The sequence below is a fragment of the Streptococcus sp. ELY_137 genome (assembly GCF_058314515.1).
Genome location: NZ_JBZFUL010000006.1, coordinates 1 through 115343, shown reverse-complemented (window position 1 = coordinate 115343; position 115343 = coordinate 1). Strand labels below are relative to the sequence as shown.

The following is a 115343-nucleotide window of genomic DNA, read 5'->3' as shown; positions in this document are numbered from 1 at the left end:
TTTTAGATATCATGATGCCCAAACTAACTGGCTATGAGGTGCTCAAGCGTATCCGACAGATCAGTAATATTCCGGTCATTATCCTGTCAGCTAAAAACGAAAATCGCGACAAAATCCTAGGTCTGGATATCGGAGCTGACGACTATGTGGCCAAGCCCTTTGAGCCACTTGAAATTGTTGCTCGTGTCAAGTCCAATCTGAGGCGTTATTATGACTTGGGCAGCAAGGGTATCAGCGGTGCGCGTGATGGGCAGCTAAGGGTCGGTAACCTCTTTCTAGATCCAGAAAAAATGCTTGTTTTTAAGGAGGACCAGCCTGTTCACTTGACCGTGACAGAGTTTAGGGTGCTTCACATGCTGATGGCTGCACCGGGACAGATCTTCACTAGACGGCAACTCTATAATCAGACAGGCGACGACTATTTAACCACAGATGAACAGACCATGATGGTTCATATCTCCAATCTGCGGGAAAAAATTGAGGCAGATCCTAAAAATCCTGCCTACATCAAAACGGTAAGAGGGGTAGGCTATAAATTTGAAAAGCAGGACTAGGTCAAAAAGTTTAATCCGCTCCTTATTATGGAGTTATTTCTTACTCCCCTTAACGCTTATCGTCATTTTGCTTTTTGTTGGAAGTGTGGGGACATTTATCCTAAGATATACTCGAGTGGTTCGCTATCCTACCCAAGAGGATTTTCAAAAAAATGACCACTATTTAAAGACTGGTCAATACCATCAGTTTCCTCTCAAAAAAATAGCCCCCAAAGATGCTCGTTTTGCAGTCTTGGATCAGTCTGGACAACTGATTTATGCTAGTCCTAAGGCAGATTTGACTGAACTGAATAAAGCAGAATTAGGAATAATCGAAAGGCTTGACGATAATTTCGTTGTGAATTGGTCAATGACTCCCTTTACTGATCATGGAGGGCAGAAACGTTATTTACTTAAATATAGCCGGCTGAAGGTTATAAAATTTTTCTTTGATTCTGTCGTGGTTCATCTGGATGATAAGAACGAAAAAAATGATGAGATAGTTCACCAGACTCTACTCGATCAAGACTTTAAGGTGATATCCTCCTCTTTTTTGCCGAATGGGGCTTCCCTCCAACATCTAGGCCCTCTCCTCCGTCAGAAGTCGAGGGTTGTAAAATACCCATTTACAACGGATAAACAGGAAAACTTAACACTAGTTTTATACTATTCAGAGGAGTCTTCGGTACCTTCCTTCCTTGTCGCTAATGGTCCTCTGCTAAATAGTTTAGCCTTTTCGGCTTTTTACGTCCTCATCGCTTTGCTATTTGCCATCTGGCTCAACCGCAAGGTCAGGCTGCCGCTCGGTCGATTGCGCCAGGCCATCAATAACTTGACGGATAGGAGTCAGTCTCAGGTGCTGGATTATCAAGGACCATCAGAGTTTGTTGAGATTATAGAAGATTTCAATCAGGTGTCCGATAGCTTGCGGCGCAGTGAGGAGAAAAGCCAGAGGATTCAGGCTGAAAAGCAGGAGATGCTGGCTAATATTTCTCACGATCTCAAAACACCTATCACGGTCATCAAGGGCTATTCTGAAGCTTTGAGAGATGGTTTAATCAAGCCTGAGCAACAGGACAGGTACCTAGAGGCAATCAGTCAAAAATCTCGGAAATTGACCCATTTGATTGACTCCTTTCATAATTACAGCAAGATTGATCACCCAGATTTTACCCTGCAATTGGAGCAATTGGACATTTGTCTTTTTCTCCAAAACTACCTAGAGCAGCACCGTCAGGAGTTTGAACTCAAGGGTTACCGTCTTAAGTTAAGCCTACCACGTGAGGAAGGAATCTTCTGTCATATTGATAGTGAGCAGTTTGAGCGAGTTTTGGATAATCTTTTGGCTAATTTTTTCAGGCACAGCGCTAAGGCCAGCACCCTCTTTATCGGATTGGAAGCAAAAGGGCAAAAACTCCAGATTTTGGTGGCAGATGATGGGGTCGGTATTAATCCTGAGCAAGCAGACCAGCTCTTTCAAGCTTTCGTGACAGGTGATAAGGCGCGACCGTCCAAGGCAGGATCAGGTTTGGGTCTGGCTATCGTTCAGCGCATTATTGACGAACATGGTGGCAATATCAGGTTGGAACAACCGCCTCGAGCGCCCTATAAAACCGTTTTTGTCATTAGTCTGCCCTTATAAATCTCAAAACTATCAAGCGTCAGGGTGTTGGTTATAGAAGTTCCCCAATTTCAAGAAGCGTCTCTTCATGACGCTGACCATCAAAAAAGATAGAGCCAATCCGGTTCTATCTAGAATATAGCCTTTCGTTATACGTTGACAAGGAGCCTTAACTTTTGGAGTGTGGCGCAAGTTCATCGTCATTTGCTCTATAAGCAGTATGTTTTATACCAGTTCTCCTTAGCTGATAGCAGGCCAGTAACTCTACGGTTTCGTGGTTGACTTAGCCTCAAAAACTTTCCAGTCGCCTCAAGGATGAACAGTAGCTCAATTACACCTCATTCTCCCTTTGTAGGATTTTCTAATGGTTTTACCATTTTATAAAAACCGTCAATGTCGTATTTGTGGTAGTTTTTAGGAAATTCAACTTTAGCAACTTGCTTGAAGCCAAAGTGTTCATAAATGCTTTTGGCTTTTTTATTGTAAAACTCAACTGCTAAAGATAGTTTGCTGTAACCTTGGCTAACAGCCAGTCTCTCTGCCTCTCTCAGCAGCTCTAGTCCCAAACCTCTACCTCTGAATGTTTCAAATACAGCAAGATTTGAGATATAGTATTCATCGTCTTTAAATACCTGTAAATATTTCTCTAATCTTGAAGAATGCACTATTTTGAGCATATCTATCAGCCCAACAGAGCTTAGCCAAACGCCCAGATCCGTAACGGTGTTTTTTACCAGTTGTTTTTCGTCTTTAACAGGATAGGAAAGAAGTAGGCCGCAAACCTTGTTGTTTTCGCTTTTGACAAGCATATAATCTTTGCTGAACATATTATCAGGTTTTGCATAAAACTGTCGTGTCGTTTTATAAAAATTGTCTTCTTTTCGTGCAAAAAGGTAGTGGAACATCTTAGGTGCAGACATGTATAGCAGTTCTAAACAAGCTGCCATCTCATTATCGTTGGGTTTCCGAATCATCTTTGTTATTCCTTTCGATTATTTTAGCTATGGTTAACACAAACGTTTATAGGTGATCGTCAATTTTTTCCAAGAGGCTTTTAAAAAGCAAAGCCTCTATATCGGTAAGTGGGGAAAGCAGTTGCCCGATATCTTTAAATAACTCACTGTCAATGCTATCCATGATCGTTATAGCATCTTGGGTCACTTGTACCAGCTGAACTCTTCGGTCTTCAGGGCTGGTCTGTTTGGTCACTAATTTTTTTGCTACAAGTCTATCCACAGCTACTGTAGCTGTATTTGGAGCAATTCCTAGGCGTTCGGAAATATCTTTCATAGTTTTGAGGTCGTCTTTCCCGATAGCATATAGTGTATGGATCTCAGTTACTGTTAAACGGTTGTAGGCTGCTTCTGTGAGTGATTCTTTTCGCCTTTTCTCTAATTTCATATATATTCTATCTAGGCTTTCAAATACCTTAACTAATTCAGATTGGTTCATTTTTCCTCCTTTTAATACTTCTATAAAAGAATAAATATAAGCAAATTAAATCGATTATTGCCGATATTTAGTTCTATAATAGAAATAATATCAGATTGTTTTTGCCTTGTAAAGTCAGAAGGGATAATATGAGGAGAGTAAAATAAAGTAGTTTTTTCCGTATTGCAAAAGAACTGGTCATGATAGCCTATACTGCTGGATATTTGCTGTCTGGCAGGGCTTGAAATAACTTTAAGTGACTAACTCTCACTAATACTCAAAAACTTTAATTTTTGGTATAAATAGGAATTGTGATAGGTTTAAATTTTTATACATAGCCCCGTTGCTTATATTATTTTGTGGTGACGAAGCCACCATATTGTACAAAAGATTAGGAGCTGGGTTAATTAATGCCCAGCTCCCTTTGAAATATTAATATTATTTTATCTCTTTATACTCTGCTTCCAGACCGCGTTTAACAGCTGGACGTTCAGCAATCTTAGCAGTCCAAGCCTGCAGATTTTTGTATTCTTTAACATTGAGGAAGATTCCTGCACGGTCCCAGATTTTGTCCTGAGCAAGTCGGCCATACCAAGACCAAATAGCAATATCGGCGATGGTATAGGTGTCGCCCGCAATATAAGGTTTCTTGGCTAATTCCTTATCGAGAAGATCTAGCTGGCGCTTGGCTTCCATGGCGAAGCGGTTGATCGCATACTCTATCTTTTCAGGCGCGTAGTGGAAGAAGTGTCCAAAACCGCCACCGAGGAAGGGTGCTGCGCCTGTCTGCCAGAAGAGCCAATTGAGAACCTCGTTCCGCTCGGCTGGGTCTTTGGGGATCAGTTGATCAAACTTTTCTGCGAGGTAGAGCAGAATATTGGCGGATTCAAAAACGCGTACAGGGCGTTGACCTGAGAGATCTAAAAGAGCTGGGATTTTTGAATTAGGATTGATGGCAACAAAGTCCGATCCAAACTGATCTCCTTCACCGATTGTAATTTTGTAAAGGTCATAACCAGCCTGACTAATCCCCAATTCTTTGAGTTCTTCTAGCATAATCGTTGCCTTGATCCCATTAGGAGTGCCTAGGGAGTAGAGTTGGAAAGGGTTTTCTCCGCGAGGGAGTTTCTGTTCAAAGCGGGCACCAGCTGTTGGCTGGTTGATGGCTCCCCATTGGCCACCAATAGCAGCTGGATTTTCCCAGATTTCTGGTAATTTATAATCCGACATCAATTTATCTCCTTAATAGTTGTAAGTTGTAGTGTTATCCTAGCAAAAACACAGTGCTTTTTCAAGAAATTGACCATTGTTTATCCTGCGTGATTAGTGTTCTTTTTGACATTTATAAAGAGCTAGCCACTGTTTATGATATAGATTGGATAAGATTTTTAATGCTTGTTTATAACACTAACAGAGAAGCCACCCATGTCTTATAATACTCGCTGTTAACATAGATAGTATCGCTTTTTAGTATCAAAGACCTAGTTGAAGGAAAATATTTTCTATAGACTTTATAGTAGTAATTCAATCAAGAAGGAGAGATTTCTATGAAAATTGAACACGTTGGTCTTTGGACAAGAGATTTGGAAATAATGAAGAATTTCTACTGTACCTATTTTCAAGCAATAAGCAGTCCACTCTACCATAATCCAGAATCAGGGTTTTCATCTTACTTTTTAACGGTTACAGATGGCACTAGATTGGAATTGTGCTACCGCCCAGATATCATTGAGGGAGTTAAAGACAGCTTTGGTTTCGCCCACCTCGCTTTTTCTCTGGGGTCAAAAGAAGCTGTTGACACATTCGCTTATAAGATGCAGGAGCACGGTTTTTACCTCCAGAATGGTCAGCGTGTGACGGGTGACGGTTATTATGAAGCTGTCATCTTAGATACCGAAGGCAATCAGTTAGAACTGACTATCTAGTTATTAGACTGAGAATCTACCTTAAGAAAAGTATTGCCCAGGTTTTAGCTGATATGATCGTTGAGTTCAGGACACTGCAGCATCTTGATCTCAGCAAGGGTTGACATTTGCAATTAGAATGATAGTATAGTAAAAATTGACCTTAAAGGAGAAGCCTCGTGAAACCACTCGATTTTCATCGTTTAGCCAAAGTAGAATTGCACTGTCATTTAGACGGCTCCTTGTCACTTGAAGCTATTCGAAGTTTGGCCGAGATGGCTCGTATTTCCATCCCGCAAGAAGATGCTGATTTGAAGAAATTAGTCACTGCGCCTGAATCCTGCGAGAATTTGATGGATTATCTCAGGACCTTTGATTTTATTCGTCCGCTCTTACAAACAAAGGAAGCCTTGGAACTGGCAGCCTATGATGTGGCCAGTCAAGCCGCTAGAGAAAATGTCATTTATACTGAAATCCGTTTTGCTCCCGAGCTATCTATGGATGAAGGTTTAAGTGCTAGTGATACTGTCAGAGCTACTTTAGCGGGGTTACAGAGGGCTGAAACTGAATTCGGTATTGCTGCTAAGCTTCTCGTCTGCGGTATGCGGCAGTCGGATCCAGATATAACAAAGGAACTGTTATCGGAAATTGCTGTTCTAGCACCTAAAGGGTTAGTGGGCTTTGATTTTGCTGGGGATGAGCATGGCTTTCCCCCTGCCAAGATTGATTCCTTGATAAAAGATGTCCAGTCCATGGGATATCCCATGACACTCCATGCAGGAGAATGCAACTGTCCCAATCATATTACAGATACTCTCAAATTGGGGATCAAACGTATGGGGCATGCTGCAGCTATCGCCCACCATCCTGAAATTATAGCGGATTTTGTTGCAGCTGGAGCAACAGCCGAACTCTGTCTGACTAGCAATCTGCAGACTAAAGCTGCACCTAGTCTAGAGGATTACCCCTATCAGGAGCTGTATGAAGCAGGGGCCAAGCTGACTATCAATACGGACAATCGGACGGTATCAGATACAAATTTAACTAAGGAATACCAACTGTTTCATCGCTACTTTGGCACAACACCAAGCGATTTTATGACCTTTAACCGCAATGCTATTGAAGCCTCCTTTACCAATTCTAAACAAAAAGATCAGCTCTTAGAAAAACTAGAGACAGCCTATGCGACCTATCTCTAAACAAGTTCTATAAAAAATCTGATAATTGTGATATAATCGAATCACTGATTATTTGGAGGAAACTATGGCTTTAGCTAAAATAGTATATGCTAGTATGACTGGAAATACCGAAGAGATTGCCGATATTGTAGCAGAAAAATTGCAGGATCTTGGTCATACCGTTGACGTTGACGAGTGCACAACAGTGGATGCTGCTGACTTTGAAGATGCTGATATGGCTATCATAGCAACCTATACATATGGCGATGGGGATTTGCCTGATGAAATCGTTGATTTTTACGAAGATTTGGCTGATGTTGATCTATCAGGTAAGATTTATGGAGTGGTTGGTTCAGGTGACACCTTCTACGATTATTTCTGCAAATCAGTTGATGAGTTTGAAGAGCAGTTTGCCCTGACCGGTGCCACTAAAGGGGCAGCTTCAGTAAAAGTAGATTTAGCAGCAGAAGACGAGGATATTGAACACTTAGAAGCCTTTGCTGAAGAAATGTCTGCTAAATTGAGTTAGTTAGGCAGAAATATGTGAGGGAGATGTGAAGTGTCCCCGAGGATTAAATCATTTATTTTTGATTAAAGATTGAGGTTGAGACAAAAGTTCTCAGCCTTATTATTTGGCTGATTTTATTTGTTAGACGCAGTGGTTGGTCGGATATCCTTATCCCTTGCTCTACAATAGAAAAACTAATACTTGAGAGAAAAGATTTGAGCTTTACCAACCACATTTTTCTAGGATAGGAGTATAATAATGGCAAGTAGCTGTTAATAAAAAAACTAAAGTTTAGCGGCTTGAAATATGAAGAGTATAGCCTAACTTGAAAGGGTTGAAGCTTGACTGCCTTTTGAGAGTTTAAATGCGCAGAAAGCCATTTTTTAGTGTTTGTCGATTTTTCAAAAGAAGCTGAGTAAGGGGGTTCCTATGCCTAAAAATAGAGATTATGCTTTTGGATTTCACGATGATGTTACTGCTCTTGTGTCAACGGGGCGCGGTTTAACAGAAGAAGTTGTCAGAGAGATCTCCAGAGTGAAAAAAGAACCTGAGTGGATGTTAGAGTACCGTCTTAAAAGTCTTGAGCTCTTTAATCGTCTGCCCATGCCCGATTGGGGGCCGGATCTTTCTGGTATTGATTTTGATGATATCATCTATTATCAGAAACTCAGCGAGGATCGCTCTCGCACTTGGGAGGAAGTGCCGGATAAGATTAAGGAGACCTTCGATCGTTTAGGAATTCCTGAGGCTGAAAAGCAGTATTTGTCTGGTGCTGTAGCCCAGTATGAGTCTGAAGTCGTCTACCACAACATGAAAGAAGAATTTGAAAAGCTAGGGATAATTTTCACCGATACAGACACAGCTCTGCAAGAGTATCCTGAGCTTGTGAAGCAATATTTTGGAACAGTTGTCGCCCCATCGGAGCATAAGTTTGCGGCTTTAAACGGAGCAGTGTGGTCTGGGGGAACCTTTATTTATGTTCCTAAGGGTGTTCAATGTCCTATGCCGGTTCAAACTTATTTCCGTATCAATAGCGAAAATGCCGGTCAATTTGAGCGCTCCCTGATGATTATCGAAGATGGTGCTTCCATCCAGTATATCGAAGGTTGCACGGCGCCCAATTACACCACTAACAGTCTTCATGCAGCAACTGTAGAGATCATTGTTAAGCGGGATGCCACCTTTCGTTATACCACTATGCAAAACTGGTCAGATAATGTCTATAATCTTGTAACGGAGCGTGGAACAGTTGAAGAAAACGGGACCTTAGAGTGGATTGACGGTAATCTTGGTAGTAAGGTCAATATGAAATATCCTTGCTCTATTTTAAATGGTCCTTATGCACGTACCTCTGTACTGTCTATGGCTTTTGCCAATTATGGTCAGCATCTGGATGCTGGCTGCAAGGTCTACCATAACGCTCCTCATACTTCCAGTACACTTATCTCTAAATCAGTTGCTAAGGACGGCGGTCGAACGGACTATCGGGGAACTGTTCGTTTTGCTCCTGACAGTCAAGGTTCTAAATCCCATATTGAATGTGATACGATCTTGATGGATGAAGAATCACGTTCAGATACCATTCCTTTCAATGAAATTCACAACTCTAATGTTTCTCTGGAGCATGAAGCTAAGGTCTCCAAAGTTTCAGAAGATCAGCTTTATTATTTGATGAGTCGCGGTATCAGTGAGGAAGATGCGACTGCTATGATTATCAATGGTTTTATGGATCCCATTACCAAGGAATTGCCTATGGAATATGCTGTTGAGCTCAATACTCTGATCAATATGAGTATGGAAGGATCAGTCGGTTAGGCTGTTTTGCCTTGCTATATGAGGTCATTTCTCCTATAATAACGGTATGGCATTTAAGAAATTAGAGTTGAAGGGCCAAAATCTGCGGCGTATATTGAGTCTGGTAGGCCTCTTGATTGGAATTATCTACTTTAGCTTCTTGCTTCTGCGCTACTGGGATGTCCTTCTCAGTTACGTCAATGTAGAAAAGCAAGTTGCTAATTTGGGCCGCCAATTGTCCACCGCCAATGTCATTAATTTCTGTGTACTCATACTGTTGACAGCTCTGGGATCAGCTATTCCTTTTCTTTCCAATAGTGTTCTGGCGGTTTTTAACGGGGTTGTCTTTGGTCCTTGGATTGCTCTGGTCATGAATGTGCTAGCCAATACGCTAGGAAATTTCTTAGTTTTAAGAGTTTTAAAAATCGTCAATATCACAGAGCGCGAGAAAAACTTTTCTGATAAATTGGCTATTTTAAAGCAAGTCGATAATCCCTATGTAGCTGTCAGTTTAGGATATATGATTCCTGTTTTTCCGACACTCTTAGTGAACTATTTAGTAACGGAGATACAGCTACCACTTAAGAAATGGTTGCCTTGTGTCGCAATAGGAGTTTTTCCTACTAGCTGCCTTTATGCTTTTGGCGGTGATGCGATTATAAATGGTAACGTCAAGCGGTTATTACTCTTGCTTGTGCTTGCTGGCATAGTTTACCTATTAGTGAGAAAATATACAATAAAGCAAAAGACCTAGTTTTATTGGGCTTTTTTTGCTATAATTTTCAAAGAATGAAGGGGGAAGTACCATGAATTTAGAACTAATTCGTCAAAATATTGATGCTATTGATCAAGAGTTGGTTATCTTAATTGAAAAGCGAATGAACTTGGTTAGCCAAGTAGCAGCTTTCAAGAAAGAGACGGGCAAGGCTATTTACGATAAAGAACGTGAGGATGCCATATTGGCCAAGGTGTCAGAACTTGTAACCGATAAAAACTATGAACCCTTTGTTGTTGCGACTTTTGCAGATATTATGAAGGAATCACGAGCCTATCAAAATCACAATTTAGAAGTTGAGCAGAATCCTCTTTAAAAGGCAGAAAAAATACCGTTTTAAAAGAGGATTACTACAGCATCTAAAGTAATTAATCAATAATTTGTAGAATCGACTGATAAATTCTCTATTTGCCATGTCTGGAGGAACTAGTGCAAAAATCATTAAAAAATAATCTTATTCTCATTCTAGCAGCTATTACTGTTGGCCTGCTTATCGGAGCGATTGATACTTTGTTTGGTCGAGTCTTGATAACTCTCAGTGATTTTCGCGATAGTCACTACTTCGCAACCTTGCCTTTTCTAGCTTTAGCAGGACTGGTGAGTGTCTGGCTTTACCAGCGCTTTGGGGGAAAGAGTAGCCGAGGAATGAGCCTGATATTTGAAGTAGGGCAGGGGAAAGGTAACTACATTCCTAAAGTGCTTGTCCCTCTGATTATGTTAACAACTTGGTTGACCCACCTTTTTGGCGGCAGTGCTGGCCGCGAAGGTGTAGCTGTTCAGATTGGAGCAACCGTTTCTCACTGGTTGGGAAAGCAATTACCCGTCAAAGACAGCTCTCGTATATTTCTCATGACAGGCATGGCCGCCGGTTTTGCAGGTCTCTTTCAAACACCATTGGCCGCTACCTTTTTTGCCTTAGAAGTATTAGTTATTGGAGAATTAACAATAGCAGCCTTACTACCAGCTCTATTAGCTTCTCTTGTCGCTAGTCAAACTTCCCATGTTCTGGGGTTAGAAAAGTTTGCAGCTCCGCTATCAGTGAATCTAGACCTAACGCCTGTGCTTATCCTGAAATTATGTCTGCTGGGCCTTTGTTTTGGTGTGGTTGGGACGGCCTTTGCTGCTGGTTTAGCTTGGGCTAAAAGACAAGCAGCGGTTTATTTTAATAATCCCTACATTCGCATTGCCCTAATAGGCCTAACTGTCACCGGTTTACTGTTCTTATTCTGGCAGGGGCGTTACGCAGGGTTAGGGACTAATCTCATTTCTCTAAGTTTAGATGGTGGAAATGTCTACATATGGGATTGGCTTTTAAAATTTGTACTAACCCTTCTTACCTTAACAGCTGGTTTTCAAGGTGGGGAAGTGACACCCCTGTTTGCTATCGGTGCTAGTCTGGGAGTTGTTTTGGCCAGTCTTTTTGGCTTACCACCGGTCTTTGTCGCTGGACTTGGTTATGCAGCAGTTTTTGGTTCTGCAACCAATACGCTGTTAGCTCCGATGTTTATCGGTGGTGAAGTTTTCGGCTTTGCTAATATGCCTTATTTTGTTATTGTCTCTGCCCTAGCCTTTCTTGTCAACCATAAATACGGCATTTATGCCTTGCAAAAACGCTAATCATAGTGTAAAATAGTCCTATGTGTGCAATGGACACACGAAAATACGGCTAATCCGCTGGGACAAGCACCTAAGATTAGTAAGATAGGAGAAAAATAAATGAATCCATTAATCCAAAGTTTGACTGAAAGTCAACTGCGTACTGATATCCCTGACTTCCGTCCAGGTGACACTGTCCGTGTTCACGCTAAAGTTGTCGAAGGTAGCCGCGAACGTGTTCAGATCTTTGAGGGTGTGGTTATCTCACGTAAAGGTCAAGGTATCTCAGAAATGTATACTGTCCGTAAGATCTCAAGCGGTATCGGTGTCGAACGTACATTCCCAGTTCACACGCCACGTGTCGAAAAAATCGAGGTTACTCGTCATGGTAAGGTACGTCGCGCTAAACTGTACTACCTTCGTGCATTGCAAGGTAAGGCTGCGCGTATCAAAGAAGTGCGTAAATAAGAAACAGTTTAGTGAGCTGTTTAGGTTGAAGAAAATGGTTATTTCTTCAACTTTTTTATTTGTAAGATAAAAACTCTTAGAATGCTGAGCAATCAACAATTCTAAGAGTAGTCAATATTATCTATCATTCCAGAGTTTTTAAAATAAGTTTTGTCCATGTTTTGAACAGTCCATTAGGCTGTTTTTTTATTTTTCTTCAGAATTTGATGGCTTATCTTCTAAATGATTTGATAAGTTTTTGAACATGTCATTCAGAGTTAACAGACGTTTTTCAACTTTTTTAACAGAGGCTTCTAAAGTAAATCCCTCTTCTAACATTTCTTGGATTAAAAGTATTTTTTTGATGTTCATATAATCATAACGTCTGGTTGTCCCTTCCTTATCCTTCTGAGATTGGATAATTCCTTTTTCCTCCCAATAGCGGATTTTTCGAATAGGAATACCAGTGATTCGAGAAACTTCACCGATACCGACAACTAATTTTTTTAAGAGTTCCACATCCAATAATGCTGAGTAATCTTCGTTTCTTTTCTCCATAAAACAAGCCCTTTTTAGTCTATATAAGTTTTTCTGATAGCTCTATTTTACAATATTGAGAGTTAAAGGACAATTTTTCTTGACTATCAAAAATATTTAATCTGCAATTATTGTATATTAAATACAATAATTGTTTATTTATTGCAGAAAGAAACTTGACATGAGAAAAAATCGAGTCAACAGAAACGAAGTGATTTTAGCAACGTTACTATTTTGGTGTGGTCTTGTAGTTGTCGCCAGTAATTATATAACGATTCCTTTAATGTCTGTTTTTAATCAGCAGTTTCATGCCAGTTCAGAACAAACAGCCTTGTTAGGAACAAGTTTTTCCTTTGCTTATGCTTTTAGTTGTCTTTTAGTTGGAGTTTTATCTAACCAATTTGGCAGAAAAAGAATGATGGTTGGAGGCTTGATTTTATTGTCAGTCGTTACTGTTATCATTCCCTTTGGAAACCAGCTGTCTTGGTTAATTGTGGGACGGATGATTCAAGGAATAGCTGCATCTAGTTTTGCTCCCGTTGCTGTTATCTATATTTCTGAGAAATTTTCAAAGGGCTTTAGGGGGACAGTCGTAGGCCTCGTCAGTGCTAGCTTTTTGATTTCAGCGATTGTAGGCCAAATTGTCAGTGCTTATATTAGCCAGTTACTGAATTGGCAAGCAGTCTTCTATATATTTGGAATGATTTATTTGCTAACGGCTCTTATCTTATTTACCTATGCTTCGCCCGTTTCTAAACAAAATCAAGGAATTCATTTTTCTCAACTTTTGCATCAGTATTGGAAGGTATTAAGAAAAAAGGACTTAGCTAAACTTTATCTGATTGCACTCACGTTATTGTTTGTCTTTGTAGCTTTTTACACCGTTTTAGAAAACTATTCAGTTCATATACTTCATTTGAGTAAGACTATGGTTTTCAGGATAAGGGCTTTGGGGATTGTCGGTATGATGTTTGCTCCCTTGGCGGATAAATTGGCCAAAATGTTTGATATAAAACGAGTACTCATCTTGTCTTTGCTGTCTTCGCTTCTATCTCTTTTTATTGTTGCTGTTTATCCCTATCTCAATGTGTTGATTGTAATGAGCCTTTTATTTGTAGCCGGAATTTCAATCATTGTTCCCGTTTTAATTATTTTAGTGGGAAAATTTGGGCAGGAGCAAGCTGGAATCGCTGTTTCTTTTTATACCTTCACTTTGTTTTTAGGTGCCAGTTTTGGACCGCTTGCAGGAGTTCAGCTATTGACCTTGTTAGGGGAAAAAATAACCTTTTTGACCTTAGCACTGATATTGTTATTCAGTATGCTGATGGCATTTACTTTGGAGATTAAAGGAGAACAATAATATGCAGAAGGTATTAGTATTAGGCGCAACCGGCAGAACGGGAAGCTTGGTCATAGAAGAATTGTCTAAATACAAGTCTATTCAGCTCGTTGCTGGCCTAAGAAAGCCGGAAGATAAGGGGCGGCTGCCTAGGTTAAAGGCAGCGATAGAGACAGCAGTGATTGATATTGCTGATGTCTGCAGTCTGCGCAAAGCTTTGATTGACAGCGACATTGTTATTCAAGCTATTCGCCTACGAGAAGATATATCAAAAGATGCTTTAATTGATCTGGATCGACGGATTCAGCAAGCTCTTAACCCCTCAAAGAAAACTCATCTGGTCACGGTTGGAGGTGCTGGATCTCTAAAATTAGCGAATAATCGGCGCTTTTGGGAAGATGAACATTTTCCAAGACAAACTCTACCTAGAGGAATTGCTCACGCTAAACTAAGAGACTATTTGGAAGAGTCATCTTTTGATCATACTTGGACCTATTTGATTCCTCCGCCAGTTTACATTGCACAAGGAGTAAGAAGCAATAGTTATGATTTCTATCCTTCAGCACAAAGAGAAGAATTTTTTCTCAATAAATCTATTTCTTATGCAGATTTTGCCTTGGCGATAGCAGATGCTGTAATGGAAGAGTGGCAGGGTGTTTACTTAATTTCAGGAAAGGAATAGCCTCATGTTTTAATTGCTTGAATCAGCTTCTTAGGGTTGCATTCGTTTTTAGTCTAGGGTACAATAGAGGGAGCTGATGTGTCTCCTTAGTTAAATGGATATAACAACTCCCTCCTAAGGAGTAGTTGCTGGTTCGATTCCGGCAGGGGATATATTTGAAAGCAAGAATAGTAGGAACTGAGAACTTACGACTCAGTTTTTTAATTTTATGCAGTATGAGTGCAAGTGGCTAATACTGGGTCTCAAACTCATATAGTAGTGAAAATCAGTGCTGCTTGCTATTCATCCATCTTTTGCAGGCTGATTATTGTTAATCTCTGCATACTGCGGAGAATTAAGTTAACGCAGCAGCAGCTATTAGCACATTTTGAGTCTACTATTTACATTCTGGTTTTGTGAGGGTATTTTTATTTTCTTGTTCCTTTGAAATAATCATGCTACAATATCTTGTATAGAAATAAATAATCAAACACAAGATATTGTAATAAAAGGAGTTTTTTCTTGAAGTTTGTATATATTAGCCTGAGCGGTAATACTAAGGCCTTTGTTGATAAATTAAGGAGGTATTTTGCAACCCACTATAGCCAAATCCCGATTGAGACACTGGATGTCAAAGAAATGGTGAAAAGTGGTCAATCCTATCCTGATTTCGATGAACCTTACATCGCTTTTTTACCAACCTATCTCGAAGGTGGAAATGGTGTGGATAACGGTGATCAGGAGATCTTAACAACTGATCTGCGCCATTTAATCGCTAAGGGAAATAATGCCCAATATTGCTTGGGTATTGTCGGTAGCGGTAATCGTAATTTTAATAACCAGTTCTGTTTAACAGCTTATCAATATTCTAACCAGTTTGGCTTTCCCGTTCTTGACACTTATGAGATGCGGGGGCTGTCTGCTGATGTGGAGCGAATTGCTGAGAAAATTTTGCAGGTCTATGGTGCAGTTAGCTAGTCGCCATTATCCTAAAAAGTAGGTAAAAATGATTTTTAGACTTAATATTTCTGGTTGCTTAATGGCCTTGGCTTAGTTGGTGGAAAAGTACGGTATCAATTTTTCTGCGGGGAATAAAAGTAGGTGATTAGCAATTCACTGGTTTTACTTACGATAAATTTAGTCTGGACAAATTGTCTGAATTGTGCTACAATTTAAAAATATAAATCGGAGGATTCTGAATGAGAGACGACATCAAGATTAATGATCGAGCCGAGGCCATCAGCCAGGAATTGGTGAGTAAATTGGAGACAGTTTACGACCCAGAAATTGAGTTGGATATCTATAATCTGGGTCTGATTTATGAAATCGACCTAGATGAAAAAGGTCACTGTAAGGTCGTTATGACTTTTACCGATGTAGCTTGTGGCTGTGCTGATACCTTACCTATTGATTTAGCGGAAACCTTAAAGACCATTGATGGTATCGAGTCAGCCAGCGTCGAGGTTGTCTGGAAGCCTGTTTGGAAACTCACTCGTATTAGTCGCTTGGGTCGTATCGCGCTAGGAATCAGTCCTAAATAATGGCATTTTAGAGAAGAGGAAGTCTTATGACAGAAGATATGAAGAAGCTCCGTCATCGTTCAGCTGTCTACGATAGTATGGTTAAGTCCCCTAACCGCGCTATGCTGCGTGCTACAGGGATGACTGACCGAGATTTTGAAACGCCCATTGTTGGTGTCATCTCAACATGGGCAGAAAATACGCCATGTAATATTCACCTTCACGATTTTGGTAAGATTACCAAAGAGGGTGTCAAAGACGCGGGAGCCTGGCCCGTTCAATTTGGTACCATTACAGTAGCCGATGGTATTGCTATGGGAACGCAAGGTATGCGTTTTTCCTTGACTTCTCGTGATATTATTGCTGATTCTATTGAGGCAGCGATGGGCGGTCATAATGTAGATGCCTTTGTGGCTATTGGTGGTTGTGATAAAAATATGCCAGGTTCCATGATTGCCATTGCCAACATGGATATCCCTGCTATCTTCGCCTATGGCGGTACCATTGCTCCGGGTAATCTGGACGGCAAGGACATTGACTTGGTTTCCGTCTTTGAAGGGGTTGGTCACTGGAATCACGGTGATATGACTGAAGAAGAAGTGCGCCAAATTGAATGTAATGCTTGCCCCGGCCCTGGTGGCTGCGGCGGTATGTATACGGCTAACACTATGGCAACAGCTATCGAAGTTTTGGGAATGAGTCTGCCCGGTTCTTCGTCGCATCCAGCTGAATCGGCTGAAAAGAAGGCTGATATTGAGGAAGCTGGTCGTGCGGTTGTCAAGATGTTGAAGATGGGCCTTAAACCATCTGATATTCTGACGCGCGAAGCTTTTGAGGACGCTATTACAGTAACAATGGCACTTGGTGGATCGACTAACTCAACCCTTCACCTGCTTGCTATCGCGCATGCAGCCAATGTTGAATTAACCCTAGAAGACTTTAATACCATTCAGGAAAAAGTGCCGCACCTAGCTGATTTGAAACCATCTGGCCAATATGTTTTCCAAGATCTCTATAATGTTGGCGGTGTGCCTGCTGTTATGAAATATCTTTTGGCTAACGGTTTCTTACATGGTGATCGTATGACTTGTACTGGTAAGACCGTTGCTGAAAACTTGGCAGCCTTCTCAGATTTAACGCCTGGTCAAAAGGTTATCATGCCGCTTGACAATCCTAAGCGTGCAGATGGCCCTCTGATTATTCTCAATGGTAATTTGGCGCCGGAAGGTGCTGTTGCCAAGGTTTCTGGAGTTAAAGTCCGCCGCCACGAAGGCCCAGCTAAGGTATTTGATTCTGAAGAAGACGCTATTGAAGCAGTTCTGAATGATGATATCGTTGACGGCGATGTTGTGGTTGTCCGCTATGTTGGTCCTAAGGGCGGTCCAGGTATGCCTGAGATGCTTTCTCTATCATCCATGATTGTCGGTAAGGGTCAAGGGGACAAGGTTGCCTTGATTACGGATGGTCGCTTCTCTGGTGGTACCTACGGTTTAGTTGTCGGTCACATTGCACCGGAAGCACAAGACGGTGGTCCTATTGCTTACCTAAGAACGGGCGATACTGTCATCGTTGATCAAGATACTAAAGAAATTACGATGAAGGTATCCGAAGAAGAATTGGAACGTCGCAAGGCTGAAACAGCGATCCCGCCGCTTTACTCACGCGGAGTTCTCGGTAAGTATGCCCATATTGTTTCTTCAGCATCAAAAGGTGCTGTTACCGATTTCTGGAATAAGGATTAGAGTTAAACGAACGATAGTGCTGTCAAAAGAGGCGGAGAGCCCTTTCTTACACGCCAAACGCATGAAGGAAGTTGCGTTTTCAGAAAGCGGAAACCATAATGACAAAATCAATCAAAGTAGTAAACTAGACATGAGGACACTACAATGATTGATTTTATTATTTCTATTGATGAACGAGCAACTGAACTGGATGGTCGTCAAGCTTGGAAAATTCATTACCCTTTGTCGACGATTCTCTTCTTGGTATTTTGCTGCCAATTGGCTGGTATTGAAACATGGACAGAGATGGAAGATTTTATTGAAATGAATGGAACAACCTTTGCAGACTATGTTGATTTGAGTGATGGTTGTCCGTCTCATGATACTTTAGAGCGTGTGGTTAGTCTTGTTAATCCAGACCGTTTAAAAGAGCTTAACGTTCAATTTGAACAATCAGTGATGAGCTTAGGGGCTGTTCATAAACTTATTTCAGTGGACGGTAAAACCATTCGAGGCAATCGCGGTAAAGACCAGAAGCCTGTTCATATTGTGACGGCTTATGATGGAGGCCATCATCTTAGTTTGGGGCAGGTGGCGGTTGATGAGAAGAGTAATGAAATTGTTGCCATTCCTCCGTTATTGCGCACCATTGATATCCGTAAAGGCATTGTGACCATGGATGCTATGGGAACACAGACAGAGATTGTGGATGAGATTATCAAAGGCAAAGGAGATTATTGCCTAGCCGTCAAAAGGAATCAAGAGACGCTTTATGACGATATTACCCTTTATTTTAGTGATGTCAACGTATTGGAAGAACTCCAAGAAAAGGGACAGTATTATCAGACCGTTGAAAAAGCTAGAGGACAGATTGAAGTTCGAGAATATTGGGTGTCTTCTGATATCAAGTGGTTGTGTCAAAACCATCCCAAATGGCATAAATTATGTGGTATTGGGATGACTCGTAACACCATTGATAAGGATGGTCAACAGAGTCAAGAGATTCGTTATTTTATCTTTAGTTTTAAGCCAGATGTCACCACATTTGCCACCAGTGTCCGAGGTCATTGGTGTGTCGAAAGCCTGCATTGGTTATTGGACGTGGTTTATCGTGAAGATCATAATCAGACATTGGATAAAAGAGCAGCTTTTACCCTTAATCTTATTCGAAAAATGTGTTTATATTTTCTCAAAGTGATGGCATTTCCTAAAAAAGCTCTCAGCTATCGTCGCAAACAACGGTATATCTCTGTTCATTTGGAAGACTATTTAGTCCAATTATTTGGAGAAAGAGGGTAAGCAGATGATTGATTTAAAAAACTATCTTTTCAAAAGTGATGTGAGGGCACAATAGGATGAAGAGAAAGTTTTCGTGCGTAAGACGTGCCTTTCTTATCTCCCCTCTTTTTTTGTAGCTGCAAAAGTGGTAACATAGTAGTATCATACATTTGGAGGCTACCATGCAGAAATTAGGGACCTACTGGTCAGGTTTTGCTCTGACGGCTGTTATAGCTCTTGTAGCTTTGGTTATGGGCAATTATATCCCTTTGATTGGTTCCAGCATCTTCGCCATTGTTTTAGGCATTATTGTCAGCAATACGATAGGGATTCCAGCGTCTGCCCAAGCAGGAGTAGCCTATAGCGGCAAGAAGATTTTACAATATGCCATTATTATCTTAGGGGTAAGTATGCCCATTCAAGAGGTATCTCAGACAGGTTTTTCATCCTTGAGGATTTCGGCGACAACCATTGTAATTTCATTTGTAGTATCCTACTTGATCGGTCGTTGGCTCAGATTGCCGCACAATTTAGAGGTTTTAATAGGGTTTGGGACAGCGATTTGTGGCGGTTCCGCCATTGCAGCAGCTTCTCCCATTTTGGAAGCTGAGGATGATGAGATTGCTCTATCTATGTCGACAATTTTTCTTTTCAATATTGCAGCTGTTTTTCTTTTTCCTATTTTAGGGCACCTCATGCAGATGACAGACACCGCTTTCGGTCTCTGGGCAGGAACAGCCGTTAATGACACATCATCAGTAGTAGCTGCCGGCTATAGTTACAGTCAAAAAGCTGGAGATTTTGCAACGATTGTTAAATTAGCGCGAGCACTGATGATTGTCCCTGCCTGTTTAATTTTAGCTGGAGTTCAATTTTATCGTTCAAAAAAGAATCAGCAAAATTTTTCATTCGCGAAGGTTTTCCCATGGTTTATCCTATGGTTTATTGTGGCTTCCTTACTGACTTCCCTTGGAGTTATCTCAAAGAATTTTCTTCCTTGGGCCAAACTCCTGTCACAATTTTTAATGGCTATGGCACTGGCGGGTATCGGCTGCAAGGTCTCTTTTCGGCAATTTAAGCAGGCGGGATTTAGACCCCTGATTACTGGTGCTGTAACATGGGCTGCAGTAGCTCTGTCCAGTCTCTTTCTGCAATATTTTGTCTTTTAAAGTTATGACCTCGTTACAAAATCATGTTATAATATTTTTTAATTGTGTTAAGGAGTGTGGTGTATGCCAAGAAAAAGAAAAAGGCCGCTGGATAGTCGGATTGACTACACGGTAATCTTACCAGTATTTCTTTTAATTTTAATCGGAATGGTAGCTATCTATACTGCTACCTACCATGACTACCCCAAGACGATTTTATCAGTCATGATCCAACAAGTTATTGGTGTCGTAGTGGGCTGTGTCGTTGCTTTTGTTGTCATGTTTTTTGATGTTGAACGGTTATGGAAATTAACCCCTTATCTTTACGGTGTGGGGCTTGTTCTAATGGTTTTACCACTATTTATTTATAGTCCTACCTTAGTAGCTTCTACAGGGGCTAAAAACTGGGTTAGCATTGGTTCGGTCAGTCTGTTTCAGCCATCAGAATTTATGAAAATAGCCTATATCTTGATGCTGGCACGCATGGCTGTCTGGTTTAAAGATGAAAATAAGGAAGAAGAACCATCACTTAAAAAAGACGGTCGGCTCCTACTCCTTTATTTAGGAGTCACTGTACCGGTCTTGCTGCTGTTGGTACTGCAAAAGGACATGGGAACAGCAATGGTCTTCTTAGCCATCTTAGCAGGTCTGATTGTCTTATCGGGTATTTCTTGGCGCATCATCCTACCGGCAATTTTAGTTGCGACAATAGGGTTTGGCCTCTTCCTTTTAGTCTTTACTAGTAACTGGGGAAAAGAGTGGCTCTATCATATGGGAATGGATACCTATAAAATCAACCGTGTCGCGGCTTGGCTGGATCCCTTTGCTTACGAATCAGGCATTGCCTACCAGCAGGTACAGGGTCTGATTTCCATCGGTAGTGGTGGAATCTTTGGTAAAGGTTTTAATGTTGCGGATTTATCTGTGCCGGTCAGAGAATCGGATATGATTTTTACGGTGATTGCAGAAGATTACGGATTTATTGGCAGTATTGTTGTTATCTTGCTCTATTTAATTTTGATTTTCCGGATGATTCGTATCACGATTGAATCAAATAATGTATTTTACACCTACATTTCAACAGGTTTTATCATGATGATTCTTTTCCATATTTTTGAGAATGTCGGTGCAGCTATTGGAGTTCTTCCGCTGACAGGTATCCCTCTTCCTTTTATTTCCAAGGGGGGATCCTCACTCATGTCCAACCTGATTGGTGTTGGTCTGATCCTATCCATGTCTTATCAAAATTCATTGACTAAGGAAAGGCGCATTGATGAACGCATGAGTCGTAGTAATTGGAATAAATACTGGATTTAGGTAAACGAACTGGTACAAGGAAGTGCCAGTTCGTTTTTATGTGAACAAGTCTGTCTTATAGCCTTGATGTCAGCCAATAGAAGATCTGTAGAAGTGTGTGCCGCTTTTCTGGCAATTGAACAAGGGTCTAATTTCTCTGGGAAAAAGAAGAAACATCCTATGTGCCAAGAACCCAGCACCTATATTTGTGACCAGCTGTTGTTGATTTAATTTCCAACTGCAACAGCTTTCCCAGACCTTACAGGCTAATTTTCTTTAAGTCATTTAACGGCTCAGTAACTCATATATAGAAAACACGGTAAAGTAATACTAAGAAAATGCGGGCTTATTTTGGTTCAAAACAATGTGTCGTCATGGACAGCAAAATGGGCTGGGAAGTCCCTTGAAACAAGGGTTTAATACCTACAAATCAGGTGCAAAAACGAGAGAAATATGCTATAATTAAGATTATGAAATTTCATGATTATATTTGGGATTTAGGGGGCACTCTGCTTGATAACTATGAAATCTCAACGCAGGCTTTCTGCCAAACACTTAAAGAATTTGGTGTTGAAGCTGATCACGACCAAGTCTATGCGAGGCTTAAGGTTTCAACAGAAGCTGCTGTCGCTCACTTTATTCCCAATCACCCTACTTTTTTGGCTCGTTACAAGGATCGCGAAGCTAAAGCATTAGCAGCTCCTATTTTATTTGCAGGAGCTGAGGAGTTGCTGGCGCAAATTGTTGCGGATGGCGGTCGAAATTTTTTGATTTCACATCGAAATCACCTGGTCCTAGATATTTTGGATAAGGCAGCTATTGCCCAGTATTTTACTGAGGTGGTGACCAGTGAGAGCGGCTTTGCTCGAAAGCCTGATCCGGAATCCATGCTTTATCTCAAAGAAAAATATAGTATGACAAACGCCCTTGCCATCGGGGATCGGGAGATTGATCGGCAAGCAGCACAAGCAGCAGGGATTGACGCCCTGCTATTTGATGGCACAAAACCATTATTAGAAACGGTAGTGTAGAATGACAGAAGAGAATAAAAACAAAGACGCATTAGCGCAGGAATACGATGCTAGCCAAATCCAAGTTTTGGAAGGTTTAGAGGCTGTAAGAATGCGCCCGGGTATGTATATTGGGTCCACCTCCAAGGAAGGCCTCCATCATCTGGTTTGGGAAATTGTTGACAACTCAATTGATGAAGCCTTGGCTGGTTTTGCCAGCCATATTGAGGTCTTTATTGAAGCAGATAACTCCATCACTGTTACTGATGACGGCCGTGGTATTCCTGTTGATATTCAAGAAAAAACGGGTCGTCCTGCAGTAGAAACTGTCTTTACGGTTCTTCACGCTGGCGGTAAGTTTGGCGGCGGCGGTTACAAGGTTTCTGGTGGTCTACATGGTGTCGGCTCTTCCGTTGTTAATGCTCTGTCCACATTTCTGGAAGTGCGCGTCCATAAGAATGGTCACATTCACTTCCAAGAGTACAGACGAGGAGTTGTTGTTGATGATTTGAAGATTATTGGTGATACTGAACGCACAGGTACGACAGTCCACTTTGCACCGGATCCAGAAATTTTCACCGAAACAATCGAGTTTGATTTTGACAAATTAGCTAAGCGAATTCAGGAGCTGGCCTTTCTCAATAAGGGGCTAAAGATTTCAATCACGGACAAGCGCAGTGGTCAAGAACAGCAAGAGGATTACCATTATGAAGGTGGGATTGTCAGTTATGTTGACTATCTCAATGAAAATAAGGATGTGCTTTTTGAAAATCCTATCTATACAGATGGTGAGTTGAATGGCATAGCCGTTGAAGTAGCCATGCAGTATACGGGAACTTATCATGAAAATGTTCTTAGTTTTGCCAATAATATCCATACCCATGAAGGCGGTACTCATGAACAAGGCTTTAGAACAGCTTTAACACGTGTCATCAATGATTACGCTAGGCAGAATAAACTGCTCAAGGAAAAGGATGATAACCTCTCTGGTGAGGATGTTCGAGAAGGGCTGACTGCTATCGTTTCTGTCAAGCATCCTAACCCTCAGTTTGAGGGGCAGACCAAAACCAAGCTAGGAAACTCAGAAGTAGTAAAGATTACCAATCGTCTCTTTAGTGACGCTTTCTCCCGTTTCCTCTTAGAAAATCCTCAGGTAGCTAAGAAAATCGTGGAAAAGGGGATCTTAGCTTCCAAAGCTAGGATTGCTGCTAAACGTGCCCGCGAAGTAACACGCAAGAAGTCTGGTCTGGAAATTTCTAACCTGCCAGGTAAGTTGGCGGATTGCTCATCTAATAATGCTAGCCAAAATGAGCTCTTTATTGTTGAGGGGGACTCAGCCGGTGGTTCTGCTAAGTCGGGTCGCAATCGCGAATTTCAAGCGATTCTGCCTATTCGCGGTAAAATTCTTAATGTTGAGAAAGCCAGCATGGACAAAATCTTAGCTAATGATGAAATCCGCAGCCTCTTTACTGCCATGGGAACTGGCTTTGGTGCTGAGTTTGATGTCAGCAAGTCGCGTTATCATAAGCTGGTCATCATGACCGATGCTGATGTTGACGGAGCCCATATCCGGACCTTGCTCTTAACCTTAATCTATCGCTTTATGCGTCCAGTACTGGAAGCGGGCTATGTTTACATTGCTCAGCCACCTATCTACGGTGTTAAGGTCGGAAGTGAGGTTAAAGAATATATTCAGCCGGGTTCTGATCAGGAAACAAAATTACAGGAGGCCCTAGAACGTTACACACAGGGGCGCTCTAAACCAAGTGTCCAACGGTATAAAGGACTAGGAGAAATGGATGACCACCAGCTTTGGGAGACAACCATGGATCCTGATAACCGCCTGATGGCCCGTGTCTCAGTCGATGATGCAGCAGAAGCAGATAAAATTTTTGATATGTTGATGGGAGATCGTGTTGAGCCTCGCCGTGAATTTATCGAAGAAAATGCCGTTTATAGTACTTTGGATATTTAAAAGACTGGAATTCCAAGTGAAAAAGTGTGGGAAAGAACCTGATTTTTATAACAGATCACTTTCTCACGACTGTAGTTGCCTGCTTGTATCTACTGTTTCCTAATACTAGATTTAGATAAATAGAGTAGGGTATTTCCAAACTGATAAACGCCACAGAATATTTCTGGAGAGTGGTATAGACGGACATGATGGCACCACCCTCAATTAAGTTAGAACTTTTTTTGATATGTCCTTGGAACTATGATATAATGGGGCGTACTATGTGATAATGTGAAGGTGCTCAGTGCCTTCGACACTTAAAGGAGAAAACATGTCGAGCGGAATTGTAGTACTGATTGTAGCTGTTGTCCTTGTGGTCATCGTCGGCTACCTTATCGGTGTTATTCTAAGAAAACGAAACGACCTGCGACTGGTTCAATTAGAGGAGCGTAAGCAAAAGTTATTTGACCAGCCGATAGCCCAAGAGTTGGAGAAGGTCAAGAAACTCAACTTGATTGGTCAAAGTCAAACGACTTTTCGTGAATGGAACCAAAAGTGGACGGATCTTACCTCTAATACTGTCAAAAATATTGAAGCCAACCTAACTGAAGCTGAAAATCAGAATGATTCCTTCCGTTTCTTGAAGGTCAGAAATTCGATTGGAACTATCGAAAGTCAGTTGGATCTAGCTGAAGAAGATATCGCAGCGGTTCAGGAAGCGCTAGAAATCCTACAGGATCAAGAGGATAAGAATAGTGCACGTGTTAAGCATGCCTTGGATCTTTACGAAGATCTAAAAAGCAGCATCGAAGATAATGCCGATAATTTCGGGACCACCAAGAACGAGATCGAAAAACAGCTCAAAAATATCGAAGCAGAATTTTCACAGTTTGTTACACTCAATTCAACCGGTGACCCTGTCGAGGCAGCTGAAATCTTGGACAAGGCAGAAGAACATACCATTGCTCTCGGTCAGATTTCTGAAAAAATTCCAGCGATTGTCGCCAAATTAGAGGATGATTTTCCAGATCAGCTGGACGATTTGGAGTCTGGATACAGCAAGCTGTTAGAGGCACATTACCATTTCCCAGAACGCAATATCGAACGGCGCTTTCAGGATATTCGTGAGTCAATCAGCAGCAATGCTGATGGCCTAGTTACCTTAGATCTGGATCGAGCTAATGATGAAAATGCCGAAATTCAAGAAAAGATTGACAGTCTCTACGCTATTTTCGAGCGCGAGATCGATGCCAACAAACAGGTTATGAAAGACAGCAAAGTTCTGCCTAAATATCTGGAACATGCTAAGCACAATAACGATCAGCTTGAAAAAGAAATGGCGCGTCTCAACCATCTCTATATCATTGAGGACAATGAGACCCTCAGCGTTAAAAACTTTGCTAAAGAATTAGAGACCATCGAGCAAGATACGATTCCAGCGATTGAGAACTTTGATACACAAGAAAAACCATATTCAGAGCTCAAGGTTATCTTTGATGAAGCGCTTAAAACCTTGTCGACAGTGGAAGAAGGCCAAATTGAACTCGGCGGAGAGCTCAAGAGTATTGAACGTATCGAAAATGAATCTCGAATCAAAGCTGATGATTACATCAACCAGCTTCATGTTATTAAGCGTTTTATGGAAAAACGCAATTTACCAGGTATTCCGCAGGATTTCCTCAGTATCTTCTTCACAACGAGTGAGCATTTGGAAACCCTTTTAGATGAACTGAATAAACACCGCATCAATATTAACTTGGTAGCACGTTTGACCGAATCTGCAGGCTCTTCAATGGATCTCCTGCTTGAAACAACCTACCGTGTGGTGCAAAATGCTACTCTGACAGAACAGCTCCTCCAATACTCCAACCGTTATCGGAGTTTTGAGCCAGCTGTCCAAGATAGTTTTGAAATTGCTCTGCGTCTATTTGAAAAAGAGTATGACTACAAATCATCTTTTGAAGAAATCTCATATGCCTTGGAAATGGTTGAACCAGGCGTAACCGATCGCTTTGTATCATCTTATGAGAGAACACGCGAAATTATTCGCTTTTAAAGTAGATAGTTAAACAGAGTCGAGCCATTGTGTTCGGCTCTGTTTTGCAACTATGAAAGAAAAGTCTTCTCCGCCTATTATCCCTACTTTCATAGGTACTGATAGGTGTTGTTTACAAGGTAAAGAACCTCAAAAAGTGCGATGAAATTTAAGAGCTATTAAGCAAAAAACACCCTGTTTTGTGATATAATAAAATTCCGTGAGTGAGGGAAAATTAATTGAAAGGGGCACCTATGTTCGAGACAGCAGACAGGCCTGAACGTGTGATTTTACTTGGTGTCGAATTGCAAGAAACAAAAAATTTCGACATGTCCATGCAGGAGTTGGCTAGCTTGGCTGAAACAGCAGGTGCTCAGGTTATTACTGTTTATTGTCAAAAACGGGAGCGTTATGACAGCAAGTTGTTTATAGGTTCAGGGAAATTGGCTGAAATTGCGGCCATGATTGCGGCTGACGAGATTAATACTGTCATTGTCAACAACCGTCTAACCCCTAGACAAAATTCAAATTTGGAAGCAGCTTTCGGTGTTAAAGTCATCGATCGTATGCAGTTAATCCTAGATATTTTTGCCTTGCGTGCTCGCAGTCATGAAGGCAAGTTGCAGGTCCATTTGGCTCAGCTCAAATATATGCTGCCGCGCTTGACTGGTCAGGGTGTTATGCTTAGTCGACAGGCTGGTGGTATTGGCAGTCGTGGTCCGGGTGAGAGCCAGTTGGAACTCAACCGACGCTCTATCCGTCATCAAATTGCTGACATTGAGCGCCAGTTGCAAGTGGCGGAAAAAACTCGCTCAACCGTACGAGAAAAGCGCCTGGATTCTTCGGCTTTCAAGATTGGCTTGATTGGCTATACTAATGCTGGTAAGTCCACCTTGATGAACAGGCTAACGGATAATCGTCAATATGAAGCCGATGAATTATTTGCGACTTTGGATGCAACGACGAAACAGATTTATCTTAAGGACCGTTTTCAGGTGACTCTGACCGATACTGTGGGCTTTATTCAAGATTTACCAACAGAGTTAGTGGCGGCCTTTAAATCGACCTTGGAGGAGAGTCGCCATGCTGATTTGCTCTTGCATGTCATTGATGCTAGTGACCCCAATCATGCCGAACAAGAGGCTGTTGTTCTATCAATTTTGGAGGATTTGGGGATGCAGGATATTCCAAGGCTGGCTGTTTACAATAAAATGGATCAAACTGACCAGCTAGTGGCAACAGCTTTTCCAAATATCCGTCTCTCCCTCAAGGAGAAAAATAGTCGACAAATACTACGTCGACAAATTTTGGACGAGGTTGAGCAGCTTTTTGTGCCATTCTCACTTAAAATAGGTCAGAACAAACTTTATAAGCTATATGAATTAAGCAGGGTTGCTCTGCTTGACCCTTATGAGTTTGAAGGTGAAACTACTACAATTACAGGTTTTATCGCTGAAGAAAACAAATGGAAGCTGGAAGAATTTTATGACTGATGTGATCGATTTAGCTCTTAAATATGGTGGTTTTACGAGTTTAGATAAGGTTTACCTGACAACAATTTTATCCCAGCTGACTCCGGAAAAACAGCAATTGCTAGTGACACCGCCGCCTAGCGTCGTCAATGCCTATTTTTCTGAACTCTACCAAAAGCAGGGACCAAAGGCTGCTACAAATTACTATTTTGAACTTGCTAAGGCTTTTGGCTGGTTGACGACCTCTCAGCCTTCATTTACACATGAGCAGCACCCTTTTGTGCGCTTGAATCTGTCTGGTCAGTCTTTCGGTTTTGTTTATGAAACAGATAATGAGACTGCTCAGGTATTTTCTGAACAACCAATCAGTGCAACTGGTGGTCTTTTGATGGAATTAGCACAGATTTTTCCCCACTATAAGGTTTATCGAGAAGGCGATGAAATAAAAATGCGGCCGCTTATCTTTGATGAGGAAGGTAAGAAAGAGTTGGATTTGTTAGCATCGGATGTTCTTTTAACAAGTGCCTTTCGCCTCAAAGGAGGAATTATCAAGGTTTCGGGCTACAATGCGCAAGAAGTTTTAGATGTAGCTGATAACTTAGTTTCAGGGATAGATAAAGCTATGCTTTACTACGGCTTTCAGCAAAGAGAATGCACGATTTATATACAAGAATAGATTAGAAAGAGCCAGAACTATAGGGCTTTAGCCAGCCGATAGTATGGTTATTGGGATTTAGTATGGAACTACAATTTTTAGGAACAGGTGCAGGTCAACCCGCTAAAGCGAGGAATGTCTCAAGTCTAGTGCTAAAGCTCCTTAATGAAATCGATGAAGTCTGGATGTTTGATTGCGGTGAAGGAACCCAGCGCCAAATTTTAGAGACCAATATTAAGCCGCGTAAGATTAGAAAGATTTTTATTACACACTTGCATGGAGATCATGTTCTCGGATTGCCTGGCTTTTTAGCCAGCCGATCTTTTCAGGCTAGTGAAGAACAGACTGATCTTGATATTTACGGTCCAGTGGGGATTCGGAGTTTGGTTCTGTCCAGTATAAAGGCGACGGGAACGCGGCTCCCCTACCGCATTCATTTTCACGAATTTGATGGCAAGTCGTTGGGACAAATTTTAGAAACGGATAAATTTACAGTCTATGCGGAGAAGTTGGACCATACTATTTTTTGTGTAGGGTATCGTGTAGTCCAAAAAGATCTGGAAGGGAGTCTGGATGCAGATGGTTTAAAGGCTGTAGGTGTTCCTTTTGGTCCCTTGTTTGGCCGAATTAAGAGTGGTCAAGATATTGTATTAGAAGATGGCAGAACAATCACCGCCAAGGACTACGTATCTCCGCCACGTAAGGGTAAAGTGGTAACCATTTTAGGTGACACCAGAAAGTGTCATGCTAGTGTGCGTTTGGGCTTGGGAGCTGATATCTTGGTTCATGAAGCGACCTATGGCAAGGGAGATGAGCGCTTGGCTAGAAATCACGGACACTCTACTAATATGCAGGCTGCTCATATTGCTAAGGAAGCATCAGCCAAACGTCTTTTAATGAACCACATCAGCGCTCGCTTCCTAGCTCGCGATGTTCGTCAATTAGAAGCAGATGCTCGAACCATCTTTGAAAATTGTAAGGTAGTTTGGGATTTAGAAGAGGTAGAAATTTAACCATGGGAAAGAGTCGTATTATCGCTGTGACAGGAGCTTCTGGGGGATTAGCAGAGGCTATCATCAATCTTTTACCTTCTGATGATAGCGTTATTGCCATAGGACGCAATAAAGGAAGACTGGACCAGCTCTATGCTGGCAAGCCACAGGTTCGTACTTTTAGTTTGGATATCCATTCAGACAGTCAGGTGGCTGCCCTAGTTGACCAACTCTATCTGGAATATGGCCGTATTGATATTTTTATCAATAATGCAGGCTTCGGAGAGTTCAAAAGCTTTGATCAATTTGACTCTGAGACCATTCGAGAGACTTTCGATGTCAATACTCTGGCTACTATTAACTTTTCCCGTCTGGTCGGTGCTAAAATGGCTCAGCAAAGGAGCGGTCACATCATCAATATTGCCAGTATGGCAGGGAAGCTGGCCACTATCAAGGCTAGTGTCTACGCGGCAACCAAGTTTGCTGTTATCGGCTACTCCAATGCTTTGCGTCTGGAATTAGCCGATAACAATGTCTATGTAACAACGGTCAACCCCGGTCCTATATCGACTAAATTTTTCGACAGGGCTGATCCATCAGGCGGCTATCTCCAAGCAGTAGAGCGCTTCAGCCTGACGCCTCAACAAGTAGCAAAGAAGATTATCAAAAGTCTGGGTGAAAACAGGCGCGAGCTCAATATGCCCTTTGCAATGGTTCTTTCTGCTAAATTTTACGCTTTATTTCCTAAAATGGCTGATTTTCTTTCGAGAAAGGTTTTCAATTACAAATGATTTCGTCAAAATATGACTGGACTATAATCGAACAGGCTCCCAGCGAGTCCTTTTTAGAACAGGCACATAAAAAAGGTTTAGATGACACAGCTGCCAAAATTCTTTTTGAGCGAGGCATCCATACTCAAGATAAGCTTGATGACTTTTTAGCCCCTGATCTATCCCATTTACATGATCCCTATTTGCTCCATGATATGGAAAAAGCTGTATCTCGGATTCGCCGAGCTATCGAAGATAATGAAGCCATCCTAGTCTATGGTGATTATGATGCTGATGGAATGACATCGGCTTCTATCGTGAAGGAAACCTTGGAGATGATAGGGGCTGAAAATCTGGTTTATCTGCCCAATCGTTTTACAGATGGATATGGGCCCAACCTCAGTGTCTACAAATATTTCATTGAACAGCAAGGAATTTCGTTGATCGTGACCGTTGATAATGGTGTGGCTGGACACGAGGCTATTGGCTATGCCCAAGATCAGGGGGTAGATGTCATCGTGACTGACCACCACTCGCTGCCAGATGAATTGCCGGATGCCTATGCTATTGTCCACCCTGAACATCCGAAAGGGAATTATCCTTTTAAAGACTTAGCTGGCTGTGGTGTAGCTTTTAAGTTAGCCACAGCTCTCTTAGAAGGTATTCCCAATGAACTTCTTGATTTAGTGGCAATCGGAACGATTGCTGATATGGTTAGTCTGACTGATGAGAATCGGGCTTTAGTAAAATATGGCTTGCAAGTCTTGGCTCAGACCGACCGCATTGGTCTACAGGAATTAATGCATGTGGCTGATATTGATTCTAGCAGCCTTAATGAGGAGACTGTTGGTTTTAAGATTGCTCCCATGCTCAATGCTCTCGGACGTTTGGATGATCCTAATCCCGCAATTGAGCTTTTGACCGGTTTTGACGATGAGGAAGCTCATGATATCGCCCTCATGATTAAGGAGAAAAATGAAGAGCGTAAGGCCTTGGTTCAAACCATCTACGATGAGGCAATGACAATGATTGCTCCTGATAAACCAGTTCAAGTTTTAGCCAAGGAAGGCTGGCATCCTGGTGTTTTAGGTATTGTCGCGGGGCGTATCTTGGAGAGCCTCAACCAACCGGTTATCGTTCTTAACATTGAAGCTGGCAAAGCCAAGGGGTCGGCTCGCTCAATTGAAGCTGTCAATATTTTTGCAGCATTGACGGATCACCGAGATATTTTTGAGGCTTTTGGCGGACACGCAGGTGCAGCAGGCATGACTCTGCCAGCAGAAAATTTGGAAAAGCTTAGCCATATCCTCTGTGACTATATCGCTGACAATCAGATTGACATGTCTAGCAAAAATAATTTGACAATCGATGAAGAGCTGCACTTATCCAACTTAGATTTTGATACTATTAAAAGTTTAGAACAACTGGCTCCTTTTGGTATGGATAATAAAAAACCTGTTTTTTGGTTAAGGAATTTCAAGGTGCTGCAAAGTCGAACTATGGGACAGCAAGGTGCTCATCTTAAACTTAAATTAGCCCAAGACGGTGCAGAATTTGACCTTGTTGCTTTTTCACAGGGTGACCGAGCTCAAGAATTTGCCCAAGCTAGCCGTCTTGAATTAGCCGTTACCTTATCAGTCAACACTTGGAACGGTAATACCAGCCTCCAGCTTATACTAGTGGATGCCCGAGTTGAAGGAATCCAGCTGATTGATGTGCGCTCAAAATCAGCCAGCCTGCCCGATCAGGTGCCGGTTCTAACGGAGAATAGCAGCAGTGATATTGTAGCAGTGGTTGACCTGCCAGAAGATCCGTACCAGCTAAAGGCGCTTTTCAGCGGCAAGGCTTTTCAGGCGATTTATTTCAAAAACCACATTAAGCGTGCTTACTATCTAACTGGTTATGGAACTCGAGAACAGTTTGCCAAACTTTACAAGACCATCTACCAGTTTCCGGAATTTGATGTCCGCCATAAATTGGCTGACTTAGCAGAGTATTTGAAAATCCCTGATATTTTATTGGTCAAGATGATTCAAATCTTTGATGAACTAAATTTTGTCACGATTGATGATGGGATTATGACAGTCAATAAAAACGCTCCAAAACGTGCTATTGCTGATAGTCAAATCTATCAAGACCTAGTAGCTCTGGTCAAATACCAGGAACTGATGGCGCTGGGAACACCGCAGGAAATCTATGACTGGCTGATGTCTGACAGCAGTAGGTAAAGGAATCAGTTAAGAAGTTATATCTCTTGTTGCCCCTTGTATTAGTCCCAATAGCATTTAAATGTTCTTTGTCTATGGTTTTGCTTTGGAAAATGATCAGCTTTGAGCTATAACGTCTTCTTATTGCTGTTTGAATCATAGAACTTTTAAAACAGTATTGGAATACCAAAAAGGTCCTCGCTTTCTGGATAATCAGGAAAATGAAGGGCCTTTTTTAGGCTCTTTGTCAACTGTAGTGGATAAACCCCACTAGAATTATAGCGCTTTATCACACTAGTCTGAACTCATTCTAGCTTTGAACACCGATAAAAATAGTAGCAGGAGCTCGCTTCCGATTTTTCTGGCTCCGAAAACAGCTGTATTAGCAGGTTTCTAGTCCTCCATTGACTTGCCTCTAGAAAAACTGTACTATAATAGCATGGATATTTGGACAGTACTTGGGCAGTATGCTCAGTTGGAAACAAGGCGACTCTGGCTGCGTCCCTTCCGATTTGAAGACCGTGAAGATTTTTTTGCGATTGCCCATAATCCCGACAATCTAGCCTTCATCTTCCCCTTGCAAGCTAGTCAAGCTGAAAGTGATTATATCTTAGTCCATTATTTTATGAAGGAGCCGCTGGGTATTTGGGCGATTGAGGATAAGGCCAGTAAGAGAATGATTGGAGCTATCCGCTTAGAGAATCTCAACCTAGCCAAGCACCACGCTGAAATTGGCTATTTTATCAATCAGGATTTCTGGGGACAGGGATTGGCTACCGAAAGCTTACAAAGTATTGTTTTTTTGGCCTTTCAAGAGTGTCAATTGCGCAGTTTATCCATCATTACCCATCAGGAAAATCTAGCCAGTCAAAGGGTAGCGCAGAAGGCCGGGTTTAGACTAGTTAGGCGTTTTAAGGGGAGCGATCGCTACAGTCACAAGATGCGAGATTACTTAGAATTTCAGCTAAGGGCAGGTGAGAATTAGTATGACCAAGCACCAAGAAATTTTAGAATACTTAGAGGCTTTGCCGATTGGCAGACATGTCAGTGTACGCAGTATTTCCAATTATTTATCAGTTAGCGAAGGAACAGCCTATCGTGCTATTAAGGAAGCAGAAAACCGAGGCTTAGTTGAAACCCGTCCCCGCAGCGGCACTGTTCGAGTGGAGCAAAAGGTCAAAGTTCGCTTGGAAAAGCTGACCTATGCTGAAATTGCAACAATATCCGAATCAGAAGTCGTTGCAGGGCATGCAGGCCTTAAGCATGAGTTTAGCCGCTTTTCTATCGGTGCTATGACACGAGAGAATGCTGGTCGCTATCTGGTTAAAGGGGGACTTCTGATTGTTGGAGACCGCGAGGAGATTCAACTGCTGGCTCTAGAAAATCACAATGCTATTTTGGTAACAGGGGGCTTTGCCGTATCGGATAAGGTTTTATCCATGTCCCAAGAACAGGGGATCCCCGTTATGGTAACAGCCTATGATACCTTTACAGTAGCGACCATGATTAACCGTGCCCTATCCAATGTTCGTATCAAAACTGATATCAAAACGGTAGCGCAGGTTTATACTCTCAAGTCCAACTATGGTTATCTCAATCCTGACAACACTGTGAATGATTATCATCGCTTGGTCAAAAAGAGTAACCACGTTCGCTACCCCATTATCAATAATCTTGGTCAGGTAGTGGGTGTTGTTAGTATGCGCGATGTTGCTAATCAAGAGTCTATAGCTAACCTTTCTTCTGTTATGACCAAGCCGGTAACCACCAAACCTGAGACAAGTCTGGCGACGGTTGCCCAGAGGATGATTATGGAAGATTTTGCTATGTTGCCGGTTGTTGATGATGCCAACCTATTGCTTGGCGTCATCACCCGAAAGCTGGTCATGGAAAATTTGGAAGAACTAAATCATGATGGCCTGCATACGCTTAGCGATCAGATTACGGCTAGCCTCAAACAGGAAAATGGTTACTTCAGTTTTAAAGTGGAGCCAGCTATGATTGATAATGCCGGCAATCTAACCAATGGTATTCTGACAGAAATTTTGAAAGAGTCAGCCATGCGCCTCTTATCTCTCAATCGCAAAAAAAATATCTTTATTGAGCAAATGATGATATACTTTTTACAGGCCGTTCAAATCGATGACCAATTGCACCTGAAACCGCGAATCGTTGCTAAAAATCGTCGCAGTGCGACTGTCGATGTAGAAGTACGTTGCATGGATCAGGTTATCTGTAAAGCGGTTATCTCAAGCAGGGTAACTTAAATCGAACACACCTACATTCCTGCGGAGTTAGGTAAATACCGCTCGATTCTTAATGGATCGTCACTCCATTTTCTAAATTCTTTTGGAGTGTTTAACAGCTTTATATTTAGTAAAAGGAGAAAAACATAAATGATAACACTCAAATCAGCACGTGAAATTGAAGCCATGGACCGCGCAGGTGACTTTCTTGCCAGCATCCATATTGGTCTGCGTGACCTGATTAAACCAGGCTTAGATATGTGGGAGGTTGAAGAATATGTTCGCCGCCGCTGTAAAGAAGCCAATGTTCTCCCCTTACAAATTGGAGTGGACGGACAACTAATGGACTATCCTTATGCGACCTGCTGCGGTCTTAATGATGAAGTTGCCCACGCCTTCCCGCGTCACTACATCTTAAAAAAAGGTGATCTGCTTAAGGTGGATATGGTACTGAGTGAGCCCTTGGATCAATCAATTCTTGATGTTTCTAAGTTGGACTTTGACAACACTGCTGAGATGAAAGAATATACAGCACCCTATACTGGCGGTTTAGCTGATTCTTGCTGGGCCTACGCTGTGGGTGATGTATCACAGGAGGTCAAGGATTTGATGGATGTGACCAAGGAAGCTATGTATTTGGGAATTGAAAAGGCCGTTGTTGGCAATCGTATTGGCGACATCGGTGCTGCTATTCAGGAATACGCAGAAAGCCGCGGGTATGGTGTTGTTCGTGATCTGGTCGGCCACGGTGTTGGTCCGACCATGCATGAAGAACCTAATGTTCCTCATTATGGCAAGGCAGGTCGCGGCCTGCGCCTTAAAGAGGGAATGGTGCTTACCATTGAACCCATGATCAATACAGGTACTTGGGAAATTGATACGGATTTAGAGACTGGCTGGGCTCACAAAACGCTTGATGGTGGTCTGTCTTGTCAATATGAGCACCAATTTGTTATCACCAAAGACGGTCCTGTTATCTTGACCAGTCAGGGAGAAGAAGGAACCTATTAAGACATGAAGAAAAAATTCTTGGATAGGCTGGTGGATAAGCTCAACTATCCTCCCCTACAAGTCTATCTCAAGCATTACCGCAGCGCTGAGATAGACTTATCCAGTATCGCTGTGGCCTATTACCTGCTGCTGACCCTCTTTCCCTTGGTAGTGATTGCAGCCAATATTTTCCCTTATTTTGACATTGACTTGACAGACTTTCTAGTCTTCCTGCGCCAGAATCTTCCAGCTGAAATCTACAGTTCCACTGCGGGAATTATTCGCAATCTCTTTGCCTATCCTTCCAGCAGTGTCCTTGGAATAGCTACTTTAACAGGTTTTTGGACGATGTCGCGCAGTTTGACCTCCTTGCAGAAGGCCTTTAATAAGGCTTACGATGTCAGTCAACACAGAGATTTCGTCATTGGTCATATGATTGGTATCATTGCTAGCTTCTTTATCTTCTTTCTCTTGACCTTTGCCCTCTTGCTGTCAGCCTTGTCAGATGGGGTTTATCAGTCATTGCGGCAAAAATATGACTTGCCAGCGGGGATTGTGCGCCTGCTTTTGCACGCTAACCGTCCCTTGATGATTTTCGTCATTGTTATTGGCCTGATAACTCTTTATTTTATCCTGCCTAATGTCCGTATTAAAAAGCTGCGTTATACTTTGCCGGGAACGATTTTAAGCTCCATTGTCATGATCTTCATGACCGGTTTGGTAGGAGACTATGTAACCCGAACTTTTAACAATCTGATCGATATCAAGGTGTTTGGTTCCATCATTATCTTTATTATCATGTTTTGGTTTGTGATCTTAGCGCGTATTCTAATCACAGGTGCTGTCCTCAATGCGACAGCTCAGGAGCTTCTGCAGGGTGAAATGGAGGGTCGCCGCGGCGACGTTCTTACCTTTTTACAGTCCTTTGGCGATCATGAAGAAGATAGTGATAGAAGTTCGTACAAAGAAGACAAGTCAGCCAATCCATTTGATGATGAAGAATAAGACATAAATGGGACAAAGTACATTTGTTATGATGATTGGAAAGAGGGACTTGCCAGCTCTTTTTCCATCATGAGCCTATCTGTGGTCATGAATTTTGATGACTACGGCTGCCGTTTTAAGCTGTTATAACGAGGTTGAATGCTCTTTCAGCCTCGTTTTGCTTTGCGAATTTTACTCTCTTTAGTCGCCATCGCATTTGTGCTATAATGGGGGCACTATGGGAAACAAAGGAGAAAGATATGACTGTAGATTTTAAAGCAGAAGTAGATAAGCGACGCGACGATATGATGACGGATTTGTTCAGTCTCTTAGAAATTAATTCCGAGCGCGATGACAGTCAGGCTGACAAGCAACATCCATTTGGACCGGGACCTGTGAAAGCTCTCAAGCATTTTCTAGCTATGGCTGAAGGTGATGGCTTTAAGACACGCAATATCGATAACTATGTCGGTGATTTCGAGTTCGGCGAAGGGGAGGAAACTCTGGGAATCTTCGCCCATTTGGATGTCGTACCAGCAGGATCGGGCTGGGATGGCGATCCTTATAAGCCCTTTATCAAGGATGGTAAACTCTATGCACGCGGATCCTCTGATGACAAGGGACCAACTATGGCTGCCTATTATGCTCTTAAGATTATCAAAGAGCTGGGACTCCCAGTCTCTAAAAAAGTCCGCTTTGTCTTGGGAACAGATGAAGAATCAGGCTGGGGCGATATGGCTTATTATTTTGCCCATCCGGAGGTTGAGAAACCAGATTTTGGTTTTGCGCCAGATGCTGAATTTCCTATTATCAATGGTGAAAAGGGTAATATCACGGAATATCTCCACTTTTCGGGCCAAAATAATGGAGACTTTATCTTGCACCAGTTTGCAGGCGGCCTTCGTGAAAATATGGTACCAGAATCAGCTACAGCTCTGATTTCAAGTCAGATCAGTCTAGCTGATTTGCAAGAAAAGCTGGCATCCTTCTTGAAGAACCATCCGCAGATTTCAGCTTCGGTTGAAGCACAAGGAGATCAATTTCGCATTCAGGTTACTGGCAAGGCTGCTCACGGTTCTACACCTGAGGAAGGTCTCAATGGAGCTACTTATCTGGCAATTTTCCTCAATCAATTTGATTTTGCTGGGGCCGCTCAGTCCTTTATTGCTGTGAGCGCCACTGTTCTTCACGAGGACTTTAAGGGTGAAAAATTAGGTCTAGCTCATACAGATGAAAAAATGGGCTCCTTATCAATGAATGCAGGTGTCTTTACATTTGATGCAGCTTCTGATGATAATATTATCGCACTCAATTTCCGTTACCCGCAAGGCACCGACGCAAAAAGGATTCAAGCAGGGCTGGAAAAGCTAGATGGTCCTAATAAAGTCACACTTTCTGAACACGAACATACACCTCATTATGTTCCCATGGAAGATCCCTTAGTTAAGACGCTTTTGGATGTCTACGAAGAACAAACAGGACTCACTGGTTACGAACAGATTATTGGCGGCGGGACTTTTGGCCGTCTCTTGGAGCGCGGTGTGGCTTTTGGGGCTATGTTCCCAGATTATGAAAATACCATGCATCAGGCAAATGAATTCGCAGATGTTGAAGATCTCTACCGCGCCTGCGCAATCTATGCCCAAGCTATCTATGAACTGATCAAATAGAGGAAAGTAGTAATCCTTGAGATTTAAGGGAGTGGGAAAAAGCCCAAATATTTTCAGATCCTTTAGCTAAAATCAGGCTAACTGGCCTTTTTACCAAGTCCCTATAATGGATTACAAAATGGAAAACTTTAAAAGCTTGGTTTTCTCATAAAACCAAGTTTCTTAATGAATGGAGATGAGAAACATGTCAAGGATGTCACAACTTGTTGAGGCCATTATGGCTGATCCGCAAAATGCAGCCTATACCAAGGCAGGAATTGAGCCGCTTTTTACTGCGCCTAAAACAGCTCGTATCAATATTGTCGGCCAAGCTCCGGGTATTCGGGCCCAAGATACCCGCCTCTACTGGAATGACCCATCGGGCGATAACCTGCGCGACTGGTTGGGAATTGACCGCGATACCTTTTATAATTCCGATAAGATTGCTGTTATCCCAATGGATTTCTACTATCCTGGCAAGGGCAGGTCTGGTGATCTGCCGCCGCGAAAAGGATTTGCACAAAAGTGGCATCCCTTGATTTTGCAGGAATTGCCTGATATTTCCCTGACACTTTTGATCGGAAACTACGCCCAGCATTATTATCTCAAGCAGCAAGCGTCCGTTAAACTGACGGATAATGTTCGCAACTATAAGGACTTCCTGCCAGACTTTTTTCCGCTGGTCCATCCATCACCGCGCAACAATCTCTGGCAGGCTAAAAATCCTTGGTTCAAGAAGGACGTCCTGCCAGATTTGCGAAAACATGTGAAAGAAATTTTAGACTTATGAATCAACCGCTTATTTTTAACCCCCGGATTGCTAAACACAAACCCAGCAATCAGGATCGCTGTCCCTTTTGTGCAATTGGCAGCTTAGAAAAGATTATAGCTCAAGAAGATGATATGATCTGGCTGGACAATAAGTATCCGGTCTTGGAGAACACCTACCAAACCCTAATTATCGAATCTAGCCAGCATTTAGGCGATATTGCGACTTACAGCAAGGAGCATAACCGTAAGCTTTTTGCCTTTGCCCTACAAGCTTGGCAGCAGTTAGAAGACAGCCAGCGTTTCAAGACGGTGGCACTTTTTAAAAACTTTGGTCCCCTATCAGGAGGTTCCCTGCGTCATCCGCACATGCAGGTGATTGGTTTTGAAGAAATAGATGCGTATGAAACCATCAAACCAGACAACCTAGACGGCCATCTGGTTTGCCAGCAAATAGATAATCAAGCTAGAGTAACGATATCCCAGCAGCCTCTCAGCAGTTTTAGTGAATTTAATGTTTCAATTGACAGCTACCGAGCTCTCAATCAACTGGCTGATACCGTGCAGCAGGTAGTTCAATATCTAATGCAGGTTTATCTAGGCGGTCGCTGTGAATCCTATAATCTTTTCTTTTATCATCTGGAAGAAGGTTTGGTCTGTAAAATTGTTCCGCGCTTTGTCACCTCCCCTTACCTGATTGGCTACCACCTCAAACAGATAAATGACCCAGAGCGCATAGCGCAGGAGGTTGCAGAGTTACAGAGCTTTATGATACCGTAAAAATAATTGTCCTAAAATGGTTGTGCTCGTGTATAGAACCTAGTAAAATATTTACTAACCACCATATTAAAAAGAAGGGAAATTAATCAAAATGTCGACAATTCAAAGTCAAATGACAGCTGTCAACACTCATACCAGCGCTCTTCACGGTGCTGAGGGAAGTTTAAGCGGTATCAATGATGCCGGAACAGATGACCAAACCACCGTTTCCGGCAACGCTAAAGCCCATGAAGCCATTTCAGAAGCAGCAGCGACTGTTAAGGAGCTCAGCGCCAACCTATCCGCTCTCTCTAACAGTTTTAAAAGTATTGCGGCGGGCTTTGAGAGCGCTGATCAATCCGCTGCTCAGAGTATCCATTCCAAAACATCGTGAGGTGATGCCCTATGTTTCAGTTTTTGAAAAGACTCTTCCGGCGTTCAGCTGTACTTCCTAATGGATCGTATCCAATCGTTAATCACACCCAACAGCCAAGACCGTCCTCTCCATCAGCTTCGCAGCCTGTGCAGGGACTGGGTCAGACTAGCCAGCCGTTTTCAGGTTCTGTCCAGCCTCCTCAGTCTTGGCCTGCTCATCCAGCTTTTTGGTCACCGACCGACCAATCGGTTGATTTGACCACAGTCCAGCCAGCAGGGAGTTATCCAGTAAATGGCGTAAATGGGTCTTCAGTATCGGCCGTTCCCACAGGAGTCAACCCGATTCAGCCGACCTCTCCGCTCTCTATGCCTGCTCAGCCAGATACTCTGTCAACAGTGCCTCAGCCTGTTTCGTCACCGACAGTGGTGTCCTCATCCTCTGTATCAGCTGTCCAGCCACCGTCATCTAAATTAGGTCCTGATTCAGATCAAGCGTCAGGCCAGTCGAGTTCTTCTTCAGATTCTAAGCAGACATCGGCCTCATCCCAGCCTAAGCCGAATCCAAATAAGCCGCCTTTTTTAAATATTTCAGATGAGGAAGATGATGGAGTTCGGATGCCGACACCTGAAGAAGTCAGACGCTGGAATGAGTGGATGTCCAAACGCCTAAAGGAAGACCGAGAAAAGTTTCAAGCTCACTATGGGAAAGCCACCTCTTCCCAAAAGACTGGTGCTAAGTCAGCTGACCAATTAACTGCTGCTCAAAAAGCTTATGCCAAAGCCCAGACCAAGGAAGAAAAACGACGGGCTTGCACCGACCGTTTAGAAGAACTCCGAAAAGAAAAGACTTCACTTGAAACCAAAGAGAGTGATTTAGGTACGAAAAAAATCTATATCGAATCTCAGGAAGATTGGTTTGGCAGCTATAAACGCAAAGTTTCAGCGCTTTTAACCTTGTCCTATGATTTTGAGGAGTTCTCAGATAGCTGGACCAAACACAATAGAAAAATATCGACGGCTTTAGAAAACGACCGTGAGAAACTGTCAAAAGAACGCTCACAGATGCTCGTACGCTTGGACGACATTGACAGGGAGCGCCGTCGGATTAACACTACAGGGGAGGTTCCATCATGAGTGTTGATATGTATTTAGAACTGTCTCTGGCTCAGGCAGACAGTGTGGCTGCTATGGTTGACCAAGCCTTATCGGCTTTAGATCAGCTGGACAGGGCTATCGATGACCTTTTAGCAAGCGGTTCGGAGCTAAAAGGAAAGAGTTACGATTCCTTGCGTGACCATGTCGAAACCGTTATTGTTCCTCACAAGGACGGTGCCCGCCGCTACTTGGAAGAGGTCAAAGAAGCGGTTCGGCGGTTTCCAGAAGCCTATCAGGAAGAAGTGGGACCTGAGAGCCTACGCCAGTCCGATTTGGAAGCCCAGCTGGAAGAGTGCAACGCCGTGATCAGAGACGGTCAGGCCCTCTTAACTGAGATGGAGACCCACCCAGCTGGAGACCATGCCCAAGAGCGGATCAGCGATATGCAGGCGAGTCTTGGAATAGCCAAGCAGGCCAAGGCCAAGATTCAGGATAAGCTGGATCGGCTGCTGGCCTTTGACGCCAGCTCGCCCAGAATCTTTGAAGGCTTAGACCAATTAGCCGCTTCCCTAAAAGCGATGAGTCAGCTCACACAGGCTGTTTGGAATCCGCAGACGAAAACATTTGCCAGCGTTGATCTAAGGGGTCTCGATCTGATGAACAGCAGCCAGTTTCAAGAGATCACCAAGAATGCTGTTTTTGTGCTAAAGTATGATGTCAAGCGCCCAGAAGGGATGTCGGATGCTGATTTTCAAGAGTATGTCAGCACCCTTCGGACCCAAGCCCAGACCTTAGAATCAGACGGCTGGACCACTAAGGCTATTAGGAACGGCTATATTGCCAAGGTTAATTCCTCCTATGATCCCAATAGCGGAAAGACGATTAGTGCCCAACTGGGTGAGTATCTCAATGATGCTAGAACCTTTGGCAGTGAGACCTTCCAGAAGATGTGGGGGATTGATTATCAGACCGCCAAGAACCATAAAGACTCGGCGGCAGCTGAGAAGCTTCTGGGGATTGCCATGAAGTATACGGGCATGCCTCAAGAGCTTGATGGCAGTGCCGAGCAGACACAGGCTATTTTGGATAAGATGTCCGATAGCTTAGCGCCAGATGATGATTTTTGGGATGACTTTGCAGGGACCGTGCAGGTGGCCTATCCGGATAAAAAAGGTGCTAACGCCTTAGGTGATAAAGGCGGCAATGAGGCACTGAAACAGCGAGTCAACCAATTCCGCTATGTCATCTCAGCCCAACAAGCGCAATGGGTACGGGACTGGGCAAGGGAAAGGTATGGGAATGATATCAGTGATGAACAAGCCCTAGCTGCTTACCTTAACGATGGTCATAAATCTAGCTATGATTTCGATGATACCGCTCGTTTTCATAATAAAGTCTCCGAAAGGGGAACTTACCCTGGCGGTAAGAAACAGGTTAACTATAAAATCCTGTCTAAAGATTTCCACACCGAATTTATCATCAGTGAAGATGGCAGTTTTGTCAATGAAATTGACCCCGAAAAGGATGCTTCAGAGAACCAAAATGGAGTAGTTAATGGAGCCAGCTTTAATTATGCGGATGATGGCGATAAGCAGGCACATGAGCGTTTAGATGAAAATGCACCGAAATTCTATGACCCTGAGTACCGCGACACTATGCGTGAGAACGATGGGGATAGGTTTGTATCACCACAAAAGGATCAGTATAAAGATCCTAAAAATGATACATATGGTTTTAAGAATGGCAAAAAAGATCAGTCTACTTACGAAAGAGAACAGGCGCAAAAAGATGAGTTTAAAGAAATGGTAGGTGAATCATGAAAAAATATCTTGTACTTTGTATAATATTATGTACCTTCTTATTAGTAGCCTGTCAGGCGAAAAGTCCTGTAAAGGATGCCAAGCCTAAACACTCAGAGCCAGTGCACCTAGAAAAAGCTAAGACCCTAGAAATTGGGATTACCTATAAAATTGGTGATTCTAAAGATTCTAATGCGTCATATATAAAATTCGTGGATAATCAACACTATGTTTATATGAAGGATTATAGCCATGATACCCAAGAAGAGATAGATGACATTAATAGAGAAGGAGATGGATTTTATCCCTATGTTTTATTCACAGAGGGCCAGTACACGAAGGATGGAGATAATTTAAATTTGACACCTACAAAAACTATGGATGTGGAGTTTAAAAATCCTGAGCATGTTAAGGATAAGATCATAGCTTCCAAGAGATTAGATGAAGGAGCGAATGCTGGCAGAATACTTATCCTTACCAAAAAAGATGGTGCTTATGCTGAAAACAATCAAGAAAATTATTTTACCCTTTATAAAGTAAATAAAGCAATCCCAGATTCGATTGAGGACTTTCTGAAACAGTACGAGTATCAGCCGGAGAAGTTACCTCGGTAGGTGAATCATGAAAAAATATCTTGTCATTTGTATAATACTATGTACCTTCTTATTAGCAGCGTGTCAGGTGAAAAATCCTGAAAAGTCTGCCAAGCCTAAACAATCAGAGACTGTACGCTTAGAAAAAGCTAAGACTCTAGAAATTGGTAATGTTTATAGGATTGGCAGTTCTAAAAAGCTAGAAGGCAGTTATTTGAAGTTAATAGATAATAGTCGCTATGTTTATATGATGGATTATAGCCATGATACCCAAGAAGAGATAGATGATATAAATCATGATGAAGATTCAGTTGATTTTTATCCTTATATTTTATTTACAGAAGGTCGATATACTAAGGATGGGGATAATTTAAATTTGACACCTACAAAAACTATGGATGTGGAGTTTAAAGATCCTGATCATGTTAAAGATAAAATCATTGCTTCCAAGAGATTAGATGAAGGAGCTGATGCTGGCAGAACGCTCACTATTGCCAAAGAGGATAGTGGTTATGTTAAAAAGAAATCCAATGGTAGCTTTCCCCTCTACAAAACAAATAAGAAACTCCCAAATTCAATTGATGATTTTCTAGCCCAGTACGACTATCAGCCAGAAGAGTTAGAGTGATTTTAAAGGCTCATCAGTTCCGCTACGTGATTTCGCAGCAACAGGTGCAGTACATTCGGGATTGGGCTATTAAGGAATATGGTGCCGATCAAGCTGAGCGCATGACTGATAGGGATAAATTAGCAGCATACTTAAAGAATTCCAAGGATACACAATATACTACTACCTCTGAATCAGCACGACTTCATAATAAAGGAAGCTATTATGATAATGAGATGCACTATCCTGACAATAATGAAGATCAAGCTAATTATAAAGTACTTATAGGTAAAGGTCACCATAGCGAATTTATTCTTGATGAGGATGGTAATTTTGTTTCTGAATTAGAAACTGAAAATCGGACCGAAAATGATGTGATCAATGGCTCCAGCTTTAACTACGCGGATTTTCAACAGGATAAAGCTGATGAAGATGACGGCACTGCTAAACAGAAAGGCTATGTCTCCTCTCATAACAGATTAGACGTCAATACGCCTAAACAGTGGGATCCTAAGTTTAGAGAAGATCAATCAAAAGGCTACATCTCTCCCAACAAAGATAAAAAGGGTGATGATGGCTGGAATGACAGCTTTAAAAATCCAAAGGGTAGCTATGCTAAAGATGGTAAGAGTGCTAAAGATCGAACTGACGAGGCAGCTAAAGCCTTCAATGAGATGGTTGATGGTTATGAGGAGTGACTGCAATGAAAAAGAAATTGGCAATAAGTATTTTATTAGTAGCAATTTTGTTAGGAGCTATCAGTATGACTGCCTTAGTGATGCGAAATAACAAGCAGTCCTCGCATTCAGCCCCTCCCAGCTCGTCCTCTCATAAACAGGAAAGTTATGAAAAAACAATTGAGTTGGATCAGGTTTATAAAGAAGAAAATGATGATGCTATTTACTATGATATCTTTAAATCAGATGGAACTTATATTTCTATTCAAGATCGAGCTAGCATTTATAAATCAGAAACTGATCTGGATAAATCAGGAAATGAAGAGGAGGCACGAATTTTTCCAAATATTTATTATAATATAGGAACATATAAATTTAATGGAGATAATATTGAATATAAAATAGAGCAATCAACTGAAATTTATTTTAATGATGTTAAAACTTACAAGAGAGGTAAATATTACACGATAAAGCACGAACATTATAACCAAAGAGTAATTTGGAAAAAAGGTAAAAAGGGCTACTATATTAATGGAGCTCTTCTAAAGTTTCAAAAATCAAATTATGTTATTCCTAACTCAGAAGAGGAATTTCTAGCCCAATATACTTATGACCCGAGCACAAGAAAGTAAAACTGCTCCTTTCCTAGCCATTAATCTCTTAAGAAAATATGGGATCCTGAGTTTAGAAAAGAACAATCAGAAGATTATGCTTCTCCTAATAAAGTAAATGAAGGAAAAAAAGGTGGAAAAGAAGCTTTAAAAATCAAAAGGGTACTACGCAAAAGATGGTAAGAGTGCCAAAGAGCGAACTGACGAGGCAGCTAAAGCATTCAATGAGATGGTTGATAGTTATGAGGAGTAGAATGATATGACAAGAAGACGCATGATGATTATCTTATTGACACTTGTCTTACTTTCCTTATTTGGAAGTATGATTGTAGCAGTTCAAACCCATCAGGCTAAAACTCAACCTTCAAATTCTACTTCTTCTAGTTCTGCTACTTACAAAAAGGACTATGAAAAAGATATTAAGCTAGATCAAGTTTATGAGTATGAAGCACATGATGCTAGGAATATCATAGTGTTTAAATCTAATAACACTTATATATATATTCAAGATCGGGCTACTATTTATAAAACTCAAGCAGATTTAAATGAGGCTGGTAATGAGGAGGAGATGGCAGTAACTCCTGTTATTACCTATGGTACAGGAACCTATGAGTTTGTAGGAAATAACATAAAATACACCTCTGAAAAAACAGTTTCAATTGGCTTTAGCACCGTGGCCAATGTTAAGGCTAGAAAATATTTTTCAAAAGAAAATGAAACTTTTCATAGTAAGGTCATTTGGACTAAAGAGAAAAAAGGATACTCAGTCAATTACAGAGATATTCGAAAATTATATAAATCTGATTATTCTATTCCGAATACTGAGGAAGAGTTTTTAGAGCGGTATACTTACGATCCTTCAACAAAAGATGATAGGTAATTTTATATCAAAATTAGATACTGAAAATCAGACCGAAAATGATGTCATCAATGGTTCCAGCTTTAACTATGCCAATTCAGGGAATGATGCTCAGCACAATCACTTAGACCGAGATTCTGTCACGAGTTGGGATCCTGAATTTCGTAAAAATATGTCTGATGATTACGAGAAGCCGAACCGATCAGATAATCCAGATGAAACCTATAATCTGGTGAGAAAGCTAAGAACCATGATGAACGTGCCGATAAGAACGATGGGCGTAATGGTAGCTCTAAATATGCGGATAGTTGGAAAAATAAGAATGGCCGTTTTGCCCAAGATGGCCAGAGCGTCAAAGAGGCCACCGGGGATGCTGGTAAGGCCTTTGAGGAAGATGTTAAGGAGGCCAAGTCATGAAAAATTTATTTACTTTAATCGGTCTCTTAAACTGTCTTTTGTTGGTAATAGGGTGTCAATCAAACGATAATAAAAAGCCTAGTTCTAGCCAGCATCAGTCAAAAACACAAACCTCAAAAGGAGTAACGTCTTTTGAAATCGGCCAGACCTATGTTCGTGATGATGGGGTTTATTTCAAAATAGTTGATGAGGATACCTATGTTTTATTTGATGACGCAGCGTCCCAATATAAGACAGAACAAGATCTGGATGAAGCCAGTTCGGATAATGAGCAGGCTATGTATCCCCTTTTGTATTTTTACGACTGTCACTATATTAAAAAAGGAGATACCTATATCAGTGATTCAGATACTGAAACCATGATGACTTTTACAACCGTAGCGAATTACAAAGCTGGGAAATATTCTGAAACATCAGATAGGATATCAAAAAATGATCCGGTTGCCATTAAGTTAGGTCCACAAGGATATTATTTAGAGGGAGGGACAAAACCTTATTCACATTTTCATAAATCCGACAAGCAAATCCCTAGTACTAAGGAAGAATTTTTGAAACAGTACACTTATGCGCCTGAGACTGAGGATGATGATAGGTATTAGTTATTAATGAGATGGAAGCAAAGCAAAAAGCAACAGCCCAGAAACCATTGCTTTTTCGCTTACTTGGAATATCCTTTGTCCTAAGTTGCCTCACTTTTTGATTTTTAGGCTCGGGATAAAAAGGTCCACTGGACCCGCCTCGCTTTTTGATTTTTGGGCTCGGGATAAAAAGGTCCACTGGACCCGCCTCGCTTTTTGATTTTTAGGCTCGGGATAAAAAGGTCCACTGGACCTTTTTATTTACCCAAGCAAAATTGGCTGAAGAGCTGGGTGATGAGTTCGTCTGGAGCAGCATCACCGGTGATTTCTCCGAGGATTTCCCAAGTTCTGGTCATATCAACTTGAAGCAAATCAACAGGCATTCCCATTTCTAAGCCCTTGTTAACTTCCTGCAGACTGGCTAAGGCTTTCTCAATCAGGGAAATATGACGGCTATTGGACAGGTAGGTGGCATCTTTTTCGACCAAGCTAGCATTATCGAAGAACAGTTGGTTGATGCGCTCTTCAATAAGATTGATATTCTCATTCTTTAAGACCGATATATCGATAGCGTCTTCTGGCAGACCTTCCCGCTCAATATACTGCGGTAGGTCGGTTTTATTGATGAGAACAATGCGATTGCTGTTCTTGCTGATATCAAGGAGAATTCGATCTTGTTCGGTTAGTTCTTCAGAGCCATTAAGTACTAAAAGGACCAAGTCTGCCTCAGCTAGGGCTTTTTTAGAACGTTCGACGCCGATTTTTTCGACTGCATCCTCAGTCTCTCGGATCCCCGCCGTATCAATTAGTTTAAGCGGAACGCCATTGATATTGACATATTCTTCAATGACATCACGTGTTGTCCCCTCGATATTGGTGACAATAGCCTTTTCTTCTCGCAAGAGATTATTGAGCAGGCTAGATTTACCGACATTAGGGCGGCCAATGATCGCCGTTGATAGCCCCTCACGCAAGATTTTCCCCCGCTTAGCGGTTCTTAGCAAGCCTGTCAGCAGGTCTTCAAAGTCCTGTGTTTTTTCTTGTATTAAAGCCGTTGTGACCTCTTCGACATCATCGTATTCAGGATAGTCAATATTGACCTCAACCTGAGCCAAGGTATTAAGGATCTCTTGGCGCGTGTTATCGATGAGATTTTTAAGAGAACCATCCAACTGCGCTACAGCAATATTCATGGCTTTATCGGTTTTAGCTCGGATGAGATCCATAACAGCTTCTGCTTGGGTCAAATCAACCCGACCATTAAGAAAGGCCCGCTTCGTAAATTCACCCGGCTCAGCCATCCGTGCACCCGAACGAATGAGAAGCTGCAAAATTTCATTGGTAATAGCAAGGCCGCCATGTGTGTTGATTTCGACCACATCTTCGCGAGTGAAAGTCTTAGGTGAGCGCATAACGCTGACCATGACCTCATCAATAACCTGATTGTGATCCATAATGTGCCCGTAGTTAATGGTGTGGGAATCTACTTCTGCCAAATTTTTCCCCTTAAAGAGGCTGTTAGCAATGGCAATTGCTTCACTGCCAGAAAGGCGGACAATGCCGATAGCACCTTCCCCCATGGGTGTAGAAATAGCAGCAATTGTATCAAATTCTTTAGTAATGGACATATGTTCTTCCTTGCCGTGTGTTTAAGATAACCTCATTGTAACGCAAAGGCAGGGGACTAGCAAGTGTTTAATATGGCTTTCAGAGATGGTACTCCCAGCCTTTTCATGATATAATAAGTTGATTAATAACTAGATGGGAAGATGCGATGCAGAATATGGATGAACTCAAAAAAATAGCTGGTGTGACCGCTGCTCAGTATGTCAAAGACGGTATGACTGTGGGACTTGGAACAGGCTCAACAGCCTATTATTTTGTTGAAGAAATTGGCCGCCGTGTTCAGAAAGAAGGCTTGCAGATTATCGGTGTGACAACTTCAAGTGTGACAACCGCTCAGGCTGAGAGTCTTGGCATTCCGCTCAAGTCTGTTGATGAGGTTGACTCTATTGATGTGACTGTTGACGGTGCCGATGAGGTTGATCCTCAGTTCAACGGTATCAAGGGCGGCGGCGGTGCTCTGCTCATGGAGAAAACTGTTGCAACTCCCACCAAAGATTATATCTGGGTTGTTGATGAGAGCAAGCTGGTGGACACTCTGGGAGCTTTTAAACTGCCAGTTGAGGTTGTCCAGTACGGTGCCGAACGTCTTTTCAGAGAATTTGAAAAGAAGGGTTACAAGCCTGCTTTCAGGGAATATGACGGTGTTCGTTTCGTGACGGATATGAAAAACTTCATTATTGATTTGGATCTGGGTTCTATCCCTGATCCTGTTGAGTTTGGTGCTGAGCTGGATCACCAAGTCGGCATTGTTGAACACGGTCTTTTCTGTGGCCTAGTCAACCGTGTTATTGTTGCTGGTAAAGACGGCGTTCAAGTTTTGGAAAACTAATTGTTATAGGTAATGGGTGCCAACCGTAACCACCCTTAGAAAGAAAGATAATGTCTAAATTTAATCGTATTCATCTTGTTGTTTTGGATTCTGTTGGTATTGGAGCAGCACCAGATGCTAATAACTTCTCCAATGCTGGCGTACCGGACGGTGCTTCTGACACACTAGGACATATTTCCAAAACAGTTGGCCTCAATGTGCCAAATATGGCCAAAATCGGTCTTGGTAATATCCCGCGTCCGCAGGCTCTAAAAACCGTTCCCGCCGAAAGTCAGCCAACTGGCTACGCAACCAAACTAGAAGAAGTATCTCTCGGGAAAGATACCATGACCGGCCACTGGGAAATCATGGGGCTCAATATCACTGAGCCTTTTGATACCTTCTGGGATGGCTTCCCTGAGGAAATTATTACCAAGATCGAGGAGTTTTCCGGCCGCAAGGTCATCCGTGAAGCCAACAAGCCTTATTCAGGAACACAGGTGATTGCGGACTTCGGTCCGCGTCAGATGGAGACTGGTGAGCTGATTGTCTATACCTCAGCTGATCCAGTACTGCAAATAGCAGCCCACGAAGATGTCATTCCGCTGGATGAGCTTTATAAAATCTGTGAATACGCCCGCTCCATTACCTTGGAGCGTCCAGCTCTTCTCGGCCGTATTATCGCCCGTCCTTATGTCGGGGAACCCGGCAACTTTACCCGGACAGCCAACCGCCGCGATTTAGCAGTATCACCCTTTGCACCGACAGTCTTAAATAAACTGGATGAAGCTGGCATTGATACTTACGCTGTTGGTAAAATCAATGATATTTTCAACGGATCTGGAATTAACCATGACATGGGTCACAATAAATCCAACAGCCACGGTATTGATACTTTGCTTAAAACCATGAACCTGTCTGAGTTCACTAAAGGCTTCTCCTTTACTAACTTGGTAGACTTTGACGCTCTTTACGGTCACCGCCGCAATGCCCATGGCTACCGCGATTGTCTGCATGAATTTGATGAGCGTCTGCCGGAAATCATTGCAGCCATGAAAGAAGATGACTTGCTTCTTATCACAGCTGACCACGGAAATGATCCAACCTATGCCGGAACCGACCACACCCGTGAATATGTGCCGCTTTTAGCTTACAGTCCGACCTTTAAGGGTAGCGGCATTATCCCAGTCGGCCATTATGCCGATATTTCAGCAACTATCGCAGATAACTTCGATGTGGACACAGCCATGATTGGGGAAAGCTTCTTGGATAAATTGGTATAAAAGATCTAAATGTATCAAGCACAGAATAGAGTCCTAACTGTTAACGGTACCAAAATGGACTACCTGACTTTCGGTAGAGGGACAAAGCCGCTAATTTTAATTCCTGGATTGAGTACCCAAAGAATCAAGGGGATGGCCTTGCAAATGTCCTATGCTTACCGTATTTTTGCCAAAGACTACAAGGTCTACATATTCGACCGCAAGGATAAGGTTGAGGCTGGTTACAGCATTTCAGATATGGCAGATGAATTAGCTCAAGCCATGAAATGTTTGAATCTTGAAAAAGCAGATATCATTGGCGTTTCGCAAGGCGGAATGATCGCTCAGAGCCTAGCAGCTACTTATCCCAAATTAGTCAACAAGTTGGTTCTCGGGGTCACTCTAGCCAAAGTTAATGATCAGGCAAGGACAACCATAGGACACTGGATAAGACTAGCCCGGGATAAAGAGCGTCAGCAGATGGTGATTGATATGATGGACAAGGTCTATTCTGAGCGCTATGCCAAGCGCAACCGCTGGCTGATTTATCTTATGTCTAGATTCATGAAGCCAAAAGAGCTGGATAGGTTCATTATCTTGGCGGATTCCATTTTGCATTTTGATGCCAGCGACAAGCTCAAAGAAATTACTTGTCCAGTTTTTGTAATCGGAGGTGGTAAGGATAAGGTAGTAGGTACTCGGTCATCAGCTGAATTAGCCATGGCTCTCAACTGTGCTCATCATATTTATCCGAATTTAGGGCACTCAGCCTATATTGAGGCAAAGGATTTTAATCAAAGAATTCTGGCATTTTTACAGTCTTAGTTAAAGGAAAAATTTAAATTTTGTAGAAAGGATTGTTCAGTTGAGATGATGAGTTCATCTGCTTAACTGAGTATGGGCTTAAGGACTTCGGCAAAAAAGATACCTAGCTAATCATCTTTGGATGATTGCAGATACGGCTACTTTTAGGTGCAAACGGGACCTAGGCGTCAAGCTGTCGATCGGTTTCTTGTTTTGCTATTGTCCGTCCGTTTAAGGCCCTTAATATCTGAAATATGACATTATTAGAAAAAATTAATCAAACAACCGAGTTCTTGAAAAACAAGGGCATGATGACACCTGAGTTCGGTCTGATTTTGGGATCTGGTCTCGGTGAGTTAGCAGAAGAGATCGAAAATGCTGTTGTATTAGACTACGCAGATATTCCTAATTGGGGACGCTCAACAGTCGCAGGTCATGCCGGCAAGCTAGTCTATGGCGATTTATCAGGCCGCAAGGTCTTGGCTTTGCAGGGACGTTTTCATTTCTACGAAGGTAATCCACTGGAAGTAGTGACCTTCCCTGTGCGAATTATGAAAGCTCTGGGTTGTCAAGGTGTCTTGGTCACCAATGCGGCCGGCGGCATTGGTTTTGGCCCGGGAACCCTCATGGTTATCTCTGATCATATCAACCTGACAGGACAGAATCCTTTGATTGGTGCTAATATAGATGAGATTGGTCCGCGTTTTCCGGATCTGTCCAATGCCTACAGCAGGGATTATCGAGAGACGGCTCATCAAGTGGCTGATAAACTGGGCATCAAACTGGATGAAGGCATTTATATCGGTGTGTCAGGTCCATCTTACGAGACCCCCGCTGAAATCCGCGCCTTTAAAGCCATGGGAGCCGATGCTGTGGGTATGTCAACTGTTCCTGAAGTCATCGTCGCAGCGCACTCAGGTCTCAAGGTTCTGGGAATTTCAGCTATCACCAATCATGCAGCTGGTTTCCAAGATGAGCTCAACCATGCAGAAGTGGTTGAAGTAACTCAGCGTATCAAGGGCAACTTCAAGGGGCTTGTTAAAGCTATTTTGATGGAGCTGTAAAATCAATCTGAAAGGTAGGTGCTTGTATGAAAAATAGAAATTCTAAAAAAAATGCACATCCTAAGTGCAGTTCTATTTCATCTAGCTAGGCTTATCTTTTTATTTCAATCTTCTACCAGAATCATAGGAATCATGTTTATCTGTCTGGGGGCATCACAAACTGCATTAGCTACTGGAAAATCCGATGACGATAGCGATAAGAATTGATCGTTTTAACTGAGAAAAGATGGCGACTCAATCATTTTCAGTTAACCAATCTATTGACTATAGATAGGAGTGGAAACTTGGTTTCTATATTTTACAAGAAAAGAATTCAATCCTCTGGACTTTCTCAATAAAAATAAAGAAAGGATAGGGCACCGTATTTGCTCTAACCAAATACGGGCTAAGGACTGTGACAAAAGGTCGATTGCCAAGAAATTAGAGTTTTCGAGCGATTTCCTATTTTGTCTGGGTCCTCTTAACGCCCTTTATATCTTAACTATGTCTATTCATATTGAAGCAAAACAAGGTCAAATTGCTGATAAAATCTTACTGCCGGGAGACCCCCTGCGTGCTAAATTTATCGCTGAAAATTTTTTAGAAGGTGCCCAGTGCTTTAACAATGTCCGCGGCATGCTAGGCTATACCGGCACCTACAAAGGAGAGCCTGTCTCTGTCATGGGAACAGGAATGGGCATGCCATCTATTTCTATCTACGCTAATGAATTAATAACATCTTACGGCGTTAAAAAGCTCATTCGTGTCGGAACTGCCGGTTCGCTCAATAAAGATGTCCATGTCCGAGATTTAGTTTTGGCACAGGCAGCTGGGACCACCTCCAGCATGATCAAAAATGAATGGCCCCAGTATGATTTCCCGCAGATAGCAGACTTCAGCCTTTTAGATAAGGCTTACCATATTGCAGAGAATTTGGGGCTGACAACCCATGTCGGCAGTGTCCTGTCAATCGATGCCTTTTACTCTGATTTTGCAGAGAATAACATTAAACTCGGCCGGTTGGGAGTCAAAGCTGTTGAGATGGAAGCAGCAGCGCTCTATTACCTAGCATCTAAACATGGTGTTCAGGCGCTTGGTATTATGACTATTTCGGACAGTTTGGTCGCAGATGAAGATACGACAGCGCAAGAGCGTGAGACAACCTTTACGGATATGATGAAAGTGGGCTTGGAAACCTTAGTGGACTAAGATGATGACAAACCTAGTAAAAGAATCCTTAGAAATCCTGCTCAATCATTATGATTATGCCTCGGCTTATGGTATTATCAAATCACAGCCAATTAATCAGGATGCCAAGAGGCTTATTTATCTTATGAAACGTCGCAGACAGCTGGCTATTGATGAACTCTATCAAAAAGATATTCAGCAGGATTTTAAAAAACGCTATCAGTTCGATTTGGTGACTAATCAGCCTGAGGAGGAGCTTTTATCCAACTATATTATGGATTTACAGGCCAAGGTCAAAACAGAGGATATTATTGACTTTGTCCGCGCAGTCAGCCCTATTATTTATCGTCTCTTTATGCGTTTGATTTCCAGAGAGATTCCTGATGTTTCTGACTATATGATAAATGCTAAGGGAATTCAGTACGACACATGGAAGTTCGAAGAGATGAGTCGGTCTGGTGATCCTGTGCTGATGACTTTTGCCGATATCTGGCACGATCCGCGAGTGACGTCAAAAAGTCTGCAGGTTTTGATTGAACATCTTCCCGTTTCAGCGTCTCTCAAAAAGGATGTAACTTTTTTGAGAGATATGGAAAAATCAGTTAGGAATCCTTTGGCTCACTTAATCAAACCCTTCGATGAAAAAATCCTACACCAAACAACAGGTTTTTCGTCGCGTGCTTTCTTGGAAATGATCATCAAGCTGGCCCGTCACACGGATATTGTTTATCACGAAAATCCATTTTACTTTGACCAAATTAATACGTTAATTCTCTCACTTTTATAATTGAAACGAAAGGTTCCCTTTATAAGCTATGAACTATCTCTATACTTTTTTAATCTCTATGATCCCCTTGATTGAACTGCGCGGTGCTGTTCCTTACGGTGTAGCAACAGGTATCCCTATGTGGCAGGCCATTGTTATCGGTATTATTGGCAATATGCTGCCTGTACCAGTCATCTTTTTCTTCGCCCGCCGCGTCTTGGAGTGGGGTGCTGATAAGCCTATTATCGGCGGCTTCTTTAGCTGGTGCCTTAAAAAGGGGCACAGCGGTGGTCAAAAATTGGCCAAGGGAGCCGGTGCCAAAGGTCTCTATTATGCCCTCTTTCTTTTTGTGGGTATCCCCCTTCCTGGGACAGGTGCTTGGACAGGAACGCTGGCAGCTTCTATTCTTGATCTCAAATTTAAGAGTAGCATCATTGCTACCATGGCCGGAGTTGTCCTAGCTGGTTTTATCATGGGCCTTGGTTCTGTATTTGTCAAAGGACTATTCTTTTAATCATGTATGCTTCTATTTACCTATCTTTGATATAAATAAAAACAGTCAGCATTCCTGAATGTACTGCTGACTGTTTTTATTAGTCTTTTCCGTCAAACTTGACTTCTTCCAAGAGATAGTCAATAAAGCGTTCTCCCATTTTAGAGAGGTTGGCTTTTTCATGCTTGAGGTAAATAATGTCAATCTTATCCTCTACATCTAAAGGGATAGAGACAATATCATCTCCGTTGAGATTACTGTTAAGAATCCCTGTTGCAATAGTATAGCCATCCAAGCCGATTAGCAAGTTAAAGAGAGTAGCACGGTCAGATACAACAATGGATTTTTTATGAGGAACTTGCGACATAATTTCTTCAGAAAAATAGAAGGAATTGTGGACCCCTTGCTCGTAACTGAGATAGGGGAAGTCTTCTAAATCACTTAGGGCGACTGAACTTTTGCCAGCCAAAGGATTGGATTTACTGACAAAAATATGAGGCTGTGCCGTAAATAAGTGGGTGTAGGTTAAGTGGTTATCATCGAACATTTTGGTTAACACATCACGGTTATAGCTGTTGAGAAAGAGCACTCCAATTTCTGAGCGGAAATTCTTGACGTCGTCAATAATTTCATAGGTCCGTGTTTCCCGCAAAAACAGCTCGTATTGACTCATATCAGTTCCCTTGAGAAGGGAGACAAAGGCATTGACCACAAAGGCATAATGTTGGGCTGAGACACTGAATAGCTCACGATTATCAGCGGTACTCTTATAACGCTCCTCTAGCAGATTAGTCTGTTCAACCACCTGACGGGCGTAGGAGAGGAACTCCATACCATCCTTAGTCAGAGTAATGCCTTTAGGATTGCGGATAAAAATAGTAATATTCATTTCCCGCTCCAAATCTCTGACAGCATTGGAAAGGCTGGGCTGGGTGATATAGAGTTGTTTAGCAGCTTCATTCATACTGCCAGTTTCGACGATCTTGATAATATAGTGTAATTGTTGAATTCGCATAAGCTTATTGTAACATAAATTAGCTATAGTTACAGACTATAGTCTTTGAAAGGCCAATCAGACTCAGCTGGATATCTTATGAATTAAGAATTTGAAAAAAGAAACTGTCCTTAAAAAGCAGGCGGAGGGTAGGGAAAGTTCTGATTTTTACTGACTTTTGAGTGGGCTTGTGATATAATTCTAAATGACAAATTGTGAAAGGAAGCTTTTCTCATGAAAGGTATTATTCTTGCGGGTGGGTCAGGAACCCGCCTCTACCCATTGACCCGTGCGGCATCAAAACAATTGATGCCTGTCTATGATAAACCCATGATCTACTATCCTTTGTCAACGCTTATGCTGGCAGGTATCAAGGATATTTTGATTATTTCAACGCCGCAGGATTTACCGCGCTTCAAAGAATTGCTTCAAGATGGCTCAGAATTCGGTATTAAGCTTTCCTATGCCGAACAGCCAAGTCCAGATGGTCTTGCCCAAGCCTTCATCATCGGCGAAGATTTCATTGGTGATGATAATGTAGCTCTTATTTTAGGAGATAATATTTATTACGGCCCTGGCCTCAGCCGCATGCTGCAAAAAGCGGCTGGCAAGGAAAAAGGAGCGACTGTTTTTGGCTATCAGGTTAAAGATCCTGAGCGCTTTGGTGTCGTTGAATTTGACGATAAGATGAACGCTGTTTCTATTGAAGAAAAACCTGAAAGACCTAAATCACACTACGCTGTGACAGGATTGTACTTCTACGATAATGACGTTATTGAGATTGCTAAAAATATAAAGCCTAGTGCGCGTGGGGAACTGGAAATTACCGATGTTAACAAGGCCTATCTAGATCGCGGTGACTTGTCTGTTGAGGTTATGGAGCGCGGTTTTGCTTGGTTGGATACCGGAACCCATGAAAGTCTGCTGGAAGCTGCCCAGTACATCGAAACGGTGCAGCGTATGCAGAATCTGCAAGTGGCTAACCTTGAAGAGATTGCCTATCGTATGGGTTATATCACTAAGGAGCAAGTTCTCGAACTCGCTCAGCCTCTCAAGAAAAATGAATACGGACAGTATTTGCTGCGTTTGATTGGAGAAGCTTAATGACAGAAGAATTTTTTGGAAAAGAATTAGCTGCCCATAAGATTGCTGCTATCCCTGGTATGATTGAATTTGATATTCCCGTTCATGGGGATAACCGCGGTTGGTTCAAAGAAAACTTCCAGAAAGAAAAAATGCTCCCTCTTGGTTTCCCAGAAAGCTTCTTTGCTGAAGGTAAGCTGCAAAATAATGTCTCTTTTTCTCGCAAAAATGTTTTGCGCGGTCTTCACGCAGAACCATGGGACAAGTATATTTCAGTTGCTGATGAGGGTAAGGTGCTTGGCTCTTGGGTTGATCTGCGTGAGGGTGATAGCTTTGGGCATGTCTACCAAACCGTTATTGATGCATCTAAAGGGATCTTTGTCCCCCGCGGTGTTGCCAATGGTTTTCAAGTTTTGTCAGATAAGGTAGCCTACAGCTACCTCGTCAATGATTACTGGGCTTTGGAACTCAAACCCAAATATGCCTTTGTCAACTATGCTGACCCAAGTCTCGGTATCCAGTGGGAAAATCTTGAGAAGGCTGAAGTCTCAGAGGCTGATAAGCATCATCCACTACTCAAAGATGTGAAGCCATTGAAAGCAGAGGAATTGTAAGAATTAATTTGCTGTTTAGGTAATCAGCGTGCAGAGTTGCTGATGAGCTTTGACGCAGTGATTACAAATATCTAATATATTGCTAGATATTTCGACAGCTAATCCTTGGTTCTAAACAATGAAACTATTATAATAGTTGAGCTGTGTCCGTTACGGCAATAAAAAAGAAAAACAAGCTAGAAAGGAGTGTTCGGTTTATCTTGCAAAACTGAACACGGGGCTAATTTCCCAGAAGAAAAGAGATGCTATCCCTTCCTAGACGTAAAACGTCTTTGTCAAGATTTCTATTTTTCTAGGGAAATTTTCAGCAAGCTGAATCGCCCTTTATATCTTAATTTATGTCTGAATACAAAAACATTATCGTGACCGGTGGTGCTGGTTTTATCGGTTCAAACTTTGTCCACTATGTTTATAACAACCATCCGGATGTCCATGTGACTGTTCTTGACAAACTCACTTACGCTGGCAACCGTGCTAATTTGGAGGAAATCCTCGGCGACCGTGTAGAGTTGGTTGTGGGTGATATTGCTGATGCTGAATTGGTAGACAAATTGGCCGCTAAAGCAGATGCCATCGTCCACTATGCGGCTGAAAGCCACAATGACAACTCGCTCAAAGATCCGTCACCATTTATTTATACCAATTTTGTTGGAACCTATACGCTTTTGGAAGCTGCACGTAAATACGATATTCGTTTCCACCATGTATCAACCGATGAGGTTTATGGCGACCTCCCTTTGCGTGAAGATTTGCCAGGTCACGGTGAAGGCGAAGGTGAGAAATTCACAGCTGAAACCAAGTACAACCCATCATCGCCTTATTCATCAACCAAGGCAGCGTCTGATCTGATCGTCAAGGCTTGGGTGCGTTCATTTGGTGTCAAAGCAACTATTTCCAACTGTTCAAACAACTACGGACCTTACCAACACATCGAAAAATTCATTCCGCGTCAAATTACCAACATCTTGTCTGGTATCAAGCCAAAATTGTATGGTGAAGGTAAGAACGTGCGTGACTGGATTCATACCAATGACCATTCAACTGGTGTTTGGGCCATTCTCACTAAAGGCCGTATCGGTGAAACCTATCTTATCGGTGCTGATGGTGAGAAGAACAACAAGGAAGTGCTTGAACTTATCCTTGAGAAAATGAATCAGCCTAAAGATGCTTACGATCACGTAACAGACCGTGCAGGGCACGATTTACGCTATGCCATCGATTCAACCAAACTGCGTAAGGAGCTCGGTTGGGAGCCGCAATTCACTAATTTTGAAGAAGGTTTAGAAGATACCATTAAATGGTACACTGAGCATAAAGACTGGTGGCAGGCTGAGAAGGAAGCAGTTGAAGCCAATTATGCCAAGACTCAAGATATCCTAAAATAAGAAAAACGAGCCAGTAAGCTCGTTTTTTAATAAGAGTCAGTAGTCGACCTAACCTTATGAGGCTTTTGAGCTTAATTTTACTAGTATTTTATGATAGAATAGAATAAAAATAAGAAGCAAGGGAACATTTTATGGAACAAGGACTTCAAGATTATCAGCAGCTCTTGCACAAGCTCGCTGTTACCAGACACTATCTCCACCTTTTTGAAACAGAGCTGTCAATGATTAGACAGGAACCTTCTCTCTTGGAATTTTCTGTGGAGACTGTTTTGATTAAACCAGAGATTGAAAAAATTTTAGAAGCCTGCAGTCCGCTCAAACGTCAAGAGGAGAAGGTGCAAGCCCTGTCTTGGTATGATGAGCCTTCTTTCAGACTAATGAATACCTCTCTGGATGTAGTTGGTGAGTGGCTCAAGCAGCTCGCTTTCTTGGAAGAAGTGGCTGTTGCCCAGCCGTTTTTCTACAACCTTCTGGATCAGGACCGTGCCAAATCATTTGGAATCTTGGTTGATCTCTACGGTAGCCTGCAGGTTGCAACAGCAGCCCTTAAAGAGGAGTACGAGCGCCCTTATGAAGTTCTTGATAATCAGTAAGTCAAGAACCAAACAACTGACAAATTTAGAGCCAGAAAAAGGCTTCAAAGAGGGAACTAGAAAGCTGGGTACCGTCATCAGCAAGTATTCTGCTATCTTTTATGCGAGGTTGAAACAAGGGAAACCTCGCTATATCAACTAGTTGTAATAGCTTGATCACGGTTGAGGAAAAGTTCAGTTGGCTTTAGCCAGCTTAGAATTTCTCCTGCATAGTTCATTACGGATTCTAGTACTAATGAACCACTGTTGACTGGAGGGTTAGTGCTTTGAATTTTAGACTCTCAGGTGTAGGGCTGTAAAGTTGGGGGACAGTTAACTTTGCTAACCTCAAATCTTAGTTGTAACATGAAGATTGTTTATTTTATTTCCAACTAAAAAGATCTCTCAGATCTCTTAGTTGTTCGGGGGGTGGGACTGAAAAATCGATTTCTGTGAAATCACGATTTTTGTCCCTCCTTTTTTAAAAAGCAAGAAATCCTGTTTCGGAAAGCACTAGCATAAAAAGTTCTGTTTTCCTTCTGATAACCACTAAATAGAAAGGGAATACGATAATGGATAAATCTGAGCAAAAGGCGCCAATTCTCAAGGAAGATCTGCGTGTAATCAACCAGACTGAGATAGCCCCTAGGATTTTTAAAATGGTTCTGGCAGGCCAGATGGTAAACGATATGGAGATCGGACAGTTTCTCCATCTGCGCGTGCCAGATCCCAGCAAGCTTTTACGGCGGCCAATTTCTATCTGCGATATTGACCGAGAAACTCAGCAAGCCAGCATAATTTATCGGGTTCAGGGTATGGGGACAGAACTTTTATCCCAGTTAAAATCTGGTGATTTTATAGATACCATGGGGCCACAAGGTAAGGGCTTTGATATTTCTAACGTCTCTGCCGGTCAAAAGGTTCTAATTATCGGAGGAGGTATTGGGGTCCCCCCGCTTTATGCGACAGCTAAAGCTTTGGCCGAAAAAGGGGCTGACGTAACGGCGGTTCTAGGATTTGCTAATAAAGCAGCTGTTATCCTTGAAGAAGAATTCAACCGTTATGCCCATGTAACGGTCACAACTGATGATGGCTCTTATGGCATTAGGGGGTATGTCTCAACGGTTGTTGATGAACTGACAGATGATTATGCGGCTATCTATGCTTGCGGTGCACCTGGCATGCTGAAATACGTTGACAGTAAATTTGAGCATCACCCTCATGCTTACATGTCTTTGGAAGAAAGAATGGCTTGTGGTATGGGGGCCTGCTATGCCTGTGTGGTTCACCTAAAAGACAGGGCCGAAGCTGCCAATAAACGCGTCTGTGAAGACGGACCCGTCTTTGCAACAGGTACAATAAAGATCTAAGAGGAGGTATGAGAAATGTCCGATAACCGCTTAGCCATTTCTTTACCCGGTTTGGAATTGAAAAACCCTATTATCCCAGCCTCTGGCTGCTTTGGCTTTGGTCAGGAATACGCCAAGTATTACGATCTTGACAAGTTGGGCTCCATTATGATTAAGGCAACGACCAAAGAAGCCCGTTTTGGCAATCCAACTCCGCGTGTTGCTGAAACACCGTCTGGCATGCTCAATGCCATTGGACTTCAAAATCCCGGTGTTGATGCTGTTTTAGCAGAGAAACTTCCCTGGCTGCAGGAGCATTATCCTGACTTACCCATTATCGCTAATGTTGCTGGTTTTTCTAATGAGGAATATGCCTATGTTGCAGGAAGGATTTCACAGGCGCCAAATGTTAAAGCCATTGAGCTTAATATTTCCTGCCCCAATGTTGACCACGGCAATGCAGGTCTCCTGATTGGTCAGGTCCCTGAATTGGCTTATGCGGCAACTAAAGCGGCTGTTGAAACCGCAAGAGTCCCAGTCTATGTTAAATTAACACCTAGCGTCGCTGATATTACGCAAGTAGCCAAAGCGGTTGAAGATGCTGGTGCCACTGGTTTTACCATGATTAACACCCTAGTGGGCATGCGCTTTGACTTACAAAGCCGAAAACCGATCATTGCCAACGGAACAGGCGGCATGAGCGGTCCAGCAGTCTTCCCCGTCGCCTTAAAATTGATTCGTCAGGTTGCCCAGAGTTCCAGTCTTCCTATTATTGGCATGGGCGGGGTTGACAGTGCCAAAGCGGCACTTGAAATGATGATAGCTGGAGCCTCAGCAATCGGTGTTGGTACAGCTAATTTCACCGACCCCTTTGCCTGTCCTAATATTATCGCTGACCTACCCAAGGTTATGGATAAGTATGGTATTAAGAGTTTGGAAGAGCTAAGAAAAGAAGTTCGGAAAAGCTTATAATGTTAATATTATTAATTTAAACCAAAACTGGTTTCATTGAACCATCTGGGTGGAGAATTTTTGTAGTTTTATCACTCAGGTGGTTATTTTATGGATAAAAGCCAATTTTCTCAAAAAGAAAAAAGTCAAAACCACCGGTTTGTACTGCCTCTTCAAAATTAGATTAGAAATCTAGTGAGTGGGGTGCAGTCCATTTCCATGGGTGGTTTTGACTTTCTTTAAGTGCCGATTCAAAGCTAAATAGCAATTGGGAAAATGTTCACATTTCATTGCCAAATTTTTTAATTGATAGTGTTGCTAACCATTTTTCTATAGCTTCTATCAGTATAAGTTGTTGTTGCAGAACAGCAATTCCCGTTTCTGGTATCTCTTGTAAGCCGCTCTTTTCTTCAAAATTTTCAATGAGATAGGATTTTAGAGCCGTTACATTTTTAGAAATGGCTTCAATACAGTACTTTTGATCTGCTAGGGATAAACTATCTAAATTAACTATAACAGCGTTTAAATCTAAGAAAATTCGTATGGGATTGGACGCAATGCCATACATAAGGCTTTCAAATTCTTTTTCTCCCGCTTCTGTTAAAGAATAAACTGTTTTTGGGGGCATCTTTCCTTCTCGTGACGTTGTTGCTTTTATTAATCCCTTTTTCTCCAATTGCAGTGTTTTTTTATAAATAGAAGGTGTACTAATTTTTACCCATTTAGATATATTACGGTATTCTACTAATTTTTGAATATCATAGGCCCCCCTAGATTCTTGCTTTAGTATCCCTAGTACAATCAAATCAATTGTTGACATAAAAGAACCTCACTAACTTCAAATAGTAATACACTTCATAATATTTGAATTTACAAATAATGTCAAGGAATATAAAATTATAAAAGTTTTATTTTTTGTTGACACATAGTATAAAATATAGTATTATTTATTCAAATATACTATAAAATATACTAATATAAAATAATTTTAGGGGGTTGAGATGGAACAATCAAACAAAAAGTTGGCACTATTAAGTTCTACGCCAATACCAAAAGCACTTATGGCATTGGGAATACCTATTATGATCGGGATGCTTATCAATGCTTTCTATAATTTGGTAGATGCTTATTTTGTCAGTGGTTTAGGAGATACTTCAATGGGGGCTATCTCGGTTGTTTTTCCACTTGGCCAAGTCATTGTTGGCTTGGGACTAATGTTTGGTAATGGGGCGGCTTCATATTTATCAAGATTACTAGGAAAAAATGATAGAAAAACTGCAAATGAGGTAGCCAGTACAGCTTTATATAGCAGCCTTTTTTTAGGAGCTATTATTATTATTTTAATTACTTTATTTTTACGCCCCATATTAGGAATACTTGGTGCGACAACTTCAATTATGCCTTATGCTATATCATACGCTAGAATTTTTGTTGTTTCTTGTATTTTTAATGTTTTTAATGTGACCATGAATAATATTGTAGCCAGTGAAGGAGCTGCTAAAACAGCTATGAGTGCTTTATTACTAGGTGCTGCACTTAATATTATTTTAGATCCGATTTTCATTTATATACTTGGTATGAAGGTGGCTGGCGCAGCTATTGCAACAGCCGTTGCCCAATGTGCTTCTACTTTACTTTATCTGAACTATATTTTAAAAAAGAAAAGTAGCTTTAAATTTAGATTAACTGAATTTAGACTATCCAAACAGTTATACTCAGAGATTTTAAAAATTGGGATCCCAACATTAGTTTTTCAAATTTTGACTAGCTTCTCCATTGCTTTAATCAACCGCGCAGCAAGAGAATACGGCGACGCTATTATTGCAGCTATGGGAGCTGTTACAAGGGTGACTACCGTGGGCACTATTGTGGTTTTCGGATTTTTAAAAGGTTTTCAGCCCATTGCAGGTTTTAGTTATGGGGCTAAGAATTTTAAGCGTTTGCGGGAAGCTATTAGAATATCAATCTACTGGTCTACAATTTTTTGTCTAGCTGTAGGTTTACTTATGGCTTTGTTTTCTAGACAGATTATTGTACAGTTCGCTAATGGAAATACTGATATGATCTTAGCAGGAGAGAAGTCTTTTATAGCTAATGGTCTTTCTTTCTTCCTTTTTGGATTTTATACAGTTTACTCTTCACTCTTCCTCGCTTTGGGAAAAGGAACTGCGGGCTTTATTCTAGGAGCATGTCGACAAGGAATTTGTTTTATGCCTGTGATTTTTATTCTACCTCCATTGTGGGGAATAAATGGTGTCTTATATGCACAACCAATTGCTGATGTCTTGACTGCCTTGGTCACGATTATCATGGCAAGACAACTGCATAAAGCTCTTTCTTTATCTGAAGCAGATATCCAATGATAAGTATAATGGAAAGGTAATGCTAAAGTAAATTTGAATCAATCCTGTTATTGTTTATTCTGTTTGTCTCAAATGATTTATCTTTGACTAACCTTTTGAAAATATTTAAACGTTACAATAGAGTTAAGCCTATACCTATTAAAGTTCACAAATGGAATTACCCCTTACAGCATTTGATTGACAGTTGAGCACCTGTAAGTTACAATAGAACCAATAATAAACCTTTAAGTTCAGTCCAGAGAGGCTAGCAAGGGAACCATGATATAGGGGTGGGGATTGCCCTGATTTTTGTCATACCTTGCCTCTTTGGCAAGGTTTTTTCTATGACTCGGCCCTTAGTGAGATAAATTGAACTTAGGTCTTGCCTTGATTCAATTTGAACGAAAGTGAAAATGAGTTAAGACAAGGTGGTTGTCGCTTATCAAAAACAGAAATTTGCTGCCAGACAAGTCTCCTATTTATCTGCCAATAGAAAGGATATTTAAAACAGTTATGAGAGAATCACGCCCTATCGTCGCTCTAGATTTTCCTTCCTTTGAAGCGGTCAAAGAATTTTTAGACCGTTTCCCTCGGGAAGAAGAGCTCTATGTCAAGATTGGTATGGAACTTTACTACGGGGCAGGCCCTGAGATTGTTTCTTATGTTAAATCACTGGGACATTCCGTCTTTTTGGATTTGAAATTGCATGATATTCCCAATACGGTCAAGTCTGCTATGAGCGTTTTAGCTAAGCTTGGTGTGGATATGACTAATGTCCATGCAGCTGGTGGTGTTGAAATGATGCAGGCAGCAAGAGAAGGTTTAGGCAAGGGGCCTAAATTGATTGCCGTTACCCAGTTAACGTCAACCTCTGAGGAACAAATGAGAGACTTCCAAAATATTCAGACCAGCCTGGAAGAGTCGGTTCTGCATTATGCCCAGAAGACGCAAGAGGCTGGACTAGACGGCGTGGTCTGCTCAGCTCATGAAGTGGCTAAAATTAAGGCAGTAACCTCTGAAGACTTTATCTGTTTGACCCCGGGCATCAGGCCCGCTGGTTCAGGTGTCGGTGACCAAAAACGGGTGATGACCCCAGCTGATGCCCACAGAATTGGTTCTGACTACATCGTGGTTGGACGCCCTGTTACTCAAGCTGAGGAGCCTATCGCAGCCTATCAAGCTATTAAAGCTGAGTGGAATGCTCAAGCCTAAAACTTACAAGCTAACCTAATCCCCAATTTAGAACGGAGAAACTTTATGACATTAGCATCACAAATTGCATCAGATTTACTAGATATCAAGGCGGTTTACCTCAAGCCTGAAGAGCCCTTTACCTGGGCTTCAGGTATTAAATCACCAATCTATACAGACAACCGTATCACTCTCTCCTATCCTGAAACCCGCACCTTAATTGAAAATGGCTTTGTTGAAAAAATCAAGGAAGCTTTTCCAGAAGTTGAAGTCATTGCCGGAACGGCAACAGCAGGGATTCCTCACGGAGCTATCATTGCGGATAAGATGAATCTGCCATTTGCCTATATCCGCAGCAAGCCCAAAGACCATGGTGCGGGCAACCAAATAGAAGGCCGAGTTGTCAAGGGCGAAAAGATGGTCATTATTGAGGATTTGATTTCAACTGGTGGCTCTGTATTAGAAGCTGTCGCAGCTGCTGAGCGCGAAGGAGCCGATGTTCTTGGTGTGGCAGCCATTTTCACCTATGAATTGCCCAAGGCTGATAAAAACTTTGCTGATGCAGGAGTTAAATTGGTAACCCTGTCCAACTATTCTGAACTTATCAAGGTAGCCAAGGTTCAAGGCTATATCAATGCCGATGGTCTGCAACTGCTGAAAAAATTCAAAGAGAATCAAGAAACCTGGCAGGATTGATTCTGTCGCTGTAAGAAAGAGAAAATTAATAGGAGGTTCCAATGGATTTTGGCAATGTCACCAAGCGGGAACTGCTGGATTGGCTGGTTGATCTGACTGGAGCTGAGGAGGCTTATCCCTTTACGCGTGAGAAAAGTAAGGATACGCCAGTCATTCGGCATCGTCGCAATCAAAAAATGCTTGCGCTGGTGACACAGAAGGAAGGGAAACTCCTGCTCAATCTCAAACTCCAACCCGAGCAGGTAGAGATGATGATGGACACAAAGGGCGTTATCCCAGCCTACCACATGAATAAAAAGCACTGGCTCAGCGTTTTAGTCAATGAAACTGAACTGAGCGAGCCTGAACTTGAAGCTATGGTGCTGGAAAGCAGCCGTTTAACACGTTAGGAGGTTAATGATGAGAATTACAGTTCCTTTTGAAAATAAAATTATCCCAGATCGTTATAGCAAGCACACTAATGAACTTGAACTGGGAAATGCTGTCGTATCCTTCCCTTTCTCGATAGAAAATGTACCCGCAGGGACTAAGACCTTTGCTTGGTCTTTTGTCGATTATGATTCCATTCCAGTCTGCGGTTTTGCCTATATTCATTGGACAGTTGCTAATGTTCCTGCTGCTAAGACTGTGATTGAGGCAGATTTTTCCCGAACAGACAGCCAGCACCTTCATGGCAAAAACAGCCTTGTCAGTAAATTTTTATCAACAGATTTTTCGGCTATCGAAGATAACTACATCGGGCCTTACCCGCCAGATAAAGATCACCTCTATACTCTAAAAGTTTATGCTCTGGATACTGAACTTGCACTTGAGCGTGGGTTCTACCTTAACGAGCTTATGCATGCCGTTGAGGGTCATATCTTGGCTGAAGCAGAGCTTGATCTGGTCGGTAAAGTCTGATCTTGAGTTAAGAAAGGATGCTGCCCTATGGAACATTCAAGCTGGCATGAACTGATTAAAGCTCAGTTACCCGAACATTATTTTGGAAAAATCAACGCCTTCATGGATCAGGTTTACGCTCAAGGCGTCATCTATCCGCCGCGGGAAAAAGTTTTCAATGCTATTCAAACAACGCCACTGGAAAAGGTTAAAGTGGTTATTATTGGTCAGGATCCCTACCACGGTCCCAAGCAGGCACAGGGGCTGTCGTTTTCGGTTCCTGAGGATATCCCAGCCCCACCGTCCCTGCAGAATATTCTCAAAGAGTTAGCACAGGATGTTGGTTTGCGTGACCATCACGATTTGATGCCTTGGGCTAAGCAGGGTGTACTCTTGCTCAATGCCTGCTTGACAGTACCAGCGGGTCAAGCTAATGGTCACCAAGGCCAGATTTGGGAACCCTTTACAGATGCGATTATCAAGGTTGTCAACGAACAGAACAATCCAGTTGTCTTTATCCTCTGGGGTGGTTTTGCCCGCAAGAAGAAGGCTTTGATTAGCAATCCCATTCATCATATTATCGAGTCTCCTCATCCTAGCCCGCTGTCGGCTAATCGTGGTTTCTTTGGCTCGCAGCCGTTTTCTAGAGCTAATGCATATTTACAACAAGTAGGTCTGGAACCGATTAATTGGTTGAGGTAGTAATGAATATGGTTGAATTACTAAAAAATTTGAAAGACCTTTTACCAATAAAATATTATAAATACTTTATTTTATTAATTTTGCTGTCACTTCTTACTTTTAAGATGGAATATTTTTTTGTTTTAATATCAAGATATCCTCTTTCTCCCCTTGTGCTCCTGTTATTTATTATTGTTTATTTATTAATTAGAATCAGTGATATAAGATCTAATACAGTTCTTGAAGAAAAAATTCCAGAAGAACAATTATCTCTACCGACAAATATTGAAAAAGAAATTTTGTTTATATGCAAAGAAAATCGAAAAGATGATGTACTCCTTTTAGAAATGAATAATTTCAGTGATAAGGATATTTTTGATATTGAAGGGGTAGTTAAAATTTTTAGGGACAAATCCACCGGTTTCAGAGACAAAGTAGCTGAGAAAACTTTTAATCAAAAACAATTAGAACCTAAAACGAGTGTACAAGTCAGTGTACTTAGCCAAAGAGAGTTTAAAGAAGTATATGCTTGGACGTCTTTTGAAGTTGAATTAATCAAATTAAGAACTTCAGACTCTATTCAAAATTACAATATCCATTACTGTTCAGAAAAAATAGTGAGATCGTATGATTTTATACTTAATTTGGAAAAATATATTGATAAAAATATATTCTTTTTCAGAATTCCTTATAATCTTGCATGGCTTAAAGAAAATTTGTCTTTAATGAAAGATAAAATTTCCTTTCTTACTTCACAGCACATTTTTTATTATAGTCTACCGAAACTTGATAAAAATTTAACAATCGTTTCAAAACGAAAATTATCTAAAAAGGAAAAACGAGACTTAAGAAAAGACTTTATAAGAAAATGGTTTTATAGGGTAGTATTCGTTCTGTTGGGCAGTGTGAGTATGATTGTCCTGCTCTATTCTATGCTTCAATTTATGCAGCTTATTTTAGTTATTTTATATGATATAGGAAAATATTTGTTAAAGAGATACTTATGAGGAGTTACTATGTTACTAATAAAAAATGGCCGAGTGATGGATCCCAAAACGCAATTCGATAAGATTAGTGATATCTTGGTGGATGGCGATAAAATTGTCAAAATAGCTGAAGCTATTGATGTAGCAGATGCACAGGTTATTGATGCGACTGGTCTAGTGGTGGCCCCAGGGCTAGTTGATATTCACGTCCATTTCCGTGAACCCGGTCAAACTCACAAAGAAGATATTCATACAGGAGCTCTAGCTGCAGCAGCAGGAGGGGTAACGACGGTGGTTATGATGGCCAATACCAATCCAACCATTTCGGATCTTCCTACCCTCAAAGAAGTTTTGGCCAGTGCGGCTAAGGAAAATATCCATATCTATACCAACGCTACGATTACCAAAAATTTTGACGGGCAGAATCTGACGGACTTTAAAGCTCTTTTAGAGGCAGGAGCTGTTTCCTTCTCGGATGATGGGATTCCTCTGAAAAGTAGCAAGGTGGTCAAAGAAGCCCTAGAATTGGCTAAGGAGAATAGTACTTTCATTGCTCTGCATGAAGAGGATCCGGAACTCAATGGTATTCTTGGTTTCAACGAAACTGTTGCCCGTGAGAAGTTTGGTTTCTGCGGAGCGACAGGTGTAGCTGAATACAGCATGATTGCGCGTGATGTTATGATTGCTCATGCTACCCAATCTCATCTGCATATTCAGCATCTATCCAAGAAGGAATCAGTTAAAGTGGTCGAATTTGCCCAGCAGTTAGGAGCGCCAGTAACAGCAGAAGCAGCCCCTCAGCATTTCTCTAAGACCGAGGATTTACTTTTGCTTAAAGGGGCTCTAGCTAAAATGAATCCCCCTTTACGGACAGAAAAAGATCGTCGAGCTGTTATTGAAGGTCTTAAGAGTGGCGTGATTTCGGTCATTGCAACTGACCACGCTCCTCATCATAAGGATGAAAAAGACGTGGCGGATATAACCAAGGCACCGTCGGGAATGACTGGGCTAGAAACCTCACTTTCATTAGGCTTAACTAATCTTGTAGAGACAGGAGAGCTGACTTTATCTCAGCTCTTAGCCAAGATGACCTGCAATCCTGCTAGCCTATATTCTTTCGATGCGGGTTATTTAACTGAAGAGGGTCCAGCAGATATTGTGATTTTTGCAGATAAGGAAAAACGACAAATATCTGATCAGTTTGCATCGAAAGCGGGCAATTCCCCCTTTATTGGTGAAACGCTAAAAGGGGTCGTTAAATATACAATCAGTGACGGCGCTATTGTTTATCAAGCTGATTGAAAAAGCGCTAGTATGTTTATGCTGCAGCCTAGGGTATACTCTTTGAAAAACACATGATGGGCTATTGTACGGATACTGCCAGCTTTGCTGGTCTTATGCCACCACTAGCCCTCTTCTCGTCTGATTTTGAGCATTAGATGAAAATCTGATGTTTGAGATGCTGTTCACAGCGAAGCGTTTTTAGCAAATAAAAAATGGAAAAACAAATCAGTCCTAGCAGAATATTTTATTTTATGAGAGTGAATCAAGATTATGAGAACACCTTAATGGGCTTAAAGTCAGTCTTTTTAGATCTTTATCAGGCAGCTATAATAATATTTTCTAAACAATCTTATTTAAAAATAGTGCGATTTATTGTATAATAAAGGATAATCATATTATTTTGGAGACCTTCATGCGCAAGCAAACAATGTTAATCCCGACCCTATCTGCCCTCTTGTTTTCAACGGCAATTTTATCTAATAAAGTAGCTGCTGATGAGGCAAATCCTGTTTCTGCGGACAATTCGGCAGGAGCGTCGTCGGTAGCAGAAGCAGAGCGAGCTGGTCTTGCGGAAGAATCTTCAGTCAACACTAACTTATCCAGCTCAGAACAAAGGGCAGCGGTAGATGAACAAGGACAACAGAATATTATCTCAGAGGTCTCATCGGAAACAGGAGGAGAGCTAAATTCAGCGGATGATAATCAGCTGACAATGGCTAGATCTGCAACAGCAGCTTCAAAAACGACTAGTGAGGGCACTACCATCATCCATACTAATGATGTTCACGGCCGCATAGTAGAAGAAGAGGGTGTTATTGGTGATGCCAAGCTAGCTGCTATCGTAAAAGCCAGTCGTGCACAGGGAAAAACACTTCTGTTTGATGCAGGGGACTCTTTCCAAGGCCTGCCAATATCTAATAGTAGTAAGGGTGAGGATATGGCTGACATCATGAATACCATCGGTTATGATGCTATGACTTTAGGAAATCACGAGTTTGATTTTGGTCTCTACCAGCTCAAGCGCCTGCGAGAAAAATTGAATTTTCCTATGATTAGCTCCAATGTCTACGTCAATGGTACTCGCTTATTTGAAGCGTCGACCATTATCGATAAAAATAAGGAGGTCGAAGGGGATGAGTTTGTTGTTATTGGAGTGACAACACCTGAGACCGCTACTAAAACACACCCTAAAAATGTCGAAGGGGTGACCTTTGCTGATCCTATTACAGAGGTTACTAATGTCATTGAGCAGACAGAGAGTCAAGCTAGGGCTGAAGGTAAGTACTATCACAACTATGTTATTTTAGCTCATTTAGGCGTTGATAATACGACTAAACCAGAGTGGCAGGGAACGAGTCTTGCTAAAGCTCTTGCTAAAAATGCTAACCTCAGGGGGAAGAATGTCATTCTTATTGATGGACATTCCCATACGGTTCTACAGATTACAGATGGCAATGTCATTTATAATCAAACAGGCAGTTATCTGCACAATGTTGGTAAGATTACTCTGAATGCTGATAAAGTATTGTCAGCCGGCGTCATTACAGCAGAGCAGGCTCAAACCATCCAAGCAGATAAGGAAGTGTCTGATTTAGTAGCCAAAATTCAAGCCAAGTATCTGGCGGACAGTGCAACTGTTATTCGCCCCAACAATCCTGTTGAGCTCAACGGCGACCGTATGAATGTTCGTGTCCGTGAGACGAACTTGGGGAATTTGGTCGCAGACTCGATTTTAGCCTACGGTCAAACAGGCTTTAGCCATAAGACCAATTTAGCAGTTACCAATGGTGGCGGTCTGCGTGAGACTCTTAAAAAGGGTGAACCTATTACTAAGGGGGATGTTATATCTGTTCTGCCTTTTGGTAATACGGTATCGCAGATTCAAGTGACTGGCAAAACCATCTACGAGATGTTTAAAACATCTCTAAAATCCCCTACTCAGACAGATAAGAGGGGGCTGCCTATCCTTGATGATTATGGTAACCCCTTGCTGGAGCCAAGCGGCGGCTTTTTGCAAGTAGCTGGCGCCCGTGTCTACTATGATACGAATTTATCAGATAAGGTTGATCAGCGAATCCTAGGTATTGAAATTTTAGATCCGGATACTGATAAGTATCAGGTTCTCGATATGAATGCCGTTTATTATTTAGCAACTAATGATTTCCTTGCTTCTGGTGGTGATAGCTATACTATGTTAGGAGGGATGCGCGAAGAAGGGCCGTCTATGGATCAGGTCTTTACTGATTATCTCAAGTCCAATGTCGATTTGAGTCAGTATGCTGTCGTAAATCCTAACAGCCGTCTTATCTCAGTTGATGCTACCTACTACTTTTATGGGACAGAAGGCTTGCAGTATCAGCTGGGCGATTGGCTGAGTGATAGTAAATCTATCAAAAAAACACCTCCTAAACTTGATCTTAATTTAGAGGACTCGCAAAAAGATAAACCTGCTCCTAAAGCAGATTCTGCGACTATTGAAAACAAGGAAGCAGAAAAAGAAGTTGAAGCTCTGCCTGCGCTGGATGAAGTCAAGGAAACTTCTGAATCTGGTAATACCCATTCAGAAACTAATCAGGACAGTGTGTCTGAGGTTGATAAGGCATCGACGACCGAGAAACCAACAATCAATTCAGAATTAGGCGCTAGTGATGCTAATAGTGGTTTTGGCTCTGGAACAGGTCGATCCTCTCAAGGCAATTCAAGTATTGAGGCAAGTTCGCGTCCTATTGGTACTCATACCTCTAATTCGGCAGGTAAACACTCTAATGAAGTACTTGTCAGCGTCCTTGGTGTTACGATCATTGCTGCTGGAGCTGCTTTTGATCATTTCCGCGCCCGTAAATCAAGGTAATAGGAAGGATATGGAAAAGCACCGCCTTTTGTGCAGTTTAAAATTAGGAGATGAGCTAGATAGCGGAATTTTTCTTAAGTTTAACATTAAGGAATATGAGACCTTAAAAGCCTCAGTGACTTTGAACTGAAAGATAAGCAGCCTTTAGTCAGTTGCTTTTTTACCTAACTAAACAAGAATGAGGTTTGAGTGATAATAAAAAATGAGTTCCATTTTAAACGGAACTCATTTTTTAGGCTGCTGATGGGTCAAATTCAGACCAAAGGGGACCAGATTTTCTTCCTTACGCTTAATACGTCCTATATTTTCCCTGTGGCGAATGATAATAATCAAGGCCAATCCGGTAACAATAATGGTAAAAAGCCAGTCATACTTTAGCAGGATAAAATGAACAGCTGGGAAGGTGTAGAGTGTTAACAAACCCAAACTTGCTGTAGCTACACTAGCAAAGGAAATCATACTGCTTAAAAACAAAATCAGAGCAAAGATAGCCAGTAAAAATAGACAGTAAAGTGGTGTGAAGCCAAGTAAGACACCAGCACTCGTTGCAACGGCCTTACCACCTTTGAAGCCATCAAAGATCGAACAAGTGTGCCCAAGCACCGCAAAAAAACCAATGAGCAGCGGTGATAGCACGTCTGCTCCGAACCAAATCGGCAGAAGAACAGCCAGTGTTCCTTTAAGCATATCAATTATAAAGGTTACTGCCCCTGCCTTCTTGCCCAAAACTCTAAAAGCATTGGTTGTACCGGTATTTTTACTGCCTAATTCGCGGAGATTTTTGTGGTAGAAAATTTTACCTATCCATAATCCAGAAGGGATAGAACCTAACAGGTAAGCAATGATAATAAAAATAATACTTTCCATAATGCTCATTATAACATAAAAGAAAGGTTAAGAGTAGGCACTCCCGGCGCTTTATCGGCTCTTAGTATTAAAAGAAATTTTTTATTTTAAATTTAGAGAGTGCTACTAAGTGCAGTGGCTGGTAATGGTCTTAGAGCACTTTCTGTCTCTTTTAAGTGAGATTGCAGTAACAGACAATTAAACTGCAGTGATAACGGCGGACTTCTAATGGTTTCTAGCAGTTTGACTGTTGTCTTCTTATTGACACTTTCCCCCAAAAAACATTGCGATATGTAGGATGGGAGTCTGCCCTAAGCCGATTTAGAGAGGCAAGAACAAACTTTTTTTGCAAATTTCCCTAAAAACCTGTAATATAAAATAGATGAATAATTGGGAGGTCAAGTTTGACTAAAAAAGAGATTTCAATCAATAATTACAATGATGATGCTATTCAGGTCTTGGAAGGACTGGATGCAGTCCGCAAACGCCCTGGGATGTATATTGGCTCAACTGACGGAACTGGGCTGCATCATTTAATTTGGGAGATAGTCGATAATGCTGTTGATGAGGCCTTATCTGGCTTTGGTGACCGTATTGAGGTAACCTTGCATCAGGATGGATCTGTTAGTGTAGCAGACAGTGGTCGCGGTATGCCAATTGGTATGCATGCTACAGGCAAACCAACGGTCGAAGTGATTTTTACAGTGCTTCATGCCGGTGGTAAATTTGGCCAAGGTGGCTATAAAACATCAGGGGGCCTGCACGGTGTTGGTTCCTCGGTTGTCAACGCTTTATCTAACTGGCTGGAAGTTGAGATTACCCGTGATGGAGCCGTCTATCGTCAACGCTTTGAAGACGGTGGTAAACCTGTAACAACGCTTGAAAGAATCAAAACAGCTCCCAAGTCGAAAACAGGGACCAAGGTGACCTTTAAACCTGATGATACTATCTTTTCAACAACAGATTTTAGATTTAATACTATCTCTGAACGCTTGAAAGAATCAGCTTTTCTGCTTAAAGAAGTTACTTTGGTTTTAAGCGATGAGCGTAGTGGTGAGCAAGAAGAGTTCCACTATGAAAATGGAGTGCAAGATTTTGTCGAATACCTCAATGAAGATAAGGAAACACTGACACCTGTTATCTATTTTGAAGGTGAAGAGCAAGGTTTCCAGATACAGGTAGCCATGCAGTATAACGATGGCTTTTCGGACAATATTCTATCCTTTGTCAATAATGTCCGTACTAAAGATGGGGGAACCCACGAGACAGGGCTTAAAACGGCCATTACTAAAGCGATGAATGACTATGCCAGAAAAACTGGTCTTCTTAAGGAGAAAGATAAAAATTTAGAAGGCTCAGATTACCGAGAAGGTCTTTCGGCTGTCCTATCTATTCTTGTTCCTGAAGAGCACCTGCAGTTCGAAGGGCAAACCAAGGATAAACTTGGGAGTCCCCTGGCTCGTCCGGTTGTTGATGGTCTAGTTTCTGACAATCTAACTTTCTTTCTCATGGAAAATGGAGAGCTGGCTTCCAATTTGGTTCGTAAGGCTATCAAAGCGCGTGACGCCCGTGAAGCGGCTCGCAAAGCTCGCGATGAAAGCCGCAATGGAAAAAAGAGTAAAAAGGATAAGGGATTGCTGTCTGGGAAGCTAACACCAGCCCAGTCTAAAAACCCTAAGAAAAATGAGCTTTATCTAGTCGAAGGGGACTCGGCCGGAGGCTCAGCAAAACAGGGACGTGACCGTAAGTTTCAGGCTATTTTGCCTCTGCGCGGTAAGGTACTCAATACCGAGAAGGCCAAGATGCCTGATATCCTTAAAAACGAGGAAATTAACACGATGATCTATACTATCGGTGCTGGTGTCGGACCGGATTTTAATATTGATGATATCAATTATGACAAGATTATCATCATGACCGATGCGGATACTGATGGTGCCCACATCCAAACACTTTTACTGACCTTCTTTTATCGCTATATGCGTCCCTTAGTTGAAGCGGGACACGTCTATATTGCCCTGCCTCCGCTTTATAAGATGTCTAAGGGGAAGGGGAAAAAAGAAGAGGTTGAATACGCTTGGACCGATGGTGAGTTAGAAGATCTCCGCCAGAAATTTGGTAAGGGAGCTAGTCTCCAGCGCTACAAGGGATTGGGAGAGATGAATGCCGACCAGCTCTGGGAGACGACCATGGATCCTGAGACACGCACCCTTATCCGTGTTACTATTGAAGATCTGGCGCGTGCTGAGCGCCGCGTCTCCGTCCTCATGGGAGACAAGGCAGCACCCCGCCGTCAATGGATCGAAGACAATGTCAAGTTTACCTTGGAAGAACAGACGGTGTTTTGATTGCTTATTTGAAAAGATAATAAAGCATTTATTTTCACAACGTAACAGGCTGTGGCTTGCCAGCTCCTCACTAGCTTATCTGACAATATAATATCGTTTTTGACGATAAGCGTTACAATCGATCAGCTAAAGACAAATGAAAGTATGGTAAGTTTTATTGAGGTCTTATCTAATTGTCCTTACTAGGACAATTTCAAAATTATAACTGATTTTTAAATTGAGTGTCCTATATGAACGAGAGGTAAGCAGGTGGTTTTAGAAAATAAATTAGGTCTGACTGATTTACTTGGGCTTTCTAAGTTTTTTGCTTGTATATTCAGAAAAGAGATGGGAATTTCCTTTTAATCATTGCCCTAGCAAGTTCTTCTTGAGTAAGAGAGGATAGAAAAAATGAACGGGTTTAACAAAGGTTGGATTAAGATAGTGACTTGTGCCATGTCTATTCTTGCAGCTCTTTACTTTATGTTTACAAACAAATTTATCTTAGGGATGGTTATGCTCGCCTTTGCTGTAGGTCTTTGGGAAAAGTCATAGACTGGACAGTGTTGCTAAAGAAGAGTGTCTTAATGCTGTGATGCCTACCAATCTCCATGAGGTCATTAATGATTATCTTATGTGAGCTGATGTCGATGGCATTCGCTATGTTTACCGCGTAAAAACTTCTAAGTCATTTTTAGATAAAATCGAACGATTTAAAGAGCGCAAAGAAGCCTATCCGGTTAATGCTATTTTGAATAATAACTTTAGTGCTCGGATGATTTTAACGTCCAAAGAGATCTCTCAAGTTATGGAACGTTTGGATAGCTGGCTGAAAAACTGGTACCTGCAGGATAGGGACGGGTATGTTGATATTGACATCTATTTCAAAAATAAGAGCAATTTCTACTATCCACGGGAATTGCAACTATGGGATGAGAAGGATGTTGAAGGAAATATCGCTAGCCAGATTAAATATAAACGAAAATGTGTGGAGTGACTAGGTTAGTAGGTGAGGAAATATGGTTTTAGAAAATAAGTTAGGTTTGACAGATTCGCTTGAGCTTTCAAAAGCTGAAGAAAAAATCAGTAAAGAAAAAGCTAAACGTTTATTTGAAGAAAATTTATTGGCTGATATACCTGCCGGTACTTATGAAACTTTAGCATTTATTCATGGCTTTTTATTCGAAGATATTTATGATTTCGCTGGAAAGATGCGCTTAGTTGATTTAGCAAAAGGTGGATTTCGCTTTGCTCCCTTAGTCTACTTGAAAGCTTCACTTGAAACCATTGATAATATGCCTCAAGATACTTTTGATCACATTATTGAAAAATATGTTGAAATGAACATTGCCCATCCTTTTCGCGAAGGTAATGGACGCAGTATGCGTCTGTGGTTAGACCATCTACTAAAAAATGAGATTAGTCAAGTCATCGACTGGTCACAGGTTGATAAAGAAGATTATCTTCTGGCCATGGAACGCAGTCCAGTTCGCAATATTGAAATCAAGTATATCCTCAGAAAAGCACTCACGGATGATATCGATAACCGTGAGCTCTACATGAAAGGGGTCGATCACAGTTACGATTATGAAGGCTATCGTCTTTATCGAACCGAGGAGCTGTAGGAAAGTCGTCAACAAGTCAGCTATGGTGCTAATGGATTGTGGATATTTTAGATTAACACTGAAAGAGAACATAGTATTAGTATTCTATTGGGAGAGGATACAGTGAAAAAACATTTAGCAAAGAACAAGAATTGGCAATAATATAGGCAAAAAAATTACAAAAGATACTATAGGAAAATCTATTTCAAAAACTATTTCAGTTCTCGGTGCTGTTATTTCCGGTGGTTTAACCTATGTTACTTTTAAACCAATGGGAATAAGAATGGTTAATACTTTTACTGATTTAATAGATGGAAAATTTCCAGATGAATCAAAAATTGACAATGAATTAAGAGCAGAATTTAAGAAAAAGATAGCGACAAATTCTGCTATTGTTGCAGAGTTTGTTGATCCAGATTAGCTTACTTAGTGGAACTTTTTTGCATTAATACTTTTACTGAGTCTATTAAAATGTGAAACAGAAACTAGCCTTAGCAATAGCATAATAATTTCTTTGTAATCGCTATTATTCTATCAATAAAACTCTTTAAAATTACAGCTATGAGTAAAGTAGTCTTTAATAAGTTTATGCTATTACATATCAATAAGAATGGGACTCATCCTAGAATCTGTATAAAGAGAGAGACGGATGTTTAAATTTTTATTTTTACAGTCGTTACTTTAGCGTGAATCGTTTGGAAAATCAGAATCTTTGGAAAATCAGAATCTCCTGTTTTTATTCTAGATTATATAATCTTCTATTTTAATCTTACAGAAAGGAATTGAACACGCCCCTAAAGACTGTGTCAAAAAGATAAATCGTCTAGAAAATCTTGATTTTCTGCTGATTTCTTAATTTGACTTTATCTTTTTTATGGGCTGTGTATCTTAATTATGTCAAACATTCAAAATATGTCCCTTGAGGACATCATGGGAGAGCGCTTTGGGCGCTATTCCAAGTATATTATTCAAGAGCGGGCCCTGCCTGATATTCGCGATGGGCTAAAACCGGTTCAGCGCCGCATTCTTTATTCCATGAATAAGGACGGTAATACTCATGATAAGGGCTACCGTAAGTCGGCCAAGTCGGTTGGTAATATCATGGGGAATTTTCACCCGCACGGGGATTCCTCTATTTACGATGCTATGGTGCGCATGTCGCAAGACTGGAAGAATCGTGAAATTCTTGTGGAGATGCACGGAAACAATGGTTCTATGGACGGTGATCCACCTGCTGCTATGCGTTATACTGAGGCGCGCTTATCAGAGATTGCGGGCTATCTGCTTCAAGATATTGACAAAGACACTGTCCCTTGGGCTTGGAATTTTGATGATACGGAAAAAGAGCCGACTGTTTTACCAGCTGCCTTTCCCAATCTTCTAGTTAATGGTGCAACAGGAATTTCAGCGGGATATGCAACAGACATACCTCCTCATAATTTAGCTGAAGTTATTGATGCGGTCGTCTATATGATTGATCATCCTAAGGCAAAGGTCGAAAAGCTCATGGAATTTTTACCTGGTCCTGACCTGCCGACTGGAGCTATTATCCAAGGGGCTGACGAAATTCGTAAAGCCTATGAAACAGGTAAGGGACGTGTAGTAGTACGTTCGCGTACAGAAATTGAACCGCTTAAGGGTGGCAAAGAACAAATTGTCGTTACCGAAATTCCTTACGATGTCAATAAGGCCATGTTGGTAAAAAAAATCGATGATGTTCGCCTCAACAATAAAGTACCTGGCATCTCCGAAGTGAGGGACGAATCTGACCGCGATGGTTTGCGCATTGCTATTGAGCTTAAGAAGGATGCGGATAGTCAAGCGATTCTTAACTACCTGCTCAAATATACTGACCTGCAAATTAATTATAATTTTAATATGGTAGCTATTGATAACTTTACGCCGCGTCAGGTCGGACTGATTCCAATTTTGACCAGCTACATTGGCCATCGCCGCGATATTATTTTAGCGCGCTCCAAATTTGATAAGAAAAAGGCAGAAAAGCGTCTCCATATCGTAGAAGGGCTGATCAGGGTTCTTTCTATTTTAGATGAAGTTATCGCTTTGATTCGGGCGTCGGATAATAAGGCCGATGCCAAAGAAAATCTGAAGATTAGCTATGAATTTACCGAGGAGCAGGCAGAAGCTATCGTAACTTTGCAGCTTTATCGCTTAACTAATACCGATATTGTGACTCTGGAAGAAGAGGATGCTGCCTTGCGGGAGCAAATCGCAACTCTGACGGCTATTATTGGTGATGAGCGTACCATGTATAATCTCATGAAGCGTGAGCTCCGTGAGGTAAAGAAAAAGTTTGGTAGTCCCCGCCGTTCAGAATTGCAGGTTCAAGCGCAGACTATTGAAATTGATACGGCCAGCTTGATTGTTGAAGAGGAGACTTATGTCAGCCTGACTCGCAGCGGCTATGTCAAACGGACCAGTCCTCGCTCTTACAATGCTTCCACCCCAGAAGAATTAGGTAAGCGTGATGACGATCAGGTGATTCTGATGCAGCAGGCTAAAACGACCCAGCATCTCTTTATCTTTACAAATCTAGGGAATGTCATCTACCGGCCTATTCATGAATTAACCGATATTCGTTGGAAAGACATCGGCGAACACCTCTCGCAGACCATTACCAATTTTTCAACCGATGAGGAAATTATCTACGCTGAAATCATTGATGATCTAACTCCAGAAACTTATTTCGCTGTGACAAAACACGGTCAGATCAAGCGCTTTGAGCGTAAAGAGTTTGAACCTTGGCGCAGTTACAGAACCAAATCTGTTAAATTTGCCAAACTTAAAGGAGACGATGATCACGTTGTTACTATGGCACCAATTAAATTGGATCAGGTTATGATAGTGACTCAGAAAGGGTACGCTCTCCACTTTAGCATTGAAGAAGTACCTATTGTCGGCGCCAAAGCTGCTGGTGTCAAGGCCATTAATCTGAAAGATGGTGATACAGTACAATCTGCCTTTATGGCTAATACTAAGACTTTCTTTGTACTGACCCAGCGCGGCAGCCTCAAACGGATGGCAACAGACGATATCCCAGTAGCCAAACGGGCAGGCCGTGGTTTGCAACTTCTGCGTGAACTCAAATCCAAGCCCCATCGCGTCTTTTTAGCCGCTCCTGTGTTATCTGATGTTGCTGCGGCTGCAGAGCTTGACCTTTTTAGTGGGGAAGTAGAGGCCGATACTGACGAGCAGATACTCGAAGTTTTATCTAAATTAGGAACGGTTGAGCAGGTTAACCTAGCCCAACTGAGTCTGTCAGAGCGCACTAGCAATGGGAGCTTTATCTCAGATACCATTTCGGATGAAGAGGTACTTGCAGCCAGATTGCTTAGCTGATAAATAAAACCAAAACATTTTAAAAGTAGAGGAGGTTAGCATTGATGCCCTTGTCAATGTTAGCTCTCTGCTTTTTTAGGAAAATAAATTGTCAGAATTTTGAAATAATACTTGAAAATTGGCTAAAAAAGGACTATACTAGGAACCACTTAGTGATAGAAAGAGGGATTTATTATGACAGTAGATTTAGATTGGGAGAACCTAGGTTTTGAATACCATAAACTTCCTTTTCGCTATATTTCATACTATAAGAATGGTCGGTGGGATGATGGTAAGCTGACAGAGGACTCGACACTCCATATCTCTGAAAGCTCGCCAGCTCTTCATTATGGACAACAAGCTTTTGAAGGATTAAAAGCTTACCGTACCCAAGATGGCTCTGTCCAATTATTCCGTCCTGACCAAAATGCAGAACGTCTACAGCGAACATCCGATCGCCTCCTCATGCCCCAAGTTCCAACGGATAAGTTCATTGATGCTGTTAAGCAAGTTGTTCATGCAAACGAAGAATTCGTTCCGCCTTATGGGACAGGCGCAACACTCTATATCCGTCCGCTATTAATTGGAGTTGGAGATGTTATTGGGGTCCATCCAGCAGAAGAATACATTTTTACGATTTTTGCTATGCCGGTTGGGAATTATTTCAAGGGTGGTTTAGCCCCAACGAACTTCCTCATTCAGGATGATTATGACCGAGCAGCTCCTCATGGTACTGGTGCAGCTAAGGTAGGCGGGAACTATGCTGCCAGTCTCCTACCCGGTCAAGTAGCTCATGAGCGGCAATTCTCTGATGTTATTTATCTGGATCCAGCGACCCACACCAAAATTGAAGAAGTGGGATCCGCTAATTTCTTTGGTATCACAAAAGATAATGAATTTGTTACGCCGCTTAGCCCATCTATTCTGCCGTCTATTACCAAGTATTCTCTTCTTTATTTAGCTAAAGAACGCTTTGGAATGACAGCTATTGAAGGCGATGTCAAGATTGATGAGTTAGACAGATTCGTTGAAGCGGGGGCCTGTGGAACCGCGGCAGTTATCTCACCGATCGGCGGGGTGCAACATGGAGACGATTTCCACGTTTTCTACAGTGAAACAGAGGTCGGCCCCGTTACACGCAAGCTCTATGATGAGCTGACAGGCATCCAGTTTGGCGATGTAGAAGCGCCAGCAGGCTGGATTTATAAGGTTGACTAAGTAGTTGGTCAGTCATTAAGCTTGCTCTTGCAAGCTTTTTTGTTTTCGTGTAAAATGTAGGAGAAATTTCATAAAGACGGAGTTAAGCCATGACAAAAAAAGATAAAAAGATTGAAGTGCAGCTGTCAGACGCCCGAGTGTCTGTATCTGGTAAGTCCCTTGAAGGGTATGAATTAGCAATTGGTAAGCGCACAGTGGGCCATATTGTTGAAATGGACAGCCAGTTTGCCACAGTGGTAAATGATAGCCTTACCAATTTCTATCCGACACTGGATCAGGCAATCGAAAAGATCATTGAAAATTACAATCTAAATCATTAAAAACTGTTGACAGCAAAGGTTTGTTTATGTTAGAATGAACCCTAGTTGCATGGAAGGGTAGCGAAGAGGCTAAACGCGGCGGACTGTAAATCCGCTCCTTCGGGTTCGGGGGTTCGAATCCCTCCCCTTCCATTGTTAAGATACAAAGAGCGTAAAGCGCCCAGTCAAAATAGGAAGGCGATAGAAAATCCTGATTTTCTAATCGGCTTATCTTTTTGACCCAGCGCTTAGCTCGTGTTCAGTTGCACTATTGTTATCTTAACCATCGATTCTTGGGGTATAGCCAAGCGGTAAGGCAAGGGACTTTGACTCCCTCATGCGTTGGTTCGAATCCAGCTACCCCAGTCTGAGGTATTAGGATTTGCCTAAGACCGCCATAGTGATATTAGTGTGTCCTTGCGGGTTTGCCTTAAGAAAATATAGTGTTGTCAGGCAGTTGACCGATTTTTGTCAGCTGTCTACTGGAGGATTTTTTAGAATGAACGAATTTGAAGATTTGCTAAACAGTGTTAGCGAAGTTAACCCTGGTGATGTTGTCACTGCTGAAGTTTTGACAGTTGATAATGGTCAAGCAAACGTAATTATAGAAGGTACTGGTATCGAAGGTGTCTTGACACTTCGTGAATTGACAAATGACCGTGAAGCTGATATTAACGACTTTGTTAAATCCGGCGATAAAATCGAGGTGCTTGTACTTCGTCAAGTTGTTGGAAAAGACACGGATACGGTAACCTACTTGGTTTCTAAAAAACGCTTGGAAGCACGGAAAGCTTGGGACAAACTTGTAGGCCGCGAAGAAGAAGTTGTTACTGTAAAAGGCACTCGTGCCGTTAAGGGCGGTCTTTCTGTTGAATTTGAAGGACTCCGTGGTTTCATTCCAGCATCAATGCTTGATACGCGTTTTGTTCGCAATACTGAGCAATTTGTCGGTCAGGATATCGAAGCTAAAATCAAAGAAGTTGATCCAGCAGAAAACCGTTTTATCTTATCTCGTCGTGAAGTTGTTGAAGAAAAATCAGCAGCAGCCCGCAAGGAAGTATTTTCAAAACTTGAAGTGGGTTCAGTCGTTACTGGTAAGGTTGCTCGTTTGACAAGCTTTGGTGCCTTTGTTGACCTCGGCGGTGTTGACGGACTTGTTCACGTTACTGAATTATCTCATGAGCGCAATGTTTCACCAAAATCAGTTGTATCTGTTGGTGATGAGATTGATGTTAAGGTTCTTGCTATCGATGAAGAAGCAGGCCGTGTATCCTTGTCATTAAAGGCAACGACACCTGGACCTTGGGATGGCGTAGAACAAAAATTGGCTGCTGGTGATGTTATTGACGGAACTGTTAAACGTTTGACTGATTTTGGCGCTTTTGTTGAAGTATTACCGGGTATTGATGGTCTGGTTCACATTTCACAAATTTCGCACAAGCGTGTTGAAAATCCAAAAGATGTTTTGTCTGTTGGTCAAGAAGTTCAGGTGAAAGTACTTGATGTAAATGCTGAGGCTGAGCGTGTATCATTATCGATCAAGGCTTTGCAAGAGCGTCCAGCACAGGCTGAAGGTGAGGGTGAAAAACGCCCGTCACGTCCACGTCGTCCAAAACGTGAAGCTAAGCGCGATTACGAATTACCAGAAACACAAACAGGTTTCTCAATGGCAGATCTCTTTGGTGATATCGAATTATAAGAAAAATGAGCTTGGGCAAGTGTCCAAGCTCATTTTTATAGAAGCAACAAATTTATAGCAGTGGCAGTGTTAGGCCTATTCTATTATTAGTCCACAAGTTTTCAAACATGGCAGTTTTCTAATGTTTGTTAGCTAGTTGGGCTATTTTTTCATAAAAAGCAGATTTTCAGTCTGAAACCTAGCAGATAAATCTCCTGAAAGCTTGCTATAACAGTCTATATGAGTATTATTTTTCAACAAAAAAACTGTAAATAACTAGTAATTTTTTTGAAAAAATGCTAATATAGTTTGGTGAGTAAAATAATTCAGCCTCTGATATTATTTTACCAGCTAAAACTTATTAAGGAGAGAATGATTTTCATGGAGAGAAAATTACGTTACAAGTTGCATAAGGTTAAAAAGCAATGGGTGACTATTGCTGTGGCTTCTGCTGGTTTGGCAAGTGTAGTCGGAGCAGGGGCGGTCAGTCAGACTGTTTCTGCGGATGAGACTGCTAAAGATGTACAGGCGGTTGACAGTATTCAAGATCAAGGAGCCGACAATGAAGTAGTAGCGGACTCTAAAGATGCTGGTACTGTCAGTGCAACGGCCACCTCTGAACAGTCTCAGGCACAGGCAGCAGATACTGCACCAGTGGAGCAGCAGTCTCAGCCTTCAGCAGCTCAAACTCAACCAGCGGCCGATGTGAAAGCTCAGCCTGCTCAACAGGCTTCAGTAAGCAGCCAAACGGCCACTTCTGAAGAGGCAGCGGTTGCAACTCAAACTCCAGAATCTGCTAAGTCAAGTCTGACAGAGCAAGAAGAAGCTGCAGCCTTATCTTTAGATAAGATTAAAAAGGTAGACGGTAAATACTATTATGTCTTAGAAGATGGTTCTTATAAGAAGAATTTTGTCATTACCGTTAAGGGTCAAATGTTGTATTTTGATGGGGAGACCGGGGCACTTTCAAGTACATCAACCCATTCTTTTACACAGGGCTTGACTCCGATTGTGACAGACTTTTCAGTTAACAATAAGGCCTACGATTCATCTGAAAAGAGCTTTGAACTTGTAGATGGTTACTTGACCGCTGAAAGCTGGTACCGTCCTGCTAAGATTCTGTCAAACGGCCAGACTTGGGTTGATTCTAAAGAAACTGATTTGCGTCCTGTTTTGATGGCTTGGTGGCCAAATAAGGATACACAGGTAGCCTACCTCAATTATATGATTGATGCTTTAGGAATCAAGGACGAAAAATTTACTAATAAAACATCGCAAGTAGCTCTTAATACGGCTGCTGAGTTGATTCAAAAACATATTGAACAACGTATCAGCAAAGAGAAGAGTTCAGCATGGTTGCGTGAAGCAATGGCTGCTTTCGTAGCAACCCAGTCTCAATGGAACAGCGATTCTGAAAATTATGATAAAAAAGACCATCTTCAAGGTGGTGCTATCCTCTACACCAATAATAAATTAACGGAATGGGCAGATTCTAAATACCGCCTGCTCAATCGTACCCCTACCTACCAAACTGGTAAAACTAAATATCATTTAGCCGATACTTATGGTGGTTATGAGTTCTTATTAGCTAATGATGTAGACAACTCTAATCCAGTCGTTCAAGCAGAAATGCTCAACCAAATCCACTACCTTATGAACTGGGGTTCTATCGTCATGGGAGACAAGGATGCCAACTTTGACGGTATTCGTGTCGATGCGGTTGATAATGTTAACGCCGATATGCTTCAAATCTATACGAACTACTTTAACTCTGTCTATGGCGTTAATAAGTCAGAGGCTAAGGCTTTGGCTCATATCTCTATCTTGGAAGCATGGTCTTATAACGACAACTATTACAACCAGGATACTAAAGGGGCAGCCCTAGCCATGGATAATGGTCTACGTACGTCTCTTCTTTACACGCTGACGCGTCCTTACAGTGAGCGTTCAGCTGGCATGGAAAATCTGATTAAATCAGAATACGGCTTGACTGATCGTACGGTCAACGATAAGTATGGTGATACACAGGCTTCTTATGTCTTTGTTCGTGCTCATGACTCAGAAGTACAAACCGTCATTGCTAAGATTATCGCTGAAAAGATTGACCCAACGACGGACGGCTTTACTTTCACCTTAGATCAATTGAAAGAAGCCTTCAAAATTTATAATGCGGATATGAAGAGTGTGGATAAGGTTTATACCCACTATAATATCCCAACAGCCTATGCTTTGATGCTGTCGAATATGGAGTCTGTCACTCGTGTTTATTACGGCGATCTCTATACTGATGATGGGCAATACATGGCGACGAAGTCTCCATACTATGATGCTATTGATACCTTGATGCGGGCTCGTATTCGCTACGCAGCTGGTGGTCAGACAATGGATCTCAAGGGCTATACACCTGATGACAGCATGGATACTAACCATTCAGATTCTGTCCTGAATAATACAGAAGTGTTAGTTTCTGTTCGCTATGGTCAAGATGTCATGTCTGCGGATGATACGACTGGCGGCAAATTGGCCAAAACATCTGGTATGTTCACATTGGTTTCCAATAATCCAGAGCTTAAATTAGCTAAGGATCAAGAGATTAAGGTCAATGTTGGTAAGATTCATGCTGGTCAAGCCTATCGACCATTGCTCTTAACGACTGATAAGGGCCTGCAAAAATATCTTAACGATTCAGATACGACCATCACAAAGGTTGCCGATAAGGATGGTTTCATTACTTTCACAGGCAGTGAAATCAAGGGTTACAAACAGGTTGAAGTCAATGGTTATTTGGCTGTTTGGGTGCCAGTTGGCGCTAAGGAAAATCAAGATATCCGTGTTGTTGCCTCAAACAAAGCTTATGGTAAGGACGATCAAACTTATCAAGCAACTCAGGCTTTAGAATCACAATTGATTTATGAAGGTTTCTCTAATTTCCAAGATTTTATAACGACAGATGCTGAGTATACCAATAAGCTGATTGCACAAAATACAGATCTCTTCAAGGCTTGGGGAGTAACGTCATTTGAGATGGCGCCGCAGTATGTATCAGCAACTGATGGTACCTTCCTGGATTCGATTATTCAAAACGGATATGCCTTCAGTGACCGTTATGACCTTGCTATGAGCAAGAATAATAAATATGGTTCTAAGGAAGACTTGGCTAATGCCCTTAAGGCTCTCCATGCTGCAGGTATCCAAGCAATTGCTGACTGGGTTCCAGACCAAATCTATCAATTGCCAGGTAAAGAAGTAGTTACTGGTACGCGTGTTGATAATTACGGTAAGGTTAAGCATGACCAACCTTTAGTTAAAAAACTCTATCTAGCTAACACCAAGAGCAGCGGTAAGGACTATCAGGCTCAGTACGGTGGGGAATTCCTTGCAGAATTGCAAAAGCAATACCCTGAAATGTTTGATGTTAAGATGATCTCAACTGGTAAGACGATTGATCCGACTGTTAAACTTAAGGTTTGGGAAGCTAAATACTTCAACGGAACCAATGTCCTGGGACGCGGTACAGACTATGTCCTTAGTGACAGCGGGACAGGTAAATACTTTACGGTTAATGATAAGGGTGAATTCTTACCAGCTGCGTTGACAGGTGATAAGACTGCTCAGACTGGTTTCTATCATGATGGTAAGGGAATGACTTACTATACGACTGCTGGTAATAAGGCTAAATTAGCCTTTATTCAGGAAGGTGGTCATCTCTATTACTTTGACCGTGAAGGTTATATGGTTACTGGCCCAGCTGTCATTAACAGTCAATTCTACTACATGTTGCCAAATGGTATCACTCTTCAAGACACTATTCTGGAGAGAGAAGATGGTAAATCTTACTACTATGGTAAGACCGGTATCATGTACAAGGGTAATAAATGGTTCCAAACAACAGATTCTGGTGGTAACCTTCAATACCGTTACTTCGATCGCAATGGTGCTATGGCCATTGGCCTGGTTACGATTGATGGCAACATCCAATACTATGATGAAAATGGTTATCAGGTCAAGGGAGATTTTGTGACGGATAAGGATGGTCAAACCCGTTACTTCGATAAAAACAGTGGTAATCTGGTTAAGGATCAATTCCTTCTTCACCAGGGCCACTGGTATTACCTGAATGAGCAAGGTCTCCTCGCTAAGGGGGCTCAGACGATTAAAGGGCAACAGCTGTACTTCGATGTTAAGACGGGTGCCCAAGTTAAAGGGAATTTTGTCACAGATAAGAAAGGCAACATCTCTTACTACGACGCACAGTCTGGCGAGCTTAAAGTTGCAACCTTCTTTACGACTGGCCACAATGCTTGGTATTATGCTGATGCTGATGGGCATTTAGTCAAGGGTGAGCAAACCATCAAGGGACAGAGATTGTACTTTGATGCCAAGACTGGTAAACAAGTCAAAGGCGGATTTGTCAATGATCAAAAAGGCAGACGCTACTATGATGCTGACACTGGTTCCCTTGTTGTTAACGCCTTTATTGAGACGCAAGCCGGCTCTAATGAATGGTATTATATGGGAGCAGACGGCTATGCTGTTAAAGGTGATCAAAGAATTAAGAATAACCAACTCTACTTTGATGCTAAGACAGGTAAGCAGGCTAAAGGTGTTATTGTTGCCGCAGCTAATGGTCGTAAATACTTCTATGATGCTGATACAGGTGCACGTGTCACAAATCGCTTTGTACTAGTTGATGGAAACTGGTATTACTTTGGTTACGATGGTGCAGCCTACAGAGGTTTCCACGATATTAATGGTCAACATCTCTACTTTAATGAAGACGGCACTCAAGCTAAGGGTACGACCGTTAGAATTGATAATAGAACCTATACATTTGATGCTGATTCAGGTGAATTACTTTCTGTTATCTTTGATTAAATAGACTAAAAGGAGTTGAAAGCTTGCCTTCAGCTCCTTTTGCATGCTCTAATTGCAGTAACTGTTTAAATACTCTTTGACTGAAAACCGATGAAAAAACTGATTTAGAGCTAGTTGTGATTTGTACTAAAAAATGCGGGAACCTAACGAGACCTCTACTTAGTATTTTTTTACTAAAAAATAAAGGTAGGAACATTTCAAGCTAAAATATCGACATTTAACGATATTTTTCTTGACGGATGGTCGTGAATTTATTAAATTAGAGGATAGTTGAGTTTTCTCAATGTTATCATTTTAATTAAGGAAGGCCTTTCTAGTCATGAAATTACCAGTTAAAAAAATTCTTTTGACTTCAGCTGTGGTAGGGGCTATGCTAGCAACAACATCTAGTGTTTCAGCCCTAGGGATTACGGAGACTAATCGTTACGGAAGAACTCCTAATCCAGATTTAACCCCAGCTCCCCGTCAGGTTTATGTCACTAATCCCAATGTTGTCAACGTTAATGTTGCTGGCTACGGTATCCCAACTGAAGGGACAGATTTTTCTCAGTATTACTGGCGTGGCGACTCTACTAGCACAAATGTAGTCTATGATGAAGGCAGCAATACTTTCACTCATACAGAATATACCATTCGTTATTGGGAAGCCAAATAAGTTAAAGGAAAAAGTCTCGGTCTTGCCGGGGCTTTTAATCTATCCAGTTTTTCGAGTAGAGTACTTATTAGGCAGAGGGTCACAGTTATTACTCCTTTTTCTCAAAGGTAGAGCTCGAACACAGGTACCGAAAAATCATTTTTAAGCGGCGAGGCTGAGCTGTTTTTGCTATAATGAAGTAACTTTAAAAGAAAGAGGAGTCATACCTTATGACGAATACAATAGATCTATCAAAACCGGTGGCCCTTATTATTAAGGAACATCCGGAAGTCAAGGACATCTTGATCGAGCTCGGCTTTAAACCCTTGGCTAACCCAGCTATGCTCCATACACTTGGGCGGACCACTAGTTTAAAAGCTGGTTCTAAATTAGCCAGTATTCCTCTGTCTAAGATTAAACAAACCTTGGAATTTAACGGTTATGATGTGATAGGAGACTAAGATGGATACAAATCGTATTGACATACTAAAGAATATTCTGATAGACCTCCACCATGGCGCCAGTCAGGAATCGGTTCAGGAGCGTTTTAATCAACATTTCAAGGGGGTATCTGCACTGGAAATCTCTTTGATGGAACATGAGCTGATGTCTGATGAGCATTCAGGTGTTACCTTTGAGGATGTCATGGAGCTGTGCGATGTGCATGCTAATCTTTTTAAAAATGCAGTTGAAGACGTTGAAGTAGATGACACAGAGCATCCTGGGCACCCTGTCTATGTTTTTAAACAGGAAAATTTAGCGCTGCGCGGTGCACTTATGCGGATTCGCCGGATTTTAGATAATTATGCCAAACCTGAGAATGCCGGATTTCAAAAAGACATTATCAAGGGTCTAAAGCATCAAATGCGTTTGCTAGGAGAGTTTCGCTGTCATTATAAACGTAAGGAAGAACTCATGTTTCCTATCATGGAGGCCTACGGTCATGATTCTCCTCCCAGAGTAATGTGGGGTGTGGACGATGAGATCCGAGAGCTTTTTAAGCAGGTCCAAGATTTGGTAGACCAACTGCCCAGTGTTGACATAGCAAAGGTTAACGAAGCGTTTGAGGCTTTTGCAGAAGAATTCGAGCAAATGATTTTTAAAGAAGAATCTATTTTGCTGATGATTCTGTTGGAAATCTTCACCCAGGATGATTGGCTGAAGATTGCTAGAGAAAGCGAGACTGTTGGTTATGCTATTGTTAAACCTGAAGAAGAGTGGATCCCTCACAGAGAGTCTTTTGAGACAGCGAAAGCTGAAACTGAAGCAGTACCTACTAGTGAGACTGAGCTACAAGGTCAATCGCTGAGCTTAGAAGAGGGGCAGCAGGTTATTGATACACCTGAAGGTCAATTTACTATTACCTTTACCCCAAAAAAGAAAACCGCTATTGATCGAACAACCCCCCAACCTTTTACTCATGGCTACCTATCCCTTGAACAGGCAAATTTGATTTTTGATCACCTACCATTAGAGATCACCTTTGTCAATAAGGACGATATCTTCCAGTATTATAACAACCATGTGCCGGCTAAGGACATGATTTTTAAACGTCTGCCCAGTCAGATTGGTCGCAATGTAGAGCTTTGTCACCCTCCTAAGGTTTTGGACAAGGTCAAAAAAGTGTTTGAAGTTCTGCGTACAGGCCAAAAAGACAAGGTGGAAATGTGGTTCCCATCTGAGCGCTTGGGGAAATTCGTTTATGTCACCTATGCAGCAGTTCGTGACGATGCTGGAGAATTTCAGGGAGTCTTAGAATATGTGCAAGACATCAAACCTTTTAGGGAATTGGACAGTGAAATTCATCGTGATGTCTAAAAACAGTAATGATTTTGAAATAAAGTGATAGCATTTTGTTAAAAAATTTTTGTAAATATCACGCTTCTTAGTGTTAAAATATGGCTGAAGTTTATTTCTAGGGAGGTTTTATTTATGTTGGCAGACGATCGTAGTGCAGGCTTTTTGGGCAGGTTAATTGTTGGTTTTATTATTATTATCATTGGTATGGTACTAGCTGTCACTATTCGTTCTGATGGCAGTAATCATATCGTAGGCACCACGGCTGGCGGTGTATTCATCGCTATTGGTGTCTTTTACGTTACAACAGGTTTTCGCCAGAAACGTTTGAGCCAGCAGGCCTATACGGAGCTTTACAATATTTATCCAGAGCTGAGCGGTAACTTGCAGTTGGCGAGAGAACAGGCAGATTATTGGGATGATGAGCTGCAGTTTTTAGTTTATCGCCATCACTTGATTACTTATCACAGTGGATTTTTCATTGCAGATTTGGACAGCGCGACTACTATTTATCACCATATCTTTAAGCCACAGACACGGAACGGTTCGGCTGAGAGGACCTTTTCATATTTAAATGTTGTCAGTATTTTTAGCAAAACAAGATCCCTCAGTATTAAAAATGTGGGAAGGATAACCGATCAGAGATTACAATCTTTATTTGTATTTTTAAGCAGCCGTTATCCCCATATGATGGTTGGTTACCGTTCCAATCAGTGAGAAGAAGGTGGCTGCTGCCATTATTAAAAACGATTGTTTGGTATCTGACTTGTAGGGAGTCATAGCAGAAATATAAGAGAGATGAACAGCTAGATGTCTCAATGCTATGTAATGAAATCGTTACTGAGTTAAAGTAAAAATAAAGAAATCGGATGAGCAGAAGGGGCAGTTAATGAAGCCCCTTTTGATTTGTTCAAGAAACTTATTTATCATAGTCTTATTTGCGAATCAAAATAATTGAATGCGCTAGCGACTCTGGTGAGATTGGAGATAAGATGAACAATGTTCATCACATTCGTTTAGGCTTCTCTGCTTTGGCCTTGTAGCAAAAGAAAGACCAGCCAACAATAATTCATTGGTGCCGAAGTGCCTAATGAACGGTGTAGGGGGAAGGCTAAGTTGGCGTCGCCAACAAATCTTGCCTCCAACCACTGCTGCGCTGAGAGCTTATTCCAAAACAGGGATACTGGGCGAGTTTTTACCCAGCCTCAACAGATTGTGATTTTAAATTTTTTACTGAATAGTACCACATATTGGTTATTGGTGGTTAAGGTCAGATAATCTATGATATAATGGGAGGTATGATTTCGGGAATTATCAATTTGAAAAAGGAAGCTGGTATGACCAGCCACGATGCAGTTTTCAAACTACGAAAAATTTTAGGGGAAAAGAAAATTGGTCACGGTGGGACCTTAGATCCTGATGTGACCGGTGTCTTACCTATTGCTGTCGGCAAGGCAACTCGGGTGATTGAGTATATGACAGAGGCTGGTAAGGTCTACGAAGGCGAAATAACTCTTGGTTACTCAACGACGACAGAGGATGCAAGCGGCGAGCTTATCAGTCGGACGCCAGTACCGCAGTATTTAACAGCAGAAGAGGTCGACCGGGCGATGACAGCTTTTGTCGGTCAGATTGAACAAATTCCTCCTATGTACTCAGCGGTTAAGATCGCGGGGCGGAAACTTTATGAATATGCTCGAGCTGGTGAGACCGTTGAGCGTCCCAAGCGTCAGGTCACTATCAGGGAGTTCATCCGGACATCACCTTTATTTTTTGAAGATGAACTCTGCCGTTTCAGTTTTCGCGTGACCTGCAGTAAGGGGACCTACGTTCGTACTTTGGCGGTTGATTTAGGAGGTCATCTGGGGTACGCTAGTCATATGTCTGGACTTCAGCGCACGGCCTCAGCAGGTCTACGGTTAGACACTGCCTTGAGCCTAGCTGAGATAGCTAATAAGGTAGTGGCGAAGGATGATTCTTTTTTGCTTCCCATAGAATACGGGGTTACGGATTTACCGAGAGTAGATGTATCAGAGGATGCTAAAAAAGCTATCGCTGTCGGTCGTTTTATTCCCTTGGAGAGGCAGGAAGAAATCTTGGCTGCCTTTCATGAAGAACATCTTATTGCTATTTTAGAAAAAAGAAGGGCTTCTTATAAGCCGCGAAAGGTTTTAATTTAATATATTATGGATATTATTTCTATTAGAGGGCCGGAGGATATTGAGCTAAATACTGATACAGTTTTAGTCTTGGGATATTTTGACGCTCTGCATAGTGGCCATAAAGTTCTCTTTGACAAAGCTCGGGAAATTGCTCAGCAGGAGCAGCTGAAGGTGGCTGTGCTGACCTTCTACGAATCTCCCAAGTTAACTTTTGCGCATTTTGAGCCGGATCTGCTTAATCATTTAACCTATCCGGAAAAGCGCTATAATTTGTTTGCGGATTATGGAGTGGATTATCTTTATTTAACGAATTTTACAGCGGCTTTTTCTAAGGTCAGTTCGGATGATTTTATCAATACTTACATCAAGCGACTGCAAGCCCAGGTTATCGTAGTTGGTTTTGACTATAAATTTGGTCATAACCGGACCGATGCAGACTACTTGTCTCGAAATTTTAGAGGTCGGGTGGTTACTGTTCCGGAAGTGAAATCAAAAGGAGAAAAAATTTCTTCGACGCGTATCCGCCAACTGGTGGCACAAGGAAACGTAGCTCAGGCAAACCATCTCCTCGGTTATGAATTTTCTACTCGAGGGCTTGTTGTTCACGGGGATGCACGTGGCCGTACTATAGGTTTTCCAACGGCTAATTTAGCCCCGATTGACCGTACATTTCTTCCGGCGGATGGGGTTTATGTTACGGATGTTCTTATGACAGATAAGCGTTATCGGGCTATGACTAGTATTGGAAAAAATGTTACTTTTGGAGGAAGCGAATTACGACTAGAGGCCCATATATTTGATTTTGATGGCGACATTTATGGTGAGCAGCTAGAGATCATCTGGTTGGATAAAATTCGTGAGATGATCAAGTTCAACAATATCGATGAGCTTGTTGATCAGCTTCATCAGGATCAAATAGCTGCCAAAAAATGGGAAGCTTCTCACCCAGTTTAAATCGGATTGGGGAAGGAAATTTTGGACAGCAAGTGAGGCTCGTTCAAAATTGTCTAGTAATTTAGAATGATTTTTTGTATAATGTCAGGGTGAAAGGGTTTGAGGTTTTGCTTTTATGATTACGCTATTTTTATCACCTAGCTGCACCAGTTGCCGTAAAGCCCGTGCTTGGCTGAGCAATCATGAGGTGGCCTTTCAGGAGCATAATATTATTACCAGTCCCTTATCTCCTGAGGAATTGAGGGCTATTTTAGCCTTGACTGAAAATGGGACTGAAGATATTATTTCGACCCGATCAAAAGTTTTTCAAAAATTAGATTTGGATGTTGACGAGCTGTCTATTTCAGAATTGATTGATTTAATTGCTGAAAATCCGAGCCTGCTTCGCCGCCCGATTATTTTGGACAAGAAAAGGATGCAAATCGGTTTTAATGAAGATGAAATTCGCGCCTTTTTGCCCCGTGATTATCGGCAGCAGGAGCTTCGTCAAGCAACACTTAGAGCAGAATTAGAGGGAAGCCATGAATAAAAATTATTCTTATCCGCTCGATTCTTCTTGGAGCACTGACGAGATTACATCAGTGCTCTCTTTTTTGAATCGTGTTGAGGAAGTTTACGAAACAAGAGCTGATGCCCAAACACTGCTAAGTACTTACAAAGCATTTAAGGCAGTGGTTCCGAGCAAGATGCAGGAAAAGCAGATTGATCGTGCCTTTGAAAAGAGCAGCGGCTACTCTATCTATAGAGCAGTGCAGGCTGCCAAAGCTCAAGAGAAAGGATGGATTTCTCTTGGAAGCTAAATTTCAGTTTGCACAAGATTTAATCCGTCAGGCCGGTGCCTATGTTCGCGGGCGAATGGCGGAAGATTTACAGATTGAAGAAAAAGAACGCTTTGATGATTTAGTCACCAATATTGATAAGGATACCCAAGACTTTATGGTCGAGCGTATTCTGGCTGCCTACCCGCAGGACAATATCTTGGGTGAGGAAAATAATCTTTATCATGATCTTAAGGACGGCCGCGTTTGGGTTTTGGATCCCATTGACGGAACGGTTAATTTCATTGCGCAGGGGCGTGATTTTGCCGTGATGATTGCCTATTATGAAGAAGGACTGGGTAAATTTGGACTTATTTATGATGTCATGGCTGAGAAGCTTTACAGCGGGGGTGATCAATTTCCTGTTACCTGTAATGATCGTCAGCTAGTTCCTTATCGCCCTTATCCCTTGAGTCGCCAGTTAATTGGTGCTAATGGCAGTATGTATGCCAAAAATTATCATGGCCTAGCTGACTTGGCTCAGGAACTTCTGGGTGTAAGGGTGCTTGGCAGTGCAGGTATTAGCATGAGTAGGGTTCTAGAAGGGCAATTGATGGGCTATTTTTCAGTTATTTCACCGTGGGACTACGCGGCTGCTAGTATCATGGGGCAAAAGCTTGGCTATGAGCTGCTGAGTATGTCAAAAGAACCGATAGATTACCGGAACCGTCAGGCTGTTATGCTAATTCCTAAGCAAGAGGTTGAGCGTATTAAATCTATCATAAGGTGATTCTCTTACTGAAACACACCTAGCTCTCCTCATAGTTTATGCTGAACTCAAGAGGCTGGGCAAAACATCCATGATGGCTCCGCCCTCACCCACAGGATAATGAAAACGGGCACAAAGCCCTCACTAGGTGTATAATCTTAGTGAGGGCTTTGTGGTTGACGAGTTAATGATTCTAGTAATCGAGGGCAAAACTCTTGATGCGGTGGTTGGCTGGTTTTCCTTTTGCCGCAAGGCCAAAGCGGAAAACCTAAACAAATGTGATGAACGCTGTTCATCTTATTTCTAACCTTAAAAGATCCCCCAGATCTTTGGGAGCTTATGCGGGGGTGGGTTAAAAAGGTCTGGAAGACCTTTTTAATCGGGATAAAACTTGCAAAGCAAGTATCAAAAACGGTCTGGGGAGAGACCGTTTCAGGTCACCGCCTAGAAATTAGAGAGTGGTGAGAACCAAAATTTTCAATTTTTGGTTCTTTCCTACTCCCTTTTTATTTATGTAAAAAAACGAACTAAAAATGAAACATAAGCTGTTATCGTAGTAATTATTCAGTATAAATTATATAATATTACATATAAATTAAAAAGGAGAGAGATCAGTGAAGCACACTATCAGAGAAAAACAGCGGTTTTCGATCAGAAAACGCAAACATATTGGAGCCGGTTCGATCCTTTTGGGATTGACCTTATTTATGGTGTCTTTGGGAGCGTCTGCTAAATCAGAGGATCTTGTAACTCAAAATAGTAACGCAGGTGCAGTTCAGCTAGCAGATGAGTCCCCCAATGTGGCTGATAGTGGCGATGCTTCGGCAGCTTCTAATGAAGAAAACCAGGATTCGGTCAATGAGGCTCAAGAAGCAGCAAGGACAGTAACGATTACTTATACGGTTGTTTACGTTGATACCTCTGGGCAGGAAGTTTATCGAACAACTAAGACAAAGACCGTAACCGTTCTAGATCAAACTCCGGCTAGCACTTCCGTAACGGAAAATGGCGAAGAAATTTCTTCAGCTGCTGCCTTGGCTAACTATCAGCTGCTTGGGGGAGCCGTAACGCAAACCATTACGGAATCTGCTGATAATACGATTACCTTGCAAGTCACGGCTAAAGAAACTGGCGAAGATTCAAAAAAGGCTGGAGAGGACAGGGAAGTTTCTGAGCCCTCCTCAGCAGTTTCGACTAGTTGGGAAAATACGGATCAGCAAAGGGATAGGGCACCTCAAGTAGCTGTTGTCAATCAGAATACTATCAACTCAGCAACTGAGATTGACTCGTCTGCCAGCCCTAGATTTGACCTTAAACCGGAGAAAAGCCAGCCCTTGGTTCGTGCTTTTCGCGCATCGGTAGCCAGCAGCACTGCGTTGAATATAGCGGCAACAGCACCCGAGAGCCCAAGTGATTCTGAGCTTCCACCGGAACCTGACGAGGCTGCAGATATTTCTGGTTTAGGCATTACAGAAGTCAAATTTTATAATGAAAATGAGCTGGTATCTACCCAGTATGTTAAGGCGGGCGATTATCTTTTAGAACCAAATCTTCCAATATCGGGAGATAAGGCCTTCAAAGGGTGGTTGTATAATGGCCAAATTTTAGACTTCAGCCAGCCCGTTGATTTTCCAGCGGGAGAAGAAGTTGCTATTCATGCGAATTACTCGGATACAGTCCGCGTAACGTTTAAAAATGACGAGAGTGTCATCGTATCAGTGAAGGAAATTCCGACAGGGACAACAACTGATGCTGATGATGTGGCTATCTTGTCTCCGAAAGATTCCTTTATTTTTTCTCACTGGTCAACTTCGCCTAATGGCAGTGATTCTTTTGATTTTAATCGAGCGATTACACAGGACACTACCCTTTATGCTGTTATTAAAAATCAAAAGACCATTGCATTTGATTCCAACGGTGGAACCAGCATTGCCAGCATTTATATTGATTCTGGATCTGTAGCAGATAATCTACCAAATGGTCTGCCCCAGCCCACTCGTCAAGGTTATACTTTTGCAGGTTGGATTAACAGCCGGACGGGTGCTGCTGTTGATACGGCTGCTGAGATTACAAATGATCAATTTTATAAGGCGCAGTGGACGGCTAATACCGATACTCCCTATAAGGTTGTCTACTGGATAGAAAATCCAACTGGAACGCGTGAATCTAGCGGTATTAATTATGCGGTTGGAGCGATTGACGAATTAAGAGGACGGACGGGGGATCTCATCATCCACCGTACCCCAACTTTCCTTACCAGCAATAATCTCTATGACCTGTCTTCTTACCAACCGGAAGTTGGTCAAAAAAGCATTACAGGTGACGGTGAAGCCGTTCTTAATGTCTATTATGAACGGCACAAATTCCGTTTGGATGTTGTGATGAGGACTTATTGGGGAAATAATACATCAACCTACTATGTTAAGTGGGGAGAGCCGCTGACTCCTTATCTGGATAATAAGGGTGTGTCATCATGGCGTATAAGCCCATCTAATAACCTATTGGCCCGACTCAACTTCCCTATGCCAACCCAGGATACGACTGTTACTCAGGATACTATCGTATTATCTGCCCGGCCAACACTTTACTATATTGATGTTGATACTGGTGAAACGATCAATCAGGTAACTATTAATTCATCTGTTGGCAATACACTTAATATTACGGCACCGGTAGAAGGGTATAGTTTTGTTCGTATTGAGGGACAAAGACCTGGTGCGACTAGTATTAGAATTGACGGCAGTGATATTAGGGCCTACTATCGTAAAAAGAAATTCAATGTCACCTTTGTGACCAATAATGATGCTATCAGAGACTTTGTGTCAAATGTCGACTACAAATCAAAAGTAGAACCCCTTGTCCCAACTTCAATGGAGCAGTATGTGACCAAGAAAAAGGACGAATTCGGGGTCAGCTACGTCTTTACCGGCTGGTATGACAATGCGACTACAAGTGGTGAGCCCGTTGATTTTTCTGATGCACGGGTGCCATCTGGCGGCTTGGTCTACTACGCTGGCTGGGCTAAAGAGTATGTAGATGTAACGGTTCATAAAGATACGGTCCTAGATAACAGTGCGACAGATAAATATGTTTTATTGGTCAGCTCGGGTAATTCTGTCCTCAATCCGGATAATAAATATGCTGTTTTAGATAGTGGGGGTAATGTTGAGAAGGATGAGACTGGTACTCCGCTAGTTGATAGTAGCAAGGTATTTGATGGTGATCTAGAGGTTAATGACAAGATTAACTTTGATGGCAGTCTACTTGCGCCAACATGGTATAAATTAGTTAATGGTCGCCTAGAAAAGGCAAACTTAGCGGATGAAATTACTGAACCAGGAACGATCCTAGTACCTGTCTGGGAGTATCCAGCCAAGACAATCGTCTATAATGCTAACGGCGGTAGTGATGCGCCAGCTACAGATGACTTGCAATTTTTGGAAAATACAACGATTGTTGATCAAGGAAACATGAAAGCTCCAAGTGAGGAGCAAGTATTTACTGGTTGGAATACCTCACCTGATGGAAGTGGCAAGCGTTATACGCCTAGGGAAGTAATTGCATTTAATCAATTTTCTGGAAATACTTTGACTTTATATGCTCAATGGCGTCAGAATCCAGATTATAATTTTTCTACGATCACTTACAATCCAAATGGTGGTAATGGTCCAGTTGTTGAGAAACGTTACAAGGCCAACAGTCCGGTCTACATTAGAAATCAAGGCTACTGGCGTCCCGATCATAATTTGATTGGCTGGTCTACAAAAGAAGGTGCCGTTGAAGGAGACGAAAACTATGGCATCGGCGCCAAAATTCCAGCATCAAATGTGACGCTTTATGCGGTTTGGACTGAAAAGCTAACCGCACAAGCAGTAACACCAAACATCTTGGTAGATAAGACTGATGCAGGGGCAAAGTCGGTTGTAACTACTAATAAACTAAATGCCACCATTGTACCAAGCACTGATGCTTATGGCCTTTCAATAGATGAAAATGGCCATTTAGTCGGTAGAGCAGATGTCACGGATTGGAACGGCAGCCAAGATGAAGAGAGGAATATCAGTCTATCCGTTTCTGTAACATTAAAAGTAACACGACCAAATGGTAATTCTACTAATGAAGTTGTTACTGTTCAGGTGCCGATCCAAGTGCAACGGGATACGGATGGCGACGGGGAACCGGATGTGACGGACGTGGACGATGATGGCGACGGCCTTTCGGATGACCAGGATCAGAATCCGAAGCGTCGGGATACGACGGGGCCACTCATCAGTGCGTCGGATCAGACGGTCTTGGAGAAGACGCCATTTGAGATCGAGGTCAGCGTTAGCGATAATGACGATCCGAGCGCGAGGGTCACGGCAGTGACGGGCTTGCCAGCCGGTGTTAGCTACGATTCAGCAAGCGGTAAGATCAGCGGCTCGGCCGACCAAGAAATCTGGACGAGCGATGAGGACGAAAGTCATGCTTATCCTGTGACGATCGAGGCGATCGATGGCGCCGGCAATGCGACGACGAAGGAGATCACGATCCAAGTGCAACGGGATACGGATGGCGACGGGGAACCGGATGTGACGGACGTGGACGATGATGGCGACGGCCTTTCGGATGACCAGGATCAGAATCCGAAGCGTCGGGATACGACGGGGCCACNGGCGACGGGGAACCGGATGTGACGGACGTGGACGATGATGGCGACGGCCTTTCGGATGACCAGGATCAGAATCCGAAGCGTCGGGATACGACGGGGCCACTCATCAGTGCGTCGGATCAGACGGTCTTTCCAAATCGTACCCGAGTTCATAAAGATGGTGCTAAAGTTTCTTCATCAAAATCAAAGGAGGCTTTACCTAAAACGGGTGATTCTATTAATTACTTGCCATATCTAGGCGTAGCCTTCCTTTTAATTCCCTTTACTTTCTTCGGACTTGAAAAAAAGAAAAGAAATAATGGCAGAGACTAGAACATTATTAAGTTTTTAATATTTAAATCTGGAAAACGAGTCAGCTACAAAAGTGGCTGACTCGCTTTTTCTTATCCGCAAAAGATTAAAAGTAAAAATTTTTTTGTAAAAAATTTAATACTATCTAGTAAAAATTCATATAATTTGGTAAAATCATTAGAAGGTTGAAATAGTTTTTAATAACTTACTGTTTTAACCATCGAATATTTTTTTACAAAGGAGTTTTTTTCATGGAGAGAGAAACAAAATTGCATTACAAGATGCGAAAAGTTAAGAAGCGATGGGTGACTGTGGCCATTGCTACAGCAGCCATTTCAATGACAATGTTGGGAGTAAGCACTGTAAATGCGGACTCGGCAGTAGCTAATGAGGCATTGTCAGCGGATCAGGCTCTTGTGACTAGTCAAACAGAAGTTGTGAAACCCCAAACTGTAGCAGAGCAGCAAGTAGTTCAGGATGCTCCGGCAGCTCAAACTGCTCTTACTCAGCCTGAAGTTGGGGAAAGTGCTGATCTTTCAGTAAACAAGGGTGCTGATCAAGCCAATGTCACAAACCAAGTCAGTCAAGCTCCTGTTGAAGAGAGACAGGTACAAACCACTCAAACGGCTGTGGCTCAACCAAGGGCTGCTAGACAAGTTAACCGTTTGGTGCAGGCCCCAGCAACGGTCAAGACAGATGTTAACCAGTTGGTTGCTGAAACGCCTGAGCTAACGACTCCTCAGCTTGACAATTTAAGCTTATCTAAGTTAGTACAAACACCGTCAGCAAATGATTTTGCCGTCAATAATCAAGCTTACAGCAATCAGGCTAGCAGTTTTGAAACAGTTGATAATTATCTGACAGCTGACTCTTGGTATCGTCCTAAGGCTATCTTGAAAGATGGCCAAACGTGGGTGGCCAGTGGTGAAAATGATTTTCGCCCTATCCTGATGTCATGGTGGCCAGATACAGCGACCAAGGCTGCCTATGTTAATTTCTGGGTTAAGGAAGGCCTAATTTCTGGCAGCTACACACAAAGTTCCCGTAACCTTGATAGTGCTGCCCAAACTATTCAGGCTGCTATTGAAAAGAGAATTTCTTCCGAAGGTAATACGACTTGGTTGCGCAATAAGATGAGTCAGTTTGTTCAATCGCAGTCTCAGTGGAATATCAATTCGGAAAATCCAACAGCTTACCCTAATCAGGACCACTTCCAAGGGGGAGCCTTACTCTTTAGCAATAACGATGCAACGGCCCATGCTAACTCAGATTGGCGTTTGCTCAACCGCAATCCTACTCAGCAAAATGGTCGCGTCAATTACCATAAATCTTCTTATGGTGGTTATGAGTTACTTTTAGCGAACGATGTTGATAATTCTAACCCAATCGTTCAAGCTGAACAACTCAACCATTTCCATTACCTCATGAACTGGGGCGAAATTGTTATGGGTGATAAAGAAGCTAACTTTGATGGCGTTCGGGTTGATGCAGTGGATAATGTCGATGCTGATCTCCTGCAGATTCAGCGCGATTACTACAAGGCAAAATACGGCATTGACCAAAATGAAAAGAATGCCATTGATCACTTGTCAATCTTAGAAGCTTGGTCTGGTAATGATAATGATTATGTCAGGGATCAGGATAATTTCTCCTTGTCTATTGATAATGACCAACGCAGTGCCATGTTGAGAGCTTTTGGCTATGCAACAGCCTACCGCAGCGATTTAAGCACTTTGGCGACAGCTGGCTTGAAAAATCGTAGTCAAACCAACAGCGGTGACCCTATTCCTAATTATGTTTTTATTCGTGCCCATGACTCCGAAGTTCAGACACGGATTGCCAGCATCATCCGGGAGCGTTTAGGAAAAGCGAATACCGATGGTCTAACCAATATCACCTTGGATGACTTGGAAAAGGCCTTCGCTATCTATAATAAAGATATGTACGCAACGGATAAGCAGTACTATATCAACAACCTTCCAATGGCCTATGCTTGGATGCTGCAAAATAAAGATACAGTGACCCGTGTTTACTACGGTGATATGTACACAGATGACGGCCAATACATGGCTACAAAGACCCCGTTCTACAATGCCATTGAAACCATGCTCAAGGCACGTATCAAGTACGTTGCTGGCGGTCAAACTGCTGGTTACAATCAGGATTGGAATGGTGGAGTCTTGACCTCAGTCCGTTATGGTAAGGGAGCCAACAGTGCTACTGACCGCGGAACTAGTGAGACACGTACATCTGGTATGGCTCTTTTGATTAATAACATGCCTAACTTCCAAGCTTACCGCGGTGTGACTCTCAATATGGGAGCTGCCCACACTAATCAAGCTTATCGTCCCCTCTTGCTTTCAACGTCAACAGGTATTGCGACTTATTTGAATGACAGTGATGTTAAGAGTAGTCAGTACAAGTACACAGACAGTCAGGGACGACTGACCTTCAATGCCTCAGAGCTCCATGGTGTAGCTAATGCACAAGTTTCAGGGATGATTCAGGTTTGGGTACCAGTCGGTGCTGCTGACAATCAGGATGTTCGTATTGCTCCTAGCACTAGCCGTAACAAATCATCTGATATCTATACTCAGAGCGATGCCTTGGATTCCCAAGTGATCTATGAAGGCTTCTCCAACTTCCAAGCTTTTGCTAAGACACCTGAACAGTATACCAATGCGGTGATTGCTAAGAATGCAGACCTCTTTAAATCATGGGGCATTACCCAATTTGAAATGGCACCGCAGTATGTGTCATCAGAAGACGGTACCTTCCTGGATTCCGTTGTTTTAAATGGTTATGCTTTTAGCGATCGCTACGACTTGGCCATGAGTAAGAACAACAAGTATGGCTCCAAAGAAGATTTAGCTAATGCTATTAAGAGTTTGCACCAAGCTGGTATCAAGGTTCTTTCTGACTGGGTACCGGATCAGATGTATAATTTGCCAGGCAAAGAAGTCGTAACTGCAACCCGGGTTGACCAATACGGTAGACCTAAGGCTGGTGCGACGATCAACAAGACACCTTATGTAGTTAATACCAAGACTTATGGTGATTACCAAGAGCAGTATGGCGGTAAATTCTTAGATGAACTGCAAAAGCTCTACCCAAGTCTCTTTACGACCAAGCAAATTTCAACAGGAAAACCAATCGATGGTTCGGTTAAGATTACTAATTGGTCGGCTAAGTACTTCAATGGTTCTAATATCTTAGGGCGTGGGGCTAAATATGTGCTCGGCGACAGCAAGGGTTACTTCAATCTGACAGATAACAAGCTCTATTTACCAACGGCTCTGCTTAGCAAGTCAACAAATCCGTCACAACCATCTCAGCCGTCACAACCGTCAAGGCCATCCGAGCCTTCAAAGCCATCTGTTTCAGGTATTTCTCATGATGGTAAGGGCTATGTTTACTATAAGAATGGTGTGCAGGCTAAATCTAGCTTTATCACTGAAAATAATAACCTGTATTACTTTGATCAAAAGGGATACATGGTTACAGGTATGCAAAAGATTAACGGTGCAACTTATTACTTCGGAAAAGATGGTAAGGCTCTGAAAGATGGCATCTATACGGATAATGCTGGTAAAAGCTATTACTTCAACAGTCAAGGAAAACGCCTTGAAAATGGCTACTATCCATTTGGCGATAAATGGCGTCATTTTGAAAATGGTGTCATGGCTGTAGGCCTAACTCAAGTCAAAGGTAAATCTAAGACTTACACCCAATACTATGATGCTCAAGGTTTCCAAGTCAAAGGGGAGTTGGTAACTGATAAAGATGGTAAGGTGAGATATTTCGATAAGCAGTATGGTAATATGGCTATTAATCAGTTTATCACCAATGCGCAAGGGAAAAAATCTTACTTTACTGGAGATGGTACGCGTTACGAAAATGGCTACTATCAATTTGGTAATAAATGGCGTCATTTCACCAACGGCATTATGGATGTTGGCTTGACTCAAGTCAAAGGTAAGTACAAGACTTACACCCAATTCTACGACTCTTACGGTTTCCAAGTTAAGGGCAGTTTTATTACTGACGATAACGGCAAGATAAGATATTTCGATAAAGAATATGGAAATATGGTTTCTAACGAGTTCGTCAAAAATTCAGATGGTGAAACTTTCTATCTTGATAAAAATGGTATTGCCGTAACTGGTTGGCAGGTTATCGATGGACAGCGACTTTACTTTAATACGAATGGTGTTTTAGTTCAAAGGTCAAAACAATCTCGTAATCAGAGATATGAGCGTCCTCGTTATCAAGATCGCCATTCCTTAAGCCGATACTTTTATCGCTATCCGCGTCACTCTGAAAGAAACCGTTACAGTTATGGTTTCAGAAATGATGGGTTCCATGGTATCCGTAATTTCTTCCGCTGGGATAGATTTTAATAGCTGGTATTAATAGATAAAAGTCGATTATATAAGCAGAAAAAATGCTTTAAAAGGCTAGATTGGTGCAAACCACTAGTCTTTTTTGATATAATATTTTTATGACATTACCTAAGGACTTTATTGGAAAATATCAAGCAATTTTAGGAGATGACAGTGATGATTTCTTAGCAAGTTTGCAGCACGAAGCTGTTCCGGCTTTTCGATTGAATCCCTTGAAAAAAGTGCAGCAGAGTTTTCCTGATGCGATTCCTCATACACCTTGGGGCTATTATGGGAAGATCTCGGGAAAATCTATTGCGCATGTTACTGGTTTGGTCTATTCGCAGGAACCCGCTGCCCAAATGGTAGGGCAGGTTGCTGCTCCGACCAAGGGGATGAAGGTCTTAGATTTGGCGGCTGCTCCTGGTGGTAAGACGACCCATCTGCTCAGCTATTTAGATAATACTGGTCTGCTTATCAGCAACGATATCTCTAAAAAACGCAGCAAGATTTTGGCAGAAAATGTTGAACGCTTTGGTGCGCGCAATGCCGTGGTTACAAATGAGCCCCCCCAGCGTTTAGCCAAGGTCTTTCAGGATTATTTTGACCTGATTGTCCTTGATGCGCCCTGCTCTGGTGAAGGAATGTTCCGTAAGGATACAGATGCTATCCAATATTGGCATCAGGATTATCCTGCCCAATGTGCTGGCTTGCAAAAAGAGATTTTAAGGGAGGCTATGACCATGTTAGCTCCTGGTGGCCGTCTCATTTATTCGACTTGTACTTGGGCCCCTGAAGAGAATGAAGACATCATTTCTTGGCTTTTAGAACAATATGCTGATTTAAGCCTGCTTCCGGTAGAAAAAATGAATGGGATGGTTGATGGCATTGATATGCCTGAAACCGCTCGAATGTATCCTCATCATTTTAAGGGTGAAGGGCAGTTCATCGCTCATCTGCAAGATAGGCGGCCTGCGCTCAAGAAGCCCCTAAAAGTCAAATCTCCTAGGAGCAATTTGACTCAGGAGCAGAAGCGCCTCTGGCAGGATTTTGCGGATCAGCTACTAAACATCGAGCTAACAGGTATACTGCAGACCTTCGGCGATGAGCTCTACTGTCTTCCTAAAGGCTTACCCGATTTGTCGGGCTTAAAGATAGCCCGCAATGGCCTCCATCTTGGAACCTTCAAAAAGAAGCGATTTGAGCCCTCCTTTGCGCTTGGTGTGGCTTTAACGAGTGACCAAGTGACCCAGACAGTATCGCTCGATGATCAACAATTCCGCACCTATGTTTCTGGTAATACTCTCACCTTAGATCCCCCTGTGACCAATGGCTGGTATCAGATTTTAGCAGGCGGTAATGGTTTGGGATTTGCGAAAGTTGTCGGAAGCACTTTGAAGAATTCTTATCCAAAAGGATTGAGATTTCAAGGGCAGATGTAACAGTTTTGTTACAATGAAAACTGGTATATCCAAAATAAAGGTAATGTGTTATCATTAGAAGTGGAGGTTTGATGCTTCCAATTATATATTACAATCGCTTGATTTTAGAACTAAATTGACAGGAATTGAAGATGAAAAAATGGAATAAAAAACGTTTACTTCTCCTTGCCATGATGGGGACAGCTCTCTTTTGTCTGTCCGCCTGCGCTAGCTGGATTGATCGAGGGGAGAATATCACTTCCGTCGGGTCAACCGCCCTGCAGCCTTTGGTAGAAGGAGCAGCTGATAGCTTCTCTGAAAAGAATCAAGGTAAGATTATCAACGTTCAAGGTGGTGGTTCTGGAACGGGGCTGTCCCAAGTTCAGTCCGGTGCTGTCCAGATCGGTAACAGCGATGTCTTTGCTGAGGAAAAAAGTGGTATTGATGCCAGCAAATTAGTTGACCACCAGGTTGCTGTCGCAGGGATTGCCGTTATCGCGAATAAAGAGGTAGGAATGAAAAATCTAACACCGGAGCAGCTGCAAAAAATCTTTACCGGTGAATATACCAATTGGAAACAATTAGGTGGCAAGGACTTAGAAATTACTATTATCAATCGCGCAGCAGGTTCAGGAACACGCTCAACCTTTGACAGTGTTATTATGAAGGATAAAGATAGTAAACAAAGTCAGGAGCAGGATTCAAACGGTATGGTGCGTTCTATCGTGTCACAAACACCGGGGGCTATCTCGTATTTGGCTTTTGCCTATGTTGATGATAGCGTAGCAACAGTTAACCTTAATGGCCATGCCCCGACTGCCAAAAATGTTACTACTAACGACTGGCCTCTCTGGTCTTATGAACACATGTATACTAGGGGAAAAGCTACAGGCCTAACCAAGGAATTTTTGAAGTATATTCTCAGCGATGAGGTTCAAAATGGAGTGGTTAAGGATATGGGCTACATTTCCATCAATGACATGAAAGTCATCAAGGATGCAGATGGTAATGTGACTGCAAAATAAGAGGAGTTTTCATGAAAAAACAGGATTTGGCGACGCAATTAACCTCGCCATCGAAAAATTCACGGCTGGAAAAATTTGGTAAGACTATCACCTTTCTTTGCTTAATGCTGATTGCTTTCATTGTGGCCATGATTTTAGTTTTTGTCGCTCAAAAAGGTTTGTCTACCTTCTTTGTTGATGGTGTCAATATCTTTGATTTCCTATTTGGAAAAAATTGGAAGCCGTCAGTTAAAGATGCTCACGGTCAGTATATGATGGGGGCTCTACCGATGATTACAGGATCCTTCATCGTTACTATTTTATCAGCCTTGATCGCGACACCGTTTGCAATTGGAGCTGCTATCTTTATGACAGAGATCTCTCCTAAACGGGGAGCACGCCTACTTCAGCCTGCTATTGAACTTTTGACAGGGATTCCATCAGTAGTCTATGGTTTTATTGGTTTGCAAGTAGTTGTACCGGCTGTGCGGACCCTTTTTGGCGGCACGGGGTTTGGGATTCTTTCGGGAGTTTTTGTACTCTTCGTCATGATTCTGCCCACTGTTACCTTTATGACAACAGATAGCCTGCGTTCAGTTCCCCGCCACTACCGCGAAGCTAGTCTGGCTATGGGGGCAACACGCTGGCAAACGATTTGGCGTGTCATCCTGCATGCTGCTAAGCCAGGTATTTTCACAGCTGTTGTCTTTGGAATGGCGCGCGCTTTTGGTGAGGCGTTAGCTATCCAGATGGTTGTCGGAAATTCAGCCGTCATGCCAACTTCGTTGATTACTCCAGCGTCAACCTTAACGTCAGTTCTAACCATGGGGATCGGAAATACTGTTATGGGAACAGTTCAGAACAATGTTCTCTGGTCTTTGGCTTTGGTTCTGCTGATTATGAGTCTGGCCTTTAATATGCTGATGAGGTTCATTACTAGGGAGAAAAAGGTAAACTATGAACGCTAAACAATTTGATAAAATTATGACAGCAATTCTCTATACGATTGCTGGTATCATTGTTACCATACTGGCTGCTTTGATTCTCTACATTCTGCTCAGAGGACTGCCGCATGTCAGTTGGCATTTCCTGACAGGAAAGTCTTCTTCATATGAAGCTGGTGGTGGTATCGGTATTCAGCTTTATAATTCTCTCTTTTTGCTGGTTATTACGCTGATTATTTCTATTCCTCTTTCTACAGGTGCTGGAATTTATCTGGCTGAGTATGCTAAAAAGGGACGCTTGACAGATTTTATCAGAACCTGTATTGAGATTTTGTCATCACTACCATCGGTTGTTGTGGGGCTCTTTGGTTATCTGATTTTTGTTGTTCAGTTTCAATACGGTTTCTCCATTATCTCCGGTGCTCTGGCTCTAACTGTCTTTAACTTACCGCAGATGACGCGGACAGTCGAGGATAGTTTGCGAAATGTCCATCATACCCAACGTGAAGCAGGATTGGCATTGGGACTTTCTCGTTGGGAAACGGTGCTTCATGTGGTTATTCCCGAAGCAATTCCTAGTATCGTTACAGGTGTTGTACTAGCTTCTGGACGTATCTTTGGTGAAGCGGCAGCGCTTATCTATACAGCGGGGCAGTCAGCGCCTGCTCTAGACTGGGGCAACTGGAATCCTTTAAGTGTTACCAGTCCTATTTCCATTTTTAGGCAGTCGGAAACACTGGCTGTTCATATCTGGAAGGTCAACAGTGAAGGCACCATTCCTGATGCGACTATGGTGTCAGCTGGTAGTGCCGCAATCCTTCTAATTTTCATTTTAATCTTTAATTTATCTGCTCGCTATCTGGGCAAGAAATTACATGCTCGCTTGACATCAGCGAAATAAGGGAATATATATGGCAGAATATAATTGGAATGAGCGTCATATCATGACCTTTGAAGGCAAGGAATTGGCACTTGAGACCAAGGACTTGCATGTTTACTATGGCCAAAATGAGGCCATCAAGGGTATTGATATGCAGTTTGAAAAAAATAAAATTACGGCCTTTATTGGTCCATCCGGCTGCGGGAAATCAACTTTCTTGCGCAGTCTCAATCGTATGAATGATACTATTGATATTGCTAAGGTGACGGGTGAAATTTGGTATGAAGGGATTGACATCAATCGGCCCGAAATCAATGTTTATGCTATGCGTAAACATATCGGTATGGTTTTTCAACGTCCTAATCCCTTTGCTAAATCCATCTATAAAAATATCACCTTTGCTCACGAACGTGCTGGTGTGAAAGATAAACAGACCCTAGATGAGATCGTTGAAACATCGCTTAAACAGGCAGCTCTTTGGGATCAAGTCAAAGACGATTTGCATAAATCTGCCTTCACCTTGTCTGGTGGACAGCAGCAGCGTCTTTGCATCGCTCGGGCTATTTCGGTTAAGCCGGATATTCTCTTAATGGATGAACCTGCTTCAGCTCTTGATCCCATTGCTACCATGCAGCTGGAAGAAACAATGGCTGAACTCAAGAAGGATTATTCGATTATTATCGTTACCCATAATATGCAACAGGCTGCCCGTGTCAGCGACTATACAGCCTTCTTTTACTTAGGTGATTTGATTGAGTATGACAAGACGGCTAAGATTTTCCAAAATGCGCAGTGTCAATCAACCAGCGACTATGTCTCTGGTCGCTTCGGATAGAAAGGAATCTTATGACAGAACCTATTTTACAGGTCAAGGACCTGTCAGTCTACTATAATCAGAAGAAAGCCCTGAATAATATTACTATGGATTTCTTGCCTAATGAGATCACCACCCTGATTGGACCCTCTGGTTCAGGTAAATCAACTCTGCTGCGGGCCATCAATCGTATGGGGGATCTCAATCCCGAGGTGACCTTGACGGGAGCTATTACATATAATGGCCACAATATTTACGGACCAAGAACTGATACGGTGGAACTGCGTAAGGAAATCGGCATGGTCTTTCAGCAGCCCAACCCTTTTCCTATGACTATTTACGAAAATGTTACCTATGGTCTTCGTATCAAAGGAGTCAAGGATAAGGCCGTTCTAGACGAGGCAGTAGAGACATCCTTGATCGGAGCTTCTATCTGGAATGAGGTTAAAGATCGTCTTCACGATTCAGCCTTGGGTCTGTCTGGCGGACAGCAGCAGAGAGTTTGTATCGCCCGTGTATTGGCAACTAGTCCCAAAATTATTTTAATGGACGAGCCGACATCGGCTCTTGATCCAATTTCTTCAGGGAAGATTGAAGAAACGCTCTATGGTCTAAAAGACCAGTACACTATGCTTATTGTGACCCGCTCCATGCAGCAGGCGTCGCGGATTTCTGATAGAACAGGTTTCTTCTTGGCCGGTGATTTAGTTGAATTCAATTCAACCAAGGAAATGTTCCTCAATCCTGCCCATGAAGAGACTGAAGATTATATCAGTGGTAAATTTGGCTAGGCTGACTAGGCAATCATTATCGAATAGATAGGAAAGCGATTTTATGTTACGTACACAATTTGAAGAAGAATTAGATAAATTGCACAATCAGTTTTATGCAATGGGGACTGAGGTCAGTTCCCAAATCAGTAAGACCGTTCGCGCCTTCATCAGTCACGATCGTGAATTGGCGAAAGAGGTCATTGAGTCTGACGATGTTGTCAATAATTATGAAACCAAGCTGGAAAAAAAATCCTTGGAAATCATCGCCCTGCAGCAGCCAGTCTCAACAGATTTACGTTCAGTGATTACTGTGCTCAAGGCCTCCAGTGATGTTGAGCGCATGGGGGATCACGCTTCAGCTATTGCCAAGGCTACTATCCGCATGAAGGGTGAGGAGCGTATCCAAGAAGTTGAAGAGGCCATCAATAAGATGGGACGTGCGGTTCGTGATATGGTAGAAGAAGCGTTGAATGTATATATCAAAGCTGATGAAGCAGCAGCCTATGAAGTAGCTGCACATGATGAGCATATTGACGACCTTTTCGTTGAAACACAGAACCTAACCGTTGAAGCGATCCGCCAGAATCCAGATGCTGCTTTTGCGGCCAAGGAGTATTTCCAAGTTCTGATGTATCTGGAACGGATTGGGGACTATGCTCGTAACCTCTGTGAATGGGTTGTCTACCTCAAAACAGGAAAAATTGTCGAACTTTAGTAATGGATATGTTATAATTGGGGCTGGGACGCGAGTTCTAGCCCTTAACCTTGGTCTGTTCTTGCATAGTGTGGCAGTGACAAAATGTAATAGAATCTTTAAAAGAATGAAGGAGTTTTATGAATTCTGTAGAGCACTTTATTGAAAAATTTGTACCCGAAAATTACAATATTTTCTTAGACATTAACCGCGAAGAAAAGACTTTTTCAGGTAATGTAGCTATCAGTGGTGAAGCACTTGATTATCAGGTATCTTTTCATCAAAAGGGTTTGAGTGTGAGCTCAGTCCTTTTGGACAATCAGGCTGTTGAATTTACCTTAGATGACGAGCATGAGGCTGTTCATCTCAATTTATCTGAGACAGGCAGTATGACCCTGGTGTTAGAATTCTCCGGCCAAATTACAGACAATATGACTGGTATCTATCCATCCTATTATACGGTTGATGGGGTTAAAAAAGAGATTATTGCGACCCAGTTTGAAAGCCATTTCGCCCGTGAAGCTTTTCCATCTATTGATGAACCTGAGGCTAAGGCCAGCTTTGATTTGGCTATCAAATTTGACCAAGCGGACGGTGAAATCGTACTGTCTAACATGCCAGAAACAAATGTTGAATTGCGTCAGGAAACGGGTGTTTGGACCTTTGATACAACACCGCGCATGTCTTCCTACCTCTTGGCTTTTGCCCTAGGAGACTTGCAGAGTAAGAAAGCAAGCACCAAAAATGGCACAGAGGTGGGGATTTTTGCAACTAAAGCTCACCAGCCTTCTTCGTTAGATTTTGCTCTAGATATTGCTGTACGTGTTATTGATTTTTATGAGGACTACTACGGTGTGGCTTACCCTCTTTCTCATTCTTACCATATTGCTCTGCCTGATTTTTCAGCAGGTGCTATGGAAAATTGGGGCTTGATAACCTACCGTGAAGTTTACCTAGTGGTTGATGACAATTCAACCGTCAGCAGTCGCCAACAGGTCGCTTTAGTCGTAGCGCATGAGCTAGCTCATCAATGGTTTGGTAATCTGGTCACCATGAAATGGTGGGATGATCTCTGGTTGAATGAATCCTTTGCCAATATGATGGAATACGTTTCGGTTGATGCTATCGAGCCAGATTGGAATATCTTTGAAGATTTCCAAACAACTGGCGTACCCTTGGCTCTCAAACGTGACGCTACCGATGGTGTCCAGTCTGTCCACGTTGATGTCAACCATCCTGATGAGATCAACACTCTTTTTGATCCGGCTATTGTTTACGCCAAGGGAAGTCGCCTCATGCATATGCTGCGCCGCTGGTTGGGAGATGCAGCATTTGCATCTGGTTTGAAAGCTTACTTTGAAAAGCATCAGTACGGCAATACTGTTGGGCGTGATCTTTGGAATGCTTTGTCAGCTGCCTCTGATAAAGATGTTGCTAGTTTTATGACTGCCTGGTTGGAGCAGCCTGGATATCCTCTCGTGACTGTTAAAGTTGTTGATGACACTTTGATTGTGAGTCAAAAACAATTCTTTATTGGGGAGCATGAAAAGCAGCAGCGCCTCTGGCAAATCCCCTTAAATAGCAACTGGTCAGGCTTGCCAGAAACACTTTCCCAAGAAAGTATTGAAATTCCTAACTATTCCAGTTTAGCTTCTCAAAATCAGGGGGCTCTGCGTTTGAATACCGGCAATACTGCCCACTATATCACTCACTATCAAGATGAATTGTGGGACGCTATCTTGGACGAGTTCGCAGCTTTAGATAAGACTTCTAAACTGCAGGTCCTCCAAGAGCGCAGACTTCTGGCTGAGAGCGGAGAGATTTCTTATGCAGATTTAGTTCCTCTTTTGAACAAACTGCCTGAAGAAACCTCTTATATGGTGGCCGCAGCCGGTGAGCAAATTGTGTCCGGGCTGGACCATTTTATTGACGAAGGAACACCAGCAGAACATTCCTTCAAACAGCTAATTGAGGAAGTTGCAGGACAAAATTTTGTTCGTCTTGGTTATGATAAAAAGCCAGGCGAAGCAGATGAAGATGAAATGGTCCGCCAATCGGCTATCCGTCTGATGCTTAAGACAGATAATAACAGTGCTGTAGCGCAGGCTCATGCTATATTCCAAGAATATAAAGAGAGATTAGAGGACTTGCCGGCTTCCATTCGTGCTTCTGTCTTGACTAATGAAATGAAACATGCTGAGACTCCAGCCTTGGTTGAGCAGTACTTGGCAGCTTACGTTGCTAGCAATGATGGTAACTTTAAACGTCAAATAGCTAATGCGCTCTCTTATACTAAGGATTCAGCGACTCTGACACATATCTTGACTCAGTGGAAGGATAAGGATGTCGTGAAGCCGCAAGATCTATCCACTTGGTATGCTTATTTCCTCATGCGCCCTTTCACTCAAATGATTGTCTGGAATTGGGCTAAGGACAATTGGGATTGGATAAAGGCCACATTAGGTGGAGATATGAGTTTTGATAAGTTTGTTATTTACCCTTCAAATAATTTTAAAACTCCAGAAGCTCTGACAGAATATAAGGCCTTCTTTGAACCGCAATTAAATGACAAGGCGATTGCACGCAATATCACAATGGGAATTAAAGAAATTTCAGCTCGTCTTGATCTGATTCAAAAGGATAAGGCAGCTGTTGAGACTGCAATTCAAGCAGCAGTTGGTTAAATTGAGTAAGGCTAACCTTAGCTGGCATGTCCTCTAAGGAAGTCTTACTCTTTTTGATTTTATGCTCTTTGAATATACTATGCTGTCAAATCTTTTTACCCTATTGCCAATTCCGCACAACTAATTGTGTTCAAAAGATCTCCTGATTTTTTGAAACTATCATTTGCATAATCGAGGATAAGAGATGAATTGCAATAATAAGTGCAACTTTTTTAAAACTCATTCAACAGTGCCTCAAAAGCTGTTCTGTAACCTAAACATTTTCGTGGGCGTTGGTTAATTTCAACTAAAGCTGAATACAATTCCTC

General features: G+C 42.0%; 101 protein-coding genes, 3 tRNA genes and 3 pseudogenes (1 of these 107 running past the window's edge). 98 read left to right on the top strand and 9 right to left on the bottom strand.

Annotation, left to right across the window (positions count from 1 at the left end; translation table 11 throughout):
* Positions 1 to 554, top strand: the 3' portion of a protein-coding gene (locus tag AC4HAO_RS06335) for a response regulator transcription factor (protein ID WP_491134917.1). The gene continues 151 nt to the left of window position 1, outside the view; the window shows 554 of its 705 coding nt (coding positions 152-705); its start codon lies beyond the left edge, outside the window; it ends in the stop codon at positions 552 to 554.
* A gap of 85 nt (positions 555 to 639) precedes the next feature.
* Complete coding sequence (locus AC4HAO_RS06330; protein ID WP_491134916.1) at positions 640 to 2175, top strand: HAMP domain-containing sensor histidine kinase; 1536 nt, start codon at positions 640 to 642, stop codon at positions 2173 to 2175.
* A gap of 317 nt (positions 2176 to 2492) precedes the next feature.
* On the opposite strand, the gene AC4HAO_RS06325 is transcribed toward AC4HAO_RS06330, so the two are convergent.
* The 3 genes from AC4HAO_RS06325 to yghU form a co-directional block, all read right to left on the bottom strand.
* Positions 2493 to 3128, bottom strand: coding sequence for a GNAT family N-acetyltransferase (locus tag AC4HAO_RS06325; RefSeq protein ID WP_491134915.1), 636 nt, complete (start codon positions 3126 to 3128; stop codon positions 2493 to 2495).
* A gap of 46 nt (positions 3129 to 3174) precedes the next feature.
* The gene (locus AC4HAO_RS06320) at positions 3175 to 3606 is read right to left on the bottom strand and encodes a MarR family winged helix-turn-helix transcriptional regulator (protein WP_491093458.1); all 432 of its coding nucleotides are present in this window, start codon (positions 3604 to 3606) and stop codon (positions 3175 to 3177) included.
* A 417-nt stretch (positions 3607 to 4023) separates the two neighbouring features.
* Positions 4024 to 4815, bottom strand: a complete 792-nt coding sequence (gene yghU, locus AC4HAO_RS06315) for a glutathione-dependent disulfide-bond oxidoreductase (RefSeq protein ID WP_491134914.1) — start codon at positions 4813 to 4815, stop codon at positions 4024 to 4026.
* 311 nt (positions 4816 to 5126) lie between these two features.
* On the opposite strand from yghU, the gene AC4HAO_RS06310 reads away from it, so the two are divergent.
* The 8 genes from AC4HAO_RS06310 to rplS all read left to right on the top strand — a co-directional run bounded on the left by AC4HAO_RS06310 (position 5127) and on the right by rplS (position 11808).
* Complete coding sequence (locus tag AC4HAO_RS06310) at positions 5127 to 5510, top strand: VOC family protein (RefSeq protein WP_491134926.1); 384 nt, start codon at positions 5127 to 5129, stop codon at positions 5508 to 5510.
* Positions 5511 to 5668: 158 nt separating this feature from the next.
* Positions 5669 to 6688, top strand: coding sequence for an adenosine deaminase (gene add / locus AC4HAO_RS06305; protein WP_491134913.1), 1020 nt, complete (start codon positions 5669 to 5671; stop codon positions 6686 to 6688).
* Between the two features lie 64 nt (positions 6689 to 6752).
* Complete coding sequence (locus AC4HAO_RS06300; protein WP_491093461.1) at positions 6753 to 7196, top strand: flavodoxin; 444 nt, start codon at positions 6753 to 6755, stop codon at positions 7194 to 7196.
* A gap of 408 nt (positions 7197 to 7604) precedes the next feature.
* Positions 7605 to 8990 carry a Fe-S cluster assembly protein SufB gene (gene sufB / locus AC4HAO_RS06295; RefSeq protein ID WP_491093462.1) on the top strand — a complete coding sequence of 462 codons (1386 nt, stop codon included), beginning with the start codon at positions 7605 to 7607 and terminating at the stop codon, positions 8988 to 8990.
* Between the two features lie 46 nt (positions 8991 to 9036).
* On the top strand, positions 9037 to 9723 hold the full coding sequence (locus tag AC4HAO_RS06290) for a VTT domain-containing protein (protein WP_491093463.1): 687 nt from the start codon (positions 9037 to 9039) through the stop codon (positions 9721 to 9723).
* Between the two features lie 52 nt (positions 9724 to 9775).
* A complete protein-coding gene (locus AC4HAO_RS06285) occupies positions 9776 to 10060 on the top strand; it encodes a chorismate mutase (protein WP_491093464.1) in 285 nt (94 codons plus the stop codon).
* Positions 10061 to 10173: 113 nt separating this feature from the next.
* Complete coding sequence (locus tag AC4HAO_RS06280) at positions 10174 to 11361, top strand: chloride channel protein (RefSeq protein WP_491093465.1); 1188 nt, start codon at positions 10174 to 10176, stop codon at positions 11359 to 11361.
* Between the two features lie 99 nt (positions 11362 to 11460).
* Positions 11461 to 11808, top strand: coding sequence for a 50S ribosomal protein L19 (rplS, locus tag AC4HAO_RS06275; protein ID WP_447452051.1), 348 nt, complete (start codon positions 11461 to 11463; stop codon positions 11806 to 11808).
* A 186-nt stretch (positions 11809 to 11994) separates the two neighbouring features.
* Here rplS and AC4HAO_RS06270 read toward each other — a convergent pair whose 3' ends face one another.
* Positions 11995 to 12345 carry a MerR family transcriptional regulator gene (locus tag AC4HAO_RS06270; RefSeq protein WP_447452052.1) on the bottom strand — a complete coding sequence of 117 codons (351 nt, stop codon included), beginning with the start codon at positions 12343 to 12345 and terminating at the stop codon, positions 11995 to 11997.
* A gap of 160 nt (positions 12346 to 12505) precedes the next feature.
* On the opposite strand from AC4HAO_RS06270, the gene AC4HAO_RS06265 reads away from it, so the two are divergent.
* The 34 genes from AC4HAO_RS06265 (at position 12506) to AC4HAO_RS06100 (ending at position 47410) form a co-directional block, all read left to right on the top strand.
* Positions 12506 to 13684: an MFS transporter gene (locus AC4HAO_RS06265; RefSeq protein WP_491134912.1), complete on the top strand. Its 1179-nt coding sequence runs from the start codon at positions 12506 to 12508 to the stop codon at positions 13682 to 13684.
* A gap of 1 nt (position 13685) precedes the next feature.
* The gene (locus tag AC4HAO_RS06260) at positions 13686 to 14345 is read left to right on the top strand and encodes an NAD(P)-dependent oxidoreductase (RefSeq protein ID WP_491134911.1); all 660 of its coding nucleotides are present in this window, start codon (positions 13686 to 13688) and stop codon (positions 14343 to 14345) included.
* 80 nt (positions 14346 to 14425) lie between these two features.
* Positions 14426 to 14497, top strand: a tRNA-Arg gene (locus AC4HAO_RS06255).
* Positions 14498 to 14846: 349 nt separating this feature from the next.
* The gene (gene nrdI / locus AC4HAO_RS06250) at positions 14847 to 15302 is read left to right on the top strand and encodes a class Ib ribonucleoside-diphosphate reductase assembly flavoprotein NrdI (RefSeq protein WP_491134910.1); all 456 of its coding nucleotides are present in this window, start codon (positions 14847 to 14849) and stop codon (positions 15300 to 15302) included.
* A gap of 221 nt (positions 15303 to 15523) precedes the next feature.
* Positions 15524 to 15865 (top strand): metal-sulfur cluster assembly factor, encoded by a 342-nt coding sequence (locus AC4HAO_RS06245; protein ID WP_447452055.1) that lies wholly within the window; start codon positions 15524 to 15526, stop codon positions 15863 to 15865.
* Positions 15866 to 15891: 26 nt separating this feature from the next.
* The gene (ilvD, locus tag AC4HAO_RS06240) at positions 15892 to 17586 is read left to right on the top strand and encodes a dihydroxy-acid dehydratase (RefSeq protein ID WP_491134909.1); all 1695 of its coding nucleotides are present in this window, start codon (positions 15892 to 15894) and stop codon (positions 17584 to 17586) included.
* Positions 17587 to 17730: 144 nt separating this feature from the next.
* Entirely contained in the window at positions 17731 to 18864 is a 1134-nt protein-coding gene (locus AC4HAO_RS06235) for an ISAs1 family transposase (RefSeq protein ID WP_491134908.1), read from the top strand.
* Between the two features lie 161 nt (positions 18865 to 19025).
* The gene (locus AC4HAO_RS06230; RefSeq protein WP_491093468.1) at positions 19026 to 20012 is read left to right on the top strand and encodes a YeiH family protein; all 987 of its coding nucleotides are present in this window, start codon (positions 19026 to 19028) and stop codon (positions 20010 to 20012) included.
* Between the two features lie 63 nt (positions 20013 to 20075).
* Entirely contained in the window at positions 20076 to 21308 is a 1233-nt protein-coding gene (locus AC4HAO_RS06225) for an FtsW/RodA/SpoVE family cell cycle protein (protein WP_491093469.1), read from the top strand.
* A 449-nt stretch (positions 21309 to 21757) separates the two neighbouring features.
* The gene (locus AC4HAO_RS06220; protein WP_491093470.1) at positions 21758 to 22318 is read left to right on the top strand and encodes an HAD-IA family hydrolase; all 561 of its coding nucleotides are present in this window, start codon (positions 21758 to 21760) and stop codon (positions 22316 to 22318) included.
* 1 nt (position 22319) lies between these two features.
* Entirely contained in the window at positions 22320 to 24272 is a 1953-nt protein-coding gene (gene gyrB / locus AC4HAO_RS06215) for a DNA topoisomerase (ATP-hydrolyzing) subunit B (protein ID WP_491093471.1), read from the top strand.
* 310 nt (positions 24273 to 24582) lie between these two features.
* Positions 24583 to 26307: a septation ring formation regulator EzrA gene (gene ezrA / locus AC4HAO_RS06210; RefSeq protein ID WP_491134907.1), complete on the top strand. Its 1725-nt coding sequence runs from the start codon at positions 24583 to 24585 to the stop codon at positions 26305 to 26307.
* A gap of 233 nt (positions 26308 to 26540) precedes the next feature.
* Positions 26541 to 27779, top strand: a complete 1239-nt coding sequence (gene hflX, locus AC4HAO_RS06205; protein ID WP_491093473.1) for a GTPase HflX — start codon at positions 26541 to 26543, stop codon at positions 27777 to 27779.
* Positions 27772 to 28434: a cystathionine beta-lyase gene (locus tag AC4HAO_RS06200; RefSeq protein WP_491093474.1), complete on the top strand. Its 663-nt coding sequence runs from the start codon at positions 27772 to 27774 to the stop codon at positions 28432 to 28434. Before hflX ends, AC4HAO_RS06200 begins: the two co-directional genes overlap by 8 nt.
* A gap of 62 nt (positions 28435 to 28496) precedes the next feature.
* On the top strand, positions 28497 to 29426 hold the full coding sequence (rnz, locus tag AC4HAO_RS06195; protein WP_447452064.1) for a ribonuclease Z: 930 nt from the start codon (positions 28497 to 28499) through the stop codon (positions 29424 to 29426).
* A 2-nt stretch (positions 29427 to 29428) separates the two neighbouring features.
* Complete coding sequence (locus tag AC4HAO_RS06190; RefSeq protein WP_491134906.1) at positions 29429 to 30196, top strand: SDR family NAD(P)-dependent oxidoreductase; 768 nt, start codon at positions 29429 to 29431, stop codon at positions 30194 to 30196.
* Positions 30193 to 32403 carry a single-stranded-DNA-specific exonuclease RecJ gene (gene recJ, locus AC4HAO_RS06185; protein ID WP_491134905.1) on the top strand — a complete coding sequence of 737 codons (2211 nt, stop codon included), beginning with the start codon at positions 30193 to 30195 and terminating at the stop codon, positions 32401 to 32403. The genes AC4HAO_RS06190 and recJ overlap by 4 nt, the downstream gene beginning before the upstream one ends.
* 418 nt (positions 32404 to 32821) lie before the next feature.
* Positions 32822 to 33367: a GNAT family N-acetyltransferase gene (locus tag AC4HAO_RS06180; protein WP_491134904.1), complete on the top strand. Its 546-nt coding sequence runs from the start codon at positions 32822 to 32824 to the stop codon at positions 33365 to 33367.
* A 1-nt stretch (position 33368) separates the two neighbouring features.
* Entirely contained in the window at positions 33369 to 34649 is a 1281-nt protein-coding gene (gene spxR / locus AC4HAO_RS06175; RefSeq protein WP_447452068.1) for a CBS-HotDog domain-containing transcription factor SpxR, read from the top strand.
* A gap of 129 nt (positions 34650 to 34778) precedes the next feature.
* On the top strand, positions 34779 to 35639 hold the full coding sequence (locus AC4HAO_RS06170) for a methionyl aminopeptidase (protein ID WP_491093478.1): 861 nt from the start codon (positions 34779 to 34781) through the stop codon (positions 35637 to 35639).
* A 3-nt stretch (positions 35640 to 35642) separates the two neighbouring features.
* A complete protein-coding gene (locus AC4HAO_RS06165) occupies positions 35643 to 36623 on the top strand; it encodes a YihY/virulence factor BrkB family protein (RefSeq protein ID WP_447452070.1) in 981 nt (326 codons plus the stop codon).
* A 239-nt stretch (positions 36624 to 36862) separates the two neighbouring features.
* Positions 36863 to 38272, top strand: a complete 1410-nt coding sequence (pepV, locus tag AC4HAO_RS06160) for a dipeptidase PepV (protein WP_491134903.1) — start codon at positions 36863 to 36865, stop codon at positions 38270 to 38272.
* A gap of 184 nt (positions 38273 to 38456) precedes the next feature.
* Positions 38457 to 39041: a uracil-DNA glycosylase family protein gene (locus AC4HAO_RS06155; RefSeq protein ID WP_491134902.1), complete on the top strand. Its 585-nt coding sequence runs from the start codon at positions 38457 to 38459 to the stop codon at positions 39039 to 39041.
* Complete coding sequence (locus AC4HAO_RS06150) at positions 39038 to 39799, top strand: DUF4931 domain-containing protein (RefSeq protein WP_491134901.1); 762 nt, start codon at positions 39038 to 39040, stop codon at positions 39797 to 39799. Before AC4HAO_RS06155 ends, AC4HAO_RS06150 begins: the two co-directional genes overlap by 4 nt.
* Positions 39800 to 39890: 91 nt before the next feature.
* Entirely contained in the window at positions 39891 to 40172 is a 282-nt protein-coding gene (locus AC4HAO_RS06145; protein WP_491134900.1) for a TIGR04197 family type VII secretion effector, read from the top strand.
* A gap of 11 nt (positions 40173 to 40183) precedes the next feature.
* A complete protein-coding gene (locus tag AC4HAO_RS06140) occupies positions 40184 to 41287 on the top strand; it encodes a hypothetical protein (RefSeq protein ID WP_491134899.1) in 1104 nt (367 codons plus the stop codon).
* Positions 41284 to 43068: a DUF3114 domain-containing protein gene (locus AC4HAO_RS06135; protein WP_491134898.1), complete on the top strand. Its 1785-nt coding sequence runs from the start codon at positions 41284 to 41286 to the stop codon at positions 43066 to 43068. The genes AC4HAO_RS06140 and AC4HAO_RS06135 overlap by 4 nt, the downstream gene beginning before the upstream one ends.
* Positions 43065 to 43661 carry a hypothetical protein gene (locus AC4HAO_RS06130; RefSeq protein WP_491134897.1) on the top strand — a complete coding sequence of 199 codons (597 nt, stop codon included), beginning with the start codon at positions 43065 to 43067 and terminating at the stop codon, positions 43659 to 43661. The genes AC4HAO_RS06135 and AC4HAO_RS06130 overlap by 4 nt, the downstream gene beginning before the upstream one ends.
* A gap of 7 nt (positions 43662 to 43668) precedes the next feature.
* Positions 43669 to 44268: a hypothetical protein gene (locus AC4HAO_RS06125; protein ID WP_491134896.1), complete on the top strand. Its 600-nt coding sequence runs from the start codon at positions 43669 to 43671 to the stop codon at positions 44266 to 44268.
* Complete coding sequence (locus AC4HAO_RS06120) at positions 44265 to 44945, top strand: DUF3114 domain-containing protein (protein WP_491134895.1); 681 nt, start codon at positions 44265 to 44267, stop codon at positions 44943 to 44945. The genes AC4HAO_RS06125 and AC4HAO_RS06120 overlap by 4 nt, the downstream gene beginning before the upstream one ends.
* A 5-nt stretch (positions 44946 to 44950) precedes the next feature.
* Positions 44951 to 45556 carry a hypothetical protein gene (locus tag AC4HAO_RS06115; RefSeq protein ID WP_491134894.1) on the top strand — a complete coding sequence of 202 codons (606 nt, stop codon included), beginning with the start codon at positions 44951 to 44953 and terminating at the stop codon, positions 45554 to 45556.
* 238 nt (positions 45557 to 45794) lie between these two features.
* Positions 45795 to 46415 (top strand): hypothetical protein, encoded by a 621-nt coding sequence (locus AC4HAO_RS06110; RefSeq protein WP_491134893.1) that lies wholly within the window; start codon positions 45795 to 45797, stop codon positions 46413 to 46415.
* Positions 46405 to 46881, top strand: a complete 477-nt coding sequence (locus AC4HAO_RS06105; RefSeq protein ID WP_491134892.1) for a DUF3114 domain-containing protein — start codon at positions 46405 to 46407, stop codon at positions 46879 to 46881. Before AC4HAO_RS06110 ends, AC4HAO_RS06105 begins: the two co-directional genes overlap by 11 nt.
* Complete coding sequence (locus AC4HAO_RS06100) at positions 46808 to 47410, top strand: hypothetical protein (RefSeq protein WP_491134891.1); 603 nt, start codon at positions 46808 to 46810, stop codon at positions 47408 to 47410. Before AC4HAO_RS06105 ends, AC4HAO_RS06100 begins: the two co-directional genes overlap by 74 nt.
* Before the next feature lie 236 nt (positions 47411 to 47646).
* Here the strand turns inward: AC4HAO_RS06100 and mnmE are convergent, their stop codons facing one another.
* Positions 47647 to 49017: a tRNA uridine-5-carboxymethylaminomethyl(34) synthesis GTPase MnmE gene (gene mnmE, locus AC4HAO_RS06095; protein ID WP_491134890.1), complete on the bottom strand. Its 1371-nt coding sequence runs from the start codon at positions 49015 to 49017 to the stop codon at positions 47647 to 47649.
* Positions 49018 to 49172: 155 nt separating this feature from the next.
* Here mnmE and rpiA point away from each other — a divergent pair, with 155 nt between their 5' ends.
* From rpiA to AC4HAO_RS06060, 7 genes are all read left to right on the top strand, one after another.
* Entirely contained in the window at positions 49173 to 49844 is a 672-nt protein-coding gene (gene rpiA, locus AC4HAO_RS06090; protein ID WP_491134925.1) for a ribose-5-phosphate isomerase RpiA, read from the top strand.
* Positions 49845 to 49894: 50 nt separating this feature from the next.
* Entirely contained in the window at positions 49895 to 51106 is a 1212-nt protein-coding gene (locus AC4HAO_RS06085; RefSeq protein ID WP_491134889.1) for a phosphopentomutase, read from the top strand.
* Between the two features lie 9 nt (positions 51107 to 51115).
* A complete protein-coding gene (locus AC4HAO_RS06080; protein ID WP_491134888.1) occupies positions 51116 to 51910 on the top strand; it encodes an alpha/beta fold hydrolase in 795 nt (264 codons plus the stop codon).
* Positions 51911 to 52143: 233 nt separating this feature from the next.
* The gene (locus tag AC4HAO_RS06075) at positions 52144 to 52953 is read left to right on the top strand and encodes a purine-nucleoside phosphorylase (RefSeq protein WP_491094107.1); all 810 of its coding nucleotides are present in this window, start codon (positions 52144 to 52146) and stop codon (positions 52951 to 52953) included.
* A gap of 483 nt (positions 52954 to 53436) precedes the next feature.
* Entirely contained in the window at positions 53437 to 54141 is a 705-nt protein-coding gene (deoD, locus tag AC4HAO_RS06070) for a purine-nucleoside phosphorylase (RefSeq protein ID WP_491134887.1), read from the top strand.
* Position 54142: 1 nt separating this feature from the next.
* On the top strand, positions 54143 to 54907 hold the full coding sequence (locus AC4HAO_RS06065; protein WP_491134886.1) for a LytR family transcriptional regulator: 765 nt from the start codon (positions 54143 to 54145) through the stop codon (positions 54905 to 54907).
* Positions 54908 to 54935: 28 nt separating this feature from the next.
* A complete protein-coding gene (locus AC4HAO_RS06060) occupies positions 54936 to 55400 on the top strand; it encodes a COG2426 family protein (RefSeq protein WP_447452080.1) in 465 nt (154 codons plus the stop codon).
* A gap of 79 nt (positions 55401 to 55479) precedes the next feature.
* On the opposite strand, the gene AC4HAO_RS06055 is transcribed toward AC4HAO_RS06060, so the two are convergent.
* A complete protein-coding gene (locus AC4HAO_RS06055) occupies positions 55480 to 56394 on the bottom strand; it encodes a LysR family transcriptional regulator (protein WP_447452081.1) in 915 nt (304 codons plus the stop codon).
* A 213-nt stretch (positions 56395 to 56607) separates the two neighbouring features.
* Between AC4HAO_RS06055 and rfbA the strand changes: the two genes are divergently transcribed.
* From rfbA to AC4HAO_RS06025, 6 genes are all read left to right on the top strand, one after another.
* Positions 56608 to 57477, top strand: a complete 870-nt coding sequence (gene rfbA, locus AC4HAO_RS06050; RefSeq protein WP_447452082.1) for a glucose-1-phosphate thymidylyltransferase RfbA — start codon at positions 56608 to 56610, stop codon at positions 57475 to 57477.
* Positions 57477 to 58070: a dTDP-4-dehydrorhamnose 3,5-epimerase family protein gene (locus AC4HAO_RS06045; RefSeq protein ID WP_491134885.1), complete on the top strand. Its 594-nt coding sequence runs from the start codon at positions 57477 to 57479 to the stop codon at positions 58068 to 58070. The genes rfbA and AC4HAO_RS06045 overlap by 1 nt, the downstream gene beginning before the upstream one ends.
* A 338-nt stretch (positions 58071 to 58408) precedes the next feature.
* On the top strand, positions 58409 to 59455 hold the full coding sequence (rfbB, locus tag AC4HAO_RS06040) for a dTDP-glucose 4,6-dehydratase (RefSeq protein WP_491094112.1): 1047 nt from the start codon (positions 58409 to 58411) through the stop codon (positions 59453 to 59455).
* A 131-nt stretch (positions 59456 to 59586) separates the two neighbouring features.
* Entirely contained in the window at positions 59587 to 60048 is a 462-nt protein-coding gene (locus tag AC4HAO_RS06035) for a hypothetical protein (RefSeq protein ID WP_447452085.1), read from the top strand.
* A 551-nt stretch (positions 60049 to 60599) separates the two neighbouring features.
* Positions 60600 to 61397: a dihydroorotate dehydrogenase electron transfer subunit gene (locus AC4HAO_RS06030; RefSeq protein WP_491134884.1), complete on the top strand. Its 798-nt coding sequence runs from the start codon at positions 60600 to 60602 to the stop codon at positions 61395 to 61397.
* Positions 61398 to 61412: 15 nt separating this feature from the next.
* On the top strand, positions 61413 to 62348 hold the full coding sequence (locus AC4HAO_RS06025) for a dihydroorotate dehydrogenase (protein WP_491134883.1): 936 nt from the start codon (positions 61413 to 61415) through the stop codon (positions 62346 to 62348).
* A gap of 259 nt (positions 62349 to 62607) precedes the next feature.
* Here the strand turns inward: AC4HAO_RS06025 and AC4HAO_RS06020 are convergent, their stop codons facing one another.
* Positions 62608 to 63147, bottom strand: a complete 540-nt coding sequence (locus AC4HAO_RS06020) for a PadR family transcriptional regulator (protein ID WP_491134882.1) — start codon at positions 63145 to 63147, stop codon at positions 62608 to 62610.
* A 181-nt stretch (positions 63148 to 63328) separates the two neighbouring features.
* Between AC4HAO_RS06020 and AC4HAO_RS06015 the strand changes: the two genes are divergently transcribed.
* From AC4HAO_RS06015 to AC4HAO_RS05975, 9 genes are all read left to right on the top strand, one after another.
* Positions 63329 to 64690 carry an MATE family efflux transporter gene (locus AC4HAO_RS06015; RefSeq protein WP_491134881.1) on the top strand — a complete coding sequence of 454 codons (1362 nt, stop codon included), beginning with the start codon at positions 63329 to 63331 and terminating at the stop codon, positions 64688 to 64690.
* A 492-nt stretch (positions 64691 to 65182) separates the two neighbouring features.
* Positions 65183 to 65881: an orotidine-5'-phosphate decarboxylase gene (gene pyrF / locus AC4HAO_RS06010; RefSeq protein WP_491134880.1), complete on the top strand. Its 699-nt coding sequence runs from the start codon at positions 65183 to 65185 to the stop codon at positions 65879 to 65881.
* Between the two features lie 45 nt (positions 65882 to 65926).
* Positions 65927 to 66556, top strand: a complete 630-nt coding sequence (pyrE, locus tag AC4HAO_RS06005) for an orotate phosphoribosyltransferase (protein WP_491134879.1) — start codon at positions 65927 to 65929, stop codon at positions 66554 to 66556.
* A gap of 41 nt (positions 66557 to 66597) precedes the next feature.
* Positions 66598 to 66945 (top strand): MmcQ/YjbR family DNA-binding protein, encoded by a 348-nt coding sequence (locus AC4HAO_RS06000; RefSeq protein WP_491094118.1) that lies wholly within the window; start codon positions 66598 to 66600, stop codon positions 66943 to 66945.
* 10 nt (positions 66946 to 66955) lie between these two features.
* Positions 66956 to 67456 (top strand): YbhB/YbcL family Raf kinase inhibitor-like protein, encoded by a 501-nt coding sequence (locus AC4HAO_RS05995; protein WP_491134924.1) that lies wholly within the window; start codon positions 66956 to 66958, stop codon positions 67454 to 67456.
* A gap of 27 nt (positions 67457 to 67483) precedes the next feature.
* On the top strand, positions 67484 to 68137 hold the full coding sequence (locus AC4HAO_RS05990) for a uracil-DNA glycosylase (protein ID WP_491134878.1): 654 nt from the start codon (positions 67484 to 67486) through the stop codon (positions 68135 to 68137).
* Between the two features lie 2 nt (positions 68138 to 68139).
* Positions 68140 to 69123, top strand: a complete 984-nt coding sequence (locus AC4HAO_RS05985) for a hypothetical protein (RefSeq protein WP_491134877.1) — start codon at positions 68140 to 68142, stop codon at positions 69121 to 69123.
* 9 nt (positions 69124 to 69132) lie between these two features.
* Complete coding sequence (locus tag AC4HAO_RS05980; protein WP_491134876.1) at positions 69133 to 70404, top strand: dihydroorotase; 1272 nt, start codon at positions 69133 to 69135, stop codon at positions 70402 to 70404.
* A gap of 394 nt (positions 70405 to 70798) precedes the next feature.
* Complete coding sequence (locus AC4HAO_RS05975; RefSeq protein WP_491134875.1) at positions 70799 to 73237, top strand: 5'-nucleotidase C-terminal domain-containing protein; 2439 nt, start codon at positions 70799 to 70801, stop codon at positions 73235 to 73237.
* 225 nt (positions 73238 to 73462) lie between these two features.
* On the opposite strand, the gene plsY is transcribed toward AC4HAO_RS05975, so the two are convergent.
* The gene (gene plsY / locus AC4HAO_RS05970) at positions 73463 to 74104 is read right to left on the bottom strand and encodes a glycerol-3-phosphate 1-O-acyltransferase PlsY (protein ID WP_491094145.1); all 642 of its coding nucleotides are present in this window, start codon (positions 74102 to 74104) and stop codon (positions 73463 to 73465) included.
* A 383-nt stretch (positions 74105 to 74487) separates the two neighbouring features.
* On the opposite strand from plsY, the gene parE reads away from it, so the two are divergent.
* The 32 genes and pseudogenes from parE to AC4HAO_RS05810 all read left to right on the top strand — a co-directional run bounded on the left by parE (position 74488) and on the right by AC4HAO_RS05810 (position 115035).
* Complete coding sequence (gene parE / locus AC4HAO_RS05965) at positions 74488 to 76431, top strand: DNA topoisomerase IV subunit B (protein WP_447452095.1); 1944 nt, start codon at positions 74488 to 74490, stop codon at positions 76429 to 76431.
* A gap of 583 nt (positions 76432 to 77014) precedes the next feature.
* A pseudogene (locus tag AC4HAO_RS05960) lies at positions 77015 to 77407 on the top strand (GTP pyrophosphokinase); the annotation flags it as partial.
* Positions 77408 to 77429: 22 nt separating this feature from the next.
* On the top strand, positions 77430 to 78035 hold the full coding sequence (fic, locus tag AC4HAO_RS05955; RefSeq protein WP_491094143.1) for a protein adenylyltransferase Fic: 606 nt from the start codon (positions 77430 to 77432) through the stop codon (positions 78033 to 78035).
* Positions 78036 to 78297: 262 nt separating this feature from the next.
* On the top strand, positions 78298 to 78435 hold the full coding sequence (locus AC4HAO_RS05950) for a hypothetical protein (protein ID WP_491134874.1): 138 nt from the start codon (positions 78298 to 78300) through the stop codon (positions 78433 to 78435).
* A gap of 473 nt (positions 78436 to 78908) precedes the next feature.
* Positions 78909 to 81374, top strand: coding sequence for a DNA topoisomerase IV subunit A (parC, locus tag AC4HAO_RS05945; protein ID WP_491134873.1), 2466 nt, complete (start codon positions 78909 to 78911; stop codon positions 81372 to 81374).
* Positions 81375 to 81548: 174 nt separating this feature from the next.
* Positions 81549 to 82571: a branched-chain amino acid aminotransferase gene (locus AC4HAO_RS05940; RefSeq protein ID WP_491134872.1), complete on the top strand. Its 1023-nt coding sequence runs from the start codon at positions 81549 to 81551 to the stop codon at positions 82569 to 82571.
* Positions 82572 to 82660: 89 nt separating this feature from the next.
* On the top strand, positions 82661 to 82891 hold the full coding sequence (locus tag AC4HAO_RS05935) for a DUF2969 domain-containing protein (protein ID WP_491134871.1): 231 nt from the start codon (positions 82661 to 82663) through the stop codon (positions 82889 to 82891).
* A gap of 51 nt (positions 82892 to 82942) precedes the next feature.
* Positions 82943 to 83023, top strand: a tRNA-Tyr gene (locus AC4HAO_RS05930).
* 141 nt (positions 83024 to 83164) lie between these two features.
* Positions 83165 to 83236: transfer RNA gene (locus AC4HAO_RS05925), tRNA-Gln, on the top strand.
* A 133-nt stretch (positions 83237 to 83369) separates the two neighbouring features.
* Positions 83370 to 84569 carry a 30S ribosomal protein S1 gene (gene rpsA / locus AC4HAO_RS05920; protein WP_447452102.1) on the top strand — a complete coding sequence of 400 codons (1200 nt, stop codon included), beginning with the start codon at positions 83370 to 83372 and terminating at the stop codon, positions 84567 to 84569.
* 360 nt (positions 84570 to 84929) lie between these two features.
* On the top strand, positions 84930 to 89423 hold the full coding sequence (locus AC4HAO_RS05915; protein ID WP_491134870.1) for a glycoside hydrolase family 70 protein: 4494 nt from the start codon (positions 84930 to 84932) through the stop codon (positions 89421 to 89423).
* Positions 89424 to 89742: 319 nt separating this feature from the next.
* On the top strand, positions 89743 to 90078 hold the full coding sequence (locus AC4HAO_RS05910) for a hypothetical protein (RefSeq protein ID WP_447452104.1): 336 nt from the start codon (positions 89743 to 89745) through the stop codon (positions 90076 to 90078).
* A 209-nt stretch (positions 90079 to 90287) separates the two neighbouring features.
* The gene (locus AC4HAO_RS05905; RefSeq protein ID WP_447452105.1) at positions 90288 to 90518 is read left to right on the top strand and encodes a DUF1858 domain-containing protein; all 231 of its coding nucleotides are present in this window, start codon (positions 90288 to 90290) and stop codon (positions 90516 to 90518) included.
* A 1-nt stretch (position 90519) separates the two neighbouring features.
* The gene (locus tag AC4HAO_RS05900; RefSeq protein ID WP_491093559.1) at positions 90520 to 91875 is read left to right on the top strand and encodes a DUF438 domain-containing protein; all 1356 of its coding nucleotides are present in this window, start codon (positions 90520 to 90522) and stop codon (positions 91873 to 91875) included.
* Positions 91876 to 91989: 114 nt separating this feature from the next.
* Positions 91990 to 92571 carry a hypothetical protein gene (locus AC4HAO_RS05895; protein WP_491093558.1) on the top strand — a complete coding sequence of 194 codons (582 nt, stop codon included), beginning with the start codon at positions 91990 to 91992 and terminating at the stop codon, positions 92569 to 92571.
* A 581-nt stretch (positions 92572 to 93152) separates the two neighbouring features.
* Positions 93153 to 94034, top strand: a complete 882-nt coding sequence (gene truB / locus AC4HAO_RS05890) for a tRNA pseudouridine(55) synthase TruB (RefSeq protein WP_491134869.1) — start codon at positions 93153 to 93155, stop codon at positions 94032 to 94034.
* Positions 94035 to 94040: 6 nt separating this feature from the next.
* Positions 94041 to 94970 (top strand): bifunctional riboflavin kinase/FAD synthetase, encoded by a 930-nt coding sequence (locus AC4HAO_RS05885; protein ID WP_491134868.1) that lies wholly within the window; start codon positions 94041 to 94043, stop codon positions 94968 to 94970.
* 115 nt (positions 94971 to 95085) lie between these two features.
* The gene (locus AC4HAO_RS05880; RefSeq protein WP_447452110.1) at positions 95086 to 95499 is read left to right on the top strand and encodes a Spx/MgsR family RNA polymerase-binding regulatory protein; all 414 of its coding nucleotides are present in this window, start codon (positions 95086 to 95088) and stop codon (positions 95497 to 95499) included.
* Positions 95492 to 95770, top strand: a complete 279-nt coding sequence (locus tag AC4HAO_RS05875) for a UPF0223 family protein (RefSeq protein WP_447452111.1) — start codon at positions 95492 to 95494, stop codon at positions 95768 to 95770. Before AC4HAO_RS05880 ends, AC4HAO_RS05875 begins: the two co-directional genes overlap by 8 nt.
* Positions 95760 to 96518, top strand: a complete 759-nt coding sequence (locus tag AC4HAO_RS05870) for an inositol monophosphatase family protein (RefSeq protein WP_447452112.1) — start codon at positions 95760 to 95762, stop codon at positions 96516 to 96518. Before AC4HAO_RS05875 ends, AC4HAO_RS05870 begins: the two co-directional genes overlap by 11 nt.
* Positions 96519 to 97204: 686 nt before the next feature.
* Positions 97205 to 101173 (top strand): InlB B-repeat-containing protein, encoded by a 3969-nt coding sequence (locus tag AC4HAO_RS05865; protein WP_491134923.1) that lies wholly within the window; start codon positions 97205 to 97207, stop codon positions 101171 to 101173.
* Complete coding sequence (locus AC4HAO_RS05860) at positions 101170 to 101460, top strand: LPXTG cell wall anchor domain-containing protein (protein ID WP_491134867.1); 291 nt, start codon at positions 101170 to 101172, stop codon at positions 101458 to 101460. The genes AC4HAO_RS05865 and AC4HAO_RS05860 overlap by 4 nt, the downstream gene beginning before the upstream one ends.
* A gap of 230 nt (positions 101461 to 101690) precedes the next feature.
* A pseudogene (locus tag AC4HAO_RS05855) lies at positions 101691 to 105281 on the top strand (glycoside hydrolase family 70 protein); the annotation flags it as partial.
* Positions 105261 to 105839: a hypothetical protein gene (locus tag AC4HAO_RS05850; RefSeq protein ID WP_491134922.1), complete on the top strand. Its 579-nt coding sequence runs from the start codon at positions 105261 to 105263 to the stop codon at positions 105837 to 105839. The pseudogene AC4HAO_RS05855 and the gene AC4HAO_RS05850, both read left to right, overlap by 21 nt.
* A gap of 101 nt (positions 105840 to 105940) precedes the next feature.
* A complete protein-coding gene (locus tag AC4HAO_RS05845; RefSeq protein ID WP_491134866.1) occupies positions 105941 to 107263 on the top strand; it encodes an RsmF rRNA methyltransferase first C-terminal domain-containing protein in 1323 nt (440 codons plus the stop codon).
* A gap of 131 nt (positions 107264 to 107394) precedes the next feature.
* Positions 107395 to 108267, top strand: a complete 873-nt coding sequence (locus tag AC4HAO_RS05840; protein ID WP_491093551.1) for a phosphate ABC transporter substrate-binding protein PstS family protein — start codon at positions 107395 to 107397, stop codon at positions 108265 to 108267.
* Positions 108268 to 108278: 11 nt separating this feature from the next.
* Positions 108279 to 109214, top strand: a complete 936-nt coding sequence (gene pstC, locus AC4HAO_RS05835; RefSeq protein ID WP_447452238.1) for a phosphate ABC transporter permease subunit PstC — start codon at positions 108279 to 108281, stop codon at positions 109212 to 109214.
* A complete protein-coding gene (gene pstA / locus AC4HAO_RS05830) occupies positions 109204 to 110091 on the top strand; it encodes a phosphate ABC transporter permease PstA (RefSeq protein WP_447452239.1) in 888 nt (295 codons plus the stop codon). The genes pstC and pstA overlap by 11 nt, the downstream gene beginning before the upstream one ends.
* 10 nt (positions 110092 to 110101) lie before the next feature.
* A complete protein-coding gene (gene pstB / locus AC4HAO_RS05825) occupies positions 110102 to 110905 on the top strand; it encodes a phosphate ABC transporter ATP-binding protein PstB (RefSeq protein ID WP_398601067.1) in 804 nt (267 codons plus the stop codon).
* Between the two features lie 11 nt (positions 110906 to 110916).
* A complete protein-coding gene (pstB, locus tag AC4HAO_RS05820; RefSeq protein ID WP_491134865.1) occupies positions 110917 to 111675 on the top strand; it encodes a phosphate ABC transporter ATP-binding protein PstB in 759 nt (252 codons plus the stop codon).
* Positions 111676 to 111718: 43 nt separating this feature from the next.
* The gene (gene phoU / locus AC4HAO_RS05815; protein WP_491134864.1) at positions 111719 to 112372 is read left to right on the top strand and encodes a phosphate signaling complex protein PhoU; all 654 of its coding nucleotides are present in this window, start codon (positions 111719 to 111721) and stop codon (positions 112370 to 112372) included.
* Between the two features lie 119 nt (positions 112373 to 112491).
* A complete protein-coding gene (locus tag AC4HAO_RS05810; protein ID WP_491134863.1) occupies positions 112492 to 115035 on the top strand; it encodes a M1 family metallopeptidase in 2544 nt (847 codons plus the stop codon).
* Positions 115036 to 115247: 212 nt separating this feature from the next.
* Here AC4HAO_RS05810 and AC4HAO_RS05805 read toward each other — a convergent pair.
* Positions 115248 to 115343, bottom strand: a pseudogene (locus tag AC4HAO_RS05805) (IS30 family transposase); the annotation flags it as partial.

Coding starts and splice junctions, on each gene's coding strand:
- AC4HAO_RS06325 (WP_491134915.1), bottom strand. CDS start 3,128: ATGATTCGGAAACCCAACGATAATGAGATGGCAGCTTGTTTAGAACTG.
- AC4HAO_RS06320 (WP_491093458.1), bottom strand. CDS start 3,606: ATGAACCAATCTGAATTAGTTAAGGTATTTGAAAGCCTAGATAGAATA.
- yghU (WP_491134914.1), bottom strand. CDS start 4,815: ATGTCGGATTATAAATTACCAGAAATCTGGGAAAATCCAGCTGCTATT.
- AC4HAO_RS06300 (WP_491093461.1), top strand. CDS start 6,753: ATGGCTTTAGCTAAAATAGTATATGCTAGTATGACTGGAAATACCGAA.
- sufB (WP_491093462.1), top strand. CDS start 7,605: ATGCCTAAAAATAGAGATTATGCTTTTGGATTTCACGATGATGTTACT.
- AC4HAO_RS06290 (WP_491093463.1), top strand. CDS start 9,037: ATGGCATTTAAGAAATTAGAGTTGAAGGGCCAAAATCTGCGGCGTATA.
- AC4HAO_RS06285 (WP_491093464.1), top strand. CDS start 9,776: ATGAATTTAGAACTAATTCGTCAAAATATTGATGCTATTGATCAAGAG.
- rplS (WP_447452051.1), top strand. CDS start 11,461: ATGAATCCATTAATCCAAAGTTTGACTGAAAGTCAACTGCGTACTGAT.
- AC4HAO_RS06270 (WP_447452052.1), bottom strand. CDS start 12,345: ATGGAGAAAAGAAACGAAGATTACTCAGCATTATTGGATGTGGAACTC.
- AC4HAO_RS06265 (WP_491134912.1), top strand. CDS start 12,506: ATGAGAAAAAATCGAGTCAACAGAAACGAAGTGATTTTAGCAACGTTA.
- AC4HAO_RS06260 (WP_491134911.1), top strand. CDS start 13,686: ATGCAGAAGGTATTAGTATTAGGCGCAACCGGCAGAACGGGAAGCTTG.
- AC4HAO_RS06245 (WP_447452055.1), top strand. CDS start 15,524: ATGAGAGACGACATCAAGATTAATGATCGAGCCGAGGCCATCAGCCAG.
- ilvD (WP_491134909.1), top strand. CDS start 15,892: ATGACAGAAGATATGAAGAAGCTCCGTCATCGTTCAGCTGTCTACGAT.
- AC4HAO_RS06235 (WP_491134908.1), top strand. CDS start 17,731: ATGATTGATTTTATTATTTCTATTGATGAACGAGCAACTGAACTGGAT.
- AC4HAO_RS06230 (WP_491093468.1), top strand. CDS start 19,026: ATGCAGAAATTAGGGACCTACTGGTCAGGTTTTGCTCTGACGGCTGTT.
- AC4HAO_RS06225 (WP_491093469.1), top strand. CDS start 20,076: ATGCCAAGAAAAAGAAAAAGGCCGCTGGATAGTCGGATTGACTACACG.
- AC4HAO_RS06220 (WP_491093470.1), top strand. CDS start 21,758: ATGAAATTTCATGATTATATTTGGGATTTAGGGGGCACTCTGCTTGAT.
- gyrB (WP_491093471.1), top strand. CDS start 22,320: ATGACAGAAGAGAATAAAAACAAAGACGCATTAGCGCAGGAATACGAT.
- ezrA (WP_491134907.1), top strand. CDS start 24,583: ATGTCGAGCGGAATTGTAGTACTGATTGTAGCTGTTGTCCTTGTGGTC.
- hflX (WP_491093473.1), top strand. CDS start 26,541: ATGTTCGAGACAGCAGACAGGCCTGAACGTGTGATTTTACTTGGTGTC.
- AC4HAO_RS06200 (WP_491093474.1), top strand. CDS start 27,772: ATGACTGATGTGATCGATTTAGCTCTTAAATATGGTGGTTTTACGAGT.
- rnz (WP_447452064.1), top strand. CDS start 28,497: ATGGAACTACAATTTTTAGGAACAGGTGCAGGTCAACCCGCTAAAGCG.
- AC4HAO_RS06190 (WP_491134906.1), top strand. CDS start 29,429: ATGGGAAAGAGTCGTATTATCGCTGTGACAGGAGCTTCTGGGGGATTA.
- recJ (WP_491134905.1), top strand. CDS start 30,193: ATGATTTCGTCAAAATATGACTGGACTATAATCGAACAGGCTCCCAGC.
- AC4HAO_RS06180 (WP_491134904.1), top strand. CDS start 32,822: ATGGATATTTGGACAGTACTTGGGCAGTATGCTCAGTTGGAAACAAGG.
- spxR (WP_447452068.1), top strand. CDS start 33,369: ATGACCAAGCACCAAGAAATTTTAGAATACTTAGAGGCTTTGCCGATT.
- AC4HAO_RS06170 (WP_491093478.1), top strand. CDS start 34,779: ATGATAACACTCAAATCAGCACGTGAAATTGAAGCCATGGACCGCGCA.
- AC4HAO_RS06165 (WP_447452070.1), top strand. CDS start 35,643: ATGAAGAAAAAATTCTTGGATAGGCTGGTGGATAAGCTCAACTATCCT.
- pepV (WP_491134903.1), top strand. CDS start 36,863: ATGACTGTAGATTTTAAAGCAGAAGTAGATAAGCGACGCGACGATATG.
- AC4HAO_RS06155 (WP_491134902.1), top strand. CDS start 38,457: ATGTCAAGGATGTCACAACTTGTTGAGGCCATTATGGCTGATCCGCAA.
- AC4HAO_RS06150 (WP_491134901.1), top strand. CDS start 39,038: ATGAATCAACCGCTTATTTTTAACCCCCGGATTGCTAAACACAAACCC.
- AC4HAO_RS06145 (WP_491134900.1), top strand. CDS start 39,891: ATGTCGACAATTCAAAGTCAAATGACAGCTGTCAACACTCATACCAGC.
- AC4HAO_RS06140 (WP_491134899.1), top strand. CDS start 40,184: ATGTTTCAGTTTTTGAAAAGACTCTTCCGGCGTTCAGCTGTACTTCCT.
- AC4HAO_RS06135 (WP_491134898.1), top strand. CDS start 41,284: ATGAGTGTTGATATGTATTTAGAACTGTCTCTGGCTCAGGCAGACAGT.
- AC4HAO_RS06130 (WP_491134897.1), top strand. CDS start 43,065: ATGAAAAAATATCTTGTACTTTGTATAATATTATGTACCTTCTTATTA.
- AC4HAO_RS06125 (WP_491134896.1), top strand. CDS start 43,669: ATGAAAAAATATCTTGTCATTTGTATAATACTATGTACCTTCTTATTA.
- AC4HAO_RS06115 (WP_491134894.1), top strand. CDS start 44,951: ATGAAAAAGAAATTGGCAATAAGTATTTTATTAGTAGCAATTTTGTTA.
- AC4HAO_RS06110 (WP_491134893.1), top strand. CDS start 45,795: ATGACAAGAAGACGCATGATGATTATCTTATTGACACTTGTCTTACTT.
- AC4HAO_RS06105 (WP_491134892.1), top strand. CDS start 46,405: ATGATAGGTAATTTTATATCAAAATTAGATACTGAAAATCAGACCGAA.
- AC4HAO_RS06100 (WP_491134891.1), top strand. CDS start 46,808: ATGAAAAATTTATTTACTTTAATCGGTCTCTTAAACTGTCTTTTGTTG.
- mnmE (WP_491134890.1), bottom strand. CDS start 49,017: ATGTCCATTACTAAAGAATTTGATACAATTGCTGCTATTTCTACACCC.
- rpiA (WP_491134925.1), top strand. CDS start 49,173: ATGGATGAACTCAAAAAAATAGCTGGTGTGACCGCTGCTCAGTATGTC.
- AC4HAO_RS06085 (WP_491134889.1), top strand. CDS start 49,895: ATGTCTAAATTTAATCGTATTCATCTTGTTGTTTTGGATTCTGTTGGT.
- AC4HAO_RS06080 (WP_491134888.1), top strand. CDS start 51,116: ATGTATCAAGCACAGAATAGAGTCCTAACTGTTAACGGTACCAAAATG.
- AC4HAO_RS06075 (WP_491094107.1), top strand. CDS start 52,144: ATGACATTATTAGAAAAAATTAATCAAACAACCGAGTTCTTGAAAAAC.
- deoD (WP_491134887.1), top strand. CDS start 53,437: ATGTCTATTCATATTGAAGCAAAACAAGGTCAAATTGCTGATAAAATC.
- AC4HAO_RS06065 (WP_491134886.1), top strand. CDS start 54,143: ATGATGACAAACCTAGTAAAAGAATCCTTAGAAATCCTGCTCAATCAT.
- AC4HAO_RS06060 (WP_447452080.1), top strand. CDS start 54,936: ATGAACTATCTCTATACTTTTTTAATCTCTATGATCCCCTTGATTGAA.
- AC4HAO_RS06055 (WP_447452081.1), bottom strand. CDS start 56,394: ATGCGAATTCAACAATTACACTATATTATCAAGATCGTCGAAACTGGC.
- rfbA (WP_447452082.1), top strand. CDS start 56,608: ATGAAAGGTATTATTCTTGCGGGTGGGTCAGGAACCCGCCTCTACCCA.
- AC4HAO_RS06045 (WP_491134885.1), top strand. CDS start 57,477: ATGACAGAAGAATTTTTTGGAAAAGAATTAGCTGCCCATAAGATTGCT.
- rfbB (WP_491094112.1), top strand. CDS start 58,409: ATGTCTGAATACAAAAACATTATCGTGACCGGTGGTGCTGGTTTTATC.
- AC4HAO_RS06035 (WP_447452085.1), top strand. CDS start 59,587: ATGGAACAAGGACTTCAAGATTATCAGCAGCTCTTGCACAAGCTCGCT.
- AC4HAO_RS06030 (WP_491134884.1), top strand. CDS start 60,600: ATGGATAAATCTGAGCAAAAGGCGCCAATTCTCAAGGAAGATCTGCGT.
- AC4HAO_RS06025 (WP_491134883.1), top strand. CDS start 61,413: ATGTCCGATAACCGCTTAGCCATTTCTTTACCCGGTTTGGAATTGAAA.
- AC4HAO_RS06020 (WP_491134882.1), bottom strand. CDS start 63,147: ATGTCAACAATTGATTTGATTGTACTAGGGATACTAAAGCAAGAATCT.
- AC4HAO_RS06015 (WP_491134881.1), top strand. CDS start 63,329: ATGGAACAATCAAACAAAAAGTTGGCACTATTAAGTTCTACGCCAATA.
- pyrF (WP_491134880.1), top strand. CDS start 65,183: ATGAGAGAATCACGCCCTATCGTCGCTCTAGATTTTCCTTCCTTTGAA.
- pyrE (WP_491134879.1), top strand. CDS start 65,927: ATGACATTAGCATCACAAATTGCATCAGATTTACTAGATATCAAGGCG.
- AC4HAO_RS06000 (WP_491094118.1), top strand. CDS start 66,598: ATGGATTTTGGCAATGTCACCAAGCGGGAACTGCTGGATTGGCTGGTT.
- AC4HAO_RS05995 (WP_491134924.1), top strand. CDS start 66,956: ATGAGAATTACAGTTCCTTTTGAAAATAAAATTATCCCAGATCGTTAT.
- AC4HAO_RS05990 (WP_491134878.1), top strand. CDS start 67,484: ATGGAACATTCAAGCTGGCATGAACTGATTAAAGCTCAGTTACCCGAA.
- AC4HAO_RS05985 (WP_491134877.1), top strand. CDS start 68,140: ATGAATATGGTTGAATTACTAAAAAATTTGAAAGACCTTTTACCAATA.
- AC4HAO_RS05980 (WP_491134876.1), top strand. CDS start 69,133: ATGTTACTAATAAAAAATGGCCGAGTGATGGATCCCAAAACGCAATTC.
- AC4HAO_RS05975 (WP_491134875.1), top strand. CDS start 70,799: ATGCGCAAGCAAACAATGTTAATCCCGACCCTATCTGCCCTCTTGTTT.
- plsY (WP_491094145.1), bottom strand. CDS start 74,104: ATGGAAAGTATTATTTTTATTATCATTGCTTACCTGTTAGGTTCTATC.
- fic (WP_491094143.1), top strand. CDS start 77,430: ATGGTTTTAGAAAATAAGTTAGGTTTGACAGATTCGCTTGAGCTTTCA.
- AC4HAO_RS05950 (WP_491134874.1), top strand. CDS start 78,298: ATGGTTAATACTTTTACTGATTTAATAGATGGAAAATTTCCAGATGAA.
- parC (WP_491134873.1), top strand. CDS start 78,909: ATGTCAAACATTCAAAATATGTCCCTTGAGGACATCATGGGAGAGCGC.
- AC4HAO_RS05940 (WP_491134872.1), top strand. CDS start 81,549: ATGACAGTAGATTTAGATTGGGAGAACCTAGGTTTTGAATACCATAAA.
- AC4HAO_RS05935 (WP_491134871.1), top strand. CDS start 82,661: ATGACAAAAAAAGATAAAAAGATTGAAGTGCAGCTGTCAGACGCCCGA.
- rpsA (WP_447452102.1), top strand. CDS start 83,370: ATGAACGAATTTGAAGATTTGCTAAACAGTGTTAGCGAAGTTAACCCT.
- AC4HAO_RS05915 (WP_491134870.1), top strand. CDS start 84,930: ATGGAGAGAAAATTACGTTACAAGTTGCATAAGGTTAAAAAGCAATGG.
- AC4HAO_RS05910 (WP_447452104.1), top strand. CDS start 89,743: ATGAAATTACCAGTTAAAAAAATTCTTTTGACTTCAGCTGTGGTAGGG.
- AC4HAO_RS05905 (WP_447452105.1), top strand. CDS start 90,288: ATGACGAATACAATAGATCTATCAAAACCGGTGGCCCTTATTATTAAG.
- AC4HAO_RS05900 (WP_491093559.1), top strand. CDS start 90,520: ATGGATACAAATCGTATTGACATACTAAAGAATATTCTGATAGACCTC.
- AC4HAO_RS05895 (WP_491093558.1), top strand. CDS start 91,990: ATGTTGGCAGACGATCGTAGTGCAGGCTTTTTGGGCAGGTTAATTGTT.
- truB (WP_491134869.1), top strand. CDS start 93,153: ATGATTTCGGGAATTATCAATTTGAAAAAGGAAGCTGGTATGACCAGC.
- AC4HAO_RS05885 (WP_491134868.1), top strand. CDS start 94,041: ATGGATATTATTTCTATTAGAGGGCCGGAGGATATTGAGCTAAATACT.
- AC4HAO_RS05880 (WP_447452110.1), top strand. CDS start 95,086: ATGATTACGCTATTTTTATCACCTAGCTGCACCAGTTGCCGTAAAGCC.
- AC4HAO_RS05875 (WP_447452111.1), top strand. CDS start 95,492: ATGAATAAAAATTATTCTTATCCGCTCGATTCTTCTTGGAGCACTGAC.
- AC4HAO_RS05850 (WP_491134922.1), top strand. CDS start 105,261: ATGGCTATTAATCAGTTTATCACCAATGCGCAAGGGAAAAAATCTTAC.
- AC4HAO_RS05845 (WP_491134866.1), top strand. CDS start 105,941: ATGACATTACCTAAGGACTTTATTGGAAAATATCAAGCAATTTTAGGA.
- AC4HAO_RS05840 (WP_491093551.1), top strand. CDS start 107,395: ATGAAAAAATGGAATAAAAAACGTTTACTTCTCCTTGCCATGATGGGG.
- pstC (WP_447452238.1), top strand. CDS start 108,279: ATGAAAAAACAGGATTTGGCGACGCAATTAACCTCGCCATCGAAAAAT.
- pstA (WP_447452239.1), top strand. CDS start 109,204: ATGAACGCTAAACAATTTGATAAAATTATGACAGCAATTCTCTATACG.
- pstB (WP_398601067.1), top strand. CDS start 110,102: ATGGCAGAATATAATTGGAATGAGCGTCATATCATGACCTTTGAAGGC.
- pstB (WP_491134865.1), top strand. CDS start 110,917: ATGACAGAACCTATTTTACAGGTCAAGGACCTGTCAGTCTACTATAAT.
- phoU (WP_491134864.1), top strand. CDS start 111,719: ATGTTACGTACACAATTTGAAGAAGAATTAGATAAATTGCACAATCAG.
- AC4HAO_RS05810 (WP_491134863.1), top strand. CDS start 112,492: ATGAATTCTGTAGAGCACTTTATTGAAAAATTTGTACCCGAAAATTAC.